Here is a 115343-nt window from a genome sequence, read left to right as displayed (position 1 = left end):
GGCCGGGTGGTTGACTTAATTTTGTCCAAAGGCGGAACGGCCATTATTACAGCCGATCATGGCAACGCAGATGAGGTTTTAACAGTTGAAGGCAAGCCGATGACTGCTCATACAACAAATCCGGTGCCTGTTATTGTGACGAAAGAAGGCATCGCATTGCGTGACGGTGGTATTTTAGGTGATTTGGCACCAACAATGCTCGATTTATTAAATGTAGAACAGCCGGTTGAAATGACAGGAAAAACACTAATTCAAAATTAAGGGAGAGACAAAATTATGCCAGTAATTACAGACATTTATGCACGCGAAGTGCTTGATTCACGTGGAAATCCAACAGTTGAAGTAGAAGTATACACAGAATCCGGTGCATTTGGACGCGCGCTTGTTCCATCTGGTGCATCAACAGGTGAATACGAGGCAGTAGAACTTCGTGATGGTGACAAAGGCCGCTACCTTGGCAAAGGCGTAGAGCAGGCTGTTAAAAATGTAAACGAAGTAATCGCGCCGGAAATCGTCGGCAGCTACGTAGTAACAGATCAAATCGGCATCGACAAAGCGATGATCGAGCTTGATGGCACAGAAAACAAAGGCAAATTGGGTGCAAACGCAATCCTTGGTGTATCTATGGCCGTTGCCCATGCAGCAGCTGACTACCATGGCGTATACCTTTATGAATATCTTGGCGGCGTAAACGGCAAGCAGCTTCCAGTTCCAATGATGAACATTGTAAACGGCGGCGAGCATGCAGATAACAATGTTGATATCCAGGAATTTATGATCATGCCTGTTGGCGCTCCAACATTCAAAGAAGCGCTTCGCATGGGAGCGGAAATTTTCCATAACCTAAAAGCAGTTCTTCATGGAAAAGGCTTGAACACAGCAGTTGGTGACGAAGGTGGTTTCGCGCCAAACCTTGGTTCAAACGAAGAAGCTCTCCAAACAATTATTGAAGCAATCGAGCGTGCCGGCTACAAGCCAGGCGAAGAAGTGAAGCTGGCAATGGACGCTGCATCTTCTGAGTTCTACAACAAAGAAGACGGCAAATACCATCTTTCTGGCGAAGGTGTTGTAAAAACATCTGCAGAAATGGTTGACTGGTACGAAGAAATGGCAAATAAATATCCAATCGTTTCAATCGAAGACGGTTTGGATGAAAACGACTGGGAAGGCCACAAATTGCTTACAGAGCGCCTTGGCGACCGCGTACAGCTTGTTGGCGATGACTTGTTCGTTACAAACACGAAAAAGCTTGCAGAAGGTATTAAAAACGGCGTAGGCAACTCAATCCTGATCAAAGTGAACCAGATCGGTACATTGACTGAAACTTTTGATGCGATCGAAATGGCAAAACGCGCTGGCTACACAGCGGTTATCTCTCACCGTTCAGGTGAAACAGAAGACGCAACAATCGCGGATATCGCAGTTGCAACAAATGCCGGCCAAATCAAAACAGGTGCTCCTTCACGTACAGACCGTGTAGCGAAATACAACCAGCTTCTTCGCATCGAAGACAACCTGGCTGAGCTTGCACAATACCTTGGCAACGACACATTCTACAACTTGAAAAAATAATTATGCATAAAAAGCCCGGCGGCCGCCGGGCTTTTTTGCGCATAATCAGGAAATATGATACAATCGTTATATCTAGAAGTTCGTTTTTAATGGGGGTTAATACTATGTTGCATACAGTGCTTATTGTGCTGCTCGTTATTGTAGCTATTTCGCTTATCGCGGTTGTTTTGCTGCAATCAGGGAAAAGCGCAGGCCTTTCCGGTGCCATTTCCGGCGGTGCAGAGCAATTATTCGGAAAACAGAAAGCGCGCGGCATTGATCTTGTGCTGCATCGCTTAACGATCGTTTTATCCGTGCTGTTTTTCGTTTTAACCATTGCACTTTCTTATTTTGGTTTATAATAAAAAAAGGCGATTCAGCTGAATCGTCTTTTTTTCGTTTGCAGGATGTTAAAGGAAAGGAAAGATATAACATGAAACTAACACTGCCACAGCCATTTACATTTGAAGCAGGAAAACGCGCCGTTCTTCTTCTGCATGGGTTCACCGGGAATTCATCAGACGTGCGCATGATTGGCCGTTTTCTTGAGAAAAATGGATATACCTCACATGCACCCCACTATAAAGGTCACGCTGTCCCGCCAGAAGAGCTTGTGAAAACAGGACCGGAAGACTGGTGGAAGGATGTAGAGGACGGCTACAACCACCTTCTTGAACTCGGTTATGAAGAAATTGCCGTGTGCGGACTGTCGCTCGGCGGTGTTTTTGGGCTGAAACTCGGTTATACTAAACCAGTAAAGGGTATTATCCCTATGTGTGCCCCCATGTCAATGAAAGATGAGCAGACCATGTACAAAGGGGTAGTGGAGTATGCGCGCGGTTTTAAAAAGTTTGAAGGAAAAACCGAAGATGTTATTGAAAAAGAAATGGAAGCATTTAAACAAACACCGATGAAAACACTGAACGCGCTCCGGGATCTTGTACAGGATGTCCGCGGCCATATTGACCACATTTATGCTCCGGTTTTTGTCGTGCAGGCACGCCAGGACAAAATGATTGATCCGGACAGCGCCAATGTTATTTTTGAAGGTGTGGAAACCGATGAAAAACAATTGAAATGGTATGAACAGTCCGGTCATGTGATTACACTTGATAAAGAAAAAGAGCAGCTGCATGCAGATATTCTCGCTTTTCTTGAAACGCTTGACTGGACGGTTTAACCTTTGTAAAAGGAGGCGGGTTCCAAATGGACCAGCACATAGAAAAAATCGTCGACCGATTATTAACGTATATGAAAGAAGAATCGTACAAGCCGCTGACCGTCCAGGAGCTTGAAGAAGCAATGGGCATCGAAGGATCGGAAGGCTTTCGTGATTTCGTCAAATCACTTGTGTACATGGAAGAGCGCGGTCTTGTTGTCCGGACCCGCGCGAACCGGTACGGGCTTCCTGAAAAGATGAACCTTGTCCGCGGGAAAATATCCGGCCATGCAAAAGGGTTTGCGTTTTTGATCCCCGATGAGCAGGGCGTGGATGATGTTTTTATTCCACCGCATGAAACAAAAGGCGCGCTGAACGGCGATGTGGCACTCGTGCGGGTTACGAAAGAAGACCAGAATGGAACGCGCCGGGAAGGTACGGTTATCCGCATCCTTGAGCGCGGACAAACCGATGTGGTCGGAACATTTATCGACCAAAAAAGCTTCGGTTTTGTGGAAACCGATGATAAAAAATTTACGGCTGATATTTTTATCCCCAAGGAAAAAACAGCCGGAGCGGTTGATGGCCATAAAGTCGTTGTCCATATTACGCGCTGGCCGGAAGGAAGACAGGCCGCAGAAGGTGAAATTAAAGAAATTATCGGGCATAAAAATGATCCGGGAGTCGACATTATGTCGATTATTTACAAGCATGGACTGCCCCAGGAATTCCCCGAAGAAGTGCTTGATCAGGCCAATGCGGTGCCGGAACAAATCGATCCAAAGGACATTGAAGGCCGGCGGGACCTCCGCGATGAGGTAATTGTAACGATTGACGGCGCCGATGCAAAAGACCTGGATGATGCCGTGACGGTGACAAAGCTTGAAAACGGCAATTATAAACTGGGTGTTCACATCGCCGATGTCAGCCATTATGCCACGGAAGGTTCTCCTATCGACCGTGAAGCGTACGAGCGCGGCACAAGCGTTTATTTAGTGGACCGGGTTATTCCCATGATCCCGCACCGGCTGTCAAATGGCATCTGCTCGTTAAATCCAAAGGTCGACCGGTTAACGATGTCCTGCGAAATGGAAATTAACCGGTCCGGTGAAGTAGTGAGCCACGAAATTTTTGACAGCGTGATTCGGACAACCGAACGGATGACCTATTCAGATGTAAACAGAATCCTGGTGGATAAAGATGAAGAGCTTCGTGAAAAGTACAGGCCGCTTGTGCCGCTTTTTGAAGAAATGGAAGAGCTGGCGGCAATCCTGCGGCAAAAACGGACCGACCGCGGGGCGATTGACTTTGATTTCAAAGAAGCAAAAGTCCTTGTCGATGAAGACGGCCATCCAACCAATGTGGTTATTCGTGAACGTTCCGTCGGTGAAAAGCTGATTGAAGAATTTATGCTTGCGGCCAACGAAACAGTAGCCGAGCATTTCCACTGGATGGACATTCCGTTTCTTTACCGTATTCACGAAGACCCGAAAGAAGACAAACTGCAGCGCTTCTTTGAATTTTTAACGAATTTCGGACTCAATGTCAAAGGAACGGCAAATTCGGTGCATCCAAGGGCGCTTCAGGAAATTATTGAAGGGGTAAAAGATACACCGGAAGAAACCGTTATTTCAACGGTTATGCTGCGTTCCATGCAGCAGGCGAAATACAATGCGAACAGCCTCGGACATTTTGGCCTGGCGACTGAATTTTACACACATTTTACCTCGCCAATCCGCCGGTACCCGGATTTGATTGTTCACCGGTTAATCCGCACTTATTTAATTCAGGGAGATGTATCACCGGCTACGCAGGAAAAGTGGAACGCGCGCCTGCCGGAAATCGCGGACCATACATCAAGCATGGAACGCCGGGCGGTCGACGCTGAGCGGGATACAGACGAACTGAAAAAAGCGGAATTTATGCTTGATAAAATCGGCGAAGAATACGACGGTGTCATCAGCTCAGTCACAAACTTTGGGATGTTTGTGGCGCTTGAAAACACAATTGAAGGGCTCGTGCATGTTTCCTACATGACAGATGATTATTATCGCTACGACGAACGCCATTTTGCTATGATAGGAGAGCGCACCGGCAATGTTTTCCGCATTGGGGACGAAATTACGATTCGTGTCCGTGATGTCAACAAGGAAGAACAATCTGTTGATTTTGAAATTGTCGGCATGAAAAAGCAGCGCCAGCGTCCTAAGCGTACAGATGGAGCAGCTGAAAAAAAACCGCGCGGGCGCGGCAAAAAAGCACAGGCGCTTAAAAAGGAAGACAGAACGGCAAGAAAACCGGCGCGGCCGGATATGAAAGACGGCGGGGGCGGCGAATGGTCGAACCAGCCGCCAAAGAAAAAGAAAAAACGTAAATTTTACGAAGGAATTGCCAAGAATAAGAAGCGCAGGTAAGAAAGTGAGGAACTGCTAATGCCAAAGGGAGAAGGAAAAGTGGTCGCGCAAAATAAAAAAGCGCGCCACGACTATTTTATTGAAGAAACGTACGAAGCCGGCCTGGTGCTGCTAGGAACCGAAATTAAAGCGATCCGTGCGGGGCGTGTGAATTTAAAGGATTCATTCGCCCGCATCCGGAACGGCGAGCTTTTCGTTCACAATATGCATATCAGCCCGTACGAGCAGGGGAATATTCATAACCATGAGCCGCTTCGCACAAGAAAGCTTCTTTTGCACCGGAAGCAGATTAACACGTTAATTGGAGAAACGAAGGAAGCGGGCTATTCGATTGTGCCGCTGAAGCTTTACTTAAAAGACGGCTATGCCAAGCTGTTAATCGGTCTTGCAAAAGGGAAAAAGAAATATGATAAACGCGAAGATTTAAAACAGAAAGAAGCGAAGCGTGATATTGAGCGGGCATTCCGCGACCGGCAAAAAGGTTGATTAAAAGTCTAGAATGTGATATTATTTTAAATAGACTGACGCGGTAATATCTCGTGTCTTCAAATTAGTATAGAAGTTGAGTTATCTATCTAATCAGAAGCAAACCATGCTTTGAACACTTATATCCTGTCAGGCAATGTTCTTATAACGAGAATATCCTGTTTAATTTTAATCCGGGGACGTTACGGATTCGACAGGGATAGTTCGAGCCTGGGCTGCGGGTCAGAGGGCCGGCTCTGTCAAAACGCACTTGCCTATAATAACTGGCAAACAACAAACTCAACTACAAGCTGCCTAATTTAGGTTAGCCTGTGCTCCTCCCGCTGTTGTCCGTGCAGTCGGGTAAGGGGCTCACTTCGAGCGGACTACGCCGGATTCCTACGCCTGGGGATGAAGGAAGAGATTAATCAGGCTGGCTGATTCGACGGCCTGCTATGCGGCAGGCGGGTCAGTGAGACCGAAATAGCATAGCTACACCCGTAGATGCTCAGGTGCCGTTATCTTTGGACGCGGGTTCGACTCCCGCCGTCTCCATACTTGCTATGGAGCAGAAAAAAAGCCTTGCGATATTCGCAGGGCTTTTTGTTTTGTGTTAAATAGTTCCTATGTATTCAGAATGAAATAAAACCGCCGGTGCACAGAAAACTCCTCTCTGGCAGCGGCTTCTTTTTTGGAGGTATCGTCACCTGAAGAAGAAAGTCATTGAAAGAAAAGGGCCGGCATACAGTGAAGGAGGATATATTTGAAAAAGTGGCTTATCCCTGAGGAATGTCTGCCTGCTTATCTGGCAAAAGCCTGCGGTGCACATGGGAATACTGAATTGTCTCTAAGGCCAAGCAATCGGAGAGAGAATTGAATAGCCGGGGTGATCAAATTGAAAAAAATCATTATTATTGGTACAGGAGGCCATGCCAGTGTTTTAATAGATGCGATCGAAAAAGAGAAGAAGTATTCTATATGCGGAATCCTTGATCCAGTCCGTCCTGTTAACACGATTATTTATGGATACCGGGTTCTTGGAACAGAAAGCGTGCTGTCGCAAATGAATAAGCACATCTACGGAGGAATTGTTGCCATTGAAGATAATGGGAGCCGAAAAAAGATGGTCCAGGCTATCCGGACCCTGGTTCCTAACTTTTTGTTTATCTCATCGATTCATCCCGCCTCGTGCATCAGCAGTGATGTGAAGGTAGGGGATGGAACGGTTATAATGGCCGGTGCGGTCATTAACCGCAATGCTATTATTGGCGAACACTGTATTATTAATACGAAATCCTCGGTTGACCATGACTGTATTTTAGGAGACTATGTGAGTGTCGCGCCAGGAGCCACGCTCGGCAGAAATGTTCAAATTGGCAACAGTGCCGTTATTGCGCTGGGAGCGAACGTTATTCATTCTATCCGCATTGGTGAACATACCGTTATCGGAGCAGGCTCTACTGTTTTACAAAACATAGAGCCTTATTGTGTAGCGTACGGCACACCTGCGAGAACAATCCGGTCCAGAAAACAAGAAGACAGCTGCTTTTCTTAAAAGAGAAAAAAGCGGTTTTTTCTGTAGGAATATATCATGAAAAATGATTAATCTGATACGCGGGCACTATTTCCTTGAGAAGCTTTTTGATCTCCAGATCAGCCTGCGCATCTTCAGGTGAATAAACGAGGTTTTCCAGCCGGCTGATGAAAAGCGGAAGATTGATTTCGGCCGGATCGGCCGGCTTTGTAACGAAAATGAGCTCGTGTCTGGATGCGAGGCTTCCTTCTTCATGTGTAAATAGTTCTTCGTACAGCTTTTCGCCCGGCCGTATGCCTGTATAAGAAATAGAAATGTCCTGGCCGGGAGTCAAGCCGGACAGTGTAATTAAATTTCGGGCCAATTCACTAATTTTTACGGGACTGCCCATATCCAGAATGAAGATCTCCCCTCCCTCGGCCAATGCCCCTGCTTGAATCACAAGCTGTACTGCTTCGGGAATGGTCATAAAATAGCGGGTCATATCCGGGTGTGTGACCGTTACAGGGCCTCCATTTTTAATTTGTTTTTTAAATAAGGGAATAACACTGCCTCTGCTGCCCAATACATTTCCAAAACGAACCGCGACAAAGTCTGTGCTGCTTTGCTGATTCATCGTTTGGATAATCAGTTCGGCTATTCTTTTTGTTACGCCCATAACACTGGCTGGGTTCACTGCTTTATCCGTAGAGATCTGGACGTATCGTTCCGCTTTATAATGGTGGGCGCATTCTGCCAGATTTTTCGTGCCAAATATGTTCGTCTTAACTGCTTCAGCCGGATTGGCTTCCATTAATGGCACATGTTTGTGGGCGGCTGCATGGAAAACAACTTCAGGACGATAAGCAGAAAAAATTTGCTTTATGCGGTTTTTATCTTCAATATCGGCAATCAATGCTTTTACGGGCAGATGTGGATATAATTGTTCAAGTTCTTTTTCAATTGTATAAATACTGGTTTCTCCATGGCCAAGCAAAAGAAGGTTTTTTGGTTTGAAAGCTGAAACCTGCCTGCATATCTCAGAACCGATCGACCCGCCTGCGCCGGTGACTAAAATCGTTTTCCCTTGTATATAATGAGCGATGGCCGGGATGTCTAACTGAATGGGAGGACGGCCGAGCAGGTCTTCCACGTTTACTTCACGGATTGTATTCAGTGTAATGCGGCCGTTAATAATATCCGTAAGGCGGGGCAGGATTTTTACATCGACACCGCTTTTTTGGCACGTTTTTAAAATTTTCGTAATTTGCTTTCCCGAGGCAGATGGAGTGGCAATAATGACGAGCTCAATATTGTATTTGTTAATCACCTTTTCAATATCCTGGCTTGTGCCGGCAACGGGCATATTTCGAACCTGGAGGCCGATTTTTTCAGGGTCATCATCGATAAAGGCAACAGGGTAAAAAAAAGGATTGGTAGATTTTTTCAGTTCTTTTACGACGAGGATGCCTGCACTGCCGGCACCGATAATCAGTGTTCTTTTTCCTTTCTTGTTAAATATCCCTTTGTTTTCATTAAAAGACCATAAAAGAAGGCGCACAAGCAAAAAAGCCAATAATGTGACAGACCAGGCTGTAAAAAGAAGAGAGGGGGGGATATTTACTGCATTCCAGTGGGAAAGCTCATAGTGAATAAAGCCGGCTGCGGCAAACGTAAAGGCAAAGCTTTTTCCGATGACTTTTGTTTCGCCCATACTCGCAAAGCGCCATAAATGGCGGTAGTGGTGAAACAAGTGAAACCCGGCAATTAAAGTGCTCCATAACAGAAAGAAAATATAAAGGGCTCCGGATACGTTTATCCTTTCGGTCGCCTGGTAAAAAACAAAGCAGGAACTCGCGACGGCAAGAAAGATGATAAAGGAATCCAGCAGAAGGGCCAGGACGTATCTTTGATGCCGTTTCACTTCAATACCTCCTTCTTTATCTTTTTATTTTCTTTATTTGTATATGAGTAAAGAAAATGGAATGTGAAAAAACGAAGAAAATAATAAATAGGTGCATAAAAGAATTCCCGAAAATCGAATTTTCGGGAATTCTTTTATTTAAATTTGTTTTGGATACCAAACCGGGCATTTAACTGGCCTTTGATCATGCTGCGCTTTAATTTTTCCTGATCCGGTTTTTTCTTCATTTCCTGCCTGATCTCAAACGTTCGTACGCCATCTTCCATCTGATTGGCAATATCCATTAGTGTTTCTACATCCCCGAAGGAATATTTTCGTGTCCCGCGCTCGGAGCGGTCAGGAAAAATAAGCTGCCGCTCTTCATAATAGCGGATTTGACGCTCGGACAGGCCGGTCAGCTCACTCACAATGCCGATCGTAATGACTTTTTTTGTTTTGTAACTTTTTTCTTCTTCCGTCATAAGATCACCTCGAAATGGGATACATTCACATTATATATCATTTCTGATAATTATGTAACGAAATTATGTTATGTTTTATTACATTTATATTTTTGTGTAATGAAACATAACATTATTCTAGGCGGCCTTTGTATAAGTGACAGAGAAAAACAAGTCCCGGGTACTGGCAGGTTATCCATCTGCAAAGTTGTAGAGCAAGGAAGTTTATATTTTTATGGAAGCCTTTCATATAAGTGAATTTATTGCCAGAGTGGAAACAGAAGCGGTCAGCTGCCATTGCAGCTGGAGAAGAACAGATAAAGTGGGCTATCGTTACAACCAAAAGCCTGCAGGTGTAAATCCAGCTGAATACTGTCTGCAGGCTTTTACAATTTTAAGTCGTCTGAAAAAGATATCTTTTAAGAATGGTGTTAAAAAATAGAGAAAAATAAAGCTGGTTCTTTAGTTAAGGAGAAAGAAGGCGTAAAATTCACCTTAATCGTGATCGAAGTCATGTTGGGTAAATAGATTAACAGGTATTTTAACCTATATTATATTGAGTTTTTTTATTTTGATTATCGAAAAAGATTATAAGATAGTGTAAATATCCCGGGAAAAGAGGTGAAATATGATTCAGGTAACAGCTAAGCGAGTAGTAGATGGACAGGGAAGAGTAGTATTGCCGAAATTTGCACGAAGAAAGCTTGGTATTCAACCGGAGGATCATATGCTCGTTACACTTGGGCAGGAAGAAATTATTATAGAAAAACTAGCCGGGCCGGCCGGAGGCAAAACAGTATGCTGCCTCTCGGGAATCAGATCCGCAGAGTGCCGGTCATTTAGCGGCGGAATTCACTTAAGCAGGGAAGCCGCTTTGCTTCTTCTCGAAGAAATAAAGTCTAAACAGTAAACGATTGGCGTATAGTGAAAAGTGTGCTACTTTAAAGAGTGGAAATCAGATGAAGGAGAACGAAAATGGATTTTATCACTCTATTAAAAGCGGTTATTCTGGGTCTTGTCGAAGGCCTCACTGAATTCGCGCCGGTCTCGTCTACGGGACATATGATTATTGTTGATGAAATGTGGCTGCGGTCACATGAGTTTCTGGGGAAATACGCAGCGAATACTTTTAAAATTGTTATTCAGCTGGGCTCAATTTTAGCCGTTGTAGTGGTGTTTCGAAACAGGTTTATTGATTTATTAGGATTAAAAAAAGAAACAAGGGGACAAGGAGGCCGGCTTAAGCTGACGCATGTTATTGTTGGCTTGCTGCCAGCCGGGATACTGGGAGTGCTGTTTGAAGATTTAATTGATGAATACTTATTTTCAACAGAAACAGTATTGATCGGGCTTGTGATTGGTGCGTTTTGGATGATTGCAGCTGATTGGATTGGAAGAAACAAACGAACAGTTGAAACGGTCGATCAAATTACGTACAAGCAGGCTCTCTCTGTTGGATTGATTCAATGCTTATCACTTTGGCCAGGGTTTTCTCGTTCTGGAGCAACCATTTCCGGTGGTGTGCTGATGGGGATGAGCCACCGGGCTGCTTCAGATTTTACGTTTATCATGGCAGTTCCGATTATGGCGGGTGCGAGCTTTATATCGCTATTGAAAAACTGGCAATACTTCACAATGGATGCTATGCCATTTTTTATCGTCGGATTTGTCAGCGCATTTCTATTTGCGCTGATTTCAATTAAATTTTTCCTGCGGCTTATTAACCGTATAAAGCTGGTTCCATTTGCCATTTACCGCATTGTACTGGCGGCTGTCATTTATTTTGTTTTTCTTTAAACGAAGACTGTCGACAAACTATAGAAGTTGAATGAAGCTTATTCCATGGGCTGTTTACTGTCCTGTAAGAATTCTTTTGAAAAACAGGATAGTGGGCTGCAGGCTGGCGGCTTCGCTTTCCTGCAGGGCGAACGCTGAACCAGCCATCGCTTTGCGCTGCCTGTTTCAGCCCGTCCGCTCGTCCTGCGGGAGTCTTCGCCGCCACCCCTCCGTCCGTTCCTTTTCAGAAAAGAAGAGACACTGAAGGAACGATGGCGACTTGTTCCTTATGAAGAAAGAAGAAAATCAAATGTTACTTTACTGTTTTTCCCTCCCGGCAAAGGCGGCAGGCGTGGGGCGTAGACTCCTATGGGACCAGCGGGCAGCTGAGATCGCTGGAGCCGGCAGGCGAAGACGAGCTCAGCGCCTGCCCCATGGAACGCGCAGCCCCGCGAATGCCGCCATTTCTTGCTTGGATCAAGCGCTGTTCTCATACGCTTTTTTGAGAAACAGTATGTAAAATCATTTGTTCAATTATGAAATAAATGACTTTGTCTGTACGCTGAAACGAAGACTGATGTCTTCGTTTTTTTGTTTAACAAGTACCGCAGCGGGTAAAATACAAGTAAGCGTAAATTAAAAATGATTGCAGTACGAGTATTCCCCAAAACGTAAAATTTAATAAAAGAACAGTTATTGGCTGCGTTTGATTTACAGAAAGCCGGCATGCTAAAATAACAGCACGAAAGAAAACCGCAGGCGGAGAGTCTGCGGTTTTTTCATAACGGAGGTTTATATGAACGATACAAAAACAGAACAGTTAAAGGGAATTACCGCTGGTGTTAATACAGACAGCGGCGAGGATTTTTTTTACTCAATGGAAGAATTAAAAAACCTGGCAGAAGCGTGTGGAATTGAAGTGAAGGGCGAGCTTACGCAAAATTTACCGCGCGTTCACCCAGCGCTTTATATGGGAACCGGGAAAGTAGAAGAGTTGAAAAATCTTGTTGAACATATGGAGGCAGACGTCGTTATTTTTGACAGTGAACTGTCGCCGTCGCAAATCCGCAACCTTGAAAAAGACCTTGATTGTGAGGTCATCGACCGGACAATGCTGATTCTGGATATATTCGGCCGCCGGGCAAAAACAAAAGAGGCGCAGCTGCAGGTTGAAATGGCCCGGCTGCAATACATGCTGCCCCGGCTGGTCGGTACGTATGTGGCGCTGGGCAGGCAGGGCGGCGGCTCTGGCTTTAAAAACCGCGGTGCCGGTGAAACGAAGCTTGAGCTCGACCGCCGCAAAATTGAATCAAAGATTGCTTACCTGCGCAAGGAGCTGGCGAAGATTTCTGAGCAGCGGACCGTGCAGCGGAGACAGCGCCAAAAAAATAATGTTCCGGTTGCCGCCCTGGTCGGTTATACCAATGCGGGGAAATCAACAGTCATGAATGCCATGCTCCAGACTTATGGAGGAGGCGGCTCGGAAGTGCTTGAAAAGGATATGCTGTTTGCAACGCTGGATACATCGGTCCGCAGCATTGAACTGCCGGATAAAAAAGAATTTCTGCTTGCCGATACAGTTGGATTTGTTAATAAACTGCCCCATCATCTGGTCAAAGCATTTCGTTCAACTCTCGAGGAAGCAGCAGAAGCGGACGTACTTGTTCATGTAGTCGATGTGTCGAGTCCAGAATTTGAAACCATGATGGATGTGACAGAAAAAACGCTTGCTGATATCGGTGCAAAAGAACTGCCGGTTATCTACGCGTATAATAAAGCGGATCTGGCCGGTGTTGAATATCCGCAGGCAGCGGGCGATTCTGTTTATTTATCCGCTAAAGAACGGATTGGAATAGACCAATTAACCGGGGTGCTGAAGCGCCATTTATTCAGCGATTACGTACGGTGTACGCTGTTGATTCCGTTTGATGAAGGCGAGCTTGTTTCATATTTTAATGAGCACGCAGCCGTTCTTGAAACAAAGTATGAAGAGGATGGAACGAAACTAACCGTTGAATGCCGCCGGAACGATTATGAAAAATACAAATCATTTGTTGTTAAATAAGAGGAGGGCTTACTTCCTCTTTTTATTTTGCCTGGGGAGTTTGTCATCGTCACTTTTTGGCTTTTTACATAAGATAAAAGGAACAAGCCGGGAAGGATGCAGTCCTTTTCAAAGAAAATAATGGTGGATGAATTTGGAAAAAATAAATGAACAGGAGGTGACCAGACCATGCCATTTTATCCTCCGACTCCTGGACCTGAGCCGTATCAAGGGTATCCGGGCTTTTATCCACCTGAACAAGCTTACCCGCCCTATGCGCAGCCGTATCAGCAAGAAGAAGGCTTTTTTCCTCCATCATACGGAGTTCAGCCCTTCACCCCTTACCGCCATTCTGGATTGAGGCAGGAGCCTTATTATTTCCCGGAGAGTTATCCTCCTATGGCGTACGGAAATTACCAGCGCCCCAGCATGTGGTCAAACTTAAATCAAATTTTTGCCCATGCCGGAGAAATATCAAATGGGATTCATACACTAAGGCAGCTGGGATCTATTTTCAATTCTCCCCGCTAAACTTACTTCAAATATAAATTGGTTATTCCCCGCTGCAGCCTGGCATCCGTCTTAAAGGTCTGCATGAAAGCGGGGATTTTGTATGGTAGCAGCCAAAATCAAAGAGTGCCAGGGTAAGGCTTGTATGGAATTGCGCTTCTCACAGCCGTTTAAAAACCGATTCTCTCGAATATTGAAAATGCTGGTTTTGGTAAAACTTTTTGGCCGGCGTGTTATCCGTCCAGTATTCAAGCTCCACCAGGTGGATATTTCTGTTTTTAGCAAAAGAATAAATCCTCTTCATTAAGCCCGAGCCGAACCCTTTCCCTCTATGTGTCTCGATAACGCTTAACTGGTGCACGTATACAGAGGCCAGTGGCTTGCTGAAAGCTGTTTCAGGATAAAGCCTTGTTTCAATCCAGGCGTAGCCGACCGGCTCAAGGCGGTCTTCGGCAACAAAAAAAGCAAAATTATCTGCGTTTATCATGCTTTTAAAAAAAGCTTTTATGATATGAGGCTGATACTCTTTGAAAAAGTCGGGATACAATTTCGCATGTATGTCGTGAACGGACTGGCTTAACTTCGCAATAATTTCATAGTCATGTGTTTGATATATATTCATAATTCCTCCCAATGAGTTAAAGATACCTTTTAAATCATACGCGGCTGAGAAGAAAATATGTAAAAGTACAGGCTGGCACAAAAAGGCCACCATTCAAGGAATGATGGCAATTGTTGAGCTGCATAGCCTGCAATTCTCTTACCAGAACAAAGCAGCGCCTAAAGCAAAGCCGGCGATTGCTGCGAGGGCAATAGGATAGCCAAAGCCGTACCTGTATCCGAAGCCGCCGTATCTATACCCTCCGTAAAAACCGTATCCAAAGCCGCCCGGCCCTCCAGAAGGCATAAGCCAAACGTGCCCTCTCGTTACACGAGTAATTCTTCCTGTATGCACTTTTCCATCATGGCAGGTAATTTTAACCGTTCTTCCAACATGCTGAGAGCAAAGCCGATAAAAGTTTGGTTGAGACATATTCTTCCTCCTTTCGACCGTATTTATACTAGTTTATGCGGAAGCCGAGTTTTTGGATAAGCGAAAAGTCTATGAATATCAATTATTCATATGGAAGGGTTATCTGCTTTCAATTAATAAAAAGAAGAATCGTACATATAAATTGAAAGTCACTGAGTGGAAAAAAGGGGGGAGAGCGTGCCTGTTTTAAACAGCCGGATCTGGCTCCGCCAGTTTATAGAAGAATGTCAAAAAGAAAGAGGCAAAGACTCTTACTTTCTTCAAACTGAAGCATTATGCTCCCCGCTTCAACAAACATTGCCTGACAGCAGCCCGGAAGAGCTTCATTATTTTTTACTTTCATATGGCCTGTTTGAACCAGAAGAATGGAAAGGTATTGAGCGGGTCGTTGACAGGATGGAGAAAAGCGGGCTGTGGGAGCTGGCGGATAAGGAATATCAGCGGTTGAAAAGGAGGTGGGCGGGTCCCGAGGCGGCAGTCATCATTTTTCCGATCCGCCAGGCTCTGTCTGCTGAAAACAAAGTGAAGAAAAATGGAGCAGCTTTCAAAAACACCATTTTTTTATTTGTTTCGCCGGATTTGCCGGAAGAAGAAATAAAGGCGTTATTGGCTCACGAATACAACCATTTATGCCGGCTGGCGTTTTTAAACAAAGAAGAGGCCGGTTTGTGTTTAAAAGACATTCTTGTTCTTGAAGGCCTGGCGGAATTTGCGGTGAAAGAACTATATGGAGAAACGTGGCTCGCTCCATGGTCCCGGCTTTATTCATTTGAGAAAACGTCAAAAATTTGGGAATCGGTTTTCGTTCCGTCCTTATTGATAAAAGAAAAAGAAGCATGCAATGAATTTTTATACGGCAAAGGCAGCCGCCATTTTCCGAAATGGATCGGCTATTGCATCGGCTTTCAAATTGTGGATTCTTTTAATGCCTCCCAGGGTCCTTTAAAAGCAAATGAAATATACCAAAAAACAGCGGATGAATTAATAAAGGGCTCCAGCTTCAGCTGTTGAGTTTTGTAAAAAAAAAGAACCACTCTCTACGAAAAAGTGGTTACATACAATAACAGCAAAGGTATAAGAGGCAGATAGGTTAACAAAGATGAGCGATCTCTTTGTTGCCATTAGTTTATGCAGGGAAAAAACAAAAGGTGCTTTCTAAAAAAATGGTCCTTTCCCCATTTTGGTGCATAGAGTGTTAAAAAGAGCAAGGGAGAGAAAAATAATGGATTTTGATAAAAAGAATCTGCCTGAAATGATTCAAAATTCTTTTCCGGATTTATTGAAAGTGGTGGATTCTTTTTTAGGGGAATCAATTGATCATCTTGAACCGCTTTTCAGCCAGCCGTTTTCAGTGCTCTGTTACGAGACAGGAGCTCATATTGTGGTCGAGGCAGAGCTGCCGGATTGTAAAAAGGACCAGATAGAAATCAAAATGCTGAGAAATGGACAGCTGAAGATCAGTGTAGAACATGCCGTCTCCACTACTGCTGAAAACAACGAGGAAGTGCTTGTTTTCAAAAATCAATCGTTTCAGAAGTATGAAAGAACCGTTGCCCTGCCCTGTACTCCTGGAGCCGGAAAAGCAAAAGCGGCCTTTACAGACGGTCTGCTGAGAATCATTATTCCAAAAGGAAAACAGGAAGAAACAAAAATTGAAATCGAATAAGCAGATCCGAAAAGGTCTTTTTAACAAAACGGCAGCCCTCGTATGAAAGGCTGCTGTTTTGTTTGTTATCGTTTAAACGGCATCCACCAGTTTGCGGCTCCGAGCAGCTTCATTAAGCTTGGCACAAGCAGCAGCCGGACAATTGTGGCATCAAGGGCGATAGCCACGGCAATGCCAATCCCAATCTGCTTTACTGGCACGACACCGGTAAAAGCGAAGGCGCCGGTAATCACAATCATAATTAATGCAGCCGATGTAATAATTTTACTGGTGCTTGAAAGTCCCTCCACGGTTGCGTACGTATTATCACGTGTTTCGAGATAATACTCACGAATGCGGGAAATAAGAAACACTTCATAGTCCATGCTGAGGCCGAACACCAGGCTGAATACAAGCACCGGCAGAATGAGCGATATATCAGCCGGGTCAAGTCCGAGATGGCCGCCTTGAAACAGCCAGACAAGAATGCCAAAAGTAGCTGCCAGGCTGATTATGTTCATTAAAATCGCTTTAAGCGGAATAATAATCGAACGGAAGGCCGCCATTAAAATGAAAAAGGTTGAAATTAAAATAACCGACAGAACAGGAATGACTTTATCAAAAATTTCATCGTACAGCTCCTGGTTAAACTTTGGCTGCCCGCCGAATAAAATTTCCACCGGCCAGCTGTCCGCGCTCCAGCTGCGAACAATGGCCTGCGCTGATTCGGAATCGGCCTCTGCATTAAGTGAAACCGGTATAAGCAGCTTGTTTTCTTTTATAAACGCATCAACAGCCGGCTGCAGCCCGGCGGATGCCTGCGGGTTTTGAAGAGCGGCAGCAAGCTTTGCCGGGTCGGTTTGTCCGCTGATGGAAAACAGTGTTTCCACTTCGCTGACCGCTTTTTCCTGTTTAAACTGGTTTTCTAATTCTTTCATAGCAGCCAGTCCGTCTTCATTCAGCCAGCCATCTTTTCTTTCGGCTACAGCGTAAACGGTTGAAGCCGAATTCTGCATAAATTCCTTCTCAATTTTGTCATACGCTGTTCTCGATTCAAAGGTGACGGGCAGCGAGTCTGCCGCGGGAATAGCCAGGCTCATATTTTTAACAGGAATAATACCAAGACCGAGAATAACGAGTGCGAGCAGGGCAATCAGCGCCGGCCGCTTCATAACAAAGCCGGCAAATCTCCGCCAGCGGCTGGAAGTATCCCGGTTTATGCGGAGAATCCGCCCCTTGTCAATACGGTCACCGAGCAGCTTAAGCATAGCCGGCAGCAAGGTCATAGACGCAATGACGGCAAGAGCAATAACAGTCATCCCGCCGACAGCTACATTTTTAAAAATATCAATGTCGATCAGGAGTACGGAACCGAGCCCGATAAAAACACAAAGAGCAGAAAATAATATAGAGTGGCCTGCTTTTGACTGGGTAATCTGAAGAGCTTGATCAATCGTTCTGCCGCTGGCGCGTTCTTCTTTGTAACGATTAATAAATAAAAGAGAAAAGTCAATCGACAGTGCCAGGCCAAGCATTGGGGCAATGTTCAAAATGAAGATAGCCAGATCAACCGAGTCAGCAATAAACGACAAAATCCCGAACCCGACGACAATCGTAACCCCGCCAATAACCAGCGGCAGGAGCGATGCTGTAACGGTGCCGAGCGCCAGCAGAAGAACAAGAAGAGCAACTGGCAGTCCGATCAGCTCGGCTCGCTTTAGATCGTCCTGGCTCGCCTTGTTGATATCTTTCGAGATGACGGGCCCGCCTGTAAGAGATATGCCCTTCTCTTGTTCAAGAATCGAGCGTACTCTTTGAATAACAGGGTCCATTGAAAGAGAGGCATCATCGAAGTGAACCGCTGCATATGCTATATCCTCTTTGATCCACTCCTTGTTTTGAAGCGGTGAATCAATTGAAGAAGGAGAAACGGCCTCATCGATCTCATTTAAAACCGACTCGATCGTAGACCGGAACTCATCGGCTGAAGCTGTTTTTTCCTTCTCAAACAAAACAAGCAGCGTGTTTTCTGGAAAATGGAATGTATCATGCAGCTCCTGCTGCACAGTCTCATAATCACCATCCGTCCGAAAGCCGTCGCCTTCAAGCTTGGATGGAAGTTTGGTGGCGAAAAAGCCGAATATAACAGCAGCAGCCAGCCATAAAAGTAAAATAAGTTTCCATGATCGAGTGATAAATGGTTGGTTATTCACAGCATTAGCTCCTTTTTTTCTCTATGGTTCTATCATAATCGATAAAGGAGACAGATGAAAAACAAAAAGCCGAATGGTGAATGGATAAAGACGCGGCTCTTGCCGCAACGCCTTTGTGACCCACATCCTGCAGCAAAGAACAAAGGCTAAAAACGCGGCGTCCTGCCGCAACGCCTTTGTGACCCACATCCTGTGGGCCTAAAAAAATGTTGACAATGAAAATCATTATCAATATAATGGAGAGGTGAAAATGATTCTCATTTAAAAAGAAAGGAGCGAGAGTATGTTTGTTGAAATGAAAACCATTACTGTAAAGCCGGGAACATCTCATCTGGTTGTAGAAAACTTCCAGGGGAAAAATGCGATGGCCGATATGGATGGCTTTATTGATAAGCAGATTTACGTTCGGTCGCGCAATAAAGAAGAGGAAAAAGTAATCATTGTGATTCGCTGGGAATCAGAAGAAACGTACAAGGCGTGGAAAAAAAGCCCGATCCATGTTGCGGGACACCGGGAAAAACGCGAAAAACCTGAATACATTATTGATTTCGCCAATGAAACATTCACAGAAGTTTCATCATCTGCAATTGTTTAACTGGCCATGTCCCCTTGCAACAGCGAGTTCTTTCCTTTACAATAAAGTAGAAAAGCTGCTAGAGAAGAAGTGATTCATGGCTCAATGAGCTATTGAAGCAGAAGCTTTTTCATATATTTACGGACAACCGGTTTGCGTTCGTCTTAAGGTATTGTAAAGGGATGCTGATTCTTAATTAGCATTTAAATTTTTGTGCTCAATTGAGAATGAATCTCTCTATCACTGTTTGAACAGCAGCAATATAAAGGTTAGGACATATTATGAAAAAACGTTACTTGGTTCTACTGCTCATTGCGTTATCTTTTGCATCTTTATTTGTCGGCGTGACCGATATTTCGCCGCTTGATTTGTTCCGGTTTGATGACCACCAAACACAAATCTTCTGGCAGAGCCGGATTCCGCGGCTGATCAGTATTTTAATTGCCGGCGTAACACTCAGCATCAGCGGTTTTATTATGCAGCAGCTGAGCCGTAACAAATTCGTTTCTCCCACAACGGCTGGAACGATGGATTCGGCCCGGTTCGGCATTTTGATCGCGCTTATTGTGTTTACATCCGCCAGTCCATTGGAAAAAATGATAGTGGCGTTTGTTTTCTCGCTTGCCGGCACGTTTTTGTTTATGAATATCCTCGACCGGATTAAAATGAAAGATCCCATTTTTATACCGCTTGTCGGGTTGATGTTTGGAAACATTATCAGCTCGATCACAACGTTTTTTGCGTATAAGCATGATTTAATTCAAAACATGTCGGCCTGGCTGCAAGGAGATTTTTCCATGATTACAGCAGGACGCTATGAAATGCTTTACATCAGTATTCCACTCGTTGTGGTTGCATACATATTTGCTGACCGGTTTACCATTGCCGGCCTTGGCGAAGACTTTGCGAAGAACCTTGGCTTAAATTATAAGCAGGCTGTGAATGTCGGGCTGATTATCGTGGCATTATCCACTACGCTGGTTGTGCTCACAGTAGGGCTTATCCCCTTTCTCGGTCTTGTCGTGCCGAATATTGTTTCTATTTACCGGGGGGATAATTTAAAAAACAGCTTGTCTGATACAGCATTGCTTGGCGCGGTCTTTATTTTATTCTGCGATATTCTCGGGCGAATCATCATTTTCCCTTATGAAATTCCAATCGGTTTAACGGTCGGTGTCATAGGGAGCGGGATTTTTATTTACTTGCTGATGAGGAGACGGGATTATGCGTGAGAAAAGCAAACTGATCATATTAATTGTACTGGCGGCCGCCTTCATTGCCGGATATATGTTTATCGAGCTTGGTCCGAACTGGGACTATGCTCTGCCAAGGCGTGCCGAAAAAATAGCGGCAATCTGCTTAACGGGTACGGTCATTGCCGTTGCGACGCTCCTGTTTCAAACTGTTACGAATAACCGGATTTTAACTCCGAGCATTATCGGGCTTGACTCGCTTTACATGCTTGTGCAGACAACGCTTGTATTTTTCCTCGGCTCCACCAGCCTGACCGTTATGAACAAGCAGGTAAACTTTGCGATATCCATTGGCTTTATGGTTGTTTTCGCGCTTATTTTATACCGGCTCCTGTTCCGGCGGGAAGGGCAGAGCATTTACTTTCTGCTGCTGCTTGGATTGATTTTCGGTACGTTTTTCGGAAGCTTTACATCGTTCATGCAGGTGCTGATTGACCCGAATGAGTTTCAAATTATCCAGGACCGGATGTTTGCGAGCTTTAACAATATTCAAACAGAAGTGCTGATTATGGCGGCAATCATTACAGCGGCGGCGCTTCTATATTTGATGAAATTTGTAAAGTACCTGGATGTACTTTCGCTTGGAAAAGAAACAGCCATTAATCTTGGCGTAGATTACGATTACACAGTCAAGCGGCTGCTTGTTATCATTTCCATTTTAATTTCAGTTGCGACTGCGCTTGTCGGCCCGATTACCTTTCTTGGCCTGCTTGTTGTGAATGTTGCCTATGAAATGTTTAAAACATATAAGCACTCTGTATTGATTTTTGCTTCAGCGCTTGTGTCAGTTGTCGCACTGGCAGGCGGCCAAATACTCGTTGAGCATGTTTTTACGTTTTCAACGCAGCTCAGTGTCATTATTAACTTTGTCGGCGGTGTTTACTTTATATACTTATTGTTAAGGGAGAGTAAAAAATAATGGTAGAAGTGCAGTCCATCTCAAAATCATACGGATTAAAAGCAGTTGTTGATAATGTCTCGGTGAATATTCAAAAGAGCAAAATCACGTCGTTTATCGGTCCAAATGGTGCCGGGAAAAGTACACTTTTGTCCATTATCAGCCGCCTGATGAGTGCGGACACAGGAGAAGTGTTAATTGACGGGCAAAAAATTAAAGAAACGAAAAACCGGGATCTGGCAAAAAAGATTGCCATTTTAAAACAATCCAATCATTTAAGCCTGCGTCTGTCGGTTCGTGACCTTGTTTCATTTGGCCGCTTTCCTTACTCACAGGGAAAGCTGACAAAAGAAGACCAGGTTTACATAGATGAAGCGATTCGCTATATGGAGCTTGAAGATTTGCAGGACCGCTACCTGGACCAGCTGTCGGGCGGCCAAAAGCAGCGTGCTTTTATCGCCATGACGATTGCGCAGGATACAGAGTACATTTTACTTGATGAGCCGCTTAACAATTTGGATATGAAGCATTCTGTCCAAATTATGAAAGTGCTGCGCAAACTTGCTGACGACCTGGGCAAAACAATTTTAATTGTTATCCACGATATTAATTTTGCTTCTGTTTACTCTGACTACATCGTTGCCCTGAAAGACGGGAAAATTGAGGCGCAGGGAACAGTCAATGAAATCATTACCAGCCTGACATTAAAGCAGGTGTATGGAATGGACATGTCCATTCAAGAAATCAATAATCAAAAAATATGCGTATATTTCAGCTGATAAAAGGAGAAGAAATGATGAAAAAACATTTATTATTCGTAATCATGGCGTTATTTGCAATGATCGCAGCAGCATGCGGTTCATCATCTACAGCCAGTGAAGACAGTGCAGCAGAACCGGCGGAAAGCAAGGAAAAGCCGGCGGAAGTAACAGTGAAGCATGAGCTTGGCGAAACAACGGTACCGGTCAACCCGGAAAAAGTAGTTGTTTTTGATTTCGGTACGCTGGATACAATGGCGGAGCTTGGCATTGAGCCGGTTGCTCTTCCAAAAGAAAATATTCCGGACTATTTATCACAATTTGAAGATGAAAAGTATGAAAATGCAGGAAGCTTAAAAGAGCCGGATTTTGAAAAAATCAATGAATTGGCTCCGGACTTAATCATTATTTCAGGCCGTCAAATGGATTTGTATGATCAATTTGCGGAAATTGCGCCAACGATTTATCTTGGTGTAGATACAGCAAACTACATGGAGTCATTCAAGAAAAACGCAACAACAGTCGGCCAGGTTTTTGATAAAGAAGCAGAAGTAGAAGAAAAATTGGCAGCAATTGATGAAAAGATCGCGGCGCTAAACGAAAAAGCTTCATCAATGGAGAAAAATGGTCTTGTTATTTTAGCGAACGAAGGCAAAATCAGTGCATACGGACCGGCTTCACGCTTTGGGATTATTCATGATGTATTCGGCGTAAAAGCAGTTGATGAAAACCTTGAAGTATCTACACACGGACAAAGCATTTCATTTGAGTACCTTGTTGAAAAAGACCCGGATTACTTGTTTGTTGTGGACCGCGGCGCGGTAGTAGCACAGGGTGAAGGAGAATCTTCTGTAAAACAAGTAGTAGAAAACGATCTTGTAAAAGGCACAAAAGCGGTTAAAAATGACAATGTTATTTATCTAGATCCAAATGTTTGGTACTTGTCAGGCGGCGGACTTCAATCTGTGCTTGCTCAAGCAGAAGAAATTGAAAAAGGAATTGCTGAATAAAAAAAACAGGACTGATGCCGAAAGCATCAGTCCTGTTTTTTTATTTTTAAGGTAAACGTTGTGCCGAGTGGAGACGTTTCTTTTAGTTCTAAATCGCCTTCCATCGCCCGGGCAAGCAGCTGGCTGAATGGCAGCCCCAGGCCAAGGCCGCGGACTTTGTACTTTTTGTTTTCTCCCCGGTAAAAGCGTTCAAAAATCAAGGTTTTTTCTGATTCTGGTATCCCGATTCCCGTATCTGCTACATCAATCAACGCATGGGAATCTTCATTTCGGACAGTTACGGTCATCCGGCCTTTGCTTTCAATTGCGTGAGCGGCGTTATTCAAAAGATTCATCATAATTTGCCGGAACCGGTCTGGATCGGTCAGTACGATCAATTCTCGTTCAAACGCCTGGAAACAAACGGGAATGTCATCGGGATTACGTGCCAGGTCCCAGTCGTGGACAATCGTGCGTGTCAGCTCATTTAACTCATGAGGAGCAGTTGAAACGGGCAGTGCATTGGCTGCAAACGTATTAAATTCCAGTAAATCGTTAATCATCGTTTTCATTCGTTCTGTTTCATTCAAAGAAATCGTAATGAATTCTTTTGCTTCCTCGCCTGACACCACATCATCCTTTACTGCCTGAAGCAGGCCGCTGATAGAGGTGACCGGTGTTTTCAGCTCATGAGTGACACCCGCTAAAAGTTCAGCACGGATAGATTCAAGCTGCTCCAGCCGCACTGCCATATCATTAAATGAGGTCACCAGGTCGTACACTTCCTGCTCTTTCGCCCGCGATGGAATAAGAGAAACACTGTAATTGCCGTTTCGTATCTCTTTTGCGGCTGCTGCGGCAGCGCTGATCGGCCGGGAAAGGCGCCGGGATAAAATATAAATGGCTGCCCAGCCAAGCAGGCCGCTTCCGAGAATAAGCAGGGCAAGCAGACGATACTCATCATTAAGGTCGGCGAATTCATCTTCCGGCTGAAGCATGACAACCCAGCCAAATATTACATCATCAACGATAATGGGCTTTTTTATTAAGTAAACAAGAGTACCGCTATTCAAGCCGGAAAAGGTCTGAACATCACTGTTTTTTTCCAGTACGGCAGAAGGGAAAGAGCTCTCGGTGTATAAATCCTGATCGCCGGAAGATAAAATATTGCCTCCTGCGTCTGTAATAAAAATAGAAGGGGGAGACTCCATTTTCATAAGCTCGTCCCGCGCCTCAAGCATATCCTGGTCCAGGTAAGCGGACTCGGTACGGCCGTTTTCATCCTGCTGGCTTCCGGCAATTCGGCCGGCCAATTCGGCAGCTAAAAACTCTGACACATCCAGCCGGTTCTCAAGTGTGGTGTGCCGGATCCAGACAACGGAAAGCAGGGCAAGCACAAGCAGGCCCACCGCCAGTGTAACCGCATAGCGGGTTGTCCAGTAGCGAAGCAGTGAAATGCGCCTTGTTTTACTCTTCAACAACAAATTGATACCCCAATCCGCGCAATGTTTTAATCTCCCCTTCAGCTGATGGCCATTTGACAAGCGCTTTACGTATTCGTTTTACTGATAAATCAACAGCCCGGTCGCTTCCATCGTAATCCTGCCCCCACACTTCATCGAGCAGCTGGTCGCGGGTAAAGGTTCGGTTAGGCGAGGAAGCCAGAAATAACAGAAGAGATAAGTCGCGGGGCGTCAGAGTGATTTCTTTCCCGCCCAGTGTAATCCGGTGGGCAGTAAAATCAATCGTCAGACTGCCATAATGGCTGACCCTCTCACTGGCCTGCTGCGGTTCTTCTGAGCGGCGCAGCACGGCCCGAACGCGTGCAACAACCTCGTCGGCAATAAAAGGCTTTGAAATATAATCATCAGCGCCGCCGTTTAATCCATCCAGCCGGTAATTCACATCATTAAGGGCGGTGAGCATAATAACCGGACAGCGGCCGGCTGACCGGATTTCCTTTAAAACAGCCCAGCCGTCCTTGCCGGGCATCATCACATCAAGCAGAACGAGGGAAGGGGATTCCCGGTGGAATTTTTCAATCGCTTCCGTGCCGGTAAATGCCTGAACTACTCCGAAGCCGGCTTTAGCCAGATACACTTTTAATACCTGGCTGATTGCCGGTTCGTCCTCTGCAATTAAAATGGTCTGCATAACATACTTCCTTTCCCTTCAGCTGCGTTTTTCGCACTTCCAGCTGACTGTTATATTATATAAAAAAATAGGTTCGACAAAAAACCGGCCTGACCCGGCCGGTTTTAGTAAAATCCATTTAGCTGTTCACCCGCTGCAGGGTTTATTTCGGAAATGGCAGCAATAATATCCTTTGTACGCTGCCCGTCCGTTTGGATGCCAAAATAATCAGCTACGGTATGTACATGCGCTTCGTGCGTTTTTTTCACCTCAAGACGAAGGGCTTTTTCTTCCTTCCCAGCCGTTTCGATGCCAAGCGCTGCTGCTTGATTTTGCAGCTTTGCCAGCCTTACTTTTCTGGCTGCTGTCTCCAGGTCATCGCCTTCAATATGAATGCCGAGCGCCGCTGCCTGTTCGGCAATTACGTCAGCAAAATTTTTTGTTCCGGATCGTGTAACAGGCAGGGCCGCCTGTTCTTTAATAAGCTGCGGGGAAGCGGCTTGAACTGGAGAAGAGGAAACACCGCTTAAAATCGTAATCGATAGAGCGCCGGTCATAACATATGACATTGTTTTCTTCTTCATAATTCTTCCTCCTGTGTATTCCTTTACTAGATGATTTCATTTTACCCGAGAATTATGTCAGGTACATGTCAATTTGATAAATTTTTTAATTTTTTTTGCTTGCTGCTATGAATAACTTTCTGGCGGTTGGTTTGCTTTCTTATATTTACTCCAAAGGTACCAGCGATTTTTAAGCTGTAAAACAGGAAAGCTCCACCATTGAGGAGGGGACTTGTGCTTATTTTAAAAAACACGGCTTTCCAGTTGGGAAAAGTCTGCGCTTCACTCTGTTGAAATAAGATACTGTCTATATCTCCTTTAGATTAAATTCAACCTATTTGTGAACGTCCAGGCCTTCAGCAAGACGGAGAGCGCACCGGGCTTAGCCCAGGCGTAGAAAAGGCGGCATTTGCGCGGCAAAGCCGGACCTCACCTGTCTGCCAGTTCCGCAGAAGTCTGCGCCTTGCACCTGTCGCCCCTGGCGGGGAGGGAAATTCAGCTGGTAACGCCCGGTTGATTTTCTTTTCTGAATGAGAAAGAGAAGAACGCATATGCTTTTTCACTCCTGCTTTTTTAAAAACACAAAGGGCAGACTGCAGCCCCTGACACTGCTTTTAGAAGATAGTGCATAAAAAGAAGACAATTTTAGTTCAAAAACGGAATATCTTCTTGACGACTCTCTTTTTTGACAGAATGAAAGCGCGGGCTTTCCGGTTAGGAAAAGCCCGCGCTTCTTTGGTAAACGGGAATATGGATTACTTGTAAATTTTCACGCGGTCTTCGAGCGGCGCAAATTCTTTATCGCCGGCTGGCGCTGCTGGCTTGCCGAACGGCATCTGGGCAATCAGCTTCCAGTCTTCCGGAATGTTCCATTCAGCCGCTGCCTTTTCATCAATCAGCGGGTTATAGTGCTGAAGCGTAGCGCCAAATCCTTCTGTTTCAAGCGCTGTCCAGATGGTAAATTGAAGCATTCCTGAAGACTGATTGGACCAGACTGGGAAATTTTCCGCATAAAGGGGAAACTGCTCCTGCAGGCTGCGGACAATCGATTGATCCTCAAAAAACAGCAGGGTTCCATATCCAGCCTGAAATGAATCCATTTTTTCCTGTGTAGAAGCAAAGCTTTCTTCCGGAACAATGGCTTTTAAGGTTTCGGTTGTAATGTCCCATAGCCTGTCATGCTGTTCTCCAAGAAGAACGACCACACGGCCACTCTGGGAATTAAATGAAGTTGGCACATGCTTAACAGCAAATTCCACGATCTCTTGAATTCTTTCGTCAGAAGCCACAGGGTCTTTTGAAATGGCATAATAAGAACGGCGGTTTTCAACAGCTGTGTAAAAATCTGCTTTTGTAGAAATATTTGACATTAACAGTACCTCGTTTCATTTTATTTGTGTTACCTTTCGAAACCTAATATAAAAAAACGTTTTTAATAAGTCAAGTAACTATGTTTTAAAAAGTGGAAAGATGTTAATCTTAAAAAAAATGGTGTATACTAGGAATACAAAAGAGGTGAAGGAGTATGGAGCTTTGTCCAAGAGTAGAAAAAGCGATGCAGCTTTTAGGGAAACGGTGGACAGGCCTTGTTATTAAACAGCTTTTAAATGGACCACAGCGCTTTTCTGAAATTAAAGCCGGGTTTCCGATCAGCGGCAAGCTGCTTACAGAGCGGCTGAAAGAGCTGGAGGAAGAAGGAATTGTGACAAGAAAAGTATACGCAGAAGTGCCCGTACGGGTTGAATATACATTAACTGAAAAAGGCCGGGCGCTTAAAGCGGTAATTAACGAAATTGAGCATTGGGCCCATGATTGGGTGGAAGTTGAGGAACATGTGTGAAAATTAAGGCTTTTGTATCGGTTTAGCAGGCTGTGCACCGGGAAAGGGACGGGTAGATATCTTGATTAAAGGAGAAACACAATGTCCCAGGAACAGCAGGCATTGCTTGAAGCCATGCAGGAAATGCACGCGCATGGTGAACAGCGGGATACAAACTTAGAGGCCCTTATGATGCTTATTGCCGAAAAATTAGCAGCGGTTATGAAACTTACGTAAAGCGGGAGCTGACCCTCCTGCTTTTTTTTATGGCAAAAACAATAGAAACAGGTAAAATATAAAGCAGGAAATAAATCGGAACTATTATGTTTTAAGAAAGGCAGGAAAAAATGAAAACAGAGCTTTATATTATTGGCGGTTTTCTCGGAAGCGGAAAAACGACTTTATTGCTTCAACTATTAGAGCAGGAAAAGGCGGCAGGAAGAAAAGCAGCGGTCCTGATGAATGAAATTGGCTCCCTCTCAGTTGATTCAGCTGTACTCGGGGATCAGACGACAGTACGTGATATGCTGAATGGATGCATTTGCTGCACAATTAAGGATGAAATAGAAGTAGAGCTGCTGACGCTTTACCGCGAGCACCGTCCAGATGTTATTTATATTGAAACGACCGGCGCTGCACATCCTATGGAAGTGCTGGACGCCTGCACCTCTCCTCTTATTTCCATGCAGCTGGATGTAAAAGGGATTATTACGCTTGTAGATTCTGTCCGCTGGCTGGAGCGGGACCGGCTGCCCATTGCCCATCGGAAGCTGATGGAAGACCAGGCGCGCTGGAGTGATACAGCAGCGCTCACAAAAACAGACCTTGTAACCAAAGAACAAGCGGAGCAGGTAAAACGGGAAATTCGCTCATTAAATAAAAATGTGGATCTGCGGGTTATGACATTTGGCCAGATGGAAGGCGGCATTACATTCGGCGGAGGATCAGCAGGAGGCGAAACTCATCATGCCCGCCACCACCTGCATATTCGAACCTTTGCTTATGAATTTGTAAATCATGTGCCTCGTGCCGCTTTTATCAAATGGGCAGAGCAGCTTTCGGATTCTGTGCTGAGAATGAAAGGATTTGTAAAATTCGAAGATTCAGGTGAACGGCCTGAGCTGTTTCAATATGCATACGGTGTGCCGTTTTTTCAGCCGCAGCCGATGAAGAGGCCGGCCGTTATGGTTGTGATCGGAGACGGACTGGACGAGGAAATGCTCAAGCAGCAGTTAAATAAGCTGGAAGGGATTTTTTAAAAGCCGTCCGCCTTTTGGCGGACGGCTTTTTGTATTAAACGGGAAGGCTGCTCAAGTAGTCGCGTACTTCTTCGGGAGATTTCGCATTGGCACTGTGCAGATGCGCCAGTTTTTCGCCATTTTGGAATAACAGCAGGCTCGGGATCCCCATCACATCATATTTTTGCGCTGCATCGGGAAAGTCATCGCGGTTTAATTCAAACCAGCGGTATTGTCCGTAGTCCGCAATAATATCATCAATAAACATATCCATTCTTGTACAATCCGGACACCAGCCGGCAAAGAATTTAATGATAGCCGGCTCGCTTCCGGCAATAATCTCTTCTAATTGTTCGTTTGTTTTGATTGCTTCCATTAAAAACTTCCTTTCCTGTTTCGCAATTATGGTAATAGGCTCCTTGTAAAACCCGGCAAAGCCGGAAATAAAAGAAGAAGCGGGATATCCTGTTCAAGTTATTCTACCATGGTCCTGCGGAGATTTCTTGTTTCTGAATCGTTTGACTGTTGTACAATAAGACAATAACGTTATAATAAGAATTGGTCTATTTTTAGTAGAAAGAGGAATTAACATGAATTCTCAACAACAATCAAGCCGAATTGACTACGGGTTGATTTTAATCTTGCTTATGCTGTTTGTTGTCAGCTGTGCGGCGATTTACAGTGCGCAGACGACCGGTCAATATGATACGAACTTCGTGGTCCGGCAGATTGTCTGGTACGCAGTCGGAATAGGAATTATTGCTTTATTTATCCGTGTCGATTCTGATCAGTTTCATAGCATGGCCTGGTATTTATATGGATTTGGCCTTTTGCTGCTTATCTTTTTAATCGTCGCGCCGTCCTCTATCGCCCCGACAATCAATGGGGCCAAAAACTGGTTCGTGCTCCCGGGAATCGGGTCGATCCAGCCATCGGAATTTATGAAGGTTTTTTTAATTTTAACTTTATCACGTGTAATGGTGAATCATCATTCTAAAAATCCAATTAAAACCATTCGGAGCGACTGGATGCTTCTGCTGAAGCTGGGTGCCATTACGGCCATTCCGCTTGCTCTGGTCATCCGGCAGGACCTTGGAACCTCACTTGTTCTTATTTCCATCCTGCTTGGCATGATTTTTGTTTCAGGTATTACATGGAAAATCCTGCTTCCGCTTTTCAGCGGGGCCGCCGCCCTCATTGCATTTGTTTTTTATATGGTGCTCTGGCAGCCGGCGGTTTTAGAAAAATATCTCGGGGTCAGGCAGTATCAGTTTGACCGTATTTATTCGTGGCTTGACCCGTATAACTATGAAAGCTCAATCGGCTTTCACCTGACCCGGTCGCTGCTTGCAATTGGCTCCGGCCAGACGATGGGCAAAGGCTTTGGCTACCGGGAGGTTTACCTGCCGGAGAGCCATACCGACTTTATTTTCAGCGTTATCGGAGAAGAGTATGGGTTTATTGGTGCTTCGATCGTCGTAAGTCTTTTTTTCGTGCTAATCTACCACATTACAAAACTAGGATTAAATACAAATACTCCCTATTATTCTTACATGTGTGCGGGAGTTATTGCGATGATTACCTTCCATGCTTTTCAAAATATCGGTATGACAATCGGCCTGCTGCCGATCACCGGAATTCCACTGCCTTTTATCAGCTACGGAGGCAGTGCCATGATGGGAAATATGCTGGCGCTGGCGCTTATTTTTTCCATCACATACAATGAACGCCACTATATGTTTTCCTCTGACCAATCGTAACCCGCTCAAGCAGCGGGTTTTTTTATTTCTTTTCGTTACTAATCTAACAGTCTATAATAAAAATATGGAATTGAAAGGGAGGAAACATATGGGCATAGATATAACATCTGGCATTCGGCGCCGGTATTTGCTTTTGTCATTATCGATTTTATTTCTTTTGACAGCAGCAGGGGCGGGGGCCTTTATTTATATGAAAGATTCGCAGGAAGAGCTGAGGTTCAAGAGGGAAGCACTGTTTGAAAAGCAAGCGAAATTGGAAACACTGCGGGATTCACTGAATGATATGTTTTTCCGGGCAAGAGGGTATGTCGCCTTTCAAAATGAGAAAGAGCTTGCCCGCGTTTATGAAGATATTGAGCAGGTAAACGGATCACTGAGTGAATTGAAAAATATTCAGTTAAATTCACAAGAGCAGCAGCTGACAGAAGAACTTGCAGATTTCATGGCTGCATATGAAAGAGAGACGCTGCCTGCCACAATTGAAATGGTGGAAAACAATGATTATGAAGCGCTGAGAGTATTGTCAAGCAGCGGCCTGACCGATTCTGTAAATCAATTTATGGAATATGCACAGCAGTATAAAACAGATATTGATGATCGGCTGGAAGTGCTGTCAAGAGAAATGCTTCAGCAGGCGTATCAATTTACGCTTGTGATGATCATATTTATTTTTTTGTTATTCGTTTTTATTTCTTATTTGATCTGGCGGATGATGAAGGAAATCGTAAGGCCGCTTGAAAATATGAGAAAAGCAGCTGATGATTTCGCGTCCGGCAAAAGCTTTTCATTACTGCCGATAAAGCAAAATGATGAAATCGGTGTGCTATTTTCTTCATTTGGCTCCATGATCCGGACCATACAGGAAAAAGAAGAAGAACTCACAGCCCAGAATGAAGAATTGGTTATGCAGCAGGAAGAGCTTCAGGAACACCAGGAGAAAATCGAGGAATCACTCCGCGAGACGAACCAAACGAAAGAACGGCTGCAGCGCTATAATGATTTAAATCATGTTCTGTCTTTTTCTCTTAACAAACAGGAACTTGCCGATAGTGTACTTGATTATCTTGACGAAGTATACGGGTTAGATCTGGGCTTGTTTTGGATTCGCGACAGCGGAGAACATAAGCTCAAGGGTGTAACAAAATCGATGTTTGACGAGTTTTCAGCACGCCGGATTGATTATATTGACCAGCGGCTGAAGGAGGACTCTTTTTTTACGTTAAAAAGAGAGGCTGTGCAGGAAAAAGGGCTTGCTTCAGAAACGGTTTATGTTTATGAATATTTTGCCGGAGTAAGCAGCGCAGCCGGGCAGATGACAGCTTTATTCGGCGGAGCGAGAATTGGCCATGCTTTTTCTCCACAGGAACAGAAAGACCTGTATGGCTTGTTAAAGCGTATTTCTCTGGCTATTGAGCGTATTCAGCTGTATGACCGCAACGTGAAAGAGCGGGTGCTTAATGAGCGGATCGTCAATAACATTAATGAAGGCATTCAATTTGTCGGCGTGGATGGACGTATGCTGCAGCGCAATGAAGCATTCTGTTTTATTGTTGGCTGGGATGCAGTGTGCCTTGATGAAATAGTTGAAAAGAAGCAATGGATCGATCACCTGGCTGAGCAAACCGACGAGCCTCAAAAAATGAAAAGCTTTTTGGAAAGCTGCCTTTCGCAGGAAGAGGATGGCATCCAGGAATACCGTTACAAAATTTTAGGACCGTCTGAACGCGTAATTGATGTGTATAGCGCTCCTGTTTTCATAGAGGGAGAAAAAACAGGTACGATCTTTGTTCATCGGGATATTACGAAAGAATATGAGATTGACCAGATGAAAACAGAGCTGGTCAGCACGGTCAGCCATGAGCTCCGTACGCCGCTTTCAAGCGTCCTTGGTTTTACGGAGCTGCTGCTTCACAAGCAGCTGAAACCAGAAAAGCAAAAAAAATACTTAGAAACAATCTACAAAGAAGCGAACAGGCTGACAAACTTAATTAATGACTTTTTAGATTTGCAGCGAATGGAATCGGGCAGCCAGGTGTATCAAATGGAAGAATTTCAGATGAATGAGCTGGCTGTTGAAGCAGTTACCCGCTTCCGGTCGGAAAACAGCCATTCCCTTGTTGTCGTGGATGAAGCGGCTGACGTCCGCGTTAAAGGAGATAAGGAGCGCCTTGCCCAGGTGTTAACGAATATTCTTGGCAACGCGATTAAGTTTTCACCGGACGGCGGCCATGTTACGCTGACTCTTTCCAATAAAGAAAACCAGCTCCTTGTTTCTGTGAAAGATGAAGGGATCGGCATTCCAGCCGAAGCTGTGCCGAAGCTGTTCAGCAAGTTCCAGCGGATTGATAACAGCGCTCGGAGGAAAATTGGCGGAACGGGACTGGGGCTGGCAATTTGCCGGGAAATTATCGAAAAGCACAATGGAACGATTACCATTGAATCAGAAGAGGGTAAAGGAACGACAGTATGCGTTTCTCTGCCGCTTCTTTCTTCCGGCCCAAGCCGGCTCATTCGTCCTGAAGGAACAGAAAACAGCCCTTCGGTGATGATTGTGGAAGATGATATGAGCCTTGCTCTTTTGTTATCTGAAGAATTAAAAATGAATGGTTTTACGGTTATTTATCATCTCGATCCATCCGAAGCCTTTGAAGAAGCGAAGCGTACCCCGCTCGTTGGAATGGTCATTGATATTATGCTTGGAGATGACCTGAATGGCTGGGATCTGGTGGAACTGCTAAAAAAAGAAACAAGCACGCGCGATATTCCGATCATTATTTCTTCAGCCCTCGATCAAAATGAAGATTCAGGAAAGCTGACCCAGATCGATCATTACTTAACGAAACCGTATCCGCCTAACCAATTATCGCAGGCAGTTCTTGGATTTTTAACTGAGCCAAAGCAGCAGGGAGTTATTTTCTATCCAGAGAAAGGTTCTGATTCATAATGAAAGCAAAGAAAAAGTGGTTTGTGCTCCTGGGAATTGCTTTACTGCTTTTGCTGCCCCGCATTATGTGGGAGCTTGGCGGCACAAGGGCGGACAAAGTGGTTATTTTGGATAAAACCGTACCAACAGACAATAAGAGAGAGCACCGTGCTCTCTCCTGGGTGCTGGAGCATTTGCGCTTTGCTTCCTTCGGCGGTGAAAATGACTATTACGGTTATTTTCCTGAAAAGAAGGAAAAAGAAAGAGCGCTGCCTGAAAGTCTTGAAGGAGCAGACCTGATTTATGCGGCTGACACATACGGGGTATATGACGAAGAAAACAACCTTGTATACGGCGGCCTTCAATTGGATGAATGGGAAGCGATAAAGCAGCAGACAGCCGACCATCCAACGACATTGATTATGGAATTCAACACATTTGCTTCTCCAACAAAAGCGGAAGTGAAAAATGATGCGGCTTCTTTTTTGCATACGAATCCGACTGGCTGGACAGGGCGCGCTTTTGGAGAGTTAAGTAAAGAAAATGAAGAGCTGACAGCGGACATTTTTTCATTATATGAAGCAGAAGGAAAGAAGTGGGCATTTGAGGGGCCCGGCTTTGTGCTTGTGAATGAAGAAAAAGAAAAAGTCATTGTGCTTTCGGAAGAAGAAGGATATGCAAACAAAGCACAGCTGACAATGGAGTTTACAGAGGAAGGGAAGCAGATAACCGGCCTGGAAAAAGGTGTTCCATACACCTACTGGTTTGACATAACCGTGCCGGAAAATAAACAGGATATTTGGGCTCATTATCAATGGGATTTATCGAAAAAAGGAAAAGAGCTATTAGAGAAAGAAGGCATTCCGCTTTCTTTTCCGGCAGTGACCCATTATTCGTATGAACAGTCGGACCTTTTTTATTTTGCCGGAGATTTTGCTGATACAGCGGAAGTATCCTCTATCTATAAATATGCCGGCTTCGCCTCGATGCGGGCCTTTATTACGCCTTCCGCTCTTTATCCGGAGCAGGCGTTTTTCTGGAAAACGTACGTGCCGCTGATGAAAGGCATTTTATCGATGGAGAAAAAAGCGGACGAGGAAGAAGCAGTTTCTGTACCTGCCGCGGAAAAAAACGGTCTTTCCTATACCGCCCGCTTAAATGGAGACCGCTTTGACGTATATGAAGATGGCAAATGGAAAACGATGACGGTAAGAGGTGTTAATATCGGCATGGGGAAACCGGGGGCATTTCCTGGTGAAGCAGCCATTTCCGAATCGGAATACTATGACTGGCTGACTCAAATTGGCGAAATGAATGCCAATACGATTCGTGTTTACACACTTCACCCGCCTGGCTTTTACAATGCGCTGAAACGGTATAATGAAGAGCATGCGGATTCGCCGATTTATGTTTTTCATGGTGTGTGGATTGACGAGGAGCCGTTAGAAAAGACACTTGATGCTTTTACACCGGAAATCACGAAAGAATTTCAAGCGGAAATGAAACGGCTCGCCGATGTGATTCATGGCAATGCCGATATCCAAAAACGGACAGGCCATGCGTCAGGTGTTTACCGGGCGGATATATCACCGTATGTCATTGGCTGGATGCTCGGGATTGAGTGGTATCCGTATATGGTCGACAATATGAAAACGAAATACGCCGGCCTTGCCCAATATGACGGCGAGTTTGTCCGCACAGAAAAAGCGGAGCCGATGGAAATCTGGCTGGCCGAGCAAATGGATACAATGATGAAATATGAAGCTGACACCTATAAGTGGACACGGCCGATGAGCTTTACAAACTGGGTAACAACAGACCTGCTGGAGCATCCGGCTGAACCGCAGGAGCAGGAAGACCTGGTATCGGTTAATCCGAATACGATCAAGCCGAAAAGGGAAACCCCGCTGTTTGCTTCGTACCATGTGTATCCGTATTACCCTGACTTTTTGAATTTAGAAGAAAAGTATGTAACGTATAAGGATTTCCGAGGTGAAAACAACAGCTATGCCGGGTACCTGCATGATCTCCGCGAGGCACATGACATGCCGGTTTTGATTGCAGAGTTTGGCCTTCCTGCTTCACGCGGCATGACGCACCGCAATACCTTTGGGCTGAACCAGGGCTTTATAAGCGAGCAGCAGCAGGGAGAAGGGCTTATTCATATGTATGATGATATTCTGGCTGAAGGGATGATGGGCGGCCTTGTTTTTACCTGGCAGGATGAGTGGTTTAAGCGGACCTGGAATACGATGGACCTTGATGATCCAGAACGGCGTCCGTACTGGTCCAACGCCCAGACAAATGAGCAGCAGTTCGGGCTCTTAAGTTTTGACCGCCTCCGTATTAAAACAGACGGGGATATAAAAGACTGGGAGGACATTCAGCCGTTTTACAAGGGAAACGACAGCCTGTATGTCACACATGATGAGCGCTATCTGTATATCCGCTCGAAAATGTCCAATGGCCGGATGCCGGAGTTTTATTTCGATGTGCATCCAGCCATTGGAAGCGAGAAAGAGGATGGCCTGTCATTTGCTTCGAATGATATTGACTTTGTTCTTTCATTCGATGGAAAAAACAAAGGCACCCTCCAGGTAAATGCTTATTATGATACTTTCTTGTACCAGTATGGATTTGACGTTCCGATGCTGAAGCCGGTGCCTGAAAAGCCGGCGAACAACAGCAGCGACTTTAACCCGGTCCGCCTGGCCCTGAATAAAGAAATCACCCGTCCGGATACAGATGAAGTGCTTCCGTTTGATTATTATGAAACGGGAGTCATGCGGTTTGGCAATGGCAATCCAAAATCGTCTGAGTATGATTCTTTATCCGATTACTATGTGGATAACGAAACAGGGAATATCGAAATCCGTATTCCATGGCTGTTATTAAATGTGAAGGACCCGAGCAGCCTGAAAGCAGCGGGAGATATTTTCAAGGAAGGAATCGAGGCGGAAGAAACAATAAAAGGCATTGGGATTGGCGCCTCTTTTGGAGAAGAGTCAACACTGCCCGCTTCATCAGGCAATGCTGTTCCGAAAATGAACATGTACAAATGGGAATCGTGGAACGGGGACGTTTCTTCAAGAGAAAGATTGAAAAAATCCTATTATCTGCTTCAAGACCGGTTTAAACAAGAAGACCAATAAAAACAAGCGGGCGGCTCTTCAGGGGAGCTGCCCGCTTTCTCATTAAAGAATCGTTTCTACGAGAGACAGTAATTCCATCGGGCTAAACGGTTTTGCCATAAAGTAATCGGCTCCGTGCGACATGGCCAGCTCCCGGTCTGCTTCCTGGGCTTTCGCTGTAAGCATTAGCACGGGAGTTGAATTTCCGTCTTTGCGGATTGTTTCCAATACTTCCATTCCTGTTAAATGGGGCATCATATAATCAAGGATGATCAAGTCATATGTCTGCGTCCGGGCACAATTAAGCGCTTCTTGTCCGTCTTCCGCTTCAGTAATATCAAAATCATCTTCAAGTGTATCCACAATTAACATACGCAGAATGTCTTCATCATCCGCTACTAAAATCTTTTTCAATTCAGCCTACCTCCATGTTGTTTAAGTCGAGATTCCTTTCCGCTTCATATCGCCCCAATGCTGTTTTTTTCGGAAAGCCGCAAAAATCCCTTGAATCCGCCAAATAACCATAAGCGGACGATACCAAAAAGCTTCTGTCAGTGCCCAGCCGTACAAGCGGATTAAATGAGAAACCTTTGGATATTTATGAAGCGTTAATTCTTCCAAAAGAACGGCCAGGGCAGAAATAAGCGATCCGTAAAAAATCGTAACCAAAAACAAAATGCCGGCAATTTTCGGATCAATCAATGAAAAGAAAAAGCCGCCGAAAATAAGAAAATAACCGCAGAATTCAAAAATGGCCCCGAGCAGTTCCACAAATAAAAAGTAAGGCATAGACACCAGTCCTACCGAGCCGTATGACGGATTGAGCATCATTTTTTTGTGCGTCCAGAGCGTCTCGAACAATCCTCGCTGCCAGCGGATTCGCTGTGAGCGCAAAACCTCAAGTGATTCGGGTGCTTCTGTCCAGCAAACAGGGTCCGGAACGTATTCAATTCGCTGCTTTGATTTTTCTTCCTTCAGCAGCCTGTGCAGACGCACCACAAGCTCCATGTCCTCGCCGACCGTTTTTTTGTTGTAGCCGCCGGCGCGGATCACCCGTTCTTTATGAAAAACACCGAAAGCACCGGAAACAATCAATAAAATATTCATTCGGCTTAAAGCCAGACGGCCGATCAAAAAAGCGCGGAAGTACTCGATAATCTGCATAAGGACAACTGGATGCCGCGGCAGGTCAATCGCTTCTACCTTGCTTCTTGAAATGGTCGATCCGTTTGCGATGCGGACCGAGCCTCCTGTTACAATAATCTGGCCGTCTGACTCAATAATCGGCCGCATTGTTTTTAAAAGTGCATCATTCTCTAAAATTGAATCCCCGTCAATAGCACAGAAATAAGGATAAGAGGATAAATTAATCCCCGCGTTCAATGCATCCGCTTTTCCGCCATTTGCTTTCTTAATAAGGCGGATATACGGGAAAATAGCAGACTGGTAAATGGCTTTTACTTCGGCTGTCTCCAGATAAGCCCGAACGGCGAACGGAATTTCAGTCATTTGAAATTCTTCAATCATTCGGGCCGAGGTCTGGTCTTTAGAGCCGTCATCAATCACAATAATCTCTTTTTCAGGGTATTCCAGAGCAAGAAGAGACCGGACTGTACTGACAACCCCTACTTCTTCATTATAAGCCGGAACCAGAATGGAAACAGGGTATGTCCGCTCGCTCCCGGCAATATCTTCTGTCAGCTCGCGGCGGTCCAGCTCGCTTTCCCGGTGTACTTTGCGGAAAGCAAGCAAAAAAAGGACCACATAGCTCAAGCTGGAAATCAACATATAAATAATTGTTACGTAAGAAAGAATAAGGAAAACGATGTTCATTGTCTGGCACCTCCAGGCTGGTAGATCTGCCACTGTGCAGCCATATCCCGTCCATAGCGGTCAGGGTGATTTTCGGCTAAGTGGGCAAGGAGTAAATCTCCATCTGAAAAGTGCGTAAAGGCTTCAGCCGCAGAATAGCGAACCCACCAAACAGAGTCTCCCAACAGTATGCCCAGTGTTTCTTTATATCTGGAAAGCTGTAAAATGCCGGCTATACGCGCAGCAAACATTCGCTCCGCCCAGATTTCTGATTTGAAAAAGGGGGCCAGCAAGTCGGGATCAGACATATATTCAAGCCGGAAAATAGCTTTAAGCGCTTGAATTCTTGTTTCAGCATGCGGGACTGCCAGCTCTTTTTCAACAGCGGGAAGAAAAGCAAGGGACCCGGACTGTCCGACAAAAATCAGCGCTGCATGTTTCAGGGATAAATCCGTACTCTCGAGCGCGGATTGGATTTCTTTCACTGCAGTCTCTTTTTTTAAACGGCTGAAAACATCCGCATACAGCCGGAGAGGCGCATTTGAAAATCGGCTCAATTCGGTGAGCACTTTTGTTTCATCCAATGAAGCAAGAGTCCGGATAAGCTGCCGGGTTTCAGCATCCAGTTTATTCGAGATGGCAAGCTGCTCCAGCAAAACGGGAGACAGGGAAACCATATGGAAGTCTTCAATATAATGGAGGGTGTTTATCCGCTTTGCCCAGTTACGCCGGTTCAATCTTTGGCGGTACGGCTCTGTTAAAAATCTTTCAGACAGCTGTTTCACTAAAGGTGAAGAGTGCGCTTCTTTTGTAAAGGCTACATAGCCATTTAATAACCGCTCCAGTACCACTTCCTGGTGCTTGATTGAACGAATAGCATAAAAAAAGCGCACATCAGATGGCTCCATCATATAAGAACTGAACGGCTCCACTAAATGGTTATACTGGCTTTCTACTTCTTCCTCGTAGCGCTGCCGCCTTTTTTTGCGGATCACCAGATAACAGAGAAGCACAATTTGCAAAAGAAAGAGAGAAGCAGTCAGCAGCAGGAAAAAGGAAAGGGTCATTTAAACATCCTCTTTGTCAGGCGCTGTACCCGGGCCACCACTTCCTGAGGATGAAATGGCTTCACAATGTAATCATCTGCTCCGCTTTTTAAAGCCAGGACAATATCTGCTTCATTTGTACGTGCTGTCAGCATGGAAATGACAATATTGTCATCCGGAAACCGTTTCCGGACATTGGTCAGCACTTCAAGCCCGTCCATTTTCGGCATGATGCCATCTAAAAGAATCATATAATTTTCATCCGGCTTGTACCAATCTGATTCCAAAAAAGAGATACCATCGGGATATTCATGAATGAGAACGTCAATTTCATTTGGTTTCCATCCGGCGAATTGTTTCGACAGCATTTTTCGCACAAGCAGGTCATCATCGACAATCATAATGTTTAAATGACGTTTTACATCGCCGCTGTCAAGAGCGTAAACAACAGACTGGTTCCGCCCGTTTCGCTTGGCTTTATAAAGTGCTTGATCCGCTTCGTTTAAGACGGTCGCTTCATCAATTCGATACTCGGACACGCCCGCTGAAAATGTTACGTGAAACGGATCAAAAGGCGGAATAGTAAAAGCGGTTTCCGCAAATTTTGAGCGAATCCGTTCAATTAAAACAATCGCTTCTGCTGGAATGGTATCCGCCAAAAGCAAAGCGAATTCTTCACCGCCGTATCGGAAGAAATAATCTGTTTCCCGCTTCATTCTTAAAACGAGCGAGCTGAAGCTTCGCAAAACTTCATCGCCGGCAGGGTGTCCATACTGATCGTTTATTTTTTTGAAATGATCCAAATCCAGCATAACGAGCGAATATGTATGCCGCTTACGTTCAGCCAGAGCTGACATTTGAGAAAGAGTCTGTGTAAATTGCCGGCGGTTTCCGGCACCTGTCAGTTCATCGGTTAAAGCGGACTGCCAGATGGCAGACCTGTATTTTAACCTATTAGAGACGTAAGGAATGAAAACGTTTATGTTAATTGGCTTTGGAATAAAGTCCATCGCGCCCATTTCATAGGCTTTGCTGAAATTTTCAGCCCGTCCATCTACGCTGACCAGGGTAATCGGCACATGTCGGCTTCTGGCAATATCGTTAATCTGCGTTAAAATATCAAAGCCATTCATATCCGGCAGCTGCGCATCCATAATAACCATATGAGGCTGAAGCGTATAAAACAGCTCTACACCCCGTTTGCCGGTTAATGCGATAACAGCCTGTACACCGTTTTCCTCGAGCGTCTCTTTTATATAGGAGGCAAACTCGGCATCTTCATCAATAATTAAAACAAAAGAGCCGTTTTCCTCAATAGAAACAGGGACTTCTTCGATTTCTTCTTCTAAAACTGCATTTTCTTCATTACTGTGAAAAAAGCTTCTCATCAGCGAAATGAAATTTTTTAACGAACGAACCGGAATTAACGTTTCGCTAGTGTCGGATAGATTTTCCAGCTGTGAAGAGCAAAAGGAAGACATCTCATCTAGTCCGATTGTACCGGCAGTCCCTTTCATAGTATGAAGAAAGCGGTACAAATCCTTCTCTTGAATATGCTCTTGTTCAAACCAGCCGGAAAATTCTTTTTCCATTCGTTTAGAAAGCATTGCCCGGTAATCATTTCGAGCCATTTATGTCAATCCCCTCAAAAATAGTAAAAAGGTTCTTTCTCTTATTCTACCCCATTATACTAAATGTATCACCCGGCAAATAGATTGAATACGCTTTGTTTGAGCAGGAAAAAAATCGGGGAATATATTAAATAGGAAATTGAAGGTAAAGGAGACGTAAATTTATGAAGCCAATCGGTACAGCGATCATTGGATATGGTTTTTCAGGGTCTACTTTTCATTCCCCTTTTTTAAAAACAATGGAAGAATTCGAGGTTGTTTGTGTACTGTCTTCTAATGAAGAAAAAGTAAAAAAGAACCTGCCGGATACGGATGTGGAGCAAGCAATTGACGAGGTTATCAAACGGGATGACGTAGAGCTTATTGTCGTGACGACGCCAAGCAGCCTTCATTTTGATATAACCAAAAAAGCGCTTCAGGCAGGAAAACACATCGTGCTGGAAAAACCGATGGTGCCGACGTCAAAGGAAGCAGAAGAGCTGACTGCCTGCGCCAGAGAACATGGCGTGATGCTGAGCGTATTTCAGAATCGCCGTTACGATGGGAACTTTCTGACAGTAAAGAAGCTGATAGATGAAGGGAAGCTCGGTGATATTTATTTCTATGAAGCTCACTATGACCGGTTTGAGCCAGCCGTGGCCAAGGGCTGGCGGGAAGAAAACAAGCCTGCTTCGGGTGTTCTTTATGACCTTGGTGCCCATTTAATTGATCAGGCATTGGCACTGTTCGGTATGCCGGACAGCATAACGGCGGACATCCAAAAACAGCGGCCGGAAGCCATTGTCGATGATTATTTTCATCTTATTTTAACATATGGAACAAAGCGGGTTACTCTGCACAGCAGCATGCTGTCTTTTGAACAGGGCTCTAAATACAAAGTGCACGGCAGCCAGGGAACGTTTATGAAAAAAGGGGAAGACCCGCAGGAGGCGGAATTGCTGGCAGGAAGCCTGCCGGATGGCCCCGATTGGGGAATGGATTCAATTGACCAGTATGGAACTCTTTATACAAGCAGCGGAAGTGAAAAAATTGTAACCCTTCCCGGCGACTACCGCCATTATTACCGGGAAGTGTACGAATGCATTCGCAACGGAAAACCGTGCTCGGTAGCAGGAGAAGATGGCATCAAGACAGCGCGGATTATTGAGGCGGCCCTTGAAAGCAGCCGGGAAAAAAGGACAATTGAATTATTCAAAAAGCTGCGATGAATAATAGATAACAGCCGATTCAGGCTGTTATTTTATATGTGAAAAAGAGAGCAATCGTTTGCGTAAAGATTCCGAATATTTCGTTGTATATACAAGGAATTAAATGGTTGATACATATGTGATGAAAGGCTTTACAAAAAATATGCAAACGATTTCTCAAAAAGTGTTGACGTTTTCATGAAAGCGGTGTTATAGTTGTTTCAGAAGTTGAAAGCGATTACCGGTTTCAACCTAAACTAAAAAGACTGCAAAGGGGTAGATGACGTGTTTAAGAAAAAAGCATTGGTACTTTCATCCGCATTGTTACTTGGCCTTGCCGGCTGTTCCACAGCTGAAAAAGATGAGAACGCATCAGGAGGCTCCGGCGGCGGAAGCGGCGATCAAACAGTTGTAGATATCTTTCAGTTTAAGGTAGAGTTCAAGGAACAGTTTGAAGAGCTTGCCAAGCAGTATGAGGAACAAAATCCGGATGTTGATATTAAGGTTGAAACAGTCGGCGGCGGTAACGACTATGCTTCAGCGCTGAAATCAAAATTCGCTTCGGGCGACGAGCCGGCTATCTTCAATATCAATGGAGCGGTTGATGTACAGCAATATCGCGACAGATTAATAGACGTAAGTGATACAGAAGCGGCCGGAGCGGCACTTGACGGTACATTAGAAAGCGTAACGGAAGGTGAGCAGGTGCTGGGTCTTCCTTATAACCAGGAAGGATACGGATTTGTTTATAATAAACAGATTTTTGAGGAAGCCGGCGTAGATGCCGAGTCTATCAAGTCAATGGAAGACTTGACAAAAGTCGTTGAAACGCTTGACAGCAAAAAGGACGAGCTTGGTATTGATGCTGTGTTCGCTTTTGCAGGCAAGGAAAAATGGACAGAAGGAAACCACGGCTCTAACTCTTTCATGGCAGATGACTTCGAAGGAAGTGTGATGAAAGCGTTTGAAGCAAAAGAAACGCCATTTACAAAAGCGGATCAATACAAAGAGTATATTGACCTGCAAAATAAATACTCTGTACAGCCGGTCTTGAGCCTTGACTATTCACAGCAGGTAGAAGAGCTGTTTTCAACAGGCCGTGTGGCAATGATCAAGCAAGGAAACTGGGTATATCCAACGATCGAGCAGATGGACCCGGAACTTGCTGAAAATGTCGGCATCTTCCCGATTCCAGTAGACGGCGAAATGAAAATGCCGGTTGGTGTTCCACAGTACTGGGCGGTCAATAAAAACGCCGAAGAAGAAGAACAGCAGGCTGCAAAAGACTTCCTTGACTGGCTTTACACTTCTGATGAAGGAAAAGAAGCGGTGTTGACGCAATTTAAATTTATTCCGGCTTATGAAGGATATGATGCAGACAAAGTTGCCGATCCGCTTTCAAAAACCATTTATGAATATGCAGAAGCAGGCAACACACAGGGCTGGGTATTCCTTGGCTACCCTGTAGGCTGGAGCGATATCTTAGGCGCGCATCTTCAAAAATACCTTGCTGGCGAAGCTTCATGGGAAGAAGCAATTCAAGCAGCAAAAGATGACTGGAAAAAAGCGCGCCAGTAAGCCACTGAAAACAGAAAAAGATAACGGGCTTTCTGCTCTGTTATCTTTTTCTTTCCCTAAATTAAACTGAAACGAGGTTTAACCAGCATGAGAAACAAAGATTTTGCGTTTTGGCTTTTCCTGGCGCCTGTTCTGTTTGCGCTTGGAACCGTTGTGCTGCTGCCCTTGATTTATGGCATTGTGTACTCATTTACAGACTGGGACGGAGTGAACGCGGCTGAATTTATCGGCGTTAAAAACTATATCGAGCTGTTCAGCGATCAAAGCTTTTTAAATTCACTCTGGTTCACGTTTAAATTCTCCATTGCTTCTGTTATTGTGATCAACATTATGGGGCTCGGCCTCGCCATGCTTGTTACATCCTACATTAAATCCAAGAATGTGCTGCGGACGATCTTTTTTATGCCAAACCTGATCGGCGGATTGATTCTCGGCTTTATCTGGCAGTTTATTTTTACAAAAGCGTTTGATGCGATTGGCCGGGCAACAGGCATTGAGTGGCTGCAGGGCTGGCTTTCCGATTCGCAAACGGGATTCTGGGGAATGGTGATCCTGATGAGCTGGCAGATGGCTGGTTACATTATGATTATCTATATTGCATATCTGGAAAATGTGCCGAAAGACTTGCTTGAAGCGGCGGAAATCGATGGCGCCAACCCATGGCAGCGTTTCCGTAACATCACCTTCCCGCTTGTTATGCCGGCGTTTACCGTCAGCTTATTTTTGACCCTGTCCAATGCTTTTAAAATTTATGATCAAAACCTGTCACTTACAAACGGCGGTCCCTTTGAATCTACGAAAATGGTCGCAATGGACATCGTTCAAACAGCGTTTCAGTTAAACCAGATGGCGGAAGCGCAGGCAAAAGCGGTTATCTTCTTTATCATTGTCGCCATTATTTCACTGACGCAGGTTTACGTTAACAAGAAAAAGGAGGTAGAGATGTAATGAAAAAGTCGGGAAAAAGATGGACCCTGGAGATTATTGGCCTTTTGCTGGCTCTTCTTTGGATCTCGCCTTTCTACTTAATGATTGCCAACGCGTTTAAAACAAAACGCGAGATTTTTACTAATACATTGAAGCTGCCAGAAACCTTTACGTTTGATAACTTCAAGCAGGCCTTTGAAGAACTGACCTTTTTGCAGACGTTTATGAATTCAATGCTTGTAACAGTCCTGAGCGTGGCGATTATTCTCTTTTTCTCCGCGATGGCAGCTTATGCACTGTCACGGAACGGAAGCAAGCTGAGCAACATTCTTTTCTTCGTCTTTGTTGCTGCCATGCTGATCCCATTCCAGTCGGTTATGATCCCGCTCGTTTCTATTTTTGGAAAAGTAAACGCGCTTAACTTTTACGGGCTTATCTTTATGTATCTCGGATTTGGCTGCAGCCTGTCGATTTTCCTTTACCACGGTGCCTTAAAAGGGATTTCGAAGTCGCTGGATGAAGCAGCAACGATCGACGGCTGTAACCGGTTCCAAACTTTCTGGTACATTATTTTTCCTCTTTTAAAGCCAATTTCGATTACAGTAGGGATTTTGAATGTGATTTGGATCTGGAACGACTTCCTGCTGCCGTCCCTTGTTATCAGCGGAGATGGAACGGATACAATCCCACTAAAGCTTTTCTTATTCTTTGGCCAATACACAAAGCAGTGGCATCTTGCTCTTGCCGGCCTGACGATTTCCATTATTCCGGTTATTATCGCGTACTTTTTTGCCCAGAAGCAAATTATCAAAGGAGTATCCGAGGGAGCGGTCAAATAATCGAAATCGCCTTTGGAAAGGCTGCCCCAGTGCGAGACTAATAGGACCGGCTGCGGCACCGTATAAACAGGAAACCTTTATTGTTGACTGTGTATAAAGACGGACAGCCTTCAGTAGTTTCTATTCGATTTTCTTTTGAAAACGATATACTTTCTTATTTTTTGAAAAATGGTACTATAAACAAGAAAAGGGAGGATTCGGTCATGGCTGTAACAATAAAAGATGTGGCAAAAAGGGCGCAGGTTGCACCGTCGACTGTCTCCCGTGTTATTGCAGATCATCCAAAAATTACGCAGGAAACAAAAGAAAAAGTAAGAAAAGTGATGCAGGAGCTTGGCTACCATCCGAATTTGCTGGCAAGAAAGCTTGTCACACAGTCCTCGCAGACAATCGGGATTATTCGGAAAACTTCATCAAAACGATCGCTGTCTGATCCGTTTTTTCCGGTAGCTCTCCAGGGGATGAGCGATTTGCTGCACGAAAAGAAATACAGCGTTTTAATGACATGCGGTGAATCAGATGAAGAGATTTATCATGAAGTGGTCAATATGGTGCAGGGGAAAAGCGTTGATGGCATGATTATGCTTTATTCCCAGGATAATGACCCGGTGCTGCAACTGCTTTTAGAGCAGGATTTCCCGTTTGTTATGATTGGCAGGCCAACAGACCACATAGATAAAGTCATGTATGTGGATAATGATAATGTAAAAGCGGCGCGCGATATTACCGACTATTTAATCCGGGCGGGCCATGAGTATATTGCTTATGTTGGCGGCGATCCGAGGTTTGAAGTTCATAAAGATCGTGAACAAGGATATAAACAGGCTTTAAAGCTTGCGGACATCCAGTCGGAACTACTTTTTAGAAAAGAAATTTCAAGAGACAGCGCAAGAGAAACGGTCGCCGAGATTCTGGAAATGAATCCGAGGCCAACAGCCATTGTAACAACGGATGAGTTAATGGGCATGAGCCTTTTGTCTGCTCTGTACGAGCGGGGAATTCGTGTGCCGGATGAAATGGCGATTACTACTTTTATGGATTCAATGCTGTCTGAGCTTTCCAGCCCTCCGATGACGACCGTGGATATCCATGCTTTTCAGCTCGGCTTTGAAGCAGCGAAAACGCTTGTTGACCTTTTGGAAAAACCGGATATGATGAAACGAAATATTCTTGTGCCAACATCCATTGTGGTGCGGGAATCATGCAGAAAAAATAAAACGAATGGGGCGATGATATGAAAGTAACAGTGTGGAACGAATTTCGTCATGAAAAAAACAAAGACACCGTTAAAGAGATTTACCCCGACGGTATCCACGAAGTGATTGCCGGCTTTTTGAAGGAAGAAGGCCGCACCGTTCAAACAGCAACACTGGATGAAGCAGAACACGGGCTGACAGATGACGTACTCAATAATACCGATGTCCTTTTATGGTGGGGGCATGTCGCGCATGAAGAAGTCAGTGATGAAATCGTAAAGAAAGTGCAGCAGCGTGTGCTTGATGGGATGGGGCTGATTGTTCTTCATTCCGGCCATTTTTCAAAAATCTTTAAAACACTAATGGGCACTTCCTGCGACTTGAAGTGGCGTGAAGCAGGGGAAAAAGAGCGTCTCTGGGTAGTAGACCCCGCCCACCCGATCGCAGAAGGCATTGGGGAGTATTTCGAATTGGAGCATGAAGAAATGTACGGGGAGCACTTTGACATTCCAGCTCCGGATGAACTTGTTTTTATGAGCTGGTTTGAAGGCGGAGAAGTATTCCGCAGCGGTGTTACATACAAACGGGGCAACGGCAAAATCTTTTACTTCCGACCTGGACATGAAACACATCCTACATACTATAACGAGAACGTCCAGAAAGTAATTCAAAACGCAGTAAAATGGGCTGCGCCTGTTAAACGGGAACGCCCGGTCTACGGAAACGCACAACCAATTGAAACGTTAAAAGGAGAATAACGGTAATGTCTATACTTAAAATAGGAGTGATCGGCTGTGGAAGCATTGCCAGACACCGTCACATTCCAGAATATGCAGCAAATGAAAATGTGGAAATTGCCGCTTTTTGCGATATTGTAGAAGAGCGCGCGCAGGAGTATGCAAAGCAATACAATGCCATAGCTTATACAAGCTATGAGGAGCTGCTCGCTAATGAAGACATTGATGCGGTAAGCGTTTGTACACCTAACTCCCTGCATGCGCCGATTTCCATTGCGGCGCTTCAGGCAGGAAAGCATGTTCTTTGTGAAAAGCCGATGGCTACGTCCCGTGAAGAAGCAGATGCTATGATTCAAGCAGCAGAAGCAAGCGGCAAAAAATTAATGATTGCCCACAACCAGCGCTTTGTTGCTTCCCATGTGAAAGCACGCAGCATTATTGAAAGCGGCACACTCGGAAAGATTTACAGCTTCCGCACCGCATTTGGCCATGGCGGGCCGGAAAATTGGAGTGCAGACGGAACCGACAGCTGGTTTTTTAAAAAAGAATTGGCCTTTATCGGAGCGATGGGAGACCTTGGCGTTCATAAAACCGATTTAATGCGGTATTTGATCGGCGAGGAATTTGTGGAAGCAGCCGCGTTTGTAGAAGGATCGGCAAAAGCAAATTCGACTGTTGATGATAATGCAGTCTGCATTTTAAAATCAGAAAGCGGCATTATCGGTACACTGGCTGCGAGCTGGGCCTATAATGGCGGCGAGGATAACTCAACCGTTATTTATGCGGAAAACGGTATCCTGCGGCTGGAAGATGATCCAGACTATTCGCTTATTATTCAATACAAAAATGGCAGCAGCGAGCGCCACAGCCTGGGAGCCATTCAGTCAAATGAAGAAGGCAAGCAGTCAGACTCACGTGTAGTAGAATACTTTGTCCACAGCATTCTTGAAAACAAAACACCGCCTGTCTGCGGGCAGGAAGGCAAAAAATCACTCCAGGTTATTTTGGCAGCACTTGAATCAAACGAAACGAAACAAATCGTCCGTATTTAATGGAAGAGGTGACCCAACATGACAAAACTGAGAATCGGCGTTTTAGGCACAGGCGCGATTGCGATGGAACGGCATATTCCTGCTTTTAAGCATGTAAAGGAAGCAGAAATCACGGCTGTGATGGATGTAAACGAAGAGCGTGCGAAGGAAGCCGCCGAAAAATTCGGCGTCAAGTATGTCTGCACAAGCCTTGAAGAAATGCTGGGCAAGATTGACGCTCTTTTAATTACAACGCCGAATAAATTTCATGCGCCTGCTGCCGTCCAGGCATTAAATGCCGGTGTTCACGTCATGTGTGAAAAACCAATGGCATTGAATACAAAAGAATGCGAGGAAATGGTGGCTGCAGCCAAAAAATCCGGGAAGGTCCTGCTTATTGCTTATCACTGGCGGTTTATGAAGGAGTCCCGGGCGGCGAAAAAGCTGATCGACAGCGGGGAAATTGGCCGGCCGCTTGTAATTCGGATTAAATCAATGCGGCGCCGGAAAGTGCCCGGCTGGGGCGTATTCACGAACCGCGAGCTGCAGGGCGGCGGCGCACTCATTGATTATGGCTGCCATTTGCTTGATTTAGCCATGTGGCTGACAGGGAGCTCAAAGCCGTACGAAGTAAGCGGGACGACATTCAATCACTTGAGCATGCAAAAGGATATGGTGAATGAATGGGGTACAATCAATCCGGCGACATTTGAAGTGGAAGACCATGCGACAGCTTTTATCCGTCTTGAGAATGGAGCAGTCGTTATGCTGGAAACGTCATGGGCGGCAAACATTCCGGAAGACGAAGAGACGATCAGCATTTCGGGCACGGAAGGCGGTATTGAAGTTTTTCCGCTCCGCTTAAATAAATCCCAGCACGGTGTTCTTGTTAATTCCGAGATTGCCTGGATTCCAGAAGAAAAACCATTCGCGATCCTGCAGGCGGAACATTTTGTTTCCTGCTGCTTTGGAGAAAGCACGCCAATGTCAAGTCCGGAAGAATCCATGTATGTAACAAGCATTATTGACTCTGTCTATGAAAGTGCCAAAATTGGCCACAGTGTTAGAATCAGATAAAAAGAAAGAAAAATCGCCGATTTCACAGCAGTAAGCATAAGGCGGCCCTATTAAAAGTATCGACATTAAAAAAGGAGTGATCGACTTGAAGTTAGGTGTATTTACGGTTCTTTTTGCGAATAAATCGTTTGAAGAAATGCTGGATCATGTGAAAGCAGCCGGATTGGATGCCGTGGAAATCGGCACAGGGTGTTATCCGGGCAATGTCCACTGCCCGCTTGATGAATTGCTGGAGGATGAAAAGAAACGCGCCGATTATCTTCAGGCCGTTACATCCCGCGGCCTTACTATCAGCGCATTCAGCTGCCACGGCAACCCGCTGACGCCGGACAGGGACTTTGCGGAAGAATGTGATTCAGTACTGCGCAAAACAATCAAGCTGGCTTCTCTTTTAAACGTGCCGGTTGTCAACTGCTTTTCCGGTACGCCGGGTGACTCGGAAGAAGCAAAGCAGCCGAACTGGCCGGTTGTTCCATGGCCTCCTGAATACCATGATATTTTAACCTGGCAGTGGGAGAAAAAATTGATCCCATACTGGAAGGAAATTGGCGAGCTTGCTAAAAGCCATAACGTGAAAATTGGTTTAGAGCTGCATGGCGGGTTTCTTGTGCACACGCCTTATACAATGCTGAAGCTTCGTGAAGCAACCTGTGACGCGATCGGCGCCAATTTAGATCCAAGCCATATGTGGTGGCAGGGAATCGATCCGGTGGCAGCGATTAAAATTCTTGGCAAAGCCGGCGCCATTCATCATTTCCATGCAAAAGACACGTACATTGACCAGGATAATGTGAATATGTACGGCTTAACAGATATGCAGCCATATGGAAATGTTCAGACACGCTCATGGACATTCCGCAGTGTCGGCTGCGGCCACAGCCTGCAGGAATGGTCAGATATGATGAGTGCTCTTCGCATGTACAACTATGATTATGTTGTAAGCATTGAGCATGAAGACCCTATTATGTCCATTGATGAAGGATTCAGCCGTGCCGTGAAAAATTTGAGTGATGTGCTGATCCGTGAATCAGCGGGAGAAATGTGGTGGGCTTAAAAAGTGAAGAGGACTGGCGGCTTTGCCGTCAGTCCTCTTTGCTTTTGTCTTTTCCTATCATGTAAGATTCCTTTTAAAAAGAAGTGTAAAGAGCTGCGGGCTGGCGGCTTCGCTAACAGCCGGAGCGAACGCTGAACCACCAAACCATCGCTTCGCACCGCTTGTTTCAGCTCGTCCACTCGTCCTGAGGGAATCTTCGCCGCCAGCCCTCCGCCCAATCCTTTTCAGGAAAGAAGAGACGATGAACGAACAATGGCGCTTTGTTCCTTGTGACGAAAGAGAAAAACAAATTTTGCTATTTTCCTCCCCGCAAAGGCGGCAGGCGCGGGGCGTAGATTCCGATGGGACTGAGATCGGTGGAGCCGGCAGGCGGAGACGAGCTCAGCGCCTGACCCGTGGAACGCGCAGCCCCGAGAATGCCGCTTGACTTACCGGGGCTAAGCCCTGTTCTCCTACGCTTTCTTTGAGAAACCATATGTAAAATCACATGAGATTATTTTTAAAATTCAGTATACTGATAGAGAAAAAAGCAAAAGTGATCTGTAGAGTGCAGAAAGCGTTGCTTATTGAAAAGAGGCAGCAGAAATGAAGAGTATTGAGAAAATTTATACAAGAGCCCTGATGACGGAAAAGCTCGTACCCGATAAAACCCGTTTTCATTTTTTTGATAAGGGAAAAAACCGTTATATTTCTATTCCAAAACAGGATGTAACCGAAAAAGAACAGCAGCTTCTTTCTCACTTTTTTATTCCAGTTGAGCAGGAGCAGGGGATAAGCCAGCTGTCTTCTCTCGGGCAGATGTGGTGGGATTTTCTTATGGGCCAGGCAGGCTGCCCGGCTGTAAAAGCGGAGCGGGTGCGGTTTTTATATGTAAAACTATCAGAAAATGACCAAAGCAGTTTTTTCGAAGCAGTTGATACATTTTTCGATCATGCTATTCTTACAGTCTGGATGGGAGAAAGGGAGTGCATCCTGATAGAAGAAGAGTCTGATTATCCTATTGGGAAAGAAGAAGCACAAACGTTTTTAGACGTGCTTGCAGCGGACTTTTATATAGCAGGCCGGCTGTTTATCGGCAGATTTGCACCCGCCACTGAGCCGTTAAGGAGCCTATATGAAAGAGAAAAAGAAGCGGCCCGAAAAGCAGAGCTGTTTATCCCGGAACAGCGGGTAACAACAATTGAAATGGTCATTCCGCACTTGTTTTTAGCCGAAAACGGCCCGGAGCTGTCAGACTTGTTTGCAGAAGAAAAAGAATTGTTCGAAGCAGATGATGATTTGCGGAATACACTTCAATTATTTATCCAAAACCACTTGAATGTGAGCCAGACGGCCAAACAGCTTCATCTGCACCGGAACAGCCTTCAGTACCGGATTGACCGTTTTATTGACCGGACCGGCATTGATGTGCGTTCGTATGAAGGCGCCCTGCTTGTTTATATGATTTGCTTAATGAGTGTTCAAAAAAAATGACAACGTGCACAATATAGAATGGGTATATTTGTGCACCCTGTCCATTTTTATTTCATCTGTAAGCGAATACAATAAAAACAAGAAAACGGTTACAGGAGGAATAATAAAATGGCAGAACTTCAATTAAACAATATCTATAAAGTATACGATGGAGATGTAACAGCAGTTGAAGATTTTAATCTTCATATTCAAGATAAAGAGTTTATCGTTTTCGTTGGTCCGTCAGGCTGCGGTAAATCAACGACACTTCGAATGATTGCCGGCCTTGAAGAAATTTCAAAAGGCGATTTTTATATTGATGACCGCCGCGTCAATGATGTGGCACCGAAAGACCGCGATATTGCGATGGTTTTCCAGAACTACGCCCTTTATCCGCATATGACGGTTTATGATAACATGGCATTTGGCCTGAAGCTCCGTAAAATGCCAAAAGAAGAAATTAAACAGCGCGTTGACAACGCAGCGCAGATTCTTGGTTTAACTGAATACTTAAAACGGAAGCCAAAAGCACTTTCTGGCGGTCAGCGCCAGCGTGTTGCCCTTGGCCGTGCGATTGTCCGTGATGCCAAAGTATTCTTAATGGATGAGCCGCTTTCCAACCTGGATGCGAAGCTTCGCGTACAAATGCGCTCTGAAATTATTAAACTGCATCAGCGTTTGCAGACAACCACAATCTACGTAACGCATGACCAAACAGAAGCATTGACAATGGCGACAAGAATTGTTGTTATGAAAGCCGGTAAAATCATGCAGATCGGTTCGCCAAAAGAAGTTTACGAGAATCCAGAAAACGCCTTTGTTGCCGGGTTTATCGGCTCGCCTCCAATGAACTTCTTTAATGCACAGCTTGGCGATGGATTTGTTACAATCGGCTCGCAAAAGCTTGATGTACCTGAAGGGAAAATGCGCTATCTGCGTGATCAGGGCTATGTGGGTAAAGAAATTATCCTCGGTGTCCGTCCGGAAGACATTCATGATGAACTCGTTTTCCTGGAAGCATCCCAGCAATCGTCGTTTGAATCAACAGTTTCCGTATCTGAGCTTCTCGGTGCAGAAATCATGGTATATTCAGACGTTGCCGGCCAGAACTTTGTCGCACGCCTTGATTCACGCCTGGACATTGCGGCCGGTGAAAAAATTCAGCTGGCGTTTGATATGAACAAAGCGCATTTCTTCGATGCTACATCAGAAGTTCGCATTCGCCCATAACATGGACTTTAAGCAGGAAGCGGCAGCCGCTTCCTGCTTTTCTACTTTGGAGGATATACATATGAAAAAGCAGCCGGTTTTATTTCTCAGCTTGTTTTTATTCTTTTTTCATTCATCAGTGGCATTGACCGCTACGTTTTTGCCTTCTTATTTTCAGGAGAAAGGGCTCTCTGCTTCAGAGATCGGCTGGCTTATGGCAATAGGGCCTTTTACCGCTTTGTTTTCCCAGCCGTTCTGGGGGTATATGAGCGATAAACATAAAACGGTTAAGCGCATGGTGATGATCTGTGCAGGCAGCTTGATTATTATGAGTTTTTTCTTATTTCAAGCCGAATCATTCTGGATGCTGCTGCTTATCGCGGCGATCTTCTTTTCTTTTCAGTCTCCGGCAGGCGCGCTTGGTGACAGCTTATCACAAAAAACAGCTGTGCTTCACCATGTGCAGTTTGGCCAGATCCGAATGTGGGGATCAGTCGGTTTTGCGGTCACTTCTCTTCTGGGAGGCTTTATTTTGGGCCAGTTAGGGCTTGGATACTTGTTTTATTTATATCTCATTTATGCAATTTTCACATTTATAGTTATTCAAAAAATTAGTGATGTGCAGGCATCGTCCAAAATTATCAATATGAAGGAAGCCGCAAAAGTGGTCAGCCGGCCCGAATTTTTATGGTTCTTGCTTATTATTATGCTTGTAACCACTACGCATCGGGCGAATGATATGTTTATGGGCCTGTACATTACGGAACTCGGCGGTTCTGCATCACAAATTGGACTGGCCTGGTTTATAGGTGTAGCATCAGAAGCGCTGCTTTTTATGTTCAGCGCTTACTGGATTCGTTTGTTTAAAAGAAATATCACATTCGTAATTGTGGCTGCGGGCTTGTACGGCTTGCGCTGGATGCTGTTTGCCCTGGCGACAGAGCCCATTCATCTCATTATGCTTCAGCCGCTGCATGGCCTGACATTTGGCGTTTTTTACTTATGTACGTTTCAAATTGTCACAAAACTTATGCCAGATGAATTTTTAGCAACGGGACAGATGGTATTTATTTCTGCTTTTTTCGGTTTGTCTGGAATTATCGGTTCGCTCGGCGGCGGCTGGCTCATCGACCGGACAGGCGGCGCTGCATCTATGTATCAGCTTCTTGGCTGGCTTGCAGCAGCAGGATGTATTGGACTGATTATTTATGATCGATCTGGAAAGAAAAGAAAGAAAAAAATATTGAGGAAAACGGTTTCAATGTGAAGGGAGTGGGGAATTAACAACTATAAGCATACAAAAAGGGAAATGAGAATGTTCATTTCAACATTGTATGAATTGTACAGCAGGAAGAAAGAAGCCTGTGCCGGAACTCCGGCACAGGTTTTTTCTGTGTTAGTTTAGAGGAAAAGCGGGCCAGATGGGAGAATACCGCAGCAGGTCCATGTAATAGCTTATTTTTTTAAAAAAGCTCTTTCTTTTCGTTTTCTGCTCTGGCTCTTTGCTCTCCTTTTTCTCATTTTATTGATTCTTTCCATTTCCTCTTTATACTGTTCCTCCACTTTAGAAGTAGACGGCAGAAACGGCTCCTGATTGTAGTCCGTCCGTTTGCCGTAGCGCAGCATTTCATAAATAATATAGCCATTGTTAGGCTTCCCGTTCTGGGTTTTCATCGGTACAGCGTCAAACAGAACATAATAAAACGCGTAAAATACAAAGCGATCCCAAAACGTGCGGTATTCTTCTAACATTCCATTTGCCAGCATTGCGTTAATGGCTATTGCAGCCGCTACATTTACGAGGATAGGTCCTGCATAAAGAAAAACATACGCTGCTTTCCCGCTTCTTTTTAAAGAATCATAGGAGTACCAGCTGTATACATGATAGTGTTTCCGAATATCAAAAATACTGAACCGAAACAGCCTGGGCCCCGAACCAATTGTAACACGCGGGTTTTTTACTCCCAGGATAAGACTGACTACTAAATAACCGAGCTCTCTTAAAAAGATCACCACAGGCAGGATTATAAATGCCGAAATGGCCAGAGAGAGCAGGTCAGCAAAGCCGAACATCCAATCCCTCCTAAACACTGGATATGCATCTTTTTAAATTACCCTTTCTCTCATCGGATAAATCTTTTCAGATTACCCAGTTTTATTCAATTATGCAGCCGAAGCAAAACTTCCAGAGTCCAGAGCAGACAAAAACTGCGAGAGAGTTAAGAAAGAAGCTATATCTTTTTGCTATATAAGTTGTTAAGTGTTATACAAAATCATTTGTTCAGCTTATATAGAAAAAAATAAATTTCAAAAAACTATTCAAAAACAAACAAATATATAGTAAGATAAAACAAACATAAATAAAAGAAAACGGAGGACGAACAATATGGTTAAAAATTTATGGGATTCCAATGAAGCAGCATCTAAATCAGGTGTGGAAGAACTGGTTTACCGTTCTAATTTAATCGGCTCGGACCGGGCTGTATGCAACTGGGGCGGCGGCAACACTTCTATGAAAACAACAGAAACGGACTTCCGCGGCCGCGAAATTGAAGTGATGTGGGTAAAAGGAAGCGGTTCCGATCTGGCAACAATGAAGGCGGGCAACTTCACCGGTCTTAATTTGGAAGATATCCGCCCATTGATAGAGCGTGATGAAATGCCGGATGCCGAAATGGTTGAGTACCTGACGCACTGCATGATCGACAGCAAGCATCCGCGTATGTCAATTGAAACGCTCCTGCATGCGTTCCTTCCATTTAAGCATGTAGACCATACACATCCCGATGCCATTATCAGCCTTTGCTGTGCGGATAACGGGAAAGAAATCGCCAGAGAAATTTACGGCGACCGTTTTGTGTGGGTTCCTTATGTCCGCCCTGGCTTTACCCTGTCCAAGATGATTGCAGAAGGCGTGAAAAATAATCCGAATGCAGAGCTTGTCCTGATGGAAAAACACGGCCTTGTGACATGGGGAGAAACGTCAGAAGAAGCATACAATCAAACAATTAATATCATTAACGAAGCGGAAGATTATATTCAAAACAAACAAAAAGAAACAGAAGCATTTGGCGGACAGGCGTACGAGCCATTAACGAAGGAAGAACGCGAGAACGTCCTGGCAGCTGTTATGCCGGTCATCCGCGGCGCGGTCAGTGATGAAAAGAAAATGATTTTAACATATGACGATGCGGAGGACGTCCTGGAATTCGTTAACAGCAAAAATGCCGGCACGCTTTCGCAAATTGGCGCGGCCTGTCCGGATCATCTTGTTCATACGAAAATGAAGCCGCTTTACATTGACTGGGACCCGCAAAACGGTACGACAGAAGAGCTCATTGAAAAAGTAAAAGCAGGAGTCGAACAGTTTAAAGCCGAATACAAAGAGTACTTCGAGCGCAATAAAAATGAAGGCGATGTTATGTTTGAAGCAGCACCGCGCGTAACGCTTATTCCAGGTGTCGGCATGGTCAACTCTGGCAAAAACATTACGATGGCAAATGTGAGCGGAGCTCTTTATCACCGTGCGATCGCCGTTATGAAAGGATCAACGGCTCTTGGCGAATTTGTTTCTTTAAGTGAAAATGAATCTTATAATGTTGAATACTGGCCGCTTGAACTGTATAAATTGTCACTCGCTCCGGCCGAAGCGGAATTTTCACGGAAAGTAGCGTTTATTACAGGGGGCGCCGGCGGAATCGGCAGTGCAACAGCCCGCCGTTTAGTAGCTGAAGGAGCGCATGTGGTGCTTGCTGACTTGAATCTTGAAGGCGCTGAAAACGCAGCGGCAGAAATTAATGAGCAGTACAAAGAGCAGCGTGCCATTGCTGTGAAAATGGATGTAACAAGCGAAGAGCAGGTTCAGGCAGCGTTTGCACAGGCAGCCCTTGCTTTTGGCGGTGTCGATTCCATTGTTAACAATGCCGGTCTTGCTACATCAAGCCCATTTGATGAAACCTCTTTAAAAGAATGGAATTTAAACATCAATGTTCTCGGGACTGGATACTTCCTTGTTGCGCGTGAAGCCTTTAAGCAAATGAAGCAGCAGGGTATCGGCGGAAATATGGTTTTTGTTGGGTCGAAAAACTCCGTTTATGCGGGTAAAAATGCATCTGCCTACAGCGCGGTAAAAGCACTTGAAACGCATCTGGCGCGCTGTATTGCAGCAGAAGGCGGCGAATTTGGCATCCGTGTCAATTCTGTTCTTCCGGATGCGGTTCTTCAAGGGTCAGCGATCTGGGGATCGAACTGGCGCAATGAACGGGCAGCAGCCTACGGCATTGAACCGGATCAGCTGGAAGAGCATTACCGGAAGCGGACAACTCTTCTTGTCAATATTTACCCGTCTGATATTGCAGAATCGATTGCCTTTTTTGCATCATCAAAAGCGGACAAAACAACCGGCTGCATGATTACCGTAGACGGCGGTGTGCCGGCTGCATTTACACGCTGATCATTTTTTTTCGGCAGAGGACTGTTTTATGCATGAGAAGCATAAGCGGTCCCGCTGCTTTTGGAACGGAGTAAAGGAGTGAAAGAAATGGCGCATATTGCAGTGGATATCGGAGCTTCGAGCGGCCGGCTTGTTGCGGGTGAAATAAAAGACGGCAAGCTTGTGATGAATGAAATTCACCGTTTTGCAAACGGCTTTCGCGAAGTAGACGGTACGTGCTATTGGGACATTGAGCATTTATTGAATGAGATTATTAAAGGGCTGGCCGAAGCGAAAAAACGCGGCTATGATTCTGTCACAGTCGGCATTGATACGTGGGCGGTTGACTATGTACTGGTTGATGAAAACGGTAACCGCTTGCAGGATGTTGTTGCGTACCGGGACAGCCGGACCGAACAGACAATCAGCAAAGTCAGCCGGCAGATCAGCCAGAAAGAAATCTATGAAAAAACCGGTATTCAATTTTTATCATTTAATACATTGTATCAATTATATGAAGAAAAAAGAGAACTGCTTACTCAGGCCAGGCACATTATGCTTGTGCCTGACTATTTGGGCTACTGCCTGACGGGCCGTGCAGTTACAGAAGTGACAAATGCTTCTACCATGCAAATGCTGAATGTCCAGACGCGTGATTTTGATGAAGAACTGCTGGCATTGTTATCAATTGAACGGCACCAGTTTCCTCCCTTTGCAGAGCCGGGAGAGGAGCTTGGCCCTCTGTTAGCCGAGCGTTTTCCGGGAATAGACCTGCCTGACTGCCGTGTAATGGTGATCGCCTCGCATGATACGGCTTCCGCCATTGCCGGGACACCGGGAGAAGGAGAAAACTGGGCGTATTTAAGCAGCGGTACATGGTCTCTGCTTGGAATCGAATCACCAAAACCGGTTATTAGTGACCTGTCCCTGCAGGATAACTATACAAATGAATGGGGCGTGTTTGGCACCTACCGGTTCTTGAAAAATATTATGGGCATGTGGATTATGCAGGAAGTGCGCCGCCATCTGACGGTTGATTATACGTTTGCTGAATTTGTGGATGAAGCGAGAAAGGTTAAGCACTTCCGCCAGTTTGTCGACTTGAATGATGACCGCTTTTTAAATCCGGCCAACATGGTGGAGGAAATCAAAGCCTATTGCCGGGAAACAAACCAGCCGGTTCCGGAAACAGCCGGTGAGCTGGCGGCGTGTGTATATGATAACCTGGCGATCATTTATGCCATTGCGATTCGGGATTTGGAAGAAATGACCGGCAGAAGGATTGACCGTCTGCATATCGTGGGAGGCGGCGCTAATAATGGACTGCTTAATCAGCTGACTGCTGATGTAAGCGGCAGAACGATTCAGGCAGGGCCTTCAGAAGCAACAGCGGTTGGGAATTTACTGATGCAGATGATTGCTTCAAAAGAGATCAGCAGCCTGCAGGAAGGAAGGGAGCTTATCCGGGCTTCATTCCCGCTTCAGAGTTTTTCGCCGGAGGAGAAGGCGGCGCAGCGGATTGAACAGTTTTACCAACATCGAAAGGGTGAAAAAGTATGAGCGTAAAAGAACAATATGAAGCAGCGAAACAGGCATATGCTAAATGGGGCATTGATGTGGATGCAGCACTTGAAACATTAAAAAACGTACCCGTTTCGATTCATTGCTGGCAGGGTGATGATATTGGCGGGTTTGAAGTAAACAAAAGTGAATTATCGGGCGGGATTGATGTTACTGGAAACTATCCCGGCAAGGCGACAACCCCGCAAGAGCTTCGGGCTGACCTCCAAAAAGCACTATCGCTTATTCCGGGCACGCATCGCGTAAATCTGCATGCGCTGTATGCGGAAACGAACGGCGAAGCAGTGGACCGTGACCAGTTAAAGCCGGAGCACTTTGAAAACTGGGTGAACTGGGCAAAAGAACAGGGACTCGGACTGGATTTTAACCCGACTCTTTTCTCACATGAAAAAGCAGCAGACGGCTTAACATTATCCCATCCGGATGAAGAAATCCGGAAATTTTGGATTGACCATTGCATTGCTTCCCGCAAAATCGGCGAATACTTCGGCCGTGAGCTTGGCACGCCCTGCTTAACAAATGTCTGGATTCCGGACGGCTACAAGGATATTCCAAGTGACCGTTTAACGCCGCGCCAGAGATTAAAAGATTCACTGGATCAAATTTTCGCGGAAGATATTGACGAACAGTACCACCTAGATGCAGTTGAAAGCAAAGTGTTTGGCATTGGTTCTGAGTCATATGTTGTCGGCTCTCATGAGTTTTACCTTGGCTATGCGCTAAAAAACAATAAGCTTTGCCTGCTTGATACGGGGCATTACCATCCGACTGAAACGGTTTCAAACAAAATTTCATCAATGCTGCTTTATTCTGATAAATTGGCCCTGCATGTTTCACGTCCGGTTCGCTGGGACAGTGACCATGTTGTTATTTTGGACGATGAGCTGCGTGAAATTGCGCTTGAAATTGTCCGCAATGATGCGCTGGAAAAGGTGATTATCGGCCTTGATTTCTTTGATGCAAGCATTAACCGCGTGGCAGCCTGGACGATTGGCACCCGCAATATGATTAAAGCATTGCTGTATGCTCTTTTGGTTCCAAATGCCCATTTAAAACAGCTTCAGGAAGAAGGAAACTTCACTGACCGCCTGGCTCTGATGGAGGAATTTAAAACATATCCATTCGGCGCTGTCTGGGACTATTACTGCGAGCAGATGAATGTGCCGGTAAGAGAAGCCTGGCTTGAAGAAGTAAAGCAATATGAAGAAACGGTTTTATCGAAACGTTAATTAAAACAGGCAGAGGATTTTTAAAATCCCCTGCCTGTTTTTTTATAGTTAACATTGGGTATATTGACTTAGTTCCAATAGTTTGGTATTTTAATAGAAGTAGGGGGGAGAAAAGGATGATAAGAAAGCGCATTCAAAGAAAAGGGGTTTTTCCAAAGAAAAAGCGGCAGAGCAATAAAGAACAATCTTCTGGCCGAAAAAAAAGCCGGCATTTTGCGGACAATATGAAGATTAGCCAAAAATATGGAATAGTTTTAACAGGAGTTATCATTTTATTTTTAATCGCAAGCGCTTTCGTAGGCATGACCTTGCTAGAGTTAAACAATAAAATGGATGAACTGGAAAAAAAGGGAGAGTACGCCCTGGAATTAAGTGAAATTGTTTCTGTTTTCCGTGCAAAAGATATGGTAGTCAGTGATTATATCTTTACAAAGGATCAGCAATTGGTTGAAGATTTTGAAGTGCTGAATAACCAGTTTAATGCGCTGAGAGAAAAGCTGGAAAAAGTAATGGTTACACAAGAAAGAGAAGCGATTTTCTTGCAGGTAATGGCAAGCAATAAGGAAATCAACACGCTGTTTCTTGATACAACGATTTACGCAGTAACGGAAGAGAAGGAAACACTAATTACTTATTCACGCGTACGTTCAGCTGAAATTAGATCCATTACAATAGAGTATATTGAAAAGCTGCAGCAGGACTTAAAATCAGAATATGAAGCGTCCGTAGCCGAAGCAAAAGCGGAAACAAAACAGGCACTTATTATTTTAGCTATCTCAATTTTGATCACAATAATAATCAGTATTTTCTTAACACTTTTTATCAGCCGCAGAGTTTCGGGCAAATTAAATGAAGTGGTGCGCACCAGCAATGAAATTGCGAAAGGGAATTTAGCTGTCGAACTGCTTAAAGGAGCCGGAAAAGGGGATATCGGCCAGCTTGTCTCTTCAACAAATTCGATTGCAGAGCAGCTGCGGGGAATTGTCGGCCAGCTGGTGTCAACAGCCGGCGAAGTTAAAAAAGAAAGCCGGATGCTGGATTCGATGTCTGATGAAATCAAGGATGGAAGCGCCCAGATTGCAGCCACAATGAATGATTTGACAGACGGAGCCGGACAGCAGGCAGACGCTGCCGGTGAAATCAGCCATTTGATTGAAGAGTTTAATCAGGAAATCACAAAAACACGCGAAGAAAGTGAAGAACTGAAGAAAATGTCAGAAGAAGTGCTTCACGTTTCCGATGGCAGCCGGACGCAGATAGCAGAGCTTGCCAGCCAGATGGGCCAGATCACGAGTCTTGTGTCCGATTCGGTCCAAAAAGTGAATGGACTGGAGAAGCGGACAAACGAAATTACAGCGTTAATTGGCGTAATCCGAGACATTTCCGCACAGACGAATTTGTTAGCGCTTAATGCGGCCATTGAAGCGGCCCGGGCCGGGGAGCATGGCCGGGGGTTTGCTGTTGTAGCGGATGAAGTACGAAAGCTGGCCGTTCAAGTAGATGAATCGGTTAATGAAATTACCGGTATTATTACCGGAGTGCAGAAAGAAACAGGATCTGTCGTTTCTTCTTTAAATGAAGGCTTTGAACAAGTGGAAAAAGGCAGCGGGACCATGCAAAAAACGACCGGAACATTTGAAGACATTATTGAATCTGTCACACAAATGGGATCAAGAATCCAGTTTATTTCAAAGCGGATGGATACTCTTACAGACAGAAGCAATCAAATCAGCTCATCCAGCCAGTCTGTTGCCTCTATCTCAGAGGAGTCATCCGCTAATATTCAGCAGACAGCCGCTTCTTCCCAGCAATTAAATGGATCGATGGAAGACATAAAAACAAGCTCTTCCTCTCTGCTCAAGCTGTCAGATGAACTAGAAGAAACAGTTAAACAGTTTTCAGTATAAATAAAAACAAAAAAAGGTATTCAAAGATAAACAAAAATAGCATATAATAAAAGTAACCTTAAGTAACAGCCTTCAACCGAAAACAGAAGGGAATCCAATCCTTTCTGTTTTCAAAAAAACATACTTGTGAATTATTGAGCAAAAAGAGGAGGAAGTCCTATGTTAGAGAAAAGTGTAATGGACGCACCGTTTTTAAAAGAAATGCTGGAGACAACCTACAATATGTGGCGGTTTGGCTGGGATGAGCGAAATGGCGGAAATATAAGCTGTCTGTTAAAAGAAGAAGAAGTCTCTCCTTATCTAAATGTAAACGGAGCTCTCCGGGTCATCCCGCTCGATCTTCCTGTACCCGAGCTTGCCGGCTGTTACTTTATCGTTACAGGATCAGGAAAATACTTTAAAAATGTGAAAACCAATCCCGCTGATTCGCTGGGCGTTGTCCGGGTGTCACCGAAAGGAAACGAGCTTGAGGTGCTCTGGGGGCTGGCTGATGGAGGAAGCCCGACGAGTGAATTGCCCGCTCACTTTTTAAGCCACATTGCCCGGTTAAAGCAGGACCCTGATCACCGGGTTATTATGCATAATCATGCGACCAACATTATTGCCATGACCTTTACTCACGATCTCAATGAGCGATTGTTTACAAAAACCCTGTGGAAAATGTGCACAGAATGCATTGTAGTGTTTCCCGACGGTATCGGCATCCTGCCGTGGATGGTTCCCGGTACGGATGCAATCGGCATGAAAACCGCCGCCAAAATGGCAGACCGCCGCCTTGTTGTCTGGCCGCATCACGGTATTTTCGGCGCCGGTACTTCAATAGATGAAACATTCGGGCTTATTGAAACAGCTGAAAAAGCTGCGCAGGTTTATTCCATTGCCAGCGCTCACCGTGAAGGTATTAAACAGGCGATTAGCGATGAAGAGCTCTGGCGGTTAGCGGAGGAGTTTCATGTTACCCCGGCAGAAGGAATTTTGACTGTTAAGATCTGATTTTTTATAGATTCGTTTATGAAAGGACCGCCCGAGAGTTCCATCTCTCCGGCGGTTTTTTCTTCTGCATATCTTTTCATAAAATGGGGAATAAGACTACGGGACTTAAAAAAACAGGATAGGAGCCGGTAATGTTGGAAAAAAGAAAACTGGGAGCACAGGGCCTGGAAGTTTCGTCTCTTGGTTTAGGCTGTATGGGCATGTCGGATTTTTACAGCGGCCGGGATGATGAGGAATCCATCCGGACGATTCATTACGCGCTGGAGCTTGGTGTTACGTTTTTGGATACAGCCGATATGTACGGAGTTGGGCAAAATGAGGAATTGCTTGGACGGGCACTTAAAGGAAAGCGGGATCAGGTTATTCTTGCCACAAAGTTTGGAAATATCCGCGGGGAAGATGGTTCTTTTTTAGGTGTCAGCGGAAAGCCGGAATATGTAAAAGAAGCCTGTGAAAAAAGTCTGCGCCGGCTCGGAACAGATTATATTGATTTATATTACCAGCACCGCGTTGACCCCGATGTTCCGATTGAAGAAACGGCTGGTGCTATGGCGGACCTTGTTCAAGAAGGAAAAGTGAGATACCTGGGTCTTTCTGAGGCGGCGCCTGACACCATTCGCCGGGCACACCGTGTTCACCCGATTTCAGCCCTGCAGACAGAGTATTCGTTATGGAGCCGTGATGTAGAGGATGAAATTTTGCCGGCTGTCCGGGAACTGGGCATTGGCTTTGTCCCATACAGTCCGCTCGGCAGAGGCTTTTTAACGGGCCAGATTCAGGCGTTTGATGATCTGGCTGAAGATGACTATCGCCGCTTTTCACCGAGGTTTCAAGGAGAAAACTTTCAAAAAAACATCGAGCTTGTTAAAAAGATCGAAGAAATGGCACGGGAAAAAGGATGCACCTCTTCTCAGCTTGCGCTCGCCTGGCTGCTTGCACAGGGAGAAGATATTGTGCCGATTCCGGGAACCAAAAAGCGCAAATACTTAAAAGAAAATGCAGAAGCAGTTCAAGTCACGCTGTCAAAGCAGGAGCTTGCGGCAATTGACGACATTGCCCCAAAAGGAGCTGCTGCCGGCCTTCGTTACCCTGAAAGCGGCATGAAAAGCGTTAACTTATAAAAGAAAAGCAGACAGCTGCTGTTTATAACATTATGGAAAGAGGAAGGTGTAAGTCAACATGTATGAACATTTAGTAAGCTTTAAATTTAAAGAAGACGTTACCATTGAAAAACAGCAGGAGCTGGCACTGAAGATCCTGGCCCTAAAAGGCAAAGTTCCAGGTGCTATGGATGTAACAGCGGGAGTGAACACAACAGAGGAAACAGAGAATATCCAGGGCTACACATTTGGGATGCGGATTACCTTTAAAGACAAGGAATCGCTCGATAACTACCTGCCTCACCCGCTGCATCAGGAGATTCTTTCAACAATAGAAGGAATGATTGACAATGTTATCGTTGTAGATTATGAAGTGGCCTGGTAAAAGCAATTGACCCTAAAAAGACTGGCACTTCTGCTAAGTGCCAGTCTTTTTTAATGAAATATACTGTTACACAGCCACTTTATTAAATAATAGTACAGGGAATATCCAGCAATACTGCTGTTTTTTTAAGTAACTCTGCATTATGCCCGATTGACAGGGCGAAATGGTGGGTCGGTGCTTCCATAAACCATTTTTCAAAATACGTGTCAGGATCAGCGGCGAACTTTACGGGCGTCTGTGTATTGCCGATCTGCATAATCGGTCCATCTGTTGATTCCCCTTCGCTGATAATCAGCTTTAACCGGCCTTCTTTTGTCTGGGTTAATCCAAGCATCGTCACTGGTCCGGTTTTTACTTTTGCCTCTACTGAGATACCGCTTCCCTGCTTTCCATGATACAGTCCCATGCCGCGTAAATACGGTCTTCCCTCTGCGATCTCCAAATGAAACGGACCGTCATGCCCAAGCAATATGGTTCCGTCTTCATAGTCTGCTGTGACAATTTCACAAAAGCTGCCGCCAATGCCGAGTGTATCGCATATTTTCATTGCGACCGCTGTCTTTACATCACCTTCACCCGCGCAAGGAACGCCCTGAGCGGTTAAAAGAGAGTGGCCGGTGATAAAATCACTTTGAAGCTGCTCATAGTCGCCGCCCGGCGCACCGTGATAATAGTAAGCAAGGCCGTCCAATTCTCTTTGTTTAATAAATGTTTCCTGGGCGGCGGCAGTCAGGCAGGCCCTTTGCAGCTGTTCCTCTGTTGGCTTTGTTGCAAGCGTTTCAGCAGGGGAATTCTCCGCAAGGATAAACATCTCTTCTACTTCCCGGCGTTTAGCCGAAATTTCTTCTTCTGTTATGCTGTCTCGGATTGCAGCAAGATCACACATTTCGAGCACGTCAACGTGAATGCCGGTCTGGGCCTGCAGCATGGTGAAATCACTGTACAAATCAAGCATGCCGCTGTACGTATTGCCTAAAAGTCCAAACCGGGCATTCGCCAGATTCCGTTTTACCCCGGCCGCAGCTGCCCACTCCCCGATTTCTTTCCAGGCCCGGACGGCTTCTGGACGCCCATCCGTTTTTTCATCTGTTAAGGAAATATCCGGAGTATAAGGAAGACCGAGAAGCCCGCTGATTATATGATAAGATAACCCTGCCCGGTGAAAGGCATTTGCGAACTCGGGAACCGGGCACGCGCCACAGTGGGCAAGCCATTCCCCTGTTGTTGTTTTGTCATAATTAATCCGGGCTGCCGGCTGCAAATTCAAAATAACAACTTTTGCGCTGCAGCGCTGGTGGATCGGCAGTACGGCTGCACTGGTAGAATAGGTGGCAGCATGAAGGAAAAGCAAATCAACATTACGCTCATTAAACCACTCGCCGGCTTCCCGGCCTTTTTCGACAGTGTCGACCAGGCCGAAGTTAAACACCTCCGCCTGGCTGGACAGCTTTTTTTCAATAAATGCTCCGTATTCGATGAGCCGCTCGCGCAAGCCGGGAAACTGCTCCCAATACGCTTGCAGTCCTGTTGAATACAAGCCGACTCTTGGTTTTTGAGATAGCTTAATTTTTTTCATAAGCACCTTCCTTCCAACAGATGTACTATAATTATTTTAATAGTAAGCGCTGTCAGCAAGAGAATCATCCATTCATGTTGGCATTTAATCAAAGAATCTTGGGTTTTAGGAGGCAGGCTTTATGACATACTGGCAGCAGTCATCAAATAATTGGTCGGAACACTCAGAGTGGATCACCTTAACCCCGTCTGATACTGCCAAAAAGCATCTTTGCTTTGTACAGGAAACAGGCTATTTTGAAACAAAATATCCTTATTTTACAGAAAGGGAAGGGCTGGCATCCTGCTTAATTCTTTTTACACTGAAGGGAACAGGGTATTTAACGTATAAAGGAAATCAATATACGGTGGGGAAAAACGAGGCGTTTTTTATCGACAGCCGCTGCTATCAAAAATATTGGACAGGCCAACACGAAGAGTGGACTTTTTTATGGGTGCATATCGAAGGCGGCATGGCAGCATCTTATTACCAATTATTCAGCCGCCCCGATGGTCCGGTTGTTTCCATAAAACAGCCGGAGCTCCTTGAATCATTGCTTCGCAGCCTTTTAGCTCTTCATATGCAGAGAAAAACAGTCAGGAGTGAGCTGGATGCCTCAAAATTAATAGTTGATATACTGACGGAATTAGTTAAAGTGAGGACGCCGGAGCAGGGTGAAAGAGAGCATATGCCGGTTTATATTAGAAAATTGCAGCAGGCGCTTGAACAGAATTTTGCTGAAAAATGGACACTCGGCCGAATGGCAAAATTGGCTGCGGTGAATAAATACCAGCTCGCCAAGGAATTTAAATATTATACTGGCTTTTCACCGAACGAATATCTCATTAACCGGCGCATAACGGCAGCAAAAATCAAACTAAAATATACCAGCCAATCGATAAAAGAAATTGCAGCGGAAGTGGGGATTGAAAATGCCAGCCACTTTATAAATTTATTTAAAAACAGAGAAGGCATCACACCGCTGATGTTTCGGAAAATGTGGGGGTGATAAATATAGGGTATAAAAAGGAGGAATAAGAAGTGAGAAAGCCAATTCCCGGTACTGACCTGATGAGTTTTCCCTTATGCCTCGGAAGTGTCCCGTTCGGCAGCACGATGGACGAAAAGCAGTCTTTTCGAATGATGGATCTTTATTTTGAACACGGCGGCAACTTTATTGACACAGCGGAAGTATATGCAAACTGGCTGCCGGGTGTAGAAAAAAGCATGGCAGAAAAAACGATCGGCCGCTGGATGAAGGAACGGAAAAACAAGGAGAAGCTTATCGTAGCCACAAAAGGCGGTCAGCCTCTGCCTGAAAGAAAGGATAACTCCCGCCTGTCGAAAGGAGATATCCAGCATGATCTGCACGGCAGCCTTCAGCGGCTTGGTGCTGATTATATTGATTTATACTTTTTGCACAGGGATGATGAATCGCGTCCGGTTGCGGATATTCTGGAAACGATGAATGGATTTGTAAAAGAAGGCCTGATTCGGTACTTTGGCTGCTCCAACTGGACGACTGAACGGATCATGGAAGCACAGGATTATGCGATAAAACATAGCCTTCAGGGCTTTTCCGCTAATCAGCCAATGTACAGCGCAGCGCATATTGATGAAACGAAGCTGTCTGATCAAACGTTAAAAGCGATGGATAACAAAATGGAACGGTTTCATGAGGAAACCGAAATGGCTGTATTTGCTTATTCATCCCAGGCAAAAGGGCTGTTTGCCAAGCTGGCGGATGGAACTCTCTCCTTTGGGGATGAGAAAATGCCGTCCGAATACAGTGTCTCCCGAAACAAAAAACGGTTTGAAGCGATTCAGCAGATATCAGAAGAAACAGGAGCGACCATTAACCAGGCGGGGCTCGCTTATTTATTATCAAAGCCATTTCCCGTGTTTCCCATTGTCGGGTGCCGGACAGAGGAACAGCTGCTTGACAGTTTAGGAGCCGCTGAAATGAAATTGACCGGGGAACAGGTGAATAAGATCGCCCTCTAAAAATTTCTGCTCTCCGATTTAACGGAGGGTTTTTTATGTTACAATACAAGCAAAAAAGTGGAAACAAAACACGATAAAGGGCGTGGGGCAGGTGAAAGGCCGATTGCTTATTGTCTGGGCTGCCTTCTTTTTTGTAAGCGGTTGCTCAAATGGCGGTACATACGAACTGTTAGTCTCAAATGGGACTTTTCCAGCCAGGGAAGCGGAGGAATCGGATCAAAGTCCGTACACGATTGGCATCGTTTCAAAGGTGGATAATATTCCTTATTTTAATTCGGTTAAAGAAGGGGTAATGGAAGCAGCTGAAGAATTAAAGGCGGAAGTGCTTTATGAAGGCCCCACTGTAGCGGATGCGAAAGGGCAGAAAGTGATTATCGAAAAGTTTATCAATCAAAAAGTAGACGTGATCGCTATTTCCGCGAATGATCCCCTCCAGCTGGCGCCTGTCCTAAAACGGGCAAAGGAGGCAGGAATTATTGTTATTACCTGGGATTCCGATACAGAAGCAGAGGCACGTGATTTATTTATTGATATGGTGAATCCAGAAGTGCTTGGACGGCATGTGATGGATACACTGGCCTGGAACACAGAGGAAGAAGGCACATTCGCGATTATGACCGGGTCGTTTTCCGCTTCAAACCACAATGCCTGGCTGAAATGGATTCAGGCACAGTGGAAAGAGTATTATCCAAATATGAAGCTGGTAGAAGTAGTGGCGACGAATGATGATCCGCATAACGCTTTTGTGCAGGCCCAGCAGCTTTTGGAGAAATACCCTGATCTGGCCGGTATAATTGGAAATTCATCGGTGGGGCCTCCTGCCGCAGCAAGAGCAGCAGAAGAAGCGGGCCGGGCCGGGGATATTGCAGTCGTGGGTGTGTCGACTCCTGACTTAATGCGTGATTATTTAAAACGAGGGTCTGCCCGGGTTGTCACGCTCTGGAGCCCAAAGAAGCTTGGCTATTTAACAGTTGCGATGGCGAAAAGCTTAATAGAAGGGAAAAGGCCGGCCGATTTTCAATATGTGCCGGGAGTTGGAACGATTCGGGTGAAAGGAAACGATATCGTTATTATGGGTGAGCCGATTGATTTTACCGGAGAGAATGTGGATCAATATGATTTTTAAAAAGCGCTCCTTTCACGATTACCGGCTGCAGACAAAATTATTTATTACGTACATCGCTATTACAGTAGTTCCGATTGCCCTGCTTGGCTTCCTTGCCTACAGCCAGTACATATCATCGATCGAACGGCAGGTCGGCACGTACATCCCCCGTCTTCTTGAGCAGGCCAATGGCAATATCGAGCGGCAGATCAGTGAATTTTTTCAAATGTCCGAGCAGATTTATAATGCCCCGGTGATTATTGAAATTCTGAGGAAAGACGCCTATCAGACTGTATCAGCCATGCGGCAGGATGAATTTATCGTCAACAGCTACCTGTCCAGCACGTTTATTCATGGCAGCCAGCAGGATATCCTTGGTGTTTTCATTTCTTCGAACAACCGGCTGTTCAGCAGTACAAAAACAGACTATTTTTCAGGATTTTCAACCAGAGAAGCAGTGGGGCTTTATGGGCAAAATCTGGACCTGCGGGGACAGGAAACGGTGCTTCTGCCGAATGAAACCTCGCTCCAGTTTGAGGACCGCAGGCCTTTTGTTTTAATCGCAAAGCCGCTTGTTGATGTAGAAAACCGTCTTAGCCTGGGAACGATGTTTGTTGCTCTTGATTTATCGTTTATTGAACGGATTGTCCGGCCGATTGACAAGCAGGAGGAAGCCGAAATTTGGCTTATGACGAAAGAAGGGTACATGCTTTACCATACAAATGCAGAACAGATTGGAAGGAGCGATAAGGAGATAGAAAGTTACCCAACATTGAAGGGGAGCTTTCGGACAAAGAATATGCTGTTCGGGACTGATTTATCCTCCAGGCACGAATGGATTTTAACGCACCGCATTCCGCTTGGCAGTTTAACAGCCGAAACAAATTTTGTCCGGAATATTACGATTTTATTGTTTGTGATTGTGACAGTGATCGCGCTGATTATCGCCGGTTTTTTAGCATGGGGTGTTGCCAAGCCGCTTCAGCATTTAACAGAACAGATGAAACGGGTGGAAAAAGGGGATTTCAACGTGGAGCTGAATCGCAGATCAAAGGATGAAGTGGGGATGCTGTCGGAGAGCTTTCAAACGATGATTAAAGAAATTCAAGGACTGATTCGCGAAAAGTACGAGATAGAGTTAAAACAGAAAGAGGCAGAAATGTACGCCCTTCAGTCACAAATAAATCCGCATTTCATGTATAACACGCTTGAGACCATTGCCATGACGGTTGAGGAAGATGATAAGAACACAGTTGTCGATATAGTCACGATTTTAGGAAGAATGCTTCGGTACTCGCTCAGCAACAAAGAGCAGCTTGTGGCTATTCGCCAGGAGCTGCAGCATATCCGCGATTATTTGACGATTCAATCCTATCGCTTTGAAGATGAACTGGCATTTTCAATTGATGTTCAGGTGAATCCGGATAAAGAATACATCCCGAAATTTATTCTGCAGCCGCTTGTGGAAAACGCTCTTGAGCATGCGTTTGTACCGGGACAGCCGCTGGTTGTAACGATTTGTATCTCGTATGCTGGCGATGAGATTCATATGAAGATAGAGGACAATGGAGCAGGCATGAGCAAAATAAAATTATTGGAAATCAGGCAGCTGCTCACGCTGGAAACCGATTTAAACCGGGATCATCATTTCGGTATGGTAAATGTAAATGGCCGGCTTGTGCTTCATTACGGAGAAGCGTACACACTGCAAATAGCCAGTGAAAAGAGTGCTGGCACGAAAATGCTGGTCCGGGTGCCGGTCAATCGGGAGGGAAAGAGAGATGGGGGATCAACCAATTCGCGTCATTGTGGTTGACGACGAACCAAAACTTCGAAGAGGCATTGAAAGACTGATCCAGGCGAACGGAGAAGAATGGCAAATTATCGGCAGCTTCGGATCAGCGCAGCAATGCCTTGAAATGGTCGGCTCAATGAACCTGTTCTTTGATGTTATTTTTACGGATGTACGAATGCCTGTTATGGATGGGCTGGCGATGCTCAAAGAATTAAAGCAAAAAACGAACCATGCATTTTTTTCTGTGGTTATCAGCGGGTATAATGATTTCTCTTATGTGCAGACTGCCATGCGTGAAGGTGCGGTTGATTATTTAGTTAAGCCCATCGACCGCACAGAACTCAAGAAAAGGCTGGCTCAAATAAAAGAGGATGTGCAAAAAAAGCGAGTGGCAGAGGCTCGCTCAAAGGAAGATGTTCCGGGACCGATCCAAACGGCCAGGCAATGGATTAATGAGCATTTATCAGAACCGGTGACCATTGAAAAAATCGCTTCTCTCGTTTACTTGAATCCCACTTATTTCAGCGAATTTTTCAAGCAGCATACCGGGGAAACAGTTCTTGATTATATAACACGTAAACGTATGGAAAAAGCCCGGGCGCTTCTGCTGGCCTCGCCAATGAAAATCTATGAAATTGCCAGTGCGGTCGGCTATACAGATACAAAATATTTCAGCAGGCTGTTTAAAAAGCATTACGGAGAGCTTCCTTCTAAATATAAACAGGATCATTTATAAAGAACGGGATAATTTCTTCGGAATCATTCCACTCATAGGTTGAAAAAGAAGTCGATGAGAAGATATTGCGTTTTTGAGCAAAAACCGTCTTCGTTTTACGGTCTAGAAATGGACTATTTTCTTTTAAAAGCAGTGTCAGGGGCTGCGGTCTGCCGGCTGCGCTTTCCTGCAGGGCGAACGCTGAACCAGTCAACGCTTTCGCGCTGTCTGAATCATAATCTGAATGGTAAAAGGATGAATAGTTATGACAAATAATATAAAACAGAGAAGAATAATTTTAGATTTAGCAGTTACTTTAGATGGATTTATTGAAGGGAAAAATGGAGAAGTTGATTGGTGCATTATGGACCCTGATATGGGGTTTACTGATTTCTTAAATCAAATTGATACTATTTTATATGGTAGAAAAAGCTACGATTTATGGGGACAATATATTCCAAAAAATGAAGACCCTGATACCGAAAAGGAAATTTGGAAATTGGTTCATAGTAAAAAGAAATATGTTTTTTCCAGAACACAAAATGAGATTGATAATCAAGCAATATTTATAAATGATAATATTCATGAAGAAGTAAATAAATTGAAGAAAAAGTCTGGTAAAGACATCTGGCTATATGGTGGAGCGAGTCTCATTACAACTTTTATAAATTTGGGGCTTGTTGATGAATTTAGATTATCTATTCACCCTGTTGTTTTGGGAGAAGGAAAACCGTTGTTTATTGATTTAAAACAGAGGATAAATTTAAAAATGGTTAATACAAGAACATTTTCCTCTGGCGTTGTGCAAATAATTTATCATTGGAATGGTAGCTAAAAAAATCTTTCACTCCAAAGATATATTGTAATAAATATTATAAGGTAATACTCAACAGTAGTTTCACCTATTGAACTAAAGGGGAATCCATAAATAATGGGTTCCTCTTAATATTATGGAATTATCAACATTAAATTTTAACAGAGCCTTTCTAAAAAAGCGGGCATGAAAAAGCATGCTCGTTCTTCCCTTTCTCATTCGGAAAAAAACATGAACCGGGCGTTACCGGCTGAAATTGTCCGCAGATGCCGCCTTTTCTATGCCTGGGCCAAGCTCGTTGCGCTCGCCATCTTGCTAAAGGCCTGGGTGTTCATAAATATGTGGAGGAGATATAGGCAGTATCTTATTTCAATAAAATTTATGGCGTGATTTCTTCGGAATCATGCCATTTTTTATGAAAAAATCTGCTCTTTGTCGAAGCCGCCATTCCCTTTTCGGCTGTTTTTCCGAAAAATGACCCCCTTTTTCCGATATTCGTCACCTTATGAAAGCGCTTCATAAAACATAAAATACGATTAACAGCCATTAGCAGAAGGGGGAATGAACATGTCTGAGTACGTATTGGAGCTAAAGGGAATTACCAAGCGGTTTCCCGGTGTGACGGCGCTTAACAGAGTTCACTTTAAGCTGAGAAAGGGCGAGATACATGCGCTGATGGGGGAAAACGGCGCGGGAAAATCAACTTTCATTAAAGTGATTACCGGTGTGCACGCGCCGGACGAGGGAGAAATTTTCCTGGATGGAAAGCCGATTGCATTTTCCAATCCGACTGAAGCCCAGGCGGCCGGCATTGCGGCTATTTACCAGCATGTCACAAATTACCCGGATTTGAGTGTAACGGAAAATATTTTTATGGGGCATGAGAAAGTGCACCCAAAAACAAAACGCCTTCTGTGGAAGGATATGTATCGGGAAGCAAAAGCGATTTTGAAGCAGCTTGGCTCCTCGATCGATCCGAAGCGTGAAATGGGGACACTCAGCGTGGCCCAGCAGCAAATCATTGAAATTGCCAAAGCCATTTCAACAAACGCACGCATTATTATTATGGATGAACCGACAGCAGCACTCACCGCCAGAGAAAGTGAGGATTTATACCGGATTGCAGAAAGCCTGCGGGATCAGGGAACATCCATTATCTTTATTTCACACAGATTTGAAGACATGTACCGGCTTGCAAGCCGGGTAACGGTCTTCCGGGATGCGAATTACATTGGATCGTGGGACGTTGATGAAATTACGAACGACCAGTTAATTGTCGCGATGGTCGGGCGCGAAATTACGCAGGTGTTTCCTCATAAGAAACATCCGATTGGTGAAGAAGTACTGAGGGTGGAAAACCTCGGGAAAATCGGCTATTTCGCGGATATCTCCTTTTCGCTGCGGCGGGGTGAAATTCTCGGGCTGACGGGGCTGGTCGGAGCCGGGCGGACCGAAGTATGTGAAGCGCTTTTCGGCATTACAAAATACGATACCGGCAGCGTGCACTTAAAAGGGCAAAGACTTGCTGTCCGCCGCCCGAAGGACGCGATGAAGCTTGGAATCGGCTATCTGCCGGAAGACCGACAAAAGCAGGGGTTAATCCTGCAGTGGGGGATTGGACGGAATATTACACTGCCGGCCTTAGAACGATTCTCCAATAAAGGCTGGCTCACTGAAAAAAATGAAGCACAGCTGGCCAGGCAGTTAGCTGAGAAAGTGCATGTAAAAGCCAAGAGCATCTTTGACCTGGCAGGCTCACTGTCCGGCGGCAACCAGCAAAAGGTGGCGGTGGCAAAGCTGTTAACCGCCGGCCTTGATGTCATTATTTTAGACGAACCGACAAAAGGAGTGGATATTGGAGCCAAATCCGCCATTTATGAAATTATTCAGGACCTGGCGATGCAGGGCTACGGCATCATTATGGTGTCTTCTGAGATGCCGGAAGTAATCGGCATGAGTGACCGGATCGCTGTGATGCGGGAAGGACGCATTACAAGAATGCTCCAAAAAGAAGAATTCTCCCAGGAAGCGATTTTGGAGGCGGCCATGAGTGAAGCGCCGGGGAAAACGAAAGCGGGATAAGGAGGGGTACAGATGGCTGTTCATACAGCAAATGCGCCGGCGGCAGAATCTGCTGCCAAAAAAGAATCAAAGCTTGCCGGCCTGGCGAAATTCCGTGAATTGGGCCTGCTGGCATTTATTTTATTGCTGGCTATTGGCGTACAGATTCGAAACCCGAGTTTTTTAACGATCGAAAACGTAATGGATATGGCAACCAATACAGCGATATTATCCATTTTGGCAGTCGGCATGATGCTTGTTCTAGTGACAAGAGGCATTGATTTATCGATCGGAGCGACACTTGCTCTATCGGGCATGCTGGTTGCCCAAATTGTGAGTGCCAGCGCTGGCTTTTCACCGTTACTGGCAGTTATCACTGGAATAGGGATAGGCACCGTATGCGGACTTGTCATCGGCGGACTGGTTGCCTGGCTCGGTGTTCTGCCGATTATTGCAACGCTGGCGATGATGAATATTTACCGTGGATTTACCTATATGGCCAGTGACGGGAAATGGATCAGCTCGTATCAGATGCCGGAAAGCTTTGTCGGCATCGCAACAAGCAGCGTGCTGGGGATTAATACACTTATTTTAATTGCTCTCTTTATTTATATAGCAGCGTATTACTTTATCGGCCATACCCGGACCGGGCGCCAGATTTATGCGGTGGGCAGCAATCCGGAATCGGCCAAGGTAACGGGAATTAACGAAAAGAAAATTCTCATTCTTGTTTATACGTTAATGGGCGGCCTGTCGGGGCTGTGCGGGGTGCTCTGGGTATCCAAATTTGCTTCGGCCCAGGGAGACACGGCGTCAGGCTATGAGCTCAGCGTGATTGCAGCTTGTATTCTGGGAGGAGTCAGCATTGCGGGCGGTTCCGGCAAGCTGAGCGGCGTAATTTTAGGAGCGGTATTAATCGGTATTTTAAACAATGCCCTGCCGATGATGGATGTGTCGCCGTTCTGGCAAAAAGGAATAGAAGGCACAATTATTTTAGGCGCGGTTCTGTTAAACGCAGCTGTGAAACGCGGCGTAGAACGAAATCATTTGCTGAGAAGGAGGATTTAACATGGAGCCAAAAACCATCCAGCCCTATACACAGCGGACACTGGAAGCAGACCGCCCGTTTTCAGCGAAACAGTTTTTTTTGCAATGGGAGTGGCTGCTCGCATTCATCCTGATTGGCGTTATCGCACTCAATACAAGTCTTTCCCCTTACTTTTTAAATATTAGCAGCCTGAGAGATGCGACTATGGTATTTCTGGATAAAGCATTTATCGTCTTTCCGATGGCGCTCATTATGATTATGCGGGATATCGACATTTCCGTCGGATCAACGGTCGCTCTGTCCTCCGTTGTGATGGCTGTGGCATATAACAGCCTTGGTGTCCCCATGGGAGCCGCTGTTGTTATTTGCTTAATCGTCGGTGCACTTTGCGGACTGATGAACGGACTTTTGATTGTGAAATTCAAGGAATTATCAGCTGTTATTATTACACTGGCAACCATGATTTTGTACCGGGGAATTGCCTACATTATTTTAGAAGACCAGGCATCAGGCAGCTTCCCGGAATGGTTTGGCTTCTTCGGCTGGGGTTATGTGTACGGCATTCCGTTTATTTTGATTTTGTTTATCCTTGCAGCACTGCTGTTTGGGCTGCTGCTTCATAAAACAACCTTTGGGCGCCATATTTATGCAATTGGCCATAATGATGTCGCCAGCCGGTTCTCCGGCGTCAATGTAGACCGCACAAAAGTGATTGTATTTACACTGGCTGGATTGATGGCCGCTGTTACCGCCATTTTCCTCGCTTCCCGGATGGGCAGCACGCGGCCGAACATTGCCAATATGTATGAGCTTGATGTTATCGCCATGGCGGCACTCGGAGGCATCAGCACAGCCGGCGGCAAAGGCCGTTTAATCGGCACCGTCATTGCGGTTTTTATCGTCGGCTATCTTCAATATGGGCTTGGCCTTATTAATATTCCATCGCAGACACTGCTCATTGTAGTGGGGGCATTGCTGCTGTTTGCGGTCATTGTGCCAAAATTGAATATACCGCGCTTTAAAAAATAGGTATCCGCAGGCACTGCCTGTTTATACAATTTAAAATTCGAGCAAGGGGGAGCAGGTTATGAAGAAATATTGGACGCTGATCTTATCACTGGTACTTGTATTCTCAATTTTGTCTGCCTGCAGCCAGGGCAGTCCGGGCGGCAATGCATCTAACGAATCGGGGGGAGATTCAGAAGGAGAAAGCGGCGGATCGAAAAGGTATGCATTTATCTTTAAAAACACAGGCAACCCATATGGTGAAAAAATGATGCAAGGTTTTGAAGAAGCGGTTAATGAACTTGACGGCGAAGCCATTCTGCGTGCACCGGATCAGCCGACCGCAGAAGGACAGATTCAAATTATCGAGCAGCTGATTACACAGAAGGTGGATTCAATCGTGATTGCAGCAAATGATCCAGACGCGCTCCAGCCGGCGTTAACGAAAGCGATGGATGCGGGCATCGAAGTTATTTCTGTTGATTCAGCCGTGAATACGGACAGCCGTGTGACGCATGTGAATCAGGCAGATCCCGAGGCAATCGGCCGCATTCAAATTGAAGCGATTTCGGAAATGGTTGGCGGAAAAGGGCAAATCGCGGTATTGAGTGCAACGTCGCAGGCAACAAACCAGAACCTGTGGATTGAATATATGCAAAAAGAATTGGAAAAGCCGGAGTACAAAGATCTTGAGCTTGTAAAGGTAGCATACGGAGACGATCTGCGTGACAAAAGTGTGTCTGAAACAGAAGCGCTGTTAAAAACGTACCCGGATTTAAAAGGAATTATTGCCCCGACAACGGTGGGAATTGCGGCTGCAGGGAAGGTATTGACCGATAAAGGGCTTGGCGGAAAAGTTGCTTTAACAGGGCTTGGACTTCCGAGCGAAATGGCCAGCTATATTGAAAGCGGTGTATCTCCGTGGATGTATTTATGGAATCCAATCGATGTCGGCTATGCGGCAGGCCATACAGCGGCGGCACTTGTAAATGGCGATATGGAAGGGAAAACCGGAGACACGTTTGAAGCCGGACGGCTTGGCCAAAAAGAAGTTGTAGAGGATGGAGAAGGAACACAGGTAATGCTCGGAGAACCATTTAAATTTGATAAAGAAAACATCGGTGAATGGAAGGACGTTTATTAAACAGAATGAAAATCCAGCAGGCCCTGAAAAGGTGCTGCTGGATTTTTTATTCGTGATTTTAACGGTTTAAGCGTGAGCCGGGTTTATTTAGAGTTATTGCACCGGCCAGCTCATTTATTACGCCAGATCTGAAAAGGTTTATTTTTGAAAGGGTATTCAAAAATAAACAAAAATAAGTTATGATAAAACAAAAAGAAACGGAGTGCTGAAAATGATTCGCAAAGCGAGTGTTATGACAGTATACAAAGATCAATATGAGGAGTACAAAAAGCGCCACGATGAGCTCTGGCCGGAGATGGCAGCGGAATTAAAAGCGCACGGAGCCCATAATTATTCCATTTTTTTAGAAGAAGAAACCGGCAAACTGTTTGCGTACGTGGAAGTGGAAAGCGAAGAAAAATGGGCGGGAATGGCGGAAACGGAAATTTGCCAGAAGTGGTGGGCGTATATGGAGCCGCTTATGGAAACCAATCCGGATAACAGCCCGGTATCCAGAGAGCTCAAAGACGTATTTTATTTGGCGTGATACAATAAACAAAAACAAACAAAGGTCAGGTGCAAATTGATGCTGGTAGCAGAGAGACATCAAAAAATTGTCGAGCTGGTAAATGAACGCTCAAGCATCCGAGTATCGGAGCTGAGCGATATTTTTTCCGTCACGGAAGAAACGATCCGGCGCGATCTTGAAAAGCTGGAGAAGGAAGGAAAGCTGCAGCGGAGCCATGGCGGTGCTGTGAGTATACAGGAGGAAGAAGCGGAAATTCATTTTTCCGAGCGGGTTATTACCAATGCAGATGAGAAAAAAGCCATTGCCTATGAAGCGGCCAGGCGGGTAGTAGAAGGGGACCGCATTATTTTGGATGCGAGCACAACCGCCTGGTACATGGCGAAGGCTCTTCCGAACATGAGGCTGACGGTTATAACCAATTCGATGAAAGTCATGATGGAATTAAGCAAAAAAGAAAAAATCAGTGTGATTTCAACGGGCGGCATGCTTTTGCCAAAGTCGCTTTCTTATGTGGGTCCTCTGGCAGAGCGCTCGCTTGATTTATACCATGTAAACAAAACCTTCTTATCATGCAAAGGGGTTCATTTGGAAACAGGACTGAGCGATTCAAATGAGCAGCAGGCGCTGCTGAAAAAGAAAATGATCGAGCAGTCGGACCATGTTATTTTAATGGCGGATTCAAGCAAATTCGGCAGGCGCGCTTTTTCTTTAATTGTGCCGCCGGGAGAAGTAAACGAAGTCATTACAGACGAAGGAATCGATCCTTCCGAAAAACAAACACTGCATGAGCGGAAGATCGAGGTGACCATTGTAACGTAAAAAAACAGCCTGCCCGGTAGAACGGGCAGGCTGCTCTTTGTTTTTACAGAGAATCCTCTGATGGAATCTCGTTATGTTTGGCGCGTTCAATGCGGCGCTGCTTCAGTGTGCCGGCAAGCAGGATACCGGCAACAATGACAAGCTCAAAGCCGTATTTCAGGTACGGGCTGATAAAGTAATCAGCCAGGAACGGCTCGCCGACAATCATTTTTGAAGCCGTCCAGCCAAGAATGCCGGCACCGATCATAACGATAACCGGAAAACGCTCGATCAATCGCAAAATCAGCGTGCTGCCCCACATAACAACAGGAATGGAAACAAGCAGGCCGATCATGACAAGCAAAAAGTCTCCCTGAGAAGCGCCCGCAACCGCAAGCACATTATCAAGCCCCATTAAGGCATCGGCAATAATAATGGTTTTAACAGCGCCCCACAGCGAATTGGCTGCTTTTACGTCTTCATGCTCATCTTCCTCGACTAAAAGCTTGTAGGCAATCCATACAAGCAGAATGCCGCCAATTAAATGAAGTCCAGGAATTTCTAAAAGATAAACAACCAGCAATGTGGCAATTGTCCGAATAATAATTGCCCCGACAGCGCCCCAAAGAATCACCTTTTTTTGCTGATCTTTCGGAAGCTTTCGCGCTGCAAGGCCAATTAGAATAGCATTATCTCCAGCGAGAACGAGATCAATGACAATAATGGAAAGTAAGGCTGTAAAAAATTCTGTTTCCATTCTTTTTCCCCCTTTTCAAAAACAAAAGAGACCTCCACCATTATAAAATGGCAAAGGTCTCGCTAAACACTAAATAATTAGGTCAATAAAGCCGGAGGAAATAATCCACGTAATGACGACTTTATTTCAGTTCCCTGACGCTACTCCCCTTTACGATAAAGGCGGTATATAATTGGCTGTCTTTTACCTGCTGCTTTATTATAGCAGGTAGGGAAAAGAAAAAAAAGCATCTTATTTTCTTCTTTTTGCTGCTTGTATTCCGGGCTTGACTTATTTAATAATATGTTTTTATAATAAGTTACGTAAAGTAACCAAAAACAAAAAGGTTACAAAGAGGAGATTAAATATGAACCATTTTCATGAACGGCCGAATACGTTTGTTGGAGAAGTAAATATAAATGTAACCAATTTATTCCGTTCTATTGACTTTTATACAAAAGTCATTGGTCTGAAGGTATTAAAACAGTCAGAACGGCAGGCTGTGCTGACAGCGGATGGACAAACAGCGCTTGTGACACTGGAGCAGCCGGAAGGTGTGATGCCGAAGAAGGGGCGGACAGCAGGGCTTTATCATTTTGCGATTTTATTGCCCGAGCGAAAAGATCTGGCGGTTTTCCTGCGCCATTTGCTGAAAACGGGCTGCCAGTTTGGGGCGGCAGATCATTATGTGAGTGAAGCCATTTACATTGACGATCCCGATGGAAACGGCATTGAAATTTACCGGGACCGTCCATCCTCAGAATGGACATGGAATAACGGGCTTGTTGACATGGCCACGGTTCAGCTTGATGGAGACAGCATTCTGGCTGAAAGTGACGAAGAATTTACAGGTCTTCCGGGCGGTACCATTATGGGGCACCTTCATTTGCATATGTCCAATCTTCCTGAAGCAAAAAACTTCTATGTAGACGGACTTGGCTTTCAAATCGTGAGTCACTACCCGCAGGCTATTTTTACATCAACCGGCGGCTACCATCATCATATTGCCTTAAACACATGGCAGGGAACCGGCATCCCGCGCCGGCCTGAAAACTGTGTTGGCCTGAACTGGTATACGCTTGTGTTTTCAGACGAGGAAGCAAGAGAAAAAGCGGCAGCAAGGCTTAAAGGAATTGGCGCAAAAGTAAGCCCGCAGTATATAACGGAAGACCCGGCCGGCATTCAAATTCGGCTCGTTGTATAAAAGAAGGCACATTAGCCTGAAAACTATCAGGCTTCAGGAAAATAAAACGATTCACTAAAATTATCTTTTCTTAAAAAAGACTGCAGGCGCTGCCCGCAGTCTCAGCTTCTCAAAAGAGGAGCTTTTTTATATTTATTTTTGCACGGCTTTTTCTTGCAGCGAGACGTTGAGCTCGTCAATAAATTCGTTCATCTCGGCTTCACTTACGGCATTGCCTGTGAAAGCGATCAGCGCGCGCAGCGGCAGGTATTTCATCATGGCCGCCATCATATCGTTTTCTTCTGCGCTCTCTTCCGGAAGCGAGAACGGACTGCCGGCAGTTGCTTTTTCAACAAATGCTTTCGCAGCCGGGTAATGCAGGACGTCTCCAACAGTTGTGTTGCGATGGACCCGCTTCACAACCGGTACGGTTGAAGTGACATGCACGGTTTCTTCAAGCAGAATGTCGGCGGAAGAGGAGCCGATCAACAGCGAAAAGTCCCCCGTTTCCACGTGCCAGTCCGCAAGATCCGTATTGTAGTAGGCAAAAGCACGTTTTCCGAGCGTAAACGTGACCGTTGCTTCCTCGCCTGGCTCAAGGTTTACTTTTTCAAAGCCTTTTAATTCTTTTTCCGGACGGATCACCGTGCTTTCCCGGTCACGGACATACAGCTGTACTACTTCCTGACCGGCCATCTTCCCGGTGTTTTTCACCTTCATGGTTACTGTAACGGTGTCGGTGTCGAGGAGTTCTTTTTTATCTACCTGTAAATCCGAATAAGCAAATGCTGTGTAGCTGAGGCCGAAGCCGAACGGGAAGAGCGGCTCGATTTGCTTTTTATCGTAATACCGGTAGCCGACAAACAGGCCTTCTTTGTACTCGACTTTGTCGCCTTCACCCGGGAAGTTTAAGTGAGACGGGTTATGGCTCAGCTTTTGCGGGAAGGTTTCCGCCAGTTTTCCGCTTGGGCTTACCGCGCCAAACAGCAGGTCGGCGATCGCGCCGCCCAGTGCCTGCCCGCCAAGATATCCTTCAAGCACGGCTGAAACCTGGCCAAGCCACGGCATTTCCACCGGCGCGCCGTTGCTCAAAACAACAACAACATTTTTCTGCACAGCAGCCACTGCCTGAATAAGAGCAGTGTGATTGGCAGGCAGGTGCAAATGCTTCCGGTCATAGCCCTCTGATTCGTAGCGGTCCGGGAGTCCGACAAATAAAAGAGCTGTGTCGGCTGAAGCTGCCGCCTGCTGTGCTTCTTCCAGTAATAAAGCATCCACTTCATCGCTCATAACGTCGTAGCCTCGCGCATACACAGCTTCAGCCTCTTTCGCGATTTCTTCAAAAATATTTTCCAGCTTTGTCGGCTTAATATGGGAGCTGCCGCCGCCCTGATAGCGAGGTTTCTGGGCAAACTCGCCAATCACGGCTACTTTGCTGCTTTTAGCAAGAGGGAGGATTCCGTCGTTTTGGAGCAGCACCATGCTTTCACGCGCTGTTTCCCTGGCAAGCTGATGATGTGCTTCCTGATCGTAGGAAGCATTGTTTTTTTGATGCGCCGCCACTTTGAAAATAATTTGCAAAATCCGTTTTACTGCACGGTCCAGCACTTCTTCGGGCAGTGTGCCATTTTGGACAGCTTCGATAACTTTTTTCTCCCCGGCTCCATGGCTGGCCGGCATTTCGAGTTCGAGCCCTGCCGCCACCGCGTCTGCCCGCTCGTTAACGGCTCCCCAGTCAGATACCACAAAGCCTTCAAAGCCCCACTCGTCTTTTAAAATATCGGTTAACAGCCGTTTGCTTTCCGATGCGTATTCACCGTTTACTTTATTGTAAGAGCTCATGACCGTCCACGGCTGGGCCTGCTTCACTGCTTCTTCAAAGCTGGCCAGATAAATTTCGCGCAGCGTACGCTCATCTACAACCGCATCCACCGACATACGGCGGTGCTCCTGGTTATTAACAGCGAAATGCTTCAATGATGTGCCAACGCCCTGGCTTTGAACTCCTTTAATATGGTGAGCCGCCATTTGAGAGGAGTGATACGGGTCTTCTGAAAAATATTCAAAATTGCGTCCGCAAAGAGGCGAACGCTTAATATTGGCACCCGGACCGAGCAGGACGCCGACTCCTTCTGCCTGGCACTCTTCACCGAGAGCCGCGCCGACCCGTTCAATCAGTGACCGGTTCCAGGAGCTTGCCATACCGGCGGCTGACGGAAAGCAGGTAGCGGGCACACTGTCAAACAAGCCAAGGTGGTCAGCGCTTGTATCCTGCTTGCGCAGCCCGTGCGGTCCATCGGTTACCATTATGGATGGAATCCCCAATCGTTCGACTCCTTTTAAATGCCAGAAATCAAGACCGGAACACATGCCGGCTTTTTCTTCGAGGGTCATTTGATCAATTAATGCGTTTACATTTTGATTCATGCTCAGCTTCCTCCTTGTGTTGTTTTATGTATCTTATAAAAATAACCGATATAATGATGGTATATTTATGTTATTTTTGGTAAATACCCACGAAAGAGTGAGCATGGTGACAAATCTTGAAGTGAATTGCCGGCTTTTATCCCGGGCCTTTGGTGTGCCTGTGGTTTTGGCAGATGAAAAAGACATGTTTTATCAAAATGTCCTGCGCGGAATAAGCCCATCCGCAGAATATCCGTCCGTGATGGTGACCCCCTATAGGGAGCAGTTTTTCAGTTTTGCAGCACCTGATGGGCAAAAAATTGTCGGCGGTCCGTGCCTTCCTGAAGAAATAAGCGACAGACGGAGCAGCGAATTGGCCGGAGGGTTAAATGCCCGCCAAAAGCGGCGCGCTGATTATTATCGTACTCTTCCAGTTATTGAGAGAAAGCAGTGGGAGGGCATGGCACGGCTTGCGTATTTTACTGTGCATGGAACAGAGCGTGCGGTGCAGGAGCAAAATGCAGGCATGACGATAGAAAACCCTGATCTGCGCGTGTCCGAACGAAAGCAGTCGATGTCGTTTCATCACGATCCCTCACATGAGCAGAAGCTGATGTCCTTTATCCGTAAAGGCAATGTCCGGGAAGTGAAGAAATTAGTGCAGTCCGGTCCGGAGGATGGAGGGGAATTCGGTGTACTTTCCAGGTCCAGTTATGTACGTAGCCAGAAAAACCTCGCCATCGCTTCTATTACACTTGCGACCAGGGCGGCAATGGAGGGCGGAGTGTACCCGGAAATGGCCTACACGCTCAGCGATGTCTACATCCAGCGTCTCGAGGAATTGTCAGAAGTGAGGCAGGTGGATCAGCTGGTACAGGAGGCACTTTGTGCGTTTGCCGGACGGGTTCAGCGGGCAAAAAACAAAGAGATGTCTCCAGTGATTGTAAAATGCCAGCGCTACATTAATGAGCATGTGTACGAGCCGCTCAGCCTCACGCGGATCGCCCATTATGCAGAGCTGTCGCCTTCCCATGTTTCAGCTGCTTTTAAAAAGGAAACGGGGTTCACGGTAAGCGAAGCCATTCAGAAAGCGCGTATAGAAGAAGCGGAAAGCCTGCTGATGCTGACTGCCCACCCGATTGCGGTCATTGGCGCCTGGCTGCAATTTACGGACCAGAGCCATTTTACGAAAGTGTTTAAAAAATATACCGGCCAGACACCGAAACAGTACCGCCAGGCTGCCCGCTTCTAAAACGAACGGGAAAAACGGTTATTCTTATTTTTTTATCATGGTATGATTGAACAAATTATGAAGAAAGCTGAAAAACCGGATGAAGCAGATGAATAAGAAGCATTTTAGGAAGGACTCTTTTAGGCGAGAATGATATGGTAAATGTTTTCGCATTTTGAAAGGTGGACATGATAAATTCATGAAAGAGCTTCGAAAATGGGCATCTGAACAAAAAGGAATCATGGCAGCAATTTTTATTTTATCGATATTGCTGGGTGCAGTCATTGTAGGGCAGTCTTACTTTTTAGTTCATATTATAGATGAAATCTTTTTACAGAAAGCCTCCTTCGATACGATTGTGCCAATGCTTGGCTTTTTGCTCGGCTTCATGCTTCTTCGGCCGGCAATTGCTTATGTGAATGCCAGATGCGGTGTTGCAATGTCATCGAATGTAAAGCGGCGCATTCGGGCGGCACTGCTTGAAAAGTGGACTAAGAACCCGGTGCAAACAGCCATTCAAGGTCAGTCCGGCAGTAAAATAACGGTGCTGATGGAAGCGGTTGACGGATTGGAAAGCTACTTTCGGGAATATATGCCGCAGGTTGTGAAAGCATCGGTGGTGCCGCTGATTTTGCTGGCAGCCGTGCTTTACACACATGTGTGGAGCGGGCTTATTATGATGATCACAGCACCGTTTATTCCGCTTTTTTATATTATTATCGGCCTTAAAACCCAGAAAAAATCGGAAGAGCAGCTCGATCAGCTGGCTGCTTTTTCAGGGCAATTTTTAGATACGCTGCAGGGGCTGCAGACATTGAAGCTGTTTGGCCGGTCTGCGGAGCAGCGGGAAAGGATTCAGCAAAGCAGCCTTGGCTTTCGGGATGCAACAATGAAAGTGCTGAAAATTGCTTTTGCTTCGACCTTCATGCTTGAGTTTATCTCCACGCTCAGCATCGGACTGATTGCTCTTAATATCGGTCTTCAGCTTGTCGTGTTTAATAGTGTTTCGTTTGTTTCGGCGTTTTTTGTGCTCATTTTGGCACCGGAATACTACGCCGCTCTGAAAGAATTGGGAGCTGCCTTTCACACAGGGCGAGGCAGCCTTGGAGCGGCGGAAAAAATAAAAGCAGAGCTGGAAAGCGTCTCTCAGCCGGTTAAATGGGGGAGCAGGCCAGTGCCGGCGCGGCCGGCACTGGAATTGAAACAAATAAACTTCCAATATAGCGGGGGCTTTGCGCTCAAAAACATTAATATGAAAATTCCTCCCGGTGCCCGCGCCGCCATTATCGGAGCGACCGGCTCGGGCAAAACGACGCTTTTAAACATAGCAGCGGGGCTGTTTGATCCGCCTGAGGGAGAAGTACTGATTGATGGACAGCCGCGGAATTTGTTCAGCGAATCATCCTGGTTTGGAGAAGTAAGCTATATTTCACAGCATCCGCACCTGTTTTCCGGAACAATAGAAGAAAATATCCGGATGGGCATGCCGGCTGATACAGCGCGGCAGGACATTGAGGCGGCAGCGGAAAAAGCCGGGCTGTCCGAGCTGCTCGCGGAGCTGGAAGAAGGGCTGGATACGAAAGTCGGCGAAGCAGGAAGGGGTCTGTCCGGCGGGGAAAAGCAGCGGGTGGCGCTTGCCCGCGCGTTTTTAAAGCAGCCGTCACTTGTTTTATTTGATGAGCCGACAACGGGGCTCGATTTAAAGACTGAACGGATTTTACAGCGGTCAATTGATGAACTGGCCAGGAGAGCTTCAATCGTAACGGTGGCTCACCGCCTGCACACCATTCAACAGGCGGACATTATTTTCCTGCTGAAAAACGGAGAAATAGAAGCGGCAGGCACGCATTCAGACTTAATGAAATCCAGTGAAGCCTACCGGGCGATGACGGGAGGAGGTGCAGCAGGATGAAACAGCTTATAGCAATTATGATAAAAGAAAAGCGGGATATCTGGCTGTCTGTTTTGCTTGGTGCTGTGGCCGGGCTGACTTCCGTTGCGCTGTTTGGTCTGAGCGGCTTTTTGATTTCCAAAGCAGCCTTACAGCCGCCGCTTTACATTATTACGGTCATGGCCGCCCTGGTAAAGTTTTTAGGTGCTGCGAAGGCGGGAAGCCGCTATGCGGAAAGATACGTATCCCACCGGGCGACCTTTACCATTTTAAGCAATTTGCGGGTGTCGTTTTATGAAAAGCTGGAGCCGCTTGCCCCGCAGATTTTTGGCAGGTACCGGAGCGGCGATTTGCTGGCGCGCATAGTCGGTGATGTGGAAACGCTGCAAAACTTCTTTTTGAGAGTGTTTTACCCGCCGCTTGTGCTTGTCATTGTTTTTTTGAGCACGATCTTTTTCACGCTTTTTTATTCCGTCTGGATCGCCCTTTTACTGCTTGCGGGACTTTTGTTAACCGGCTTTGTAATTCCGGGCCTTCTGGCGCTTCGGCAGCGGGCCGTAAAGCAGGGCATCCGGCAGCGGCGTGCGGACCTCTCTGCCGACGCTGCCGAGCTGCTGTACGGCTTTCGTGATTTAAAGCTGCATCAGACATTGACGGAAAAACATGCTCAGCTGCTGCATACGGCAGATCTATATGTAAAAGAGCAGGAAAAAGAAGGGCTGTCCGCAGCTGGAGGCCAGGCACTGAATACTGCTGCCGCCATGGCTGTTTCCTTTGTTGTACTGGCGCTCGGCGCGTACTTTGTCACAATCGGCGAGCTGGATGGCCTGTTTTTAGCTATGCTTGTGATGATTTCATTAAATATCTTTGATAACGCAGTGCCGATGGCCGTCTTTCCGGCACACTTTGAAGATACGAGGCAGGCGGCAGGCCGGCTGTTTTCCATAGCGGCTGAAGAGCCGCCGGAAATAAAAACAGGAATGCTGGAGCAGAAGGAGACTTTTTCGATTGAATGGCGTGATGTGACATTCACATACCCCGGTGAAGCGCGGCCGGCACTGAAAAACGTTTCAATCTCTATGCCGGCGGGCACAAAAACGGCTGTTGTCGGGCCGAGCGGGTCTGGCAAGTCAACCATTCTGCAGCTTTTGCTGGATATGCACCAGCCAGAGGCAGGGGATATTTTGCTCGGTGAAAGATCCATAAAAGAGGTGCGGCCAGAAAGCATCTGGTCCAAAACAAATGTAATGCTGCAGGCCAATCATTTTTTTTACGGCACAATCCGTGACAATTTGCAAATTGCAGGTGATGACGTAACAGAGTCAGAAATGAAAGAATCCCTCCGGCTTACAGCACTGCCTTTTGGTCTTGACGATCCGGTATTGGAAAAAGGAGAAAACCTGTCCGGCGGCGAAAAGCAGCGGCTGGCGATGGCTCGCTTGTTTTTAAAGCGAGCACCGGTCTGGCTTCTTGATGAACCGTCTTCTTCGCTGGATACATTAACCGAGAAACAGATTTTTAAAGAGCTTTTTAAGAAAGCAGAAGGAAACACGCTTTTGCTGATCAGCCACCGGTTAACGGGGCTCGAGAAAATGGACCAAATTGTCGTCATGGAGCATGGGCAAGTGGTGGAGGCGGGAACATTTGCTCAATTAATGGCGAAGAAGGGATATTTTTATGAATTAAAGCAGATTGAAAAAAGTGTGCTTAATGATTAAGCGCATTTTTTTTATTGATTTTTACCGTAAATGATATTATTATTAAAATTAATAACAATAGAGGTGAGCAGATGAGTGCGTCGAAATTAAAAGTGATTTTACATCCCGTCCGCATGAAAATGATCCAGTCCTTTGTAAACCAAAGGAAGCTGACCGTTCAGCAGCTGTCGGAGCGAATTCCGGATGTGCCGCCGCCGTCTCTGTACCGCCATATGAATACCTTGCTTGAAGCGGGATTTGTTGAAGTAGTGGAGGAAAATCCAATACGCGGCACTGTAGAAAAAGTGTATGCGCTGAAGGAGCAGTCACCGGATGATTTTTTAAGCCTGTCCAGGGAAGAGCATGTTGATTTATTTACTGCATTTGCAGCTCAGCTGATTGGCTCGTTTGAACGCTATGTAAGCAGCGAAAAAGCAGATTTTCTAAAAGACGGCGCAGGCTACCGGACCGCCGAGCTCCACGTAACGGATGAAGAGTTTCAGGAACTCATACAGCAAATGGGCGCTCTGATTATGAAAGCCGCGCAGAATAAGCCGTCGCCGGAGCGAAAAGTAAAGCAGCTTTCGACCATTATTATTCCAGAGGGGGAGCAGTCATGATCGAAAAAGAAATTTTGATTGAACAGGAGATTTTTGGCACGCTCGCAGCACCAGAACAGGAAGGAATAAAGCCGGCGATCCTGCTGATTGCGGGGTCAGGGCCGATTGACCGGAATGGCAACGGGCCAAAAGGAAAATACCAGACGAATTTATACCGGGATTTAGCTCGTTTTTTCACAGGACTCGGCTTTGTGACATTCCGCTATGATAAGCCCGGCACCGGCAAGAGAAAAGGGAGCCTGCTCGAGACGGGTTTATCCGATTTAGTGCACGATGCCAAAAAAGCGGCCGCCTTTTTGCAGGAACAGCCGAATGTGAACCAGGTGATTATCTGCGGCCACAGTGAAGGGACGATTATTGCAACAGAGGTGGCTGCTGCTATGAAGGTCGATGGGTGCATGCTTTTATCCGGAGGTGTCGACAATTTAATGCAGGCGCTTTACCACCAGCGCCAGCAGGCGTACCGTGAATTGTTCGCGATGCCCGGCTGGAAGGGCTGGGTAAACCGGAAGCTGAAGGTTGATGAGAAAAATGAAAAGAAAACGGAGAAAATGTTTCAGAAGATGAAGAGCTCCAGCCGTGATACGGTCCGTATCCAGGGCATCCGGCAGCCGGCAAAATGGTTCCGTGAGCATGACGCTTATGATACGCGGGCTGCGCTGCGCCAGGTTGCCTGCCCGGTGTTTGCGCTGCATGGCGATAAAGACCCGCTTGTAGAAAGCTCTGTTCTTGCGGAGCTTTCAGGACTCGTGCAGGGAAAGAGCGAGTACCATATTGTAGCGGATATGGAGCACGGCCTGCGGGTTCAAACCGAGCCGAAAAGCATTTTGAAAACAAAAAAATTGATGAAAACCGTGCTGGAGCGCCCTCTTCATAAAGAAGGGCTGGCCGTGATGAAGGTGTGGCTGGACCGTTTTTTACAGAAACAGAAATCGGCATAATTCAATCCAAAATAAAAAGCAGGAATGCGGGTTTCCCGCATTCCTGCTTTTTGCTTTTTACCGGTCCGCTCTCTGCTGTCCATGGCTCACGGCCGGTATTTCATATTTTCGGGCGGTTTTTCGTATGCGAAGGACGGATAGCTGCTTTTACCGCCCCAGGCAGATCAAATACCGCCCAAAACTTTCAATATACCGCCTCAAGGACCGCTGCTTCTGCTGTATTTCCTGCCCAGAATGCAGCCGGCGCTCATTTTTTACGGATTTGTTGACCAAAGGCCTGCGGATTTAATAAACGTGCGGCTGTTCAGCTTCAGCTGGGCAACAACAAACTCGGCAATGTCTTCCGGCTGCATGACTTTGTCCGGATTGCCATCCGTCAAGTTATTTTCAACAGCCAGATCGGTTGCGACAGTGCTTGGAGTCAGCGCGCTGACCCGGATGTTATGCTTGCGCACTTCAAGCGCAAGTGATTCGGTCAGACCGAGGACTCCGAATTTGGAGGCGCTGTAGGCACTTGTAACCGGTGCGCCTTTTTGTCCGGCTGTGGAAGAAATGTTAATAATGTCGCCTGACTTTTGTTCGATTAAGTCCGGCAGCACTGCCCGGGTAACATTGTAAACGCCCATCAGGTTGACATCGATGATTTTTTTCCATTCTTCTGGATCAAGGTCGAGGAATCCGCCAAAGGTAGCGATACCAGCATTATTAATTAAAATATCCACTCCGCCGAGCGTATTTTTTAATTTGTCAGCAGCTGCTGTGACATCCTTTAAATCTGCTACATCCGCTGCTGCATACGCTGTTTTAACCTGTGCTTTTGCCCCAAGCTCTTCCGCAGCTGTCTGTACATGGGCTTCTGTCCGTCCGATCAGTCCAATATGTACCCCTTCCGCCGCAAGTGCCTCCGCAATCGCGCGCCCGATACCGCGTCCGCCGCCTGTAATAATCGCTTTTTTTCCCTGTAATGATTGTGCCAAAATGAGTTCCTCCTTCAGGAAAATCTTTTCGCTTTATCATATCAATCCCGCTTCATAACAACAAAGGATTTGCTTTTCATTTTTTTAGTTATATGGTTAAATTAGGAAAAAGGGGAGGATTCTTTGTTGATGATAACAACTGCCGTCCTGCAGGGAGGTGTGGCAGAAAGCTGCAAAGAAATTGTTGGAGCAGAGACGGTTATGGAAGCAAATATCGTACGCGGCCAGAGCGGTGCCTGTGTGAAGAAAGCAACGAAAGCCCTGAAAAATGCTGCTGATGAAATGAAAAAGCAGGCGGAAGCTCCGGGCGCCAATGCCATTATTGGCATCGGTTACGACTTTGAAACAATCGGGCAGGGAATGGTTATGTTTGCAGCAGCGGGGGCAGCGGTTTATGCAGTCCGTCAGTAAATGGCTGCTGCCTGTTTTGTTTCTCGTTCATAATGTGGAAGAAATGCTCGGGATGCCCGCTTTTCTGAACAGCCGCTTTGAGACGCTTCTTATTACCCGGCGGCAGTTTACAGCGGCGGTAGTGCTGCTGACAGCTCTTGTTTTCTTTTTTGTTTTTTTTCTGGGGCATTCAACGGCGCGGCTGCTATTTGTATACGGCGCAATCTTTTTTAATGCCCTCCAGCATATCGTGCTGGTGATCGGTTGGAAGGTGTACCATCCGGGCGCTCTCTCGGCAGCGGCCATTATTCTGGCTTTTCTTTTCTGGCTAAAGCAGGCGGAAGTGCCTCTTGGAAAAAGAAAAACCCGTTGGACGCTGCTCGGCAGCCTGCTTGCCGGTCCTCCTGCAGTATGGCTGTCCCTGTGGATAGGAAGCTGGTTTTAAAAAAGCTGAACCGGTCCAGTCTCTGGATCGGTTTTTTAATATGTCTGCTGGCAGTCTCACTATTCTGAAAGCCTTACAGTTGCGTGAATAATAGCCCTTCGTTAAAGTAAAGATACTAGCTGATGGAGGAAAAAGAATGCGACTTGTGGAGTATTCGCTTGTTTTTATTGCTGCTGCGATTCCGTGGATGGAAATTGCGCTGGTGATTCCAGTTGGAATTGTCCGCGGCCTGTCCCCTTTTTGGGTGATGCTGCTCGGATTTACAGGAAATATGCTGACAGTGCTTATGCTGATTTTTGGCTTTTCAAAAGTAGAAGGATGGATGAAAAAAAAGTTTGAACATAAAGGGATGAAGCAAAACAGACAAATGGAACGGGCCAGGCGGATCATGAACAAATACGGGCTGCCGGGACTTGCCCTGCTTGGACCTTTATTTATCGGGACCCACATTGCCGCATTTATCGGGCTGTCGTTCGGTGCGGAAAAAAAGTGGACAACCCTATGGCTGACAATCAGCATCGGCCTGTGGACCCTTATTATCGGTATTGCGACAATGCTTGGATTTGACTTTTTTATTCAAAAAACGGAAGGATGATCATTATGCTTGATTTATTAAAATCCCATGCGTCAGTTAGAAAATATACAGATGAACCGGTAACAGATGAACAGCTGCATGAGCTGATTGAAGCGGCTCAAGGAGCGGCTTCCTCCCACTTTGTGCAGGCGTACTCGATTATCGATGTCACGGATGGAGAAAAGCGTGAAAAGCTGGCCGAGCTTTCCAAAAATCCTGTGCAGATTAAAGGAGCGGCGCGTGCTCTTGTATTTTGCGCCGACTTAAAAAGGCTTGATTACGCGGCGAAAAAGCATGGCAAAACAGTCGAAGCCGGCACCGCTGAGAGTTTTATGGTCGCGGTAATTGACACAGCGCTGCTGGCGCAGAATTTTGCTGTGGCAGCCGAGTCAAAAGGCTACGGAATCTGCTATATTGGCGGAGTGCGCAACAATCCGGGCCCGATCAGCGAACTGCTGAACCTGCCGGAGCATGTAATCCCGCTGTTCGGCTTTACATTCGGCATACCGGCACAGGAAAATGAAGTAAAGCCGCGCCTTCCTGTTCAAGCGATTTTGCATACGAATGAGTACAACGAAGAAAAATACGAATCGCTCCTCGATGAGTATGACGAGGTAATCCGCCAGTATTATGCAAGCCGGTCAACGAATAACAAATCGGCAGGCTGGACAGAGGGGATGGCCGATTATTTATCAGAGCCGCGTCGTGCGTATATGCTTGATTTCGTGAAAGGAAAAGGGTTTTTAACAAAATGATAAGCGGGCAGCTGCAGCAATGGACGGATATCATTCAGGGAAAATTCGGACTTGGAGAATATATCTGTTTTGAAACAATTACAACATATGAAAAAAATGACTGGAACGAAACCGACTATCGTTTTACAACGGAGTGGCTGCCGCCTGGAGCTGCGGGCCGGTCAGAAGATGAATCCAATCCGAAGGGCACGGCTGTTATCGAGCTGAACGCCAGAACCGGGGGGCTGAACAGCGTCATTTTTGTTGGCGGGAAAGCACCAAAACACGGAATGACGTTTTTAACGGGCGAGAAAGAGGAAGTGATCCGCTGGGTGGAGCAGGAAACCGGCTGGACATACGGAAATCAATTTATTGATGCCGGGCCGGGAGATCACACGTTTTCCTTTCAAACCGCATATAAGGGCATCCCGGTTTCACCGGAAGGGTTTATTGCGGTCTCGCTTGATGAACAAAAAAAGCTGACGTTCTTCTCTGTGTACGGCCGCGTTCCGGAGCAGGCAGAGGAACCGGCTTTTCATTTAACCGCAAAGACGGTGGAACCGCTGGCGAAAGAGCGGCTGGTTTTTGTTGAATACCCATCAGCAGAAGAGAAAAAGTGGCTGCCGCTTTTTATGATTGATGATGTATGGGTTGACCATCATACCGGGGAAGTCATTGAGGAAAAGCGAGAGATTCTCACCTGGAAAACGGCAAAAAACAAAAAAATAAAACGAAAGCTTGTACAGATGGCACCGACAGATATTGAGCCGGACCGTTTGTTTCAGTTTCCGCCTCACCCTGACACAAAGCCGATCACGAAAAAGGCGTATGCGAAAATACGGGAAGCCTGCACAGAATTTCTTCAGACCTATGTACCGAAAGAAAGCGGCGATTGGGCTTTATCCGGTGTGAAGCGGGCAAACGGGATGATCGAAGCAAGGCTGACAAATACAAGGGACATTTCGGTTGTTCCGCGTATGTGGAAGCTTGTCCTCGACAAAGATTCCTATCAATTGGCCAATTACCAGGACAGCAGTTGGATGATCGAACCCTATGAAGAATTTGAGAAAGCGGCCCGTCCTGTTTTGTCTAAGGAAGAAGCATTTGAAAAACTAAAGCCATATGTAAAGGTGACACCGGCTTATGTATTCGATGGAACCGCCTATCAGCTGAGAGGGAAACTGGACTCCCACACAGCGGTTCACGCGGTAACGGGAGAGCTTATCCATTTTTAATAAAAAAGCAAAGCCTGGCTTCAGCAGGCTTTGCTTTTTTATTTGTGATTAAGTGGCCAGCTGTTCCTGATGTTCTACACCTAACAGGCGGAGGGCATCTTTTACAGTCGATACGGTCGGTGTGGAATCAAAATTCGCCCCTATTTCCAGGGCGGCCAGGGCGGTTTCCGGCCTTAACCCGGTTAAGATCGTACGCACGCCGAGCAGTGACAGCACTTCGTTGATTTTAAATATATACTCCGCAACCAGAGAATTCAGATTATAAATGCCGGAGAAGTCAAGAATGAGGCACTCGACGTTTTGCTTCTGTACTTTGAGGGGAACAGCATCCAAAAGCTGCTGGGCTCTTTCCTCATCAATAGAACCAATTAAAGGCAGCACAGCGATCCCGTCCAAAAGAGGAACGAGTGTGGAAGACAATTCATTTATTTGCCTGGACATTTCTTTCTGCTTTTTCTCGAAAGCTCTTCTGTCGCTTATATCCCGCACATAAGTCTGAATCGCTTTTGTATCTCCCATTAACACCGGGTGGCAGTACAGTTCCACCTCAACAGCCGTTCCATCCATCCGGTAAATGGTTTCCTCGATTACCTTTGCCGGCTGTTCGTAAGCGGAGTCTATTCTTTTTTCTATTGCCAACTTGGAGGATTCTTTAAAAATATCTAAAGGGCTGGCCCCGATAATCTCTTCTTTTGATGCTCTGAAAAATAGTTCTGCTGCATGATTAATATAAATGATTTTAAGCTGTGAATGAATAATTAACGGCTCCAGAGCATATTCAATCACCTGTTTATAGTCAATAGCTGAAACACTTTCACCCATAGAGTTCACTCCCAAATTCATGTTAGATCAATTTCCTGACTCATTTAAGTGCATGTAAATTACATAAGTAATATGAAAAAAAATTATGATATGTTTTTCACTATTGTTCCCATTGTAGCACAATTTTTAGTCCGAAAAAGTTTCATACAATTATCATGGGAAATGTAAAAAAAAAACATTGGAAAAGATAATAGTAATAGGCTTATTTTTCTGTTTTTAAGATTGGAAGACTTCATATCTAGTTTTTGAACAATTACATCTGTTTTTTAACTATTCAAAAAATAAAACCGACTTTATGATTTCAAATGTAAGCACTTACATAAAAGGGGAGGGAATAACATGGGAAAAAAACACAAGCAGGCCGCTGCGGCGATCATGACATCCATGCTGGCTGTTTCCAGCGTGCCGCCGCTTGCCTGGGCAGAAGGGGAAGAGGCCTCGGCAGAAAAAACGTTTGATTTTGGCACCGGTGAAAGCCCGGTGCAGGAAGGCGCCATTCAGATAACAGAGCAAAGCCTGTACAGCGAATCAGCAGGATTTGGATTTGCGGAGGCGGATTCCGTTTCGTCAGCTGACCGGTCAGGAGACAACCCGCTTACTTCTGACTTTGTCCGGCCGGGCACATCAAGGTTTCAAGTAGATCTGCCTAATGGGGACTATTCCGTCACAGTTACTTCAGGAGACGCAGTGGAGCAAACGGAAACAGGCATCATTGCCGAAAGTATTCAAAAAGTGCAAAATACCGTGGCGGCAGCAGGAGAATATACGGAGCGTACCTTTGAGGTAGCGCTTGTAGATGGCCAGCTGACGCTTCAATGGACCGGAGCGGTGCCGGTCATTAACAGCCTTTCCATTCAAAAACTGCCGGAACGGACGGCGGGGGAAGAGCCGACTGTTTATATAGCCGGCGATTCAACGGTCCAGACCTATGATGAATACTGGCGTCCCGAAGCAGGATGGGGACAGATGATTCCACGCTATTTTAATGATGATCTATCATTCTCAAACCAGGCAATTGGCGGCCGAAGCTCAAAAACTTTCATTACCGAAGGAAGACTTGATGCCATTTTACGAGCCATCCGTCCCAATGATTATTTCCTCATTCAATTCGGCCATAATGACGCAACGATCAGCCGGCCGGAGCGGTACGCATCGGTCCCTGATTACAAAGAATACCTCAAGACCTACATCAATGGAGCCCGCCAGCGCGGTGCCGAGCCGATCCTGGTAACACCGGTGGGACGGCGCGATTTTCAGGAAGCAACCGGACAATTTAATATCAGCTTCCCTGAATATGTACAGGGAATGAAAGAAGTAGCGGAAGAATTAAACGTTCAATTAGTAGATTTGAGTGCCAGAAGTGTGGAGTATTTTAACGAAATCGGTCCTGAAGGCACACTTGCCGTTTTCCTTCATACCGATCCAGGCGTTTATCCTGCGTTTCCGAACGGTTCTCAGGACAATACTCATTTCCAGGAATACGGAGCGATTCAAATGGCGCGGCTTGTGGCAGATGAAATTGAAGAAAGCGAAAGCAGCCTGAAAAGCTACGTAACATCAGTGGAGCCGCCGGCAGCCGTACCGTCCGTGCCGCAAAGCGTAAAAGCCGGCAATATCAGCAATGCTGGAGCCCTTTTAACATGGGATGAATCGGAAAACACGGACATTTACAAAGTGTACCGGAAAGAATCAACAGCCGATTCCTTTTCATTGATCGGCACAAGCACCCTGCCGCGCCTGACCATCTCAGGAATGGAGGAAGGGAAATCATATAATCTTTACGTGACAGCGGTGAATGCAAAAGGCGAATCTGCACCATCTCAAACGATTACCGTCCAAACGAAGCAGGCTGCCTTCAAGTACGATTTTGGCCTGGCCGGCACGCCGGTAGCGGCAGGCTATAATGAGGTGAATTTATCTACTGTTTATTCAAAAGAAAAGGGCTACGGCATTATCGATCCTGCCGGCATGATCGGCCGTGACCGCGGTGCGGGCGGGGACGATGTTGTCCGCGACTGGCTTGGCTATTTTAATAATAAGTGGGAATTTGCGGCGGATGTGCCGAACGGCCTGTATTCTGCAAAAGTCTACGTGGGTGACCTTCTTGGCTCGGCTAGAACGGACGTAGCGGTAGAAGGACAAAGCTACGGCACTGTTTCCGCACCGAAGCAAAGTTATACAACGAAAATCATTTCAGATATTTCGGTAAATGACGGCCAGATGAACTTTGCTTTCAGCGGCCAGACAGGAATTGTCAACGGAATTGAGTTGACGCCGATTTTAACGGCCCCGTCCCAGCTCGAAGCAAGCAGCATTTCCCTTGATCCAGCTGCTCCTTCTGTGTCATTGAAATGGGCGGAAGCAGGCGGAGCGAAAGAATACAATATATACCGGACAATGGCCGGCACGGATCAAAAAGAAAAAATCGGAACAGTGCAGGCGACGGAATTCGTCGATCAAACAGCCAATGTCGGCTATGCGTATACCTATTCGGTAACAACCGTTGATGACAGCGGCCAGGAAACCGCTCCATCTTATCCAATCGAGGTATCCTTGATTGACCCGGATGCACCGGCACCAATGAAGCCGGCCGGCCTGAACGTAACCGATATTCAAAAGGATAATCTGACGTTTACATGGGACCCTGTGGAAGGAGCTGTTTCCTATGCCGTTTACCGCTCCGAAGCTGCAGACGGTGAGTTTTCACTGGCGGGTGTTGTAAAGACTGCTTCTTTTACGGATAAAACAGTGCTGACAACGATTCCGTACTACTATAAAGTAGCGGCGGTCGGCGCAGGCGGTGCTTCGTTGGAATCGGATGTGCTCCAAACAGAAGCAGCAACCGTGTTAAAAAGACAGGCAGAGTCTTTAAAACGGTCTCCGGCAGCTGTCAAAACGGATAAAGGTGTTTTTGTCAGCTGGCGCATTCTGGGCACTGATAAGAAAGACATTAAGTTCCACGTATTCCGCAATGGGAAAAAAGTAAACAAACAGCCGATTTCCGGCGCGTCAAACCTGCTTGATCCGAAAGGAAAAGCCGGCGACTCCTATGAGATCCGGCCAATTGTTCCTGGAAAAGAAAAAGGCTATGAAACGACTGTAGCCATTGAAAAGAACTATATGGATATTCCGCTTGATAAACCGGAGCCGGGTGTCACGCCGCTTGGCGATCCGTATGAATACCGGGCAAATGATACAACCATCGGGGATGTGGATGGCGACGGTGAATATGAATACATTGTAAAATGGGACCCGAGCAATTCAAAGGACAATTCACAGGCCGGTTATACCGGAAATGTGTACATTGATGCGTATAAACTGGACGGCACAAAGCTGTGGAGGATTGATCTTGGCAAAAACATCCGCGCCGGCGCTCATTATACACAGATGATTGTGTATGATTTTGACGGTGATGGCAAAGCAGAAATCGCCATGAAAACAGCCGATGGCACCATTGACGGGCAGGGCAATGTAATCGGGCGCGCGGATGCGGACCACCGCAATTCAAGCGGCTACATCCTGCAGGGAGATGAATTTTTAACGGTATTTGAAGGAGCGACCGGAAAAGCATTGACGACCATTCCGTATACACCGTCACGCGGCGACGTCGCTTCATGGGGGGACGCGTACGGAAACCGGGTGGACCGCTTCCTGGCAGGCGTTGCGTATCTGGACGGGGAAACACCAAGCTTGATTATGGCGCGCGGCTATTATACACGCACGGTTGTATCAGCGTACCAGTTTAAAAACGGAGAGTTAACGAAGCAATGGACCTTTGACAGCAATGACGGAAAGCAGGACTATGCGGGGCAGGGCTACCATTCACTCAGTACAGCGGATGTGGACGGCGATGCCAAAGATGAAATTGTCTACGGACAGATGGTCATCGATGATAATGGCAAGGGGCTTTATACAACAGGCCTGGGCCATGGCGATGCTCTTCATGTAAGTGATTTTGTACCGTCAAATCCGGGGCTTGAGGTATTTGCCACACAAGAAAATAAAACGGGGCCATACGGATATGATATGCGCGATGCTAAAACGGGCAAGATTTTATGGGGTGTAGAAACGGGACAGGACACTGGACGCGGCGTAGCAGCCGATATTGATCCGCGTCATCCTGGAGCGGAAGCATGGGCGGTTTCAGGTGCCTGGAACAGCCGCGCCGGCGGGCTTCATACAGCAGAAGGAGAAAAAATTTCCGACTCGATTCCATCCGCAAACTTTGCGATCTGGTGGGATGGCGACCTGCTGCGGGAATTGGCGGACCACACGTACAATGACTCTATTGCAGCCGGCGTTGGTACAATCGATAAATGGGATTACAAGCAAAATAAGCTTGTGAATCTATTAACGGCAGAAGGCACTTTCTCTAACAATACAACCAAAGGAAATCCGGCGATACAGGCTGACCTGTTCGGCGACTGGCGGGAGGAAATCGCCTGGCGGACAGAAGACAGCTCGGCGCTGCGGATTTACACAACAACAGATGTAACTGAGCATAAACTGTATACACTGATGCACGACCTGCAGTACCGGCAGGCAATCGCCTGGCAGAATGTCGGCTACAATCAGCCGCCGCACCCATCTTTCTTCCTTGGAGAAGGAATGGACGCACAGCCTGAAGCGCGGATTAAAACAAAATAATGGAAGGAGGCTGTCTTTATTTCGAGGCAGCCTCTTTGCTTTGGCCGGTATTTTTGATTTTGGGCCGGTATTTTCTATGTCCGGGGCGATATAGCTTTTTTCGCTCCGGGTTTGCTGAAAACCGCCCTAAATTTCTTTATACCGCCCGGGGCAGCCTGTTGTCAAATCATATGTATAAAAATTTGTGAAAAAAATCACAAAATGATAAACAGACTCGTTTTTATATGATGGCTGGGATATAATGGCGGTATCAAAACAATCAGGGGGTAAAAAGAATGACAAAGTGGGCATTTGTTTCTGATTTTGACGGTACGATTTCAAAGCGCGACTTTTACTGGCTGGTAATTGATACATATTTTCCAGAAGGGCGCGACCTGTATCCAAAGTGGAAAAGCGGCGAATGGAAAGATATTGATTTCCTGGCGAAAGTATTTTCATCGATTCATCAAAGTGAAGAGCAGATTGCCAGAGATGTTTTAACGATCCCAATTGATGAAGATGTGCCGGACTTTGTCCGTGCGGTGCAGGAAGCCGGCGGTGATTTTTATATTTTAAGTGCGGGAACGGATTATTATATTAACCCCATTGTTAAAAGCTGGGGAGTCGACAACGTGACGGTATACTCGAACAAGGGGCTGTACCGCGACCAGAATATTCACCTCGATATTGATCCGGCGCACTGGAGCTACTCGGAGCGGTACGGAATTGACAAAGCGGCGGTCATTAAACGCTTAAAGGAAGAATATGACGTTGTGTATTTTGCCGGCGACAGCGAACCGGACTCGCATCCAGCCGTATTCGCAGACCGGACGTATGCAAAGGAAGCTCTTCCGGAAATTTTAGACGAAAAAGGGGTATCCTATATTCGGTTTGATCGTTTCAACGACATTAAAGCGGATTTGATTCAAGAAGGAAGACTGCCGGAATGAACCGCGCCGTTACGAATATTGCCATTCCGGCCATGATGGAGATTGGTGAAAATGTGATTGACACCCTCGGTGAGCGGCTGCGGCAGCATGGATTTCAAAGCGTCACGATTATGTGGGACGGATTTGTAGAAGCTTCTTACGGCAGCCGGCTGCTGGCCGCGCTGGACGGCTGTTCGGCTGAGCCGGTTTTGCTCGATAGAACGTTCAGCATCCAGGAAATCACCGGGCGGGCGTTTCAGCTTCCGGCAAGTGATGTCCTGATCGGCATGGGCGGCGGTGCAGTGATTGACATGGCCAAGTACACCGCTTTTTTGCGGAAAATACCGGTTATCAGCATTCCGACTTCCGCTTCAAATGATGGATTTGCCAGCAGCGGCTGCTCGTTAATTGTCAACGGAAGAAAAACAAGCGTGCCGGCGAAAATTCCATTTGGCATTGTCGCAGAGCTGACGATTTTACAAAAAGCGCCAGACCCGTTTATTTTAGCGGGGATCGGAGACTTAATGTCGAATATTACAGCGCTGTATGACTGGCAGTTTGAAGAAAAGCAGGGCGCAGGCACAGTGAACGCGTTTGCGGAAATGCTCAGTAAAAAAGCGGTAAACAGCTTTATCCGGACGCCGATGGCTGATATTCATGCCCCCGTATTATTGAAGGAACTGATCAGCTCAATGACGATGAGCGGCATTGCCACGGAAATCAGCGGATCAAGCGCGCCGATCAGCGGATCAGAGCATTTGATTTCCCATGCGCTTGACCAGTGGGCAGATCATCCGCAGATGCATGGCATCCAGGTTGGTGTGGCTGCTTATATTATGGCGCTTGTTCATGAGCACCGGTTCGAAAGAATGAGAAAAGTATTTGAACGCACCGGCTTTTTTGATTACGTCAGAACCCTTGGCATGAAGCAGGCTGACTTTTTGATGGCAATTGACCGTGCGCCGAAGGTAAAGCCAAACCGCCATACGTATTTACACGAGGAAGCATACCGCTTAAAAGCAAAGCAGGCCGTTCAGTCAGATCCTGTTTTAAAAACGATTCTCCATTAAAAAAATGGTTGTTTTTTCGGCACGGATTCTCTATAGTGAGGGAGTAACAACAACTGTAAAGACAGGAGAATAAACAATGTCAGAAAAAACAATTTCGCAGAAAAAGCTGCTCGGTGTTGCGGGCCTTGGCTGGATGTTTGACGCGATGGACGTCGGCATGCTGTCGTTTGTGATCGCGGCTCTCGCGGCAGAATGGACGCTTACGCCGGAGCAGATGGGCTGGATTGGCAGTGTTAACTCCATTGGCATGGCAGTGGGCGCTTTTATCTTTGGCATTTATGCGGACCGGATTGGCCGAAAAAATATTTTTATCATTACCCTGTTAATATTTTCACTGGCAAGCGGCCTGTCCGCCTTTACGACAACTCTTGCAGCTTTTTTAATTTTGCGTTTTTTCGTCGGAATGGGGCTGGGCGGCGAGCTGCCCGTTGCATCAACGCTTGTATCGGAAAGTGTGCCGGCAAAGGACCGCGGCCGGGTGGTTGTGCTGCTTGAGAGCTTCTGGGCCTTCGGCTGGCTGCTGGCCGCGGTTATTTCCTATTTTGTGATTCCTTCCTACGGCTGGCAGGCAGCTCTGATCATTGGGGCTCTTCCGGCATTATATGCGCTGTATTTGCGATTGAAGCTTCCCGACTCACCGGCATTTTCACCTTCAAAGGCGGAGAAAAGGACGATCGGGCAAAACATTGCCGGTGTGTGGGCGAAAAAGTATGCGCGTTCGACCTTTGTGCTTTGGACAGTCTGGTTTACAGTCGTGTTTTCGTATTACGGAATGTTTCTCTGGCTGCCGAGCGTTATGGTCATGAAAGGCTTCAATCTCATTCAAAGCTTTGAATATGTGCTGATTATGACCCTTGCCCAGCTGCCGGGTTATTTCACAGCAGCGTGGCTGATTGAGCGGGCAGGACGGAAATTTGTGCTTGTAACCTATTTACTCGGTACAGCAGCCTCGGCGCTTGTTTTTGGAAATGCGGAAACGACGGCGGTGCTCATTGCATCCGGCATGCTGCTGTCGTTTTTTAACCTCGGAGCATGGGGTGCCCTGTACGCCTACACGCCTGAGCAATATCCGGCGGTCATTCGCGGAACCGGGTCCGGCATGGCCGCATCAATCGGCCGGATTGGCGGAATCCTGGGACCGCTGCTCGTCGGATCACTCCTCGCATCAGAACGATCCATCGGCTTTATTTTTGGGTTATTCTGTATCAGTATCGTGATTGGAGTCATTGTGCTGGCTCTGTTTGGCAGGGAAACGAAACAAACAGAACTGGAATAAAGAAAAACCGAGAGAAGCCTTTTGCTGTTTAATGTGGCTGGGTCGGCGGTGTTGTCCGCTGCCGGCATGAATCTATTTATGTTGATTGGCATCATTATTCTATGTATCTCTTTTCAGCTATTGGAACGGCACTATATTTCATTCTTTAATGGAATCGTAATGTAATTTAATCCCATTGTCATCTGGGTGTAACTCCCGGGCGCTATACTAGCCTCATAAGATTACGGGAGAGGGGCACAGGTGAACGATGAACTTTTTTCTTTTAATGTTTGTGACGTTTATTATTGCTATTGCAATCGCCAGCGGAGGGCTTCACCTGCTGTTTAAACAGCTGAACAATTACTTAAAACAAGATGAAAGATAAAAGAAAACCGCCTTTATCGGGCGGTTTTTTTCTATATTAAAAAAATGAAATAAGATGTCATAAAAAAGGAAACCGTGAATAAAATGGTAAAGTACATGCGTTTCATTTTCCCGGAGTGAGAAACAGAAAATGATTGCAGCCAGCAGAGCAGCCGGGCTTATCCAATCGGTTAATGGGCAAAACTGCAGGCAAGTACACCAGTAATAGGAAGGATTCCGAGAAAGAGCCGGAAAACGAAATTACTCCATTTATCACGTTCTTAACTTTGTTATTTTAAAGTAATATGTTGTCATTACCTGCATAATAGGTAATAAGGCTTATGTATACGGAAGAAAATGTACATGTTACAATAGAATGAAAAAAATGACTACTAAAACGAGGGATCGCTTGTGGAACTAACAAATGACCTTATCCATCCAAAAATTGCATTAACCAAAAACATGGAACTGATGAGCGGCACACATATTTTATATTTATATTCAGACCGCAAAAAGTATTGGGAGAATATGCTTTCTTTTATTATGACAGGCTTGGAGCTTGAGCATGAGGTCATTTTACTGGAGTCGCCTGATCTATTTCCGAAAATCAAACAAGAGTTACTTGGAAACGGGTTTTCTAAAGAACAGATAGAATCGATCGTATTTACAGATCATCAATTATATTATAAAACCTGTCAATCTATTGGGACGGAAGCTATTTTAAAAGAATTGAAAGGCTCCCTTCAGCCTTATATCGAAAAGAACCTGGCCATCCGCATCTGGAGCGTGGTGTTTCGGCATGAAGAATCCTGCTGTGAAAAAGACCTGCCGATTTATGAACAAAAAGCCAACGAAATTTTAAGTCAGCTCCGCTCTTTTACAGTCTGTGCATATGATGACAGCGAAACGTCTGCCGGCCTGGCAATCGACTTAATGAAGGGCCATTCCTATGTAATGACAGACGATGAGCTGACTGCCTCCCTCTACTATAAAAACAGGCAGGGAACCCCCTCTTTATCTCTCGAAGAGCGTCTTCATGAGAAAGTAAGCCATTATAAATACTTAATTGAGGAAATGCCGGATGCTGTTTTCGTCGTTTCTGACCATCAAGTAGTCTATGGAAATCAAACGGCCGCACAGCTGCTGGAATGCAACAAAGCGGACCTCCTGGCTATGACGGCCTGGAACCTTTTTTCCACGGAATACCATGAACTGCTGGAGATTGGCATTGAAAAATTAAAAAGAAATGAAAAGCTGCCGCCCGTAGAAATGAAAATGATCTCATACAGCGGCAGAGTTATTGATGTGGAAGTTTCCGCGTTTCCATTTTCACGGAATATGGAAACGGATTTCACAGCTATTTTAATTATCCGCAGCATTTATGAGCGTAAAGCACATCAGCAGCTGACCATTAAAACTGAGAAGCTAAGCCTTGCCGGCCAGCTGGCTGCTTCTATTGCCCATGAGGTCCGTAATCCGCTCACTTCTATTAAAGGATTTTTAAAGCTGGCCCGCGAAGATATGATGCATGATGCCTATTACACAATTATTGATGAGGAAATTGACCGGATTGAAACCATTGCCAGTGAATTGCTCGTGCTTGGCAAGCCCATGTCTGTTGAAATAGAAGTATGTGATGCGGGAAAAATGCTGAGAGATGTTTGCATTCTGCTTCAGTCACAGGCGGTTATGCGCAAAATTTTGATTGAGTTTAACGGAGAGCCGAATTGCTTGATCAGGTGCAATCCCGGGCAAATGAAGCAGGTGTTTATTAATATTATTAAAAATGCGACTGAAGCGATGGAAAACGGCGGCACGATTCGAGCATCAGCCCGTTTAAACGGCGACATGGTCCAAATCGTTATCGAAGACGAAGGAAAAGGAATGCCTGAAACTGTGCTGAAAAAGCTGGGGGAGCCGTTTTATACCACAAAAGAAGACGGAACCGGCCTTGGGTTAATGGTGTGTTTTAATATTGTCGAGCAATACGGTGGCACCATCCGTGTTGAATCAAAAGTGGATAAAGGCACGGTATTTACGATTGAGCTGCCGTTTGCATTTAATTAAAGTCGTCTTTTGCAGGCGTCTTTTTTTTTCACTCTTTTTTCATTAAAACGTGGTATAACAGAAGAAGCGAAAGGGAGTGAACCGGATGAATATATTGCTTGCAGAAGATGATCTGCAGTTGGGAGAATTGGTCAGCTTTATGTTAAAGAAAAAAGGCGGCTATCAGGTTGAATGGGTCAAAACAGGAGAAGATGCTTATGACTATGCTTCGTCCGTTCATTATGATGTGCTGATTCTGGATTGGATGATGCCGAACGGGAACGGAGTGGACGCGTGCCGCGATTTGCGAAAGGACGGCTACGAAGGCGCCATTTTAATGCTGACAGCAAAGGATGCTGTGGAGGACCGGGTTGCCGGCCTTGATTCCGGAGCGGATGATTACCTGGTAAAGCCCTTTGAAATCGATGAGCTTTTAGCAAGGCTGCGGGCGCTGACCCGCCGCAATTACGCACCAATCGTTGAAGAAAGGGTTGCGATTCAAGGTGTGGAAGTAAACAGGAACAGCCAGACGATCCAAAAAGATGGGGCTGCGATTCAGCTGAGTCCGCGTGAATTTCAGGTGCTTGATTTACTTGTGCAAAATAAAGGACAGGTACTGACGCGGGAAATAATGCTTGACCGCATCTGGGGATACGACGCCGATGTAACAGCCAAAACAATTGATGCAACGGTAAAGCTTCTGAGGAAAAAGCTTGATGCAGTGGGCCGTCCGGATATAGTGCAAAGCGTACGGGGAGTCGGATATAAAGTTGAAAACTAAATGGTTTAAAGGCAGCAGCGACCTGTTTCAAAAAACACAGCGGCGGTTAACCATGCAGTACAGCGGCCTGCTCATGCTGTTTCTCGTCCTGTTTATCGTAGTCGTTTACACATTGTTATATGTAGTGATTTTACGCGATCAGCACCGGGAGCTTGAAAACTTAACCCGGCAGGAAACACGGATTATCAGTGATTATCTGGCTGACAGTGCCCGGGATGAACTGCAGGGGCTCGGAAGCCAGGAGCTTGTTTTGGCGGGAGTAGACCAGTTTTTTTATTATGTGACAAATGCAGAAGGCACCTTCGTCACGGGAAGCGAAACGATGCCGCATATGCGCGAAGAATTGTTTGAGCTTGTATCCGGCTGGGTCCCGGAAAAAAACCAGATTAGGGAAGAAACACTTCAAGTAACCTTTGATGAGCGCCGCATCGGCGGCCGGGAAATTAAAGATGTGCCAAAGTCGGATACGGTGCGTTTAATGATTGATGGCAGTCCGATTTTTTACAATGGCCAGTTTGTCGGCATGATTTATATCGGAAAAGACATTTCCTTCGCCTATCAATTATTCAAATGGCTCCTTATTGTGCTCGTCAGCCTGGCGGTTTTGTTCGCCGGGGTTGCTGTATGGATGAGCTACCTCATGTCGAAAAAAGCAATGGGCCCAATTTCCACGGCGTTTCAGCGCCAAAAAGAATTTGTTGGCGACGCATCGCATGAACTGCGCACACCGCTCAGTGTTATGCTTTCCTCCATTGATGCCATGGAAATGACGGATGGCATTGAAGAAGATCCGTTTGCGAAAAAGCTGCTGCGAAATATGAAGTCGGAAGTAAAAAGAATGACCGGGCTTGTCAGTGACCTGCTTGTGCTAGCCCGGGCGGATTCCGGCGCCGCCGAGCGGACGCTTGAGCAGCTGGATGTGCGGGCAGAAGCTGCAAATGTGATTGAGTCACTGACACCGCATGCAGAATCAAATGGTGTTTCGCTTGGGCTGGAAGCGCCGGGTGATCTGCTTGTGCTGGGCGACCGGGCACGCGTAAAGCAGCTTATGTATATTTTACTGGACAATGCCGTGAAATATTCACCAGACGGCGGCCTTGTTGAAATGAAGCTGTCTCAAAGCGACCGTTACTGGACGATGGCTGTATCGGATCAAGGCATCGGCATCCATCCAGACGACCAGCCCCGTATTTTTGACCGGTTTTTCCGGTCCGATAAATCCCGTACCCGCACGGTTGGCGGCCATGGGCTTGGACTATCCATAGCCAAATGGATCGCCGGTATTCATGGCGGGACCATTACAGTTGAAAGCGAGCCTGATAAAGGAAGCACCTTTATTGTGCAGATTCCAAACGAGCAGGCCGTTTCCACGTAAGGAAAGGCCAGACTGACGGTAAAGCCGCCAGTCTCAGGCTATTGACAAACGCCTGCTTTCGGCGTCACTTGCCGGCTGGGAATGCTCATGACCCCCAAAAAGGTCACTTCCCTTCCCAGCAGGCCGCGTTCCTGGAAAGCCAAGCGTTTTCAATCAGCCTGCTTTCTAACTTTGTTTATATTTCTAGACTGACGGTAAAGCCGCCAGTCTTTTTTTATGCTGATTCAGCCGAATGACCGCCAGTCCTATGGCACGACCGGCACCGTGTCCGCCGCCGTTCTGCTGCCCTGGCTGAGCGCCGTTCTTTTGCGTTTTTTTAGAAGCAGTACACAAAATCACTTGATCAATTTGCATACGCAAAAACTTTTTTCGAAAAAATAACTTTTTTCCTTCTTTTCACCGTTCTTTCACTTTTCTTTTTTACAATAAGCTCAATCAAGAAAAAATTACGCAAAGGGAGCGATAATAGATGGAAACAAATGAACGTTATTCATATAACCCGCAGCCGGAGAAAAAAGGAAAAGGCGGACTGATCAAAACAGCAGCAGCATCGTTTGCGGGAATGCTGGCAGGCGGTACCTTGATGTTTTATGCGGCTCCAGGCCTATTGGACAATGATGCAGCAACCGCGGAAACGAAAGCGGCGGATTCATCAAATGAAATTACCGTACAGCCGGCCTCAACGGCTTCATTAGCACAGACGGACCTTGTCTCCGCAATTGATGCGATTGATGAAGCAGTTGTTGGTGTAGTGAACCTGCAGGAACAGGAGCAATTTAATCCGTTTGGCAGCCAGCCAATGGAAACAGCAAATGAGGCTGCGGAAGAAACAGAAGCAGGCACAGGCTCGGGTGTTATCTTTAAAAAGGGTGAAGAGGTTAGTTATATCGTTACGAATAATCACGTTGTTGAAGGAGCAGATACAGTCGAAGTAGCGCTTGCCAGCGGTGAACGTGTGGATGCCGAGGTTGTCGGAACAGACGCTCTGACGGATTTAGCCGTACTGAAAATTTCCAGTGACCATGTAACAGAAGTGGCGGATTTTGGCGATTCGAGCGTGTTGAAGCTTGGCGAGCAAGTAGCAGCCATCGGTAATCCGCTTGGGCTTGATTTATCAAGTTCTGTAACAGAAGGCATTGTCAGCGGTGTTGACCGGAGTGTGCCGGTTACAACCTCTGCCGGAGAATGGGAGCTGAATGTTATTCAGACGGATGCAGCGATCAATCCCGGTAACAGCGGCGGTGCGCTGATTAATGCAGCCGGGCAGGTTGTCGGCATTAACAGCTTGAAAATTGCCGAGGATGGAGTGGAAGGACTTGGCTTCGCAATCCCAACGGAAGATGCCATCCCGGTTATTGAAGAACTGATGGAAAAAGGAGAAGTGGAGCGCCCGTATCTCGGTGTCGGCCTTGAAGACGTAAGTGCACTGTCCCGCCAAATTGTGCAGGGCCAGTTAAACCTTCCGGAAACGGTAACAGCTGGAACAGTGATTTCTCAAGTAGAAACAGGATCTGCTGCAGCCGAAGCCGGTTTTAAAGCGGGAGACGTTGTTGTGAAAGTGGATGATACAGAAATTGCAGGTACAGCGGATTTCCGTAAATATTTATACAATGAAGCGGAAATTGGCCAGAAAGTGAAAATGACCATTTACCGTGATGGACAGCAGCAAACGATTTCCATTACCCTGGCTGCACAAAGTGAATAACTTTCATCGCTTTTTCACCGAAGCCGGTTACAGTACAGGCAGGGCAGGGTATTGCCCGTAAAATCAAAGGAGGAAAACAGGTGAAGAAAAAAGTATTCAATGCAGTCATGACCGGAGCTCTTTCGCTGGGAGTTCTTGGCGCAGCGGGCCTGCCAGCGCTTGCTGCAAGCACCACGGCGCTTGACAGCAGCACAAAAGCAAAAGTGGAAGCCATTATGGAAAATCTGCGGACAAAGCTGGAAGAAATCGGCGTTGATCTGCCGGAGCGCGGCGACAGATTCGCGAACCTGGATGAAGAAACAAGGGAAAAAGCGGAAGCGATTATGGAGCAAAAAGAAGCCGGCGAAATTACTGAAGAAAAAGCGAAAGCACAGCTTGAAGCGCTTGGTGTTACGCTTCCCGAGCGCGGTGCCGGAAAGGGCAGCGGCCGATTAGTGCAGGCTGTAGAGCAGGCCGGCCTGGATGAGTCCATACAAGCAAAAGCAGATGACATTCTTGCACAATTAGAAGCCGGCACCATTACGTATGAACAGGCGAAGGAGCAATTGACCGCGCTTGGCATTGAAATTAGTGAGCGCGGCGGAAAAGAAGGCTTCCTGGCCGGCCTGGATGAAGAAACAAAAGCAAAAGCGGAAGCCATTTTGGAGCGGAAAAAAGCTGGAGCAATCACAGGGGAAGAAGCAAAAGCACAGCTTCAAGGCCTCGGCATTGAACTGCCGGAGCATGGCAGTGGAAAGAGCAGACACGGAAGCAGCGGCAATTTGCTTGAAGGATTAAATGAAGAAACAAAAGCAGAAGCTGAAGGCCTTATTGAGGATGCCCGGACACAGCTGGAAGAGCTGGGTATCGACAAAATGCCGCTGCATTAATGGAGAGCGGAAAAGTCATTCACTTTAGAGTCCCGGGAAACCGGGGCTTTTTTGTTTTGGAAAAAACTTGTACAATATAAGGAAACATTCCTGGAGGTAGCTTATGAGTGAAATCAATGCCGGCGATATTGTTTTTCAGATACTGATGCTCTTGTTTTTGACTGTTCCGGCTGTCCTGATCTTTTTCGGCGTTCGTTCATGGCGGAAGCGGACAAAGCAGTTAGAGCGGATTGAGCGGAAATTGGATGAGCGCAAATGATTATAGAAGGCTTTTATACTTTCGGACTGGGGCTTTTGCTTGGTGTGCCGCTTATTATTTTAATCGCCGCTCTCATTAAACTAGGACGCAAAAAAAGCTGACCATATCAGCTTCTTTTTTATATTAAGACTCCTTCTTCGGCGGTTAATGCAGGAGTATAAAAGCAGTCAATCGAGAAGAGCCGCTGCGCGCTGTTCTGGAAAAAACCCTTTTTTTAGATGTTTTTAAATTTGTGAAAACCGGGTAGAGAAGGGAAAAGAAAGGTGGCGTGTGTATGAAATTAACGTCAGTCAGCCAGACGCCGGGCCAAATTTCGTTCAGCTGGACGGATGCAGGGCCGGTGCGTATTTTAAAAGACGGCAAAGAAGTATACAATGGCAGCGGGGATTCGTTTACAGATACAGGTCTTGAGCCGGGTACGATTTATTCATATGTTGTCAAAGGCGGCGAGACCATGAAAATTCAAACCGCCACGGCGGTGGAGCGTGAAGAAAAAAATCAGGATATTCCACTTCAGGAGCTTATTGTGACAACGGTTATTCAAAAGCAGCAGATTTCGATGGCCTGGGAGCCGATTCGCGGGGTAGAGCAGTATGAGATTTACCGGAACGGCGAATATGCCGGGACAGTAACTGAGCCGGGCTTTCATGATAAAACCGTAAAGCCGGATGAAGATTATATTTATCAAATTAAAGGTATTCGCCCATTGGAGCTGGGGAGCGAAGAAAAAACAGAAAAGCCGTCGCCGCTGGCCAAAGTGATTGATTTGCTGAAGAGCAAAAAAGACGAGGATGACATGCTCGTGGAAACATTTTTGATTGACAAAGATATTGGCCGGCTGGCAGACCATTTAAATGATGATGTTCTGCCCCGGGCGCTCGACTATGTTCTCCGGTATACAACATTTTTAGAATCGGAGTGGGTGGAGAATCCGAATGTGTTATCGGAAATGAGATATTTCACGGGCGATGGCCGTTCGTTTGATCCGGAATCAAACCGGTACCGGACACGGGCGGAAGTCAAAATAAACAGCAATGAGGTATCGCTAACCCGCGACGTTGGCGCATCAGAAGGGTACTCGATCGATAAAGAGCTTGTGAAACGGGAAGCAGCGTCTGATAAAGACATTCTTGTGAAAAATGTTCAGACAGATAAAGAAAAAGTTTCCTTTTTGCTTGATCATTCAGTCGGGAATCCGCTTGTTTCATCACCGGATATTGTCTATGAGGTATACGGGGCTTTTTATCCAAACGGCTTAATCGATATTAGCGGCGAGCACGATGAAGCGCCGCACCATGAAATTTACTTAAAGCATGCAGAAGGTCCGTGGAAGCCGCTGCACCGTTCCAAAACCAGGGGACTGGAGCGGCTTGCCCCGCCAACCGCCAACCGGTTCTGGCGATATTCAAATGTAAACTAAAAAAAGCAGCCTTCGCTCAGGAGGCTGCTTCAGGCTGTTGACAAACGCTTGCTTTCGGCGTCAATTGCCGGCTGTGAATGCTCATGACCCCCAAAAGGTCACTCCGCTTCCCAGCCGGCCGCGTTCCTGGAAGAACAAACGTTTTCACTCAGCTTGCTTTCTAACTTTGTCTGCACTCTCAAGCAGCCTTCACTCAACTCAGGAGGCTGCTTTTAATTTGGAATCCAATGCATACTTTGTTTGTTTGGACAGAGCAAGGTGAATGGCCATTGCGAGCAGCACAACATCAAGTTCGTACCCGCCATTTAAGAAGCCGGAAGAAAGTTTAACAGTCACAACAGCACCAATTAAAATAATAGAGAATAACAAAGCGATTATCCTTGTCCCGAGGCCAAGCATCATCGCAATGCCGCCAATTAACTCAATTCCTGCTACTGGATAAGCCATGAAGCCGGGAATGCCGACGCTGTCGAAAAAAGAAGCCGTTCCGGCAATCCCTCCTTGAAATTTGGCAAAGCCATGCATAAAAAAGGTAAATCCCAGCACAATCCTCAATAAAACAGTTCCTGCCTCCATTGTAATCCCTCCTTTTTTTATTTAGCACTACAATCTGTAATGAAGTTACACTATGCTTTGTAGTTTACTATGAAACAGCCAGATTGAATGTTAAGATTTTATTTCAAAATTGTTACAAAAAAGGGCTCTTGACGCGGTGCTTGTTTAAACACTACAATGGGTAATGCAAGGAGGCGGTAAAATGAAAATTCAATCGTTTAAGTTTAATGAACGCGGCTTAAACCGTTTTTTTGGCCCGCTTGAAGCAAAAATTATGGATATTCTCTGGAGCGGCGAAAAGTCGATTAAAGACGTTCAGCAGGAGCTGGAAAAAGAAAAAGCAACCAATTTTAATACTGTTATGACTGTTATGAACAGGCTGGTGGAAAAAGGAATGTTAACAAAGCGCCCGGAAGGCCGGACTTCGTTTTTTCGTCCTGTTTTAACGAGGGAGGAATTCCTTAACACGCAATCGAAGGAAATGACACAGGAACTTGTAGATGAATTCGGCAGTGTGGCAGTCAGCCATATGATCGAAGCACTTGATGAAGCGGATGAAGCGCTTGTTGCACAGCTGGAGCAAAAAATAAAAGAATGGAAAAAGGACCGGTAGCATGATATCAGCACGCCAGTCGAAAAAACTGTTTATCGTCAGTTTGCTTGCAGCGGGTACCGTTTTGTCGCAAATGATCTTGTATTCAGTCTCTCTTTTTGCCGGCTGGAATATGCGCTTTAACCTGGTTGCTGTCTGCCACAGCTTGATCAAGGAGATCGGTTTTGCTTTTCTCCAGTACGCGGTCGATGCGCTTGTTTTCAGCACTCTGCTTTTATTTGTCTGGAAGCTGGGCGTACAGTGGCTTCAATCGGCCCGGATGAAAAAGCAGTTTGAGGCATATACGATGCATACCCTGACAGATAAGTGGTCAAAACGCTATAGGGCAGATATCCGCTTGATTTCGTATCCGGCACCCGTTGCCGTGACGATGGGTTTTTTCCGGCCGGTCGTTATACTGTCAACAGGCTTAAAAGAGATGCTGACAGAAGCAGAGTTTGAGGCGGTTGTTTATCATGAGCTGTATCACCGCACAAGCCGTGATCCGCTAAAAGTATTTGCACTGGCTCTATGTGCATCCGTTTTATGGTACATGCCCATTTTAAAGTGGACAAGAGAGCAGTACCGGCGTGAGAAAGAGCTGCTTGCAGACGCTTACGCGATCAAGCAAAGCGGGTCAGCCGCGAATCTTGGCAGTGCGCTTGTAAAAATGATCAAAGCAGGAGGGCAGATGAGTATGCCCTTTTCATGTGTATCGTTTGCCGATACCTCTGTAAATGAGCGTATTCATTATTTGCTCGATCCGGGGGCGGTCCGTCCGCTTCATATCCCGATTCGCTCTGCGTTGCTGTCTCTGGCCGTCTTTACGGGTATTTGCGTTTTGTTCATTTACGTTTTAGCGTAAATGAATCTTTTTTTAATCATTAACACTACAAATTGTAGTTCGAAGGAGCGGAACGGATTGGTGAAAGGTATTTTTTGGATTGTCGGTTTTTTTGCCATTTGTATGGCAGGTGTGATTTTCTTATCTAATGTGGCGGATACAGCTGCTGAGATCTCTTATGAACAGGAGCCGTTTATAGGAGAGGCGGCGGCACCCGTGTCGATCGTGGAATTTGGAGATTATAAGTGTCCGGCCTGTAAAAGTTTCAATGAATCTTTTTTTCCATTGATCCAAAAAGAGCTCGTCGAGACGGGTAAAGCGAAATTTTATTTTATGAATTATTCTTTTATTAATATTGATTCGAACCGGTCCGCGCAGTTTGCGGAGGCAGTATACCAGGAGCTTGGAAACGAACGCTTCTGGGAATTTCATCACCTTATGTATGAAAAGCAGCCGGATGATGCATCTTTTGAAAAAGTAGATTTATACACAAATGAGTTCCTGCAGGAAACGCTTGGAGAAATTGCATCAAATGAAGAAGTGGCCCGTGTTATGGAGGCTGTCGGAAAAGAAGAATCGATGAAAGCCTGGGAAAAAGATACAGAGACAGCTAAACGGCTTGGTGTTTCGGGTACCCCGGCTTTATTTGTAAACGGCAGGGAGTTTAAAGGGAACTCCTTTGAGGACCTGGCTGACATGGTTAACGAGGCAGCGGCTGATGCTGAATAAACCGCTGCTTGCCGCCTGGCTGGCAGCTGTTGCAGCAACGCTTGGAAGTTTATTTTTCAGTGAGCAGATGGGGTTTATTCCCTGTACGCTGTGCTGGTATCAGCGCATTCTCATGTACCCGCTCACTCTGTTCCTTGGCCTTGCTTTTTACTGGAATGACACGCGTATATACCGGTACGTGCTGCCCGTGAGCATGATCGGTATGGGAGTATCCGGTTATCATTATACACTGCAAAAAATCCCGGCCTTGAAGCAGTTTGAAATGTGTACAAGCGGAGTGCCATGTTCGGGAGAGTATATCAACATTTTTGGCTTTGTCACAATCCCTTTTTTAAGCTTTGCGGCGTTTACAGCTATTACAC

Annotated in this window: 103 protein-coding genes and 1 other RNA gene (2 of these 104 cut by a window edge); 81 read left to right on the top strand and 23 right to left on the bottom strand. The window is 46.0% G+C overall.

The genetic code is table 11. The annotated features are described in order from the left end of the window. The 8 genes from gpmI to VP98_RS05470 all read left to right on the top strand — a co-directional run. Positions 1-261: the end of a 2,3-bisphosphoglycerate-independent phosphoglycerate mutase gene (gpmI, locus tag VP98_RS05500; RefSeq protein WP_046174347.1), read on the top strand. The gene continues 1275 nt to the left of window position 1, outside the view; the window shows 261 of its 1536 coding nt (coding positions 1276-1536); its start codon lies beyond the left edge, outside the window; it ends in the stop codon at positions 259-261. A gap of 15 nt (positions 262-276) precedes the next feature. Further along, positions 277-1572 carry a phosphopyruvate hydratase gene (gene eno, locus VP98_RS05495; RefSeq protein ID WP_046174346.1) on the top strand — a complete coding sequence of 432 codons (1296 nt, stop codon included), beginning with the start codon at positions 277-279 and terminating at the stop codon, positions 1570-1572. A gap of 104 nt (positions 1573-1676) precedes the next feature. Next, positions 1677-1913 carry a preprotein translocase subunit SecG gene (gene secG, locus VP98_RS05490; RefSeq protein ID WP_407919202.1) on the top strand — a complete coding sequence of 79 codons (237 nt, stop codon included), beginning with the start codon at positions 1677-1679 and terminating at the stop codon, positions 1911-1913. Positions 1914-1984: 71 nt separating this feature from the next. Then, positions 1985-2731, top strand: coding sequence for an alpha/beta hydrolase (locus VP98_RS05485; protein WP_046174345.1), 747 nt, complete (start codon positions 1985-1987; stop codon positions 2729-2731). A gap of 26 nt (positions 2732-2757) precedes the next feature. Beyond that, a complete protein-coding gene (gene rnr / locus VP98_RS05480) occupies positions 2758-5124 on the top strand; it encodes a ribonuclease R (protein WP_046174344.1) in 2367 nt (788 codons plus the stop codon). An 18-nt stretch (positions 5125-5142) separates the two neighbouring features. Continuing rightward, positions 5143-5610 (top strand): SsrA-binding protein SmpB, encoded by a 468-nt coding sequence (gene smpB, locus VP98_RS05475; protein WP_046174343.1) that lies wholly within the window; start codon positions 5143-5145, stop codon positions 5608-5610. Between the two features lie 175 nt (positions 5611-5785). Next, positions 5786-6147, top strand: a transfer-messenger RNA (tmRNA) gene (gene ssrA / locus VP98_RS18490). A 337-nt stretch (positions 6148-6484) separates the two neighbouring features. Continuing rightward, positions 6485-7144: an acetyltransferase gene (locus tag VP98_RS05470; RefSeq protein ID WP_046174342.1), complete on the top strand. Its 660-nt coding sequence runs from the start codon at positions 6485-6487 to the stop codon at positions 7142-7144. 34 nt (positions 7145-7178) lie between these two features. On the opposite strand, the gene VP98_RS05465 is transcribed toward VP98_RS05470, so the two are convergent. Beyond that, a complete protein-coding gene (locus VP98_RS05465) occupies positions 7179-9026 on the bottom strand; it encodes a polysaccharide biosynthesis protein (protein ID WP_046174341.1) in 1848 nt (615 codons plus the stop codon). A gap of 134 nt (positions 9027-9160) precedes the next feature. Further along, on the bottom strand, positions 9161-9487 hold the full coding sequence (locus tag VP98_RS05460) for a MerR family transcriptional regulator (RefSeq protein ID WP_046174340.1): 327 nt from the start codon (positions 9485-9487) through the stop codon (positions 9161-9163). 607 nt (positions 9488-10094) lie between these two features. On the opposite strand from VP98_RS05460, the gene VP98_RS05450 reads away from it, so the two are divergent. From VP98_RS05450 to hflX, 3 genes are all read left to right on the top strand, one after another. Beyond that, on the top strand, positions 10095-10376 hold the full coding sequence (locus VP98_RS05450; protein WP_046174338.1) for an AbrB/MazE/SpoVT family DNA-binding domain-containing protein: 282 nt from the start codon (positions 10095-10097) through the stop codon (positions 10374-10376). 65 nt (positions 10377-10441) lie between these two features. Next, positions 10442-11263, top strand: a complete 822-nt coding sequence (locus tag VP98_RS05445; RefSeq protein ID WP_046174337.1) for an undecaprenyl-diphosphate phosphatase — start codon at positions 10442-10444, stop codon at positions 11261-11263. A 775-nt stretch (positions 11264-12038) separates the two neighbouring features. Then, positions 12039-13307 (top strand): GTPase HflX, encoded by a 1269-nt coding sequence (hflX, locus tag VP98_RS05435; RefSeq protein WP_046174335.1) that lies wholly within the window; start codon positions 12039-12041, stop codon positions 13305-13307. Between the two features lie 64 nt (positions 13308-13371). Here the strand turns inward: hflX and VP98_RS18780 are convergent, their stop codons facing one another. The 3 genes from VP98_RS18780 to VP98_RS05415 form a co-directional block, all read right to left on the bottom strand. Further along, positions 13372-13605 carry a hypothetical protein gene (locus tag VP98_RS18780; RefSeq protein ID WP_156151321.1) on the bottom strand — a complete coding sequence of 78 codons (234 nt, stop codon included), beginning with the start codon at positions 13603-13605 and terminating at the stop codon, positions 13372-13374. Between the two features lie 351 nt (positions 13606-13956). Next, positions 13957-14418 carry a GNAT family N-acetyltransferase gene (locus VP98_RS05420; RefSeq protein ID WP_046174332.1) on the bottom strand — a complete coding sequence of 154 codons (462 nt, stop codon included), beginning with the start codon at positions 14416-14418 and terminating at the stop codon, positions 13957-13959. A 138-nt stretch (positions 14419-14556) separates the two neighbouring features. After that, positions 14557-14829 (bottom strand): hypothetical protein, encoded by a 273-nt coding sequence (locus VP98_RS05415; RefSeq protein WP_046174331.1) that lies wholly within the window; start codon positions 14827-14829, stop codon positions 14557-14559. Positions 14830-15006: 177 nt separating this feature from the next. Here VP98_RS05415 and VP98_RS05410 point away from each other — a divergent pair, with 177 nt between their 5' ends. Both VP98_RS05410 and VP98_RS05405 read left to right on the top strand, forming a co-directional pair. Further along, positions 15007-15840: a DUF2268 domain-containing protein gene (locus VP98_RS05410; RefSeq protein WP_046174330.1), complete on the top strand. Its 834-nt coding sequence runs from the start codon at positions 15007-15009 to the stop codon at positions 15838-15840. Positions 15841-16051: 211 nt separating this feature from the next. Further along, positions 16052-16495, top strand: a complete 444-nt coding sequence (locus tag VP98_RS05405) for an Hsp20/alpha crystallin family protein (RefSeq protein WP_046174329.1) — start codon at positions 16052-16054, stop codon at positions 16493-16495. A gap of 65 nt (positions 16496-16560) precedes the next feature. Here VP98_RS05405 and VP98_RS05400 read toward each other — a convergent pair whose 3' ends face one another. Beyond that, on the bottom strand, positions 16561-18687 hold the full coding sequence (locus tag VP98_RS05400; RefSeq protein WP_046174328.1) for an MMPL family transporter: 2127 nt from the start codon (positions 18685-18687) through the stop codon (positions 16561-16563). Positions 18688-18970: 283 nt separating this feature from the next. Between VP98_RS05400 and VP98_RS05395 the strand changes: the two genes are divergently transcribed. The 5 genes from VP98_RS05395 (at position 18971) to VP98_RS05375 (ending at position 23180) form a co-directional block, all read left to right on the top strand. Then, entirely contained in the window at positions 18971-19282 is a 312-nt protein-coding gene (locus VP98_RS05395; RefSeq protein ID WP_046174327.1) for an antibiotic biosynthesis monooxygenase family protein, read from the top strand. Positions 19283-19542: 260 nt separating this feature from the next. Continuing rightward, positions 19543-20493, top strand: a complete 951-nt coding sequence (locus VP98_RS05390; protein WP_046174326.1) for an ABC transporter permease — start codon at positions 19543-19545, stop codon at positions 20491-20493. Beyond that, positions 20486-21433, top strand: a complete 948-nt coding sequence (locus VP98_RS05385) for an iron chelate uptake ABC transporter family permease subunit (protein WP_046174325.1) — start codon at positions 20486-20488, stop codon at positions 21431-21433. The genes VP98_RS05390 and VP98_RS05385 overlap by 8 nt, the downstream gene beginning before the upstream one ends. Next, a complete protein-coding gene (locus tag VP98_RS05380; RefSeq protein WP_046174324.1) occupies positions 21433-22191 on the top strand; it encodes an iron ABC transporter ATP-binding protein in 759 nt (252 codons plus the stop codon). The genes VP98_RS05385 and VP98_RS05380 overlap by 1 nt, the downstream gene beginning before the upstream one ends. A gap of 17 nt (positions 22192-22208) precedes the next feature. Further along, positions 22209-23180: a siderophore ABC transporter substrate-binding protein gene (locus tag VP98_RS05375; RefSeq protein ID WP_046174323.1), complete on the top strand. Its 972-nt coding sequence runs from the start codon at positions 22209-22211 to the stop codon at positions 23178-23180. Positions 23181-23206: 26 nt separating this feature from the next. Here the strand turns inward: VP98_RS05375 and VP98_RS05370 are convergent, their stop codons facing one another. From VP98_RS05370 to VP98_RS05350, 4 genes are all read right to left on the bottom strand, one after another. Next, the gene (locus VP98_RS05370) at positions 23207-24640 is read right to left on the bottom strand and encodes a sensor histidine kinase (protein ID WP_046174322.1); all 1434 of its coding nucleotides are present in this window, start codon (positions 24638-24640) and stop codon (positions 23207-23209) included. Beyond that, positions 24627-25313, bottom strand: a complete 687-nt coding sequence (locus VP98_RS05365) for a response regulator transcription factor (protein WP_046174321.1) — start codon at positions 25311-25313, stop codon at positions 24627-24629. Before VP98_RS05365 ends, VP98_RS05370 begins: the two co-directional genes overlap by 14 nt. A gap of 104 nt (positions 25314-25417) precedes the next feature. Continuing rightward, a complete protein-coding gene (locus VP98_RS05360; RefSeq protein WP_046174320.1) occupies positions 25418-25876 on the bottom strand; it encodes a hypothetical protein in 459 nt (152 codons plus the stop codon). Between the two features lie 734 nt (positions 25877-26610). Further along, a complete protein-coding gene (locus tag VP98_RS05350; RefSeq protein ID WP_046174318.1) occupies positions 26611-27225 on the bottom strand; it encodes a nitroreductase family protein in 615 nt (204 codons plus the stop codon). A 155-nt stretch (positions 27226-27380) separates the two neighbouring features. Between VP98_RS05350 and VP98_RS05345 the strand changes: the two genes are divergently transcribed. The 3 genes from VP98_RS05345 (at position 27381) to VP98_RS05340 (ending at position 28933) form a co-directional block, all read left to right on the top strand. Beyond that, a complete protein-coding gene (locus VP98_RS05345) occupies positions 27381-27695 on the top strand; it encodes a winged helix-turn-helix transcriptional regulator (protein WP_046174317.1) in 315 nt (104 codons plus the stop codon). Between the two features lie 81 nt (positions 27696-27776). Next, positions 27777-27911, top strand: a complete 135-nt coding sequence (locus VP98_RS19320; protein WP_269431496.1) for a hypothetical protein — start codon at positions 27777-27779, stop codon at positions 27909-27911. Between the two features lie 110 nt (positions 27912-28021). After that, positions 28022-28933: a CobW family GTP-binding protein gene (locus tag VP98_RS05340; RefSeq protein WP_046174316.1), complete on the top strand. Its 912-nt coding sequence runs from the start codon at positions 28022-28024 to the stop codon at positions 28931-28933. 34 nt (positions 28934-28967) lie between these two features. Here VP98_RS05340 and VP98_RS05335 read toward each other — a convergent pair whose 3' ends face one another. Next, the gene (locus VP98_RS05335; protein ID WP_046174315.1) at positions 28968-29288 is read right to left on the bottom strand and encodes a thioredoxin family protein; all 321 of its coding nucleotides are present in this window, start codon (positions 29286-29288) and stop codon (positions 28968-28970) included. Between the two features lie 214 nt (positions 29289-29502). On the opposite strand from VP98_RS05335, the gene VP98_RS05330 reads away from it, so the two are divergent. From VP98_RS05330 to VP98_RS05320, 3 genes are all read left to right on the top strand, one after another. Continuing rightward, entirely contained in the window at positions 29503-30672 is a 1170-nt protein-coding gene (locus VP98_RS05330) for an FtsW/RodA/SpoVE family cell cycle protein (protein ID WP_046174314.1), read from the top strand. A gap of 88 nt (positions 30673-30760) precedes the next feature. Continuing rightward, the gene (locus VP98_RS05325; RefSeq protein ID WP_046174313.1) at positions 30761-33616 is read left to right on the top strand and encodes an ATP-binding protein; all 2856 of its coding nucleotides are present in this window, start codon (positions 30761-30763) and stop codon (positions 33614-33616) included. Continuing rightward, the gene (locus tag VP98_RS05320; protein WP_046174312.1) at positions 33616-36747 is read left to right on the top strand and encodes a hypothetical protein; all 3132 of its coding nucleotides are present in this window, start codon (positions 33616-33618) and stop codon (positions 36745-36747) included. The genes VP98_RS05325 and VP98_RS05320 overlap by 1 nt, the downstream gene beginning before the upstream one ends. A gap of 42 nt (positions 36748-36789) precedes the next feature. Here VP98_RS05320 and VP98_RS05315 read toward each other — a convergent pair whose 3' ends face one another. The 4 genes from VP98_RS05315 to VP98_RS05300 are packed head-to-tail and all read right to left on the bottom strand — an operon-like array spanning position 36790 to position 41215. Then, on the bottom strand, positions 36790-37140 hold the full coding sequence (locus VP98_RS05315; RefSeq protein WP_046174311.1) for a response regulator transcription factor: 351 nt from the start codon (positions 37138-37140) through the stop codon (positions 36790-36792). Between the two features lie 21 nt (positions 37141-37161). Beyond that, positions 37162-38559, bottom strand: a complete 1398-nt coding sequence (locus VP98_RS05310; protein WP_046174310.1) for a glycosyltransferase family 2 protein — start codon at positions 38557-38559, stop codon at positions 37162-37164. Continuing rightward, on the bottom strand, positions 38556-39605 hold the full coding sequence (locus VP98_RS05305) for a HEAT repeat domain-containing protein (protein WP_046174309.1): 1050 nt from the start codon (positions 39603-39605) through the stop codon (positions 38556-38558). Before VP98_RS05305 ends, VP98_RS05310 begins: the two co-directional genes overlap by 4 nt. After that, positions 39602-41215 (bottom strand): diguanylate cyclase, encoded by a 1614-nt coding sequence (locus tag VP98_RS05300; protein ID WP_046174308.1) that lies wholly within the window; start codon positions 41213-41215, stop codon positions 39602-39604. The genes VP98_RS05305 and VP98_RS05300 overlap by 4 nt, the downstream gene beginning before the upstream one ends. 164 nt (positions 41216-41379) lie before the next feature. Between VP98_RS05300 and VP98_RS05295 the strand changes: the two genes are divergently transcribed. From VP98_RS05295 to VP98_RS05235, 12 genes are all read left to right on the top strand, one after another. Beyond that, positions 41380-42423: an oxidoreductase gene (locus VP98_RS05295; RefSeq protein ID WP_046174307.1), complete on the top strand. Its 1044-nt coding sequence runs from the start codon at positions 41380-41382 to the stop codon at positions 42421-42423. A 264-nt stretch (positions 42424-42687) separates the two neighbouring features. Next, entirely contained in the window at positions 42688-43980 is a 1293-nt protein-coding gene (locus VP98_RS05290) for an ABC transporter substrate-binding protein (RefSeq protein ID WP_046174306.1), read from the top strand. An 87-nt stretch (positions 43981-44067) separates the two neighbouring features. Continuing rightward, positions 44068-44928: a carbohydrate ABC transporter permease gene (locus VP98_RS05285; protein WP_046174305.1), complete on the top strand. Its 861-nt coding sequence runs from the start codon at positions 44068-44070 to the stop codon at positions 44926-44928. Further along, a complete protein-coding gene (locus VP98_RS05280; RefSeq protein WP_046174304.1) occupies positions 44928-45746 on the top strand; it encodes a carbohydrate ABC transporter permease in 819 nt (272 codons plus the stop codon). Before VP98_RS05285 ends, VP98_RS05280 begins: the two co-directional genes overlap by 1 nt. Before the next feature lie 203 nt (positions 45747-45949). After that, positions 45950-46984 carry a LacI family DNA-binding transcriptional regulator gene (locus tag VP98_RS05275; RefSeq protein WP_046174303.1) on the top strand — a complete coding sequence of 345 codons (1035 nt, stop codon included), beginning with the start codon at positions 45950-45952 and terminating at the stop codon, positions 46982-46984. Further along, a complete protein-coding gene (locus VP98_RS05270) occupies positions 46981-47700 on the top strand; it encodes a ThuA domain-containing protein (RefSeq protein ID WP_046174302.1) in 720 nt (239 codons plus the stop codon). The genes VP98_RS05275 and VP98_RS05270 overlap by 4 nt, the downstream gene beginning before the upstream one ends. A 5-nt stretch (positions 47701-47705) precedes the next feature. Then, complete coding sequence (locus VP98_RS05265; RefSeq protein ID WP_046174301.1) at positions 47706-48731, top strand: Gfo/Idh/MocA family protein; 1026 nt, start codon at positions 47706-47708, stop codon at positions 48729-48731. Positions 48732-48749: 18 nt separating this feature from the next. Next, a complete protein-coding gene (locus VP98_RS05260; protein ID WP_046174300.1) occupies positions 48750-49787 on the top strand; it encodes a Gfo/Idh/MocA family protein in 1038 nt (345 codons plus the stop codon). 85 nt (positions 49788-49872) lie between these two features. Further along, a complete protein-coding gene (locus VP98_RS05255; RefSeq protein ID WP_046174299.1) occupies positions 49873-50841 on the top strand; it encodes a sugar phosphate isomerase/epimerase family protein in 969 nt (322 codons plus the stop codon). 585 nt (positions 50842-51426) lie between these two features. After that, the gene (locus VP98_RS05245) at positions 51427-52314 is read left to right on the top strand and encodes a PucR family transcriptional regulator (RefSeq protein ID WP_046174297.1); all 888 of its coding nucleotides are present in this window, start codon (positions 51427-51429) and stop codon (positions 52312-52314) included. A 108-nt stretch (positions 52315-52422) separates the two neighbouring features. Continuing rightward, positions 52423-53523, top strand: a complete 1101-nt coding sequence (locus VP98_RS05240) for an ABC transporter ATP-binding protein (RefSeq protein WP_046174296.1) — start codon at positions 52423-52425, stop codon at positions 53521-53523. Between the two features lie 61 nt (positions 53524-53584). Next, positions 53585-54769: an MFS transporter gene (locus VP98_RS05235; RefSeq protein ID WP_046174295.1), complete on the top strand. Its 1185-nt coding sequence runs from the start codon at positions 53585-53587 to the stop codon at positions 54767-54769. A gap of 188 nt (positions 54770-54957) precedes the next feature. On the opposite strand, the gene VP98_RS05230 is transcribed toward VP98_RS05235, so the two are convergent. Beyond that, complete coding sequence (locus VP98_RS05230) at positions 54958-55575, bottom strand: hypothetical protein (protein WP_046174294.1); 618 nt, start codon at positions 55573-55575, stop codon at positions 54958-54960. A 313-nt stretch (positions 55576-55888) separates the two neighbouring features. Between VP98_RS05230 and VP98_RS05225 the strand changes: the two genes are divergently transcribed. The 7 genes from VP98_RS05225 to VP98_RS05195 all read left to right on the top strand — a co-directional run bounded on the left by VP98_RS05225 (position 55889) and on the right by VP98_RS05195 (position 65129). Continuing rightward, on the top strand, positions 55889-57955 hold the full coding sequence (locus tag VP98_RS05225; RefSeq protein ID WP_046174293.1) for a bifunctional rhamnulose-1-phosphate aldolase/short-chain dehydrogenase: 2067 nt from the start codon (positions 55889-55891) through the stop codon (positions 57953-57955). Positions 57956-58042: 87 nt separating this feature from the next. After that, positions 58043-59494 (top strand): rhamnulokinase, encoded by a 1452-nt coding sequence (gene rhaB / locus VP98_RS05220; RefSeq protein WP_046174292.1) that lies wholly within the window; start codon positions 58043-58045, stop codon positions 59492-59494. After that, positions 59491-60744 carry an L-rhamnose isomerase gene (gene rhaA / locus VP98_RS05215; RefSeq protein ID WP_046174291.1) on the top strand — a complete coding sequence of 418 codons (1254 nt, stop codon included), beginning with the start codon at positions 59491-59493 and terminating at the stop codon, positions 60742-60744. Before rhaB ends, rhaA begins: the two co-directional genes overlap by 4 nt. Before the next feature lie 116 nt (positions 60745-60860). Further along, complete coding sequence (locus VP98_RS05210; RefSeq protein WP_046174290.1) at positions 60861-62651, top strand: methyl-accepting chemotaxis protein; 1791 nt, start codon at positions 60861-60863, stop codon at positions 62649-62651. A gap of 159 nt (positions 62652-62810) precedes the next feature. Further along, positions 62811-63644 (top strand): rhamnulose-1-phosphate aldolase, encoded by an 834-nt coding sequence (rhaD, locus tag VP98_RS05205; RefSeq protein ID WP_046174289.1) that lies wholly within the window; start codon positions 62811-62813, stop codon positions 63642-63644. Between the two features lie 134 nt (positions 63645-63778). After that, positions 63779-64765 carry an aldo/keto reductase gene (locus tag VP98_RS05200; protein ID WP_046174661.1) on the top strand — a complete coding sequence of 329 codons (987 nt, stop codon included), beginning with the start codon at positions 63779-63781 and terminating at the stop codon, positions 64763-64765. A gap of 58 nt (positions 64766-64823) precedes the next feature. Beyond that, entirely contained in the window at positions 64824-65129 is a 306-nt protein-coding gene (locus VP98_RS05195) for a Dabb family protein (RefSeq protein ID WP_046174288.1), read from the top strand. A gap of 82 nt (positions 65130-65211) precedes the next feature. Here the strand turns inward: VP98_RS05195 and VP98_RS05190 are convergent, their stop codons facing one another. Continuing rightward, positions 65212-66705, bottom strand: a complete 1494-nt coding sequence (locus VP98_RS05190) for an L-fucose/L-arabinose isomerase family protein (protein ID WP_046174287.1) — start codon at positions 66703-66705, stop codon at positions 65212-65214. 121 nt (positions 66706-66826) lie between these two features. Here VP98_RS05190 and VP98_RS05185 point away from each other — a divergent pair, with 121 nt between their 5' ends. The 12 genes from VP98_RS05185 to VP98_RS05130 all read left to right on the top strand — a co-directional run bounded on the left by VP98_RS05185 (position 66827) and on the right by VP98_RS05130 (position 79702). Further along, positions 66827-67693, top strand: coding sequence for an AraC family transcriptional regulator (locus VP98_RS05185; RefSeq protein ID WP_046174286.1), 867 nt, complete (start codon positions 66827-66829; stop codon positions 67691-67693). 32 nt (positions 67694-67725) lie between these two features. Next, complete coding sequence (locus VP98_RS05180) at positions 67726-68688, top strand: aldo/keto reductase (RefSeq protein WP_052712142.1); 963 nt, start codon at positions 67726-67728, stop codon at positions 68686-68688. A gap of 91 nt (positions 68689-68779) precedes the next feature. Beyond that, positions 68780-69814, top strand: coding sequence for an autoinducer 2 ABC transporter substrate-binding protein (locus VP98_RS05175; RefSeq protein WP_197076557.1), 1035 nt, complete (start codon positions 68780-68782; stop codon positions 69812-69814). After that, a complete protein-coding gene (locus VP98_RS05170) occupies positions 69804-71609 on the top strand; it encodes a cache domain-containing sensor histidine kinase (protein WP_046174284.1) in 1806 nt (601 codons plus the stop codon). The genes VP98_RS05175 and VP98_RS05170 overlap by 11 nt, the downstream gene beginning before the upstream one ends. Further along, positions 71575-72324: a response regulator transcription factor gene (locus tag VP98_RS05165; protein ID WP_046174283.1), complete on the top strand. Its 750-nt coding sequence runs from the start codon at positions 71575-71577 to the stop codon at positions 72322-72324. Before VP98_RS05170 ends, VP98_RS05165 begins: the two co-directional genes overlap by 35 nt. A 244-nt stretch (positions 72325-72568) precedes the next feature. After that, on the top strand, positions 72569-73138 hold the full coding sequence (locus tag VP98_RS05160) for a dihydrofolate reductase family protein (protein WP_046174282.1): 570 nt from the start codon (positions 72569-72571) through the stop codon (positions 73136-73138). A 546-nt stretch (positions 73139-73684) separates the two neighbouring features. Next, positions 73685-75199, top strand: coding sequence for a sugar ABC transporter ATP-binding protein (locus VP98_RS05155; protein ID WP_046174281.1), 1515 nt, complete (start codon positions 73685-73687; stop codon positions 75197-75199). A gap of 12 nt (positions 75200-75211) precedes the next feature. Next, a complete protein-coding gene (locus VP98_RS05150; protein ID WP_046174280.1) occupies positions 75212-76246 on the top strand; it encodes an ABC transporter permease in 1035 nt (344 codons plus the stop codon). 1 nt (position 76247) lies between these two features. Beyond that, a complete protein-coding gene (locus tag VP98_RS05145) occupies positions 76248-77255 on the top strand; it encodes an ABC transporter permease (RefSeq protein ID WP_046174279.1) in 1008 nt (335 codons plus the stop codon). Positions 77256-77313: 58 nt separating this feature from the next. After that, complete coding sequence (rhaS, locus tag VP98_RS05140; protein WP_046174278.1) at positions 77314-78375, top strand: rhamnose ABC transporter substrate-binding protein; 1062 nt, start codon at positions 77314-77316, stop codon at positions 78373-78375. Between the two features lie 211 nt (positions 78376-78586). Next, entirely contained in the window at positions 78587-78901 is a 315-nt protein-coding gene (gene rhaM, locus VP98_RS05135; RefSeq protein ID WP_046174277.1) for an L-rhamnose mutarotase, read from the top strand. Positions 78902-78940: 39 nt separating this feature from the next. Then, on the top strand, positions 78941-79702 hold the full coding sequence (locus VP98_RS05130) for a DeoR/GlpR family DNA-binding transcription regulator (RefSeq protein WP_046174276.1): 762 nt from the start codon (positions 78941-78943) through the stop codon (positions 79700-79702). Between the two features lie 43 nt (positions 79703-79745). Here the strand turns inward: VP98_RS05130 and VP98_RS05125 are convergent, their stop codons facing one another. Beyond that, positions 79746-80438: a TerC family protein gene (locus VP98_RS05125; RefSeq protein WP_046174275.1), complete on the bottom strand. Its 693-nt coding sequence runs from the start codon at positions 80436-80438 to the stop codon at positions 79746-79748. A gap of 346 nt (positions 80439-80784) precedes the next feature. On the opposite strand from VP98_RS05125, the gene VP98_RS05120 reads away from it, so the two are divergent. After that, positions 80785-81621, top strand: coding sequence for a VOC family protein (locus VP98_RS05120; RefSeq protein WP_046174274.1), 837 nt, complete (start codon positions 80785-80787; stop codon positions 81619-81621). A gap of 132 nt (positions 81622-81753) precedes the next feature. Here VP98_RS05120 and VP98_RS05115 read toward each other — a convergent pair whose 3' ends face one another. Continuing rightward, on the bottom strand, positions 81754-84027 hold the full coding sequence (locus VP98_RS05115; RefSeq protein WP_046174273.1) for a glycoside hydrolase family 3 C-terminal domain-containing protein: 2274 nt from the start codon (positions 84025-84027) through the stop codon (positions 81754-81756). 103 nt (positions 84028-84130) lie between these two features. On the opposite strand from VP98_RS05115, the gene VP98_RS05110 reads away from it, so the two are divergent. From VP98_RS05110 to VP98_RS05090, 5 genes are all read left to right on the top strand, one after another. Continuing rightward, positions 84131-85258 carry a helix-turn-helix domain-containing protein gene (locus tag VP98_RS05110; RefSeq protein WP_197076556.1) on the top strand — a complete coding sequence of 376 codons (1128 nt, stop codon included), beginning with the start codon at positions 84131-84133 and terminating at the stop codon, positions 85256-85258. 178 nt (positions 85259-85436) lie between these two features. Next, positions 85437-87149: a thiol reductant ABC exporter subunit CydD gene (gene cydD / locus VP98_RS05105; protein WP_046174272.1), complete on the top strand. Its 1713-nt coding sequence runs from the start codon at positions 85437-85439 to the stop codon at positions 87147-87149. Beyond that, positions 87146-88846, top strand: a complete 1701-nt coding sequence (gene cydC, locus VP98_RS05100; protein WP_046174271.1) for a thiol reductant ABC exporter subunit CydC — start codon at positions 87146-87148, stop codon at positions 88844-88846. The genes cydD and cydC overlap by 4 nt, the downstream gene beginning before the upstream one ends. A gap of 71 nt (positions 88847-88917) precedes the next feature. Beyond that, complete coding sequence (locus VP98_RS05095) at positions 88918-89445, top strand: helix-turn-helix domain-containing protein (RefSeq protein ID WP_046174270.1); 528 nt, start codon at positions 88918-88920, stop codon at positions 89443-89445. After that, positions 89442-90386, top strand: a complete 945-nt coding sequence (locus VP98_RS05090) for an alpha/beta hydrolase (RefSeq protein ID WP_046174269.1) — start codon at positions 89442-89444, stop codon at positions 90384-90386. Before VP98_RS05095 ends, VP98_RS05090 begins: the two co-directional genes overlap by 4 nt. Positions 90387-90640: 254 nt before the next feature. Here the strand turns inward: VP98_RS05090 and VP98_RS05080 are convergent, their stop codons facing one another. Then, positions 90641-91363 carry a 3-ketoacyl-ACP reductase gene (locus VP98_RS05080; RefSeq protein WP_046174267.1) on the bottom strand — a complete coding sequence of 241 codons (723 nt, stop codon included), beginning with the start codon at positions 91361-91363 and terminating at the stop codon, positions 90641-90643. A 129-nt stretch (positions 91364-91492) separates the two neighbouring features. Here VP98_RS05080 and VP98_RS05075 point away from each other — a divergent pair, with 129 nt between their 5' ends. The 5 genes from VP98_RS05075 (at position 91493) to VP98_RS05055 (ending at position 94741) form a co-directional block, all read left to right on the top strand. Continuing rightward, complete coding sequence (locus VP98_RS05075; RefSeq protein WP_052712140.1) at positions 91493-91774, top strand: heavy metal-binding domain-containing protein; 282 nt, start codon at positions 91493-91495, stop codon at positions 91772-91774. Then, a complete protein-coding gene (locus tag VP98_RS05070) occupies positions 91758-92198 on the top strand; it encodes an HXXEE domain-containing protein (protein WP_046174265.1) in 441 nt (146 codons plus the stop codon). The genes VP98_RS05075 and VP98_RS05070 overlap by 17 nt, the downstream gene beginning before the upstream one ends. 136 nt (positions 92199-92334) lie before the next feature. Next, positions 92335-92793, top strand: coding sequence for a small multi-drug export protein (locus tag VP98_RS05065; protein WP_046174264.1), 459 nt, complete (start codon positions 92335-92337; stop codon positions 92791-92793). Between the two features lie 5 nt (positions 92794-92798). Next, entirely contained in the window at positions 92799-93527 is a 729-nt protein-coding gene (gene nfsA, locus VP98_RS05060) for an oxygen-insensitive NADPH nitroreductase (RefSeq protein WP_082087840.1), read from the top strand. Next, complete coding sequence (locus VP98_RS05055) at positions 93524-94741, top strand: hypothetical protein (RefSeq protein ID WP_046174262.1); 1218 nt, start codon at positions 93524-93526, stop codon at positions 94739-94741. Before nfsA ends, VP98_RS05055 begins: the two co-directional genes overlap by 4 nt. A gap of 48 nt (positions 94742-94789) precedes the next feature. Here the strand turns inward: VP98_RS05055 and VP98_RS05050 are convergent, their stop codons facing one another. Continuing rightward, positions 94790-95563, bottom strand: coding sequence for a PAS domain S-box protein (locus VP98_RS05050; RefSeq protein WP_046174261.1), 774 nt, complete (start codon positions 95561-95563; stop codon positions 94790-94792). 339 nt (positions 95564-95902) lie between these two features. On the opposite strand from VP98_RS05050, the gene VP98_RS19315 reads away from it, so the two are divergent. From VP98_RS19315 to VP98_RS05010, 7 genes are all read left to right on the top strand, one after another. After that, the gene (locus VP98_RS19315; protein ID WP_046174260.1) at positions 95903-100210 is read left to right on the top strand and encodes a rhamnogalacturonan lyase family protein; all 4308 of its coding nucleotides are present in this window, start codon (positions 95903-95905) and stop codon (positions 100208-100210) included. Positions 100211-100485: 275 nt separating this feature from the next. Then, positions 100486-101139: an MtnX-like HAD-IB family phosphatase gene (locus VP98_RS05035; RefSeq protein ID WP_046174258.1), complete on the top strand. Its 654-nt coding sequence runs from the start codon at positions 100486-100488 to the stop codon at positions 101137-101139. After that, a complete protein-coding gene (locus tag VP98_RS05030; RefSeq protein ID WP_046174257.1) occupies positions 101136-102188 on the top strand; it encodes an iron-containing alcohol dehydrogenase family protein in 1053 nt (350 codons plus the stop codon). The genes VP98_RS05035 and VP98_RS05030 overlap by 4 nt, the downstream gene beginning before the upstream one ends. 76 nt (positions 102189-102264) lie before the next feature. Next, complete coding sequence (locus VP98_RS05025) at positions 102265-103464, top strand: MFS transporter (RefSeq protein WP_046174256.1); 1200 nt, start codon at positions 102265-102267, stop codon at positions 103462-103464. A gap of 753 nt (positions 103465-104217) precedes the next feature. After that, positions 104218-105873, top strand: a complete 1656-nt coding sequence (locus tag VP98_RS18235; protein ID WP_052712139.1) for an ATP-binding protein — start codon at positions 104218-104220, stop codon at positions 105871-105873. Positions 105874-105958: 85 nt separating this feature from the next. Beyond that, positions 105959-106633 carry a response regulator transcription factor gene (locus tag VP98_RS05015; RefSeq protein WP_046174255.1) on the top strand — a complete coding sequence of 225 codons (675 nt, stop codon included), beginning with the start codon at positions 105959-105961 and terminating at the stop codon, positions 106631-106633. After that, entirely contained in the window at positions 106623-108008 is a 1386-nt protein-coding gene (locus VP98_RS05010; protein WP_052712138.1) for a sensor histidine kinase, read from the top strand. Before VP98_RS05015 ends, VP98_RS05010 begins: the two co-directional genes overlap by 11 nt. Positions 108009-108191: 183 nt before the next feature. On the opposite strand, the gene VP98_RS18775 is transcribed toward VP98_RS05010, so the two are convergent. After that, positions 108192-108362, bottom strand: a complete 171-nt coding sequence (locus tag VP98_RS18775; RefSeq protein WP_156151319.1) for a hypothetical protein — start codon at positions 108360-108362, stop codon at positions 108192-108194. Positions 108363-108477: 115 nt separating this feature from the next. On the opposite strand from VP98_RS18775, the gene VP98_RS05005 reads away from it, so the two are divergent. From VP98_RS05005 to VP98_RS04995, 4 genes are all read left to right on the top strand, one after another. After that, on the top strand, positions 108478-109713 hold the full coding sequence (locus VP98_RS05005) for a S1C family serine protease (RefSeq protein WP_046174254.1): 1236 nt from the start codon (positions 108478-108480) through the stop codon (positions 109711-109713). 80 nt (positions 109714-109793) lie between these two features. Then, positions 109794-110582 carry a hypothetical protein gene (locus VP98_RS05000; RefSeq protein ID WP_082087839.1) on the top strand — a complete coding sequence of 263 codons (789 nt, stop codon included), beginning with the start codon at positions 109794-109796 and terminating at the stop codon, positions 110580-110582. 103 nt (positions 110583-110685) lie between these two features. Continuing rightward, a complete protein-coding gene (locus VP98_RS18770; protein WP_156151318.1) occupies positions 110686-110841 on the top strand; it encodes a hypothetical protein in 156 nt (51 codons plus the stop codon). Positions 110842-111115: 274 nt separating this feature from the next. Continuing rightward, complete coding sequence (locus tag VP98_RS04995) at positions 111116-112261, top strand: DUF3238 domain-containing protein (RefSeq protein ID WP_046174253.1); 1146 nt, start codon at positions 111116-111118, stop codon at positions 112259-112261. A 198-nt stretch (positions 112262-112459) separates the two neighbouring features. Here VP98_RS04995 and VP98_RS04990 read toward each other — a convergent pair whose 3' ends face one another. Next, a complete protein-coding gene (locus VP98_RS04990; protein ID WP_046174252.1) occupies positions 112460-112837 on the bottom strand; it encodes a DoxX family protein in 378 nt (125 codons plus the stop codon). A 181-nt stretch (positions 112838-113018) separates the two neighbouring features. Between VP98_RS04990 and VP98_RS04985 the strand changes: the two genes are divergently transcribed. The 4 genes in view from VP98_RS04985 to VP98_RS04970 are tightly spaced (at most 60 nt apart) and all read left to right on the top strand, a layout consistent with a single transcriptional unit that may run on beyond the window. After that, positions 113019-113429, top strand: a complete 411-nt coding sequence (locus VP98_RS04985; protein WP_046174251.1) for a BlaI/MecI/CopY family transcriptional regulator — start codon at positions 113019-113021, stop codon at positions 113427-113429. Position 113430: 1 nt separating this feature from the next. Beyond that, on the top strand, positions 113431-114273 hold the full coding sequence (locus VP98_RS04980; protein WP_046174250.1) for a M56 family metallopeptidase: 843 nt from the start codon (positions 113431-113433) through the stop codon (positions 114271-114273). Between the two features lie 60 nt (positions 114274-114333). Continuing rightward, positions 114334-114981 carry a DsbA family protein gene (locus tag VP98_RS04975; RefSeq protein ID WP_231584138.1) on the top strand — a complete coding sequence of 216 codons (648 nt, stop codon included), beginning with the start codon at positions 114334-114336 and terminating at the stop codon, positions 114979-114981. Next, a protein-coding gene (locus VP98_RS04970) for a disulfide oxidoreductase (RefSeq protein WP_407919201.1) crosses the window boundary here: on the top strand, positions 114971-115343 show its 5' portion. It continues 38 nt past the right edge of the window; 373 of the gene's 411 nt are visible here — the first part of the coding sequence; the start codon lies at positions 114971-114973; its stop codon lies beyond the right edge, outside the window. The genes VP98_RS04975 and VP98_RS04970 overlap by 11 nt, the downstream gene beginning before the upstream one ends.

The sequence above is a fragment of the Domibacillus indicus genome (assembly GCF_000970685.1).
Lineage (GTDB): Bacteria > Bacillota > Bacilli > Bacillales > Domibacillaceae > Domibacillus > Domibacillus indicus.
Note: the sequence above shows the minus strand (reverse complement) of the source record. Positions and strands in the feature narration are given on the sequence as shown.

Coding starts and splice junctions, on each gene's coding strand:
- eno (WP_046174346.1), top strand. CDS start 277: ATGCCAGTAATTACAGACATTTATGCACGCGAAGTGCTTGATTCACGT.
- secG (WP_407919202.1), top strand. CDS start 1,677: ATGTTGCATACAGTGCTTATTGTGCTGCTCGTTATTGTAGCTATTTCG.
- VP98_RS05485 (WP_046174345.1), top strand. CDS start 1,985: ATGAAACTAACACTGCCACAGCCATTTACATTTGAAGCAGGAAAACGC.
- rnr (WP_046174344.1), top strand. CDS start 2,758: ATGGACCAGCACATAGAAAAAATCGTCGACCGATTATTAACGTATATG.
- smpB (WP_046174343.1), top strand. CDS start 5,143: ATGCCAAAGGGAGAAGGAAAAGTGGTCGCGCAAAATAAAAAAGCGCGC.
- VP98_RS05460 (WP_046174340.1), bottom strand. CDS start 9,487: ATGACGGAAGAAGAAAAAAGTTACAAAACAAAAAAAGTCATTACGATC.
- VP98_RS05450 (WP_046174338.1), top strand. CDS start 10,095: ATGATTCAGGTAACAGCTAAGCGAGTAGTAGATGGACAGGGAAGAGTA.
- VP98_RS05445 (WP_046174337.1), top strand. CDS start 10,442: ATGGATTTTATCACTCTATTAAAAGCGGTTATTCTGGGTCTTGTCGAA.
- hflX (WP_046174335.1), top strand. CDS start 12,039: ATGAACGATACAAAAACAGAACAGTTAAAGGGAATTACCGCTGGTGTT.
- VP98_RS18780 (WP_156151321.1), bottom strand. CDS start 13,605: ATGATGGAGGAAAAAAGCCTTCTTCTTGCTGATACGGCTGCGCATAGG.
- VP98_RS05420 (WP_046174332.1), bottom strand. CDS start 14,418: ATGAATATATATCAAACACATGACTATGAAATTATTGCGAAGTTAAGC.
- VP98_RS05415 (WP_046174331.1), bottom strand. CDS start 14,829: ATGTCTCAACCAAACTTTTATCGGCTTTGCTCTCAGCATGTTGGAAGA.
- VP98_RS05405 (WP_046174329.1), top strand. CDS start 16,052: ATGGATTTTGATAAAAAGAATCTGCCTGAAATGATTCAAAATTCTTTT.
- VP98_RS05395 (WP_046174327.1), top strand. CDS start 18,971: ATGTTTGTTGAAATGAAAACCATTACTGTAAAGCCGGGAACATCTCAT.
- VP98_RS05390 (WP_046174326.1), top strand. CDS start 19,543: ATGAAAAAACGTTACTTGGTTCTACTGCTCATTGCGTTATCTTTTGCA.
- VP98_RS05385 (WP_046174325.1), top strand. CDS start 20,486: ATGCGTGAGAAAAGCAAACTGATCATATTAATTGTACTGGCGGCCGCC.
- VP98_RS05380 (WP_046174324.1), top strand. CDS start 21,433: ATGGTAGAAGTGCAGTCCATCTCAAAATCATACGGATTAAAAGCAGTT.
- VP98_RS05375 (WP_046174323.1), top strand. CDS start 22,209: ATGAAAAAACATTTATTATTCGTAATCATGGCGTTATTTGCAATGATC.
- VP98_RS05365 (WP_046174321.1), bottom strand. CDS start 25,313: ATGCAGACCATTTTAATTGCAGAGGACGAACCGGCAATCAGCCAGGTA.
- VP98_RS05360 (WP_046174320.1), bottom strand. CDS start 25,876: ATGAAGAAGAAAACAATGTCATATGTTATGACCGGCGCTCTATCGATT.
- VP98_RS05350 (WP_046174318.1), bottom strand. CDS start 27,225: ATGTCAAATATTTCTACAAAAGCAGATTTTTACACAGCTGTTGAAAAC.
- VP98_RS05345 (WP_046174317.1), top strand. CDS start 27,381: ATGGAGCTTTGTCCAAGAGTAGAAAAAGCGATGCAGCTTTTAGGGAAA.
- VP98_RS19320 (WP_269431496.1), top strand. CDS start 27,777: ATGTCCCAGGAACAGCAGGCATTGCTTGAAGCCATGCAGGAAATGCAC.
- VP98_RS05340 (WP_046174316.1), top strand. CDS start 28,022: ATGAAAACAGAGCTTTATATTATTGGCGGTTTTCTCGGAAGCGGAAAA.
- VP98_RS05335 (WP_046174315.1), bottom strand. CDS start 29,288: ATGGAAGCAATCAAAACAAACGAACAATTAGAAGAGATTATTGCCGGA.
- VP98_RS05330 (WP_046174314.1), top strand. CDS start 29,503: ATGAATTCTCAACAACAATCAAGCCGAATTGACTACGGGTTGATTTTA.
- VP98_RS05325 (WP_046174313.1), top strand. CDS start 30,761: ATGGGCATAGATATAACATCTGGCATTCGGCGCCGGTATTTGCTTTTG.
- VP98_RS05320 (WP_046174312.1), top strand. CDS start 33,616: ATGAAAGCAAAGAAAAAGTGGTTTGTGCTCCTGGGAATTGCTTTACTG.
- VP98_RS05310 (WP_046174310.1), bottom strand. CDS start 38,559: ATGAACATCGTTTTCCTTATTCTTTCTTACGTAACAATTATTTATATG.
- VP98_RS05305 (WP_046174309.1), bottom strand. CDS start 39,605: ATGACCCTTTCCTTTTTCCTGCTGCTGACTGCTTCTCTCTTTCTTTTG.
- VP98_RS05300 (WP_046174308.1), bottom strand. CDS start 41,215: ATGGCTCGAAATGATTACCGGGCAATGCTTTCTAAACGAATGGAAAAA.
- VP98_RS05295 (WP_046174307.1), top strand. CDS start 41,380: ATGAAGCCAATCGGTACAGCGATCATTGGATATGGTTTTTCAGGGTCT.
- VP98_RS05285 (WP_046174305.1), top strand. CDS start 44,068: ATGAGAAACAAAGATTTTGCGTTTTGGCTTTTCCTGGCGCCTGTTCTG.
- VP98_RS05280 (WP_046174304.1), top strand. CDS start 44,928: ATGAAAAAGTCGGGAAAAAGATGGACCCTGGAGATTATTGGCCTTTTG.
- VP98_RS05275 (WP_046174303.1), top strand. CDS start 45,950: ATGGCTGTAACAATAAAAGATGTGGCAAAAAGGGCGCAGGTTGCACCG.
- VP98_RS05270 (WP_046174302.1), top strand. CDS start 46,981: ATGAAAGTAACAGTGTGGAACGAATTTCGTCATGAAAAAAACAAAGAC.
- VP98_RS05265 (WP_046174301.1), top strand. CDS start 47,706: ATGTCTATACTTAAAATAGGAGTGATCGGCTGTGGAAGCATTGCCAGA.
- VP98_RS05260 (WP_046174300.1), top strand. CDS start 48,750: ATGACAAAACTGAGAATCGGCGTTTTAGGCACAGGCGCGATTGCGATG.
- VP98_RS05245 (WP_046174297.1), top strand. CDS start 51,427: ATGAAGAGTATTGAGAAAATTTATACAAGAGCCCTGATGACGGAAAAG.
- VP98_RS05240 (WP_046174296.1), top strand. CDS start 52,423: ATGGCAGAACTTCAATTAAACAATATCTATAAAGTATACGATGGAGAT.
- VP98_RS05235 (WP_046174295.1), top strand. CDS start 53,585: ATGAAAAAGCAGCCGGTTTTATTTCTCAGCTTGTTTTTATTCTTTTTT.
- VP98_RS05230 (WP_046174294.1), bottom strand. CDS start 55,575: ATGTTCGGCTTTGCTGACCTGCTCTCTCTGGCCATTTCGGCATTTATA.
- VP98_RS05225 (WP_046174293.1), top strand. CDS start 55,889: ATGGTTAAAAATTTATGGGATTCCAATGAAGCAGCATCTAAATCAGGT.
- rhaB (WP_046174292.1), top strand. CDS start 58,043: ATGGCGCATATTGCAGTGGATATCGGAGCTTCGAGCGGCCGGCTTGTT.
- rhaA (WP_046174291.1), top strand. CDS start 59,491: ATGAGCGTAAAAGAACAATATGAAGCAGCGAAACAGGCATATGCTAAA.
- VP98_RS05210 (WP_046174290.1), top strand. CDS start 60,861: ATGATAAGAAAGCGCATTCAAAGAAAAGGGGTTTTTCCAAAGAAAAAG.
- rhaD (WP_046174289.1), top strand. CDS start 62,811: ATGTTAGAGAAAAGTGTAATGGACGCACCGTTTTTAAAAGAAATGCTG.
- VP98_RS05195 (WP_046174288.1), top strand. CDS start 64,824: ATGTATGAACATTTAGTAAGCTTTAAATTTAAAGAAGACGTTACCATT.
- VP98_RS05190 (WP_046174287.1), bottom strand. CDS start 66,705: ATGAAAAAAATTAAGCTATCTCAAAAACCAAGAGTCGGCTTGTATTCA.
- VP98_RS05185 (WP_046174286.1), top strand. CDS start 66,827: ATGACATACTGGCAGCAGTCATCAAATAATTGGTCGGAACACTCAGAG.
- VP98_RS05170 (WP_046174284.1), top strand. CDS start 69,804: ATGATTTTTAAAAAGCGCTCCTTTCACGATTACCGGCTGCAGACAAAA.
- VP98_RS05165 (WP_046174283.1), top strand. CDS start 71,575: ATGGGGGATCAACCAATTCGCGTCATTGTGGTTGACGACGAACCAAAA.
- VP98_RS05160 (WP_046174282.1), top strand. CDS start 72,569: ATGACAAATAATATAAAACAGAGAAGAATAATTTTAGATTTAGCAGTT.
- VP98_RS05155 (WP_046174281.1), top strand. CDS start 73,685: ATGTCTGAGTACGTATTGGAGCTAAAGGGAATTACCAAGCGGTTTCCC.
- VP98_RS05150 (WP_046174280.1), top strand. CDS start 75,212: ATGGCTGTTCATACAGCAAATGCGCCGGCGGCAGAATCTGCTGCCAAA.
- VP98_RS05145 (WP_046174279.1), top strand. CDS start 76,248: ATGGAGCCAAAAACCATCCAGCCCTATACACAGCGGACACTGGAAGCA.
- rhaS (WP_046174278.1), top strand. CDS start 77,314: ATGAAGAAATATTGGACGCTGATCTTATCACTGGTACTTGTATTCTCA.
- rhaM (WP_046174277.1), top strand. CDS start 78,587: ATGATTCGCAAAGCGAGTGTTATGACAGTATACAAAGATCAATATGAG.
- VP98_RS05130 (WP_046174276.1), top strand. CDS start 78,941: ATGCTGGTAGCAGAGAGACATCAAAAAATTGTCGAGCTGGTAAATGAA.
- VP98_RS05125 (WP_046174275.1), bottom strand. CDS start 80,438: ATGGAAACAGAATTTTTTACAGCCTTACTTTCCATTATTGTCATTGAT.
- VP98_RS05120 (WP_046174274.1), top strand. CDS start 80,785: ATGAACCATTTTCATGAACGGCCGAATACGTTTGTTGGAGAAGTAAAT.
- VP98_RS05115 (WP_046174273.1), bottom strand. CDS start 84,027: ATGAATCAAAATGTAAACGCATTAATTGATCAAATGACCCTCGAAGAA.
- VP98_RS05110 (WP_197076556.1), top strand. CDS start 84,131: ATGGTGACAAATCTTGAAGTGAATTGCCGGCTTTTATCCCGGGCCTTT.
- cydD (WP_046174272.1), top strand. CDS start 85,437: ATGAAAGAGCTTCGAAAATGGGCATCTGAACAAAAAGGAATCATGGCA.
- cydC (WP_046174271.1), top strand. CDS start 87,146: ATGAAACAGCTTATAGCAATTATGATAAAAGAAAAGCGGGATATCTGG.
- VP98_RS05095 (WP_046174270.1), top strand. CDS start 88,918: ATGAGTGCGTCGAAATTAAAAGTGATTTTACATCCCGTCCGCATGAAA.
- VP98_RS05090 (WP_046174269.1), top strand. CDS start 89,442: ATGATCGAAAAAGAAATTTTGATTGAACAGGAGATTTTTGGCACGCTC.
- VP98_RS05075 (WP_052712140.1), top strand. CDS start 91,493: ATGATAACAACTGCCGTCCTGCAGGGAGGTGTGGCAGAAAGCTGCAAA.
- VP98_RS05070 (WP_046174265.1), top strand. CDS start 91,758: ATGCAGTCCGTCAGTAAATGGCTGCTGCCTGTTTTGTTTCTCGTTCAT.
- VP98_RS05065 (WP_046174264.1), top strand. CDS start 92,335: ATGCGACTTGTGGAGTATTCGCTTGTTTTTATTGCTGCTGCGATTCCG.
- nfsA (WP_082087840.1), top strand. CDS start 92,799: ATGCTTGATTTATTAAAATCCCATGCGTCAGTTAGAAAATATACAGAT.
- VP98_RS05055 (WP_046174262.1), top strand. CDS start 93,524: ATGATAAGCGGGCAGCTGCAGCAATGGACGGATATCATTCAGGGAAAA.
- VP98_RS05050 (WP_046174261.1), bottom strand. CDS start 95,563: ATGGGTGAAAGTGTTTCAGCTATTGACTATAAACAGGTGATTGAATAT.
- VP98_RS19315 (WP_046174260.1), top strand. CDS start 95,903: ATGGGAAAAAAACACAAGCAGGCCGCTGCGGCGATCATGACATCCATG.
- VP98_RS05035 (WP_046174258.1), top strand. CDS start 100,486: ATGACAAAGTGGGCATTTGTTTCTGATTTTGACGGTACGATTTCAAAG.
- VP98_RS05030 (WP_046174257.1), top strand. CDS start 101,136: ATGAACCGCGCCGTTACGAATATTGCCATTCCGGCCATGATGGAGATT.
- VP98_RS05025 (WP_046174256.1), top strand. CDS start 102,265: ATGTCAGAAAAAACAATTTCGCAGAAAAAGCTGCTCGGTGTTGCGGGC.
- VP98_RS05015 (WP_046174255.1), top strand. CDS start 105,959: ATGAATATATTGCTTGCAGAAGATGATCTGCAGTTGGGAGAATTGGTC.
- VP98_RS18775 (WP_156151319.1), bottom strand. CDS start 108,362: ATGCAAATTGATCAAGTGATTTTGTGTACTGCTTCTAAAAAAACGCAA.
- VP98_RS05005 (WP_046174254.1), top strand. CDS start 108,478: ATGGAAACAAATGAACGTTATTCATATAACCCGCAGCCGGAGAAAAAA.
- VP98_RS18770 (WP_156151318.1), top strand. CDS start 110,686: ATGAGTGAAATCAATGCCGGCGATATTGTTTTTCAGATACTGATGCTC.
- VP98_RS04995 (WP_046174253.1), top strand. CDS start 111,116: ATGAAATTAACGTCAGTCAGCCAGACGCCGGGCCAAATTTCGTTCAGC.
- VP98_RS04990 (WP_046174252.1), bottom strand. CDS start 112,837: ATGGAGGCAGGAACTGTTTTATTGAGGATTGTGCTGGGATTTACCTTT.
- VP98_RS04985 (WP_046174251.1), top strand. CDS start 113,019: ATGAAAATTCAATCGTTTAAGTTTAATGAACGCGGCTTAAACCGTTTT.
- VP98_RS04980 (WP_046174250.1), top strand. CDS start 113,431: ATGATATCAGCACGCCAGTCGAAAAAACTGTTTATCGTCAGTTTGCTT.